Annotated in this window: 80 protein-coding genes, 1 tRNA gene and 12 pseudogenes; 31 read left to right on the plus strand and 62 right to left on the minus strand. The window is 51.8% G+C overall.

What is annotated here, in order from left to right:
• Positions 1–263: 263 nt before the first annotated feature.
• A pseudogene (locus tag DFR77_RS03670) lies at positions 264–650 on the plus strand (transposase); the annotation flags it as partial.
• A 382-nt stretch (positions 651–1,032) separates the two neighbouring features.
• Here DFR77_RS03670 and sucD read toward each other — a convergent pair.
• The 16 genes from sucD to metF form a co-directional block, all read right to left on the minus strand.
• Positions 1,033–1,923 (minus strand): succinate--CoA ligase subunit alpha, encoded by an 891-nt coding sequence (gene sucD / locus DFR77_RS03675; protein ID WP_003693285.1) that lies wholly within the window; start codon positions 1,921–1,923, stop codon positions 1,033–1,035.
• 10 nt (positions 1,924–1,933) lie between these two features.
• On the minus strand, positions 1,934–3,100 hold the full coding sequence (gene sucC, locus DFR77_RS03680) for an ADP-forming succinate--CoA ligase subunit beta (protein ID WP_003693287.1): 1,167 nt from the start codon (positions 3,098–3,100) through the stop codon (positions 1,934–1,936).
• A 71-nt stretch (positions 3,101–3,171) separates the two neighbouring features.
• Positions 3,172–3,459, minus strand: a complete 288-nt coding sequence (locus tag DFR77_RS03685; protein WP_003688407.1) for a hypothetical protein — start codon at positions 3,457–3,459, stop codon at positions 3,172–3,174.
• A 119-nt stretch (positions 3,460–3,578) separates the two neighbouring features.
• On the minus strand, positions 3,579–5,012 hold the full coding sequence (gene lpdA, locus DFR77_RS03690) for a dihydrolipoyl dehydrogenase (RefSeq protein ID WP_002217382.1): 1,434 nt from the start codon (positions 5,010–5,012) through the stop codon (positions 3,579–3,581).
• Positions 5,013–5,272: 260 nt separating this feature from the next.
• Complete coding sequence (odhB, locus tag DFR77_RS03695) at positions 5,273–6,442, minus strand: 2-oxoglutarate dehydrogenase complex dihydrolipoyllysine-residue succinyltransferase (protein WP_003693290.1); 1,170 nt, start codon at positions 6,440–6,442, stop codon at positions 5,273–5,275.
• Between the two features lie 99 nt (positions 6,443–6,541).
• Complete coding sequence (locus tag DFR77_RS03700; protein ID WP_003691080.1) at positions 6,542–9,370, minus strand: 2-oxoglutarate dehydrogenase E1 component; 2,829 nt, start codon at positions 9,368–9,370, stop codon at positions 6,542–6,544.
• A 204-nt stretch (positions 9,371–9,574) separates the two neighbouring features.
• On the minus strand, positions 9,575–10,858 hold the full coding sequence (gltA, locus tag DFR77_RS03705) for a citrate synthase (RefSeq protein WP_003688402.1): 1,284 nt from the start codon (positions 10,856–10,858) through the stop codon (positions 9,575–9,577).
• Positions 10,859–10,969: 111 nt separating this feature from the next.
• On the minus strand, positions 10,970–11,218 hold the full coding sequence (locus tag DFR77_RS03715) for an FAD assembly factor SdhE (RefSeq protein WP_003688400.1): 249 nt from the start codon (positions 11,216–11,218) through the stop codon (positions 10,970–10,972).
• Positions 11,219–11,221: 3 nt separating this feature from the next.
• Positions 11,222–11,929 carry a succinate dehydrogenase iron-sulfur subunit gene (locus DFR77_RS03720; protein WP_003688398.1) on the minus strand — a complete coding sequence of 236 codons (708 nt, stop codon included), beginning with the start codon at positions 11,927–11,929 and terminating at the stop codon, positions 11,222–11,224.
• A gap of 119 nt (positions 11,930–12,048) precedes the next feature.
• A complete protein-coding gene (gene sdhA, locus DFR77_RS03725; RefSeq protein WP_003688397.1) occupies positions 12,049–13,812 on the minus strand; it encodes a succinate dehydrogenase flavoprotein subunit in 1,764 nt (587 codons plus the stop codon).
• Positions 13,813–13,814: 2 nt separating this feature from the next.
• A complete protein-coding gene (gene sdhD / locus DFR77_RS03730) occupies positions 13,815–14,156 on the minus strand; it encodes a succinate dehydrogenase, hydrophobic membrane anchor protein (protein ID WP_003688395.1) in 342 nt (113 codons plus the stop codon).
• Positions 14,150–14,527 (minus strand): succinate dehydrogenase, cytochrome b556 subunit, encoded by a 378-nt coding sequence (sdhC, locus tag DFR77_RS03735; RefSeq protein ID WP_003688393.1) that lies wholly within the window; start codon positions 14,525–14,527, stop codon positions 14,150–14,152. The genes sdhD and sdhC overlap by 7 nt, the downstream gene beginning before the upstream one ends.
• Positions 14,528–14,813: 286 nt before the next feature.
• The gene (locus DFR77_RS03745; RefSeq protein ID WP_003688389.1) at positions 14,814–16,217 is read right to left on the minus strand and encodes a dihydrolipoyl dehydrogenase; all 1,404 of its coding nucleotides are present in this window, start codon (positions 16,215–16,217) and stop codon (positions 14,814–14,816) included.
• 248 nt (positions 16,218–16,465) lie between these two features.
• On the minus strand, positions 16,466–17,203 hold the full coding sequence (locus DFR77_RS03750) for a redoxin family protein (protein ID WP_003688387.1): 738 nt from the start codon (positions 17,201–17,203) through the stop codon (positions 16,466–16,468).
• Between the two features lie 278 nt (positions 17,204–17,481).
• Positions 17,482–19,758, minus strand: coding sequence for a 5-methyltetrahydropteroyltriglutamate--homocysteine S-methyltransferase (metE, locus tag DFR77_RS03760; RefSeq protein ID WP_113852041.1), 2,277 nt, complete (start codon positions 19,756–19,758; stop codon positions 17,482–17,484).
• Positions 19,759–19,893: 135 nt separating this feature from the next.
• A complete protein-coding gene (metF, locus tag DFR77_RS03765; RefSeq protein WP_113852042.1) occupies positions 19,894–20,772 on the minus strand; it encodes a methylenetetrahydrofolate reductase in 879 nt (292 codons plus the stop codon).
• Positions 20,773–20,970: 198 nt separating this feature from the next.
• On the opposite strand from metF, the gene DFR77_RS03770 reads away from it, so the two are divergent.
• Together DFR77_RS03770 and ykgO are read left to right on the plus strand one after the other, a co-directional pair.
• Entirely contained in the window at positions 20,971–21,246 is a 276-nt protein-coding gene (locus DFR77_RS03770) for a type B 50S ribosomal protein L31 (protein WP_003688378.1), read from the plus strand.
• Complete coding sequence (ykgO, locus tag DFR77_RS03775) at positions 21,246–21,371, plus strand: type B 50S ribosomal protein L36 (protein WP_003688377.1); 126 nt, start codon at positions 21,246–21,248, stop codon at positions 21,369–21,371. Before DFR77_RS03770 ends, ykgO begins: the two co-directional genes overlap by 1 nt.
• Positions 21,372–21,456: 85 nt before the next feature.
• Here ykgO and DFR77_RS13290 read toward each other — a convergent pair whose 3' ends face one another.
• Complete coding sequence (locus tag DFR77_RS13290; protein WP_003695121.1) at positions 21,457–21,675, minus strand: protein MIGRI; 219 nt, start codon at positions 21,673–21,675, stop codon at positions 21,457–21,459.
• A 142-nt stretch (positions 21,676–21,817) separates the two neighbouring features.
• On the opposite strand from DFR77_RS13290, the gene metX reads away from it, so the two are divergent.
• From metX to DFR77_RS14500, 3 genes and pseudogenes are all read left to right on the plus strand, one after another.
• On the plus strand, positions 21,818–22,957 hold the full coding sequence (gene metX, locus DFR77_RS03785; RefSeq protein ID WP_003699859.1) for a homoserine O-succinyltransferase MetX: 1,140 nt from the start codon (positions 21,818–21,820) through the stop codon (positions 22,955–22,957).
• Positions 22,954–23,535, plus strand: a complete 582-nt coding sequence (gene metW / locus DFR77_RS03790; RefSeq protein ID WP_003688371.1) for a methionine biosynthesis protein MetW — start codon at positions 22,954–22,956, stop codon at positions 23,533–23,535. Before metX ends, metW begins: the two co-directional genes overlap by 4 nt.
• A gap of 116 nt (positions 23,536–23,651) precedes the next feature.
• Positions 23,652–24,593: pseudogene (locus DFR77_RS14500) on the plus strand (NMB0938 family lipoprotein).
• A 48-nt stretch (positions 24,594–24,641) separates the two neighbouring features.
• On the opposite strand, the gene efp reads toward DFR77_RS14500, so the two are convergent.
• From efp to DFR77_RS03810, 3 genes are read right to left on the minus strand one after another with little or no spacing between them, the layout of a single operon-like run.
• On the minus strand, positions 24,642–25,202 hold the full coding sequence (efp, locus tag DFR77_RS03800) for an elongation factor P (protein ID WP_002219406.1): 561 nt from the start codon (positions 25,200–25,202) through the stop codon (positions 24,642–24,644).
• A 42-nt stretch (positions 25,203–25,244) separates the two neighbouring features.
• Positions 25,245–26,396 carry an elongation factor P maturation arginine rhamnosyltransferase EarP gene (gene earP / locus DFR77_RS03805; RefSeq protein WP_003688367.1) on the minus strand — a complete coding sequence of 384 codons (1,152 nt, stop codon included), beginning with the start codon at positions 26,394–26,396 and terminating at the stop codon, positions 25,245–25,247.
• 18 nt (positions 26,397–26,414) lie between these two features.
• Positions 26,415–26,693, minus strand: a complete 279-nt coding sequence (locus DFR77_RS03810; protein WP_025455789.1) for a hypothetical protein — start codon at positions 26,691–26,693, stop codon at positions 26,415–26,417.
• A gap of 350 nt (positions 26,694–27,043) precedes the next feature.
• On the opposite strand from DFR77_RS03810, the gene miaA reads away from it, so the two are divergent.
• The 4 genes from miaA (at position 27,044) to rlmB (ending at position 30,019) form a co-directional block, all read left to right on the plus strand.
• Positions 27,044–27,985 carry a tRNA (adenosine(37)-N6)-dimethylallyltransferase MiaA gene (miaA, locus tag DFR77_RS03820; RefSeq protein ID WP_003691073.1) on the plus strand — a complete coding sequence of 314 codons (942 nt, stop codon included), beginning with the start codon at positions 27,044–27,046 and terminating at the stop codon, positions 27,983–27,985.
• A 3-nt stretch (positions 27,986–27,988) separates the two neighbouring features.
• Complete coding sequence (tadA, locus tag DFR77_RS03825; RefSeq protein ID WP_003693308.1) at positions 27,989–28,708, plus strand: tRNA adenosine(34) deaminase TadA; 720 nt, start codon at positions 27,989–27,991, stop codon at positions 28,706–28,708.
• 4 nt (positions 28,709–28,712) lie between these two features.
• Positions 28,713–29,201 (plus strand): DUF456 domain-containing protein, encoded by a 489-nt coding sequence (locus DFR77_RS03830; RefSeq protein ID WP_003691071.1) that lies wholly within the window; start codon positions 28,713–28,715, stop codon positions 29,199–29,201.
• 65 nt (positions 29,202–29,266) lie between these two features.
• Positions 29,267–30,019, plus strand: a complete 753-nt coding sequence (gene rlmB, locus DFR77_RS03835) for a 23S rRNA (guanosine(2251)-2'-O)-methyltransferase RlmB (RefSeq protein WP_003688358.1) — start codon at positions 29,267–29,269, stop codon at positions 30,017–30,019.
• 61 nt (positions 30,020–30,080) lie between these two features.
• Here the strand turns inward: rlmB and DFR77_RS03840 are convergent.
• A pseudogene (locus DFR77_RS03840) lies at positions 30,081–31,455 on the minus strand (nucleobase:cation symporter-2 family protein).
• Positions 31,456–31,834: 379 nt separating this feature from the next.
• Here DFR77_RS03840 and dapA point away from each other — a divergent pair.
• Positions 31,835–32,710, plus strand: coding sequence for a 4-hydroxy-tetrahydrodipicolinate synthase (gene dapA, locus DFR77_RS03845; RefSeq protein ID WP_113852043.1), 876 nt, complete (start codon positions 31,835–31,837; stop codon positions 32,708–32,710).
• A gap of 8 nt (positions 32,711–32,718) precedes the next feature.
• A complete protein-coding gene (locus DFR77_RS03850) occupies positions 32,719–33,915 on the plus strand; it encodes an NlpB/DapX family lipoprotein (RefSeq protein WP_113852044.1) in 1,197 nt (398 codons plus the stop codon).
• A 56-nt stretch (positions 33,916–33,971) separates the two neighbouring features.
• On the opposite strand, the gene pip is transcribed toward DFR77_RS03850, so the two are convergent.
• Positions 33,972–34,904, minus strand: coding sequence for a prolyl aminopeptidase (gene pip, locus DFR77_RS03855; protein ID WP_003688351.1), 933 nt, complete (start codon positions 34,902–34,904; stop codon positions 33,972–33,974).
• A 514-nt stretch (positions 34,905–35,418) separates the two neighbouring features.
• Here pip and DFR77_RS03870 point away from each other — a divergent pair.
• The 3 genes from DFR77_RS03870 (at position 35,419) to DFR77_RS03880 (ending at position 39,611) form a co-directional block, all read left to right on the plus strand.
• Positions 35,419–36,084 (plus strand): opacity family porin, encoded by a 666-nt coding sequence (locus DFR77_RS03870; protein WP_404375621.1) that lies wholly within the window; start codon positions 35,419–35,421, stop codon positions 36,082–36,084.
• 512 nt (positions 36,085–36,596) lie between these two features.
• The gene (gene tdfH, locus DFR77_RS03875; RefSeq protein WP_113852049.1) at positions 36,597–39,365 is read left to right on the plus strand and encodes a TonB-dependent zinc piracy receptor TdfH; all 2,769 of its coding nucleotides are present in this window, start codon (positions 36,597–36,599) and stop codon (positions 39,363–39,365) included.
• Positions 39,366–39,395: 30 nt separating this feature from the next.
• Positions 39,396–39,611: a hypothetical protein gene (locus DFR77_RS03880; RefSeq protein WP_003691062.1), complete on the plus strand. Its 216-nt coding sequence runs from the start codon at positions 39,396–39,398 to the stop codon at positions 39,609–39,611.
• Between the two features lie 377 nt (positions 39,612–39,988).
• Here the strand turns inward: DFR77_RS03880 and DFR77_RS03885 are convergent.
• The 4 genes and pseudogenes from DFR77_RS03885 to DFR77_RS03910 form a co-directional block, all read right to left on the minus strand.
• Positions 39,989–40,165, minus strand: a pseudogene (locus DFR77_RS03885) (IS110 family transposase); the annotation flags it as partial.
• A 224-nt stretch (positions 40,166–40,389) separates the two neighbouring features.
• Positions 40,390–41,607 carry an aspartate kinase gene (locus tag DFR77_RS03895; protein WP_003688344.1) on the minus strand — a complete coding sequence of 406 codons (1,218 nt, stop codon included), beginning with the start codon at positions 41,605–41,607 and terminating at the stop codon, positions 40,390–40,392.
• 201 nt (positions 41,608–41,808) lie between these two features.
• Positions 41,809–42,537 carry a ribonuclease PH gene (rph, locus tag DFR77_RS03905; RefSeq protein ID WP_003688342.1) on the minus strand — a complete coding sequence of 243 codons (729 nt, stop codon included), beginning with the start codon at positions 42,535–42,537 and terminating at the stop codon, positions 41,809–41,811.
• 81 nt (positions 42,538–42,618) lie between these two features.
• Entirely contained in the window at positions 42,619–43,083 is a 465-nt protein-coding gene (locus DFR77_RS03910) for a universal stress protein (protein ID WP_003688341.1), read from the minus strand.
• 217 nt (positions 43,084–43,300) lie between these two features.
• On the opposite strand from DFR77_RS03910, the gene DFR77_RS03920 reads away from it, so the two are divergent.
• From DFR77_RS03920 to DFR77_RS03950, 7 genes are all read left to right on the plus strand, one after another.
• Positions 43,301–44,077, plus strand: coding sequence for a tRNA threonylcarbamoyladenosine dehydratase (locus tag DFR77_RS03920; protein ID WP_003688340.1), 777 nt, complete (start codon positions 43,301–43,303; stop codon positions 44,075–44,077).
• 3 nt (positions 44,078–44,080) lie between these two features.
• Positions 44,081–44,212 carry a hypothetical protein gene (locus DFR77_RS14350; RefSeq protein WP_003704139.1) on the plus strand — a complete coding sequence of 44 codons (132 nt, stop codon included), beginning with the start codon at positions 44,081–44,083 and terminating at the stop codon, positions 44,210–44,212.
• Positions 44,213–44,321: 109 nt separating this feature from the next.
• Complete coding sequence (locus DFR77_RS03930; RefSeq protein ID WP_003696990.1) at positions 44,322–45,176, plus strand: segregation and condensation protein A; 855 nt, start codon at positions 44,322–44,324, stop codon at positions 45,174–45,176.
• A gap of 40 nt (positions 45,177–45,216) precedes the next feature.
• Entirely contained in the window at positions 45,217–46,425 is a 1,209-nt protein-coding gene (gene pncB / locus DFR77_RS03935) for a nicotinate phosphoribosyltransferase (RefSeq protein ID WP_010358295.1), read from the plus strand.
• Positions 46,426–46,516: 91 nt separating this feature from the next.
• Positions 46,517–48,235 carry an arginine--tRNA ligase gene (gene argS, locus DFR77_RS03940; protein ID WP_113852046.1) on the plus strand — a complete coding sequence of 573 codons (1,719 nt, stop codon included), beginning with the start codon at positions 46,517–46,519 and terminating at the stop codon, positions 48,233–48,235.
• Between the two features lie 551 nt (positions 48,236–48,786).
• Positions 48,787–50,205: a sulfatase-like hydrolase/transferase gene (locus tag DFR77_RS03945; RefSeq protein WP_170123223.1), complete on the plus strand. Its 1,419-nt coding sequence runs from the start codon at positions 48,787–48,789 to the stop codon at positions 50,203–50,205.
• A 5-nt stretch (positions 50,206–50,210) separates the two neighbouring features.
• Positions 50,211–50,471, plus strand: a complete 261-nt coding sequence (locus tag DFR77_RS03950; protein WP_003688331.1) for a hypothetical protein — start codon at positions 50,211–50,213, stop codon at positions 50,469–50,471.
• 186 nt (positions 50,472–50,657) lie between these two features.
• Here DFR77_RS03950 and DFR77_RS03955 read toward each other — a convergent pair whose 3' ends face one another.
• The 10 genes from DFR77_RS03955 to DFR77_RS04000 form a co-directional block, all read right to left on the minus strand.
• Complete coding sequence (locus tag DFR77_RS03955; RefSeq protein ID WP_003688329.1) at positions 50,658–51,404, minus strand: amino acid ABC transporter permease; 747 nt, start codon at positions 51,402–51,404, stop codon at positions 50,658–50,660.
• Positions 51,388–51,567 (minus strand): hypothetical protein, encoded by a 180-nt coding sequence (locus DFR77_RS13960; protein WP_002212887.1) that lies wholly within the window; start codon positions 51,565–51,567, stop codon positions 51,388–51,390. Before DFR77_RS13960 ends, DFR77_RS03955 begins: the two co-directional genes overlap by 17 nt.
• Before the next feature lie 15 nt (positions 51,568–51,582).
• Complete coding sequence (locus tag DFR77_RS03965; RefSeq protein ID WP_020997344.1) at positions 51,583–52,254, minus strand: thermonuclease family protein; 672 nt, start codon at positions 52,252–52,254, stop codon at positions 51,583–51,585.
• 68 nt (positions 52,255–52,322) lie between these two features.
• Entirely contained in the window at positions 52,323–52,994 is a 672-nt protein-coding gene (rpiA, locus tag DFR77_RS03970) for a ribose-5-phosphate isomerase RpiA (RefSeq protein WP_003688327.1), read from the minus strand.
• Between the two features lie 76 nt (positions 52,995–53,070).
• A complete protein-coding gene (gene ispF, locus DFR77_RS03975) occupies positions 53,071–53,553 on the minus strand; it encodes a 2-C-methyl-D-erythritol 2,4-cyclodiphosphate synthase (RefSeq protein ID WP_002218386.1) in 483 nt (160 codons plus the stop codon).
• A 31-nt stretch (positions 53,554–53,584) separates the two neighbouring features.
• Positions 53,585–54,274 (minus strand): 2-C-methyl-D-erythritol 4-phosphate cytidylyltransferase, encoded by a 690-nt coding sequence (ispD, locus tag DFR77_RS03980; protein ID WP_003693342.1) that lies wholly within the window; start codon positions 54,272–54,274, stop codon positions 53,585–53,587.
• A complete protein-coding gene (dnaQ, locus tag DFR77_RS03985) occupies positions 54,271–55,005 on the minus strand; it encodes a DNA polymerase III subunit epsilon (protein WP_003693344.1) in 735 nt (244 codons plus the stop codon). Before dnaQ ends, ispD begins: the two co-directional genes overlap by 4 nt.
• Before the next feature lie 155 nt (positions 55,006–55,160).
• Complete coding sequence (locus tag DFR77_RS03990; RefSeq protein WP_113852048.1) at positions 55,161–56,471, minus strand: MFS transporter; 1,311 nt, start codon at positions 56,469–56,471, stop codon at positions 55,161–55,163.
• Positions 56,461–56,646, minus strand: coding sequence for a cbb3-type cytochrome oxidase assembly protein CcoS (gene ccoS, locus DFR77_RS03995; RefSeq protein ID WP_003688317.1), 186 nt, complete (start codon positions 56,644–56,646; stop codon positions 56,461–56,463). Before ccoS ends, DFR77_RS03990 begins: the two co-directional genes overlap by 11 nt.
• Positions 56,646–56,945: an HLGFF motif protein gene (locus DFR77_RS04000; RefSeq protein ID WP_003688314.1), complete on the minus strand. Its 300-nt coding sequence runs from the start codon at positions 56,943–56,945 to the stop codon at positions 56,646–56,648. Before DFR77_RS04000 ends, ccoS begins: the two co-directional genes overlap by 1 nt.
• Positions 56,946–57,295: 350 nt before the next feature.
• Between DFR77_RS04000 and DFR77_RS04005 the strand changes: the two genes are divergently transcribed.
• On the plus strand, positions 57,296–58,492 hold the full coding sequence (locus tag DFR77_RS04005; RefSeq protein ID WP_017146846.1) for an acetate kinase: 1,197 nt from the start codon (positions 57,296–57,298) through the stop codon (positions 58,490–58,492).
• 513 nt (positions 58,493–59,005) lie between these two features.
• Here DFR77_RS04005 and DFR77_RS04015 read toward each other — a convergent pair.
• Positions 59,006–60,847: a protein-disulfide reductase DsbD gene (locus DFR77_RS04015; RefSeq protein WP_003691044.1), complete on the minus strand. Its 1,842-nt coding sequence runs from the start codon at positions 60,845–60,847 to the stop codon at positions 59,006–59,008.
• Positions 60,848–60,937: 90 nt separating this feature from the next.
• On the opposite strand from DFR77_RS04015, the gene DFR77_RS04020 reads away from it, so the two are divergent.
• Positions 60,938–61,408, plus strand: a complete 471-nt coding sequence (locus tag DFR77_RS04020) for a DUF1841 family protein (protein ID WP_003688307.1) — start codon at positions 60,938–60,940, stop codon at positions 61,406–61,408.
• 72 nt (positions 61,409–61,480) lie between these two features.
• Here the strand turns inward: DFR77_RS04020 and hpnC are convergent, their stop codons facing one another.
• Both hpnC and DFR77_RS04030 read right to left on the minus strand, forming a co-directional pair.
• Complete coding sequence (gene hpnC / locus DFR77_RS04025; RefSeq protein WP_020996842.1) at positions 61,481–62,293, minus strand: squalene synthase HpnC; 813 nt, start codon at positions 62,291–62,293, stop codon at positions 61,481–61,483.
• Positions 62,294–62,379: 86 nt separating this feature from the next.
• A complete protein-coding gene (locus DFR77_RS04030; RefSeq protein WP_003688300.1) occupies positions 62,380–62,862 on the minus strand; it encodes an FKBP-type peptidyl-prolyl cis-trans isomerase in 483 nt (160 codons plus the stop codon).
• 472 nt (positions 62,863–63,334) lie between these two features.
• Here DFR77_RS04030 and DFR77_RS04040 point away from each other — a divergent pair, with 472 nt between their 5' ends.
• The 3 genes from DFR77_RS04040 to DFR77_RS04050 all read left to right on the plus strand — a co-directional run bounded on the left by DFR77_RS04040 (position 63,335) and on the right by DFR77_RS04050 (position 65,469).
• Complete coding sequence (locus tag DFR77_RS04040) at positions 63,335–63,646, plus strand: hypothetical protein (RefSeq protein ID WP_033910053.1); 312 nt, start codon at positions 63,335–63,337, stop codon at positions 63,644–63,646.
• Between the two features lie 109 nt (positions 63,647–63,755).
• The gene (locus DFR77_RS04045; RefSeq protein ID WP_003688292.1) at positions 63,756–65,123 is read left to right on the plus strand and encodes an FAD-binding oxidoreductase; all 1,368 of its coding nucleotides are present in this window, start codon (positions 63,756–63,758) and stop codon (positions 65,121–65,123) included.
• Between the two features lie 49 nt (positions 65,124–65,172).
• Positions 65,173–65,469, plus strand: a complete 297-nt coding sequence (locus DFR77_RS04050; RefSeq protein ID WP_198763718.1) for a nucleoside/nucleotide kinase family protein — start codon at positions 65,173–65,175, stop codon at positions 65,467–65,469.
• Here DFR77_RS04050 and DFR77_RS14355 read toward each other — a convergent pair.
• The 6 genes from DFR77_RS14355 to DFR77_RS04085 all read right to left on the minus strand — a co-directional run bounded on the left by DFR77_RS14355 (position 65,452) and on the right by DFR77_RS04085 (position 70,510).
• Positions 65,452–66,192 (minus strand): autotransporter outer membrane beta-barrel domain-containing protein, encoded by a 741-nt coding sequence (locus DFR77_RS14355; protein ID WP_269815428.1) that lies wholly within the window; start codon positions 66,190–66,192, stop codon positions 65,452–65,454. The two genes, DFR77_RS04050 and DFR77_RS14355, sit on opposite strands and share 18 nt — an antisense overlap.
• Positions 66,193–66,209: 17 nt before the next feature.
• Positions 66,210–66,794, minus strand: a complete 585-nt coding sequence (locus DFR77_RS14360) for an autotransporter outer membrane beta-barrel domain-containing protein (RefSeq protein WP_269815427.1) — start codon at positions 66,792–66,794, stop codon at positions 66,210–66,212.
• Positions 66,795–67,849: 1,055 nt separating this feature from the next.
• On the minus strand, positions 67,850–68,296 hold the full coding sequence (gene smpB / locus DFR77_RS04070) for an SsrA-binding protein SmpB (protein ID WP_010358325.1): 447 nt from the start codon (positions 68,294–68,296) through the stop codon (positions 67,850–67,852).
• 54 nt (positions 68,297–68,350) lie between these two features.
• Positions 68,351–69,361: a lipopolysaccharide heptosyltransferase II gene (gene waaF / locus DFR77_RS04075; protein ID WP_003693355.1), complete on the minus strand. Its 1,011-nt coding sequence runs from the start codon at positions 69,359–69,361 to the stop codon at positions 68,351–68,353.
• 130 nt (positions 69,362–69,491) lie between these two features.
• Positions 69,492–69,567 (minus strand) — tRNA-Asn (locus DFR77_RS04080).
• A gap of 190 nt (positions 69,568–69,757) precedes the next feature.
• Complete coding sequence (locus tag DFR77_RS04085; protein ID WP_010358329.1) at positions 69,758–70,510, minus strand: methylated-DNA--[protein]-cysteine S-methyltransferase; 753 nt, start codon at positions 70,508–70,510, stop codon at positions 69,758–69,760.
• Positions 70,511–70,859: 349 nt separating this feature from the next.
• Between DFR77_RS04085 and DFR77_RS13295 the strand changes: the two are divergent.
• Positions 70,860–71,417 (plus strand): annotated as a pseudogene (locus tag DFR77_RS13295) (YbhB/YbcL family Raf kinase inhibitor-like protein).
• Here DFR77_RS13295 and DFR77_RS04100 read toward each other — a convergent pair.
• The 6 genes and pseudogenes from DFR77_RS04100 to DFR77_RS04135 form a co-directional block, all read right to left on the minus strand.
• Positions 71,395–72,191, minus strand: a pseudogene (locus DFR77_RS04100) (helix-turn-helix transcriptional regulator). The pseudogenes DFR77_RS13295 and DFR77_RS04100 sit on opposite strands and share 23 nt — an antisense overlap.
• A gap of 419 nt (positions 72,192–72,610) precedes the next feature.
• The gene (gene dapE / locus DFR77_RS04105; RefSeq protein ID WP_003688278.1) at positions 72,611–73,756 is read right to left on the minus strand and encodes a succinyl-diaminopimelate desuccinylase; all 1,146 of its coding nucleotides are present in this window, start codon (positions 73,754–73,756) and stop codon (positions 72,611–72,613) included.
• A gap of 112 nt (positions 73,757–73,868) precedes the next feature.
• Positions 73,869–74,489, minus strand: coding sequence for a glucose-6-phosphate 1-dehydrogenase (locus DFR77_RS04110; protein ID WP_003688277.1), 621 nt, complete (start codon positions 74,487–74,489; stop codon positions 73,869–73,871).
• Positions 74,490–74,522: 33 nt separating this feature from the next.
• Positions 74,523–75,032 (minus strand): hemerythrin domain-containing protein, encoded by a 510-nt coding sequence (locus tag DFR77_RS04115; RefSeq protein WP_003688276.1) that lies wholly within the window; start codon positions 75,030–75,032, stop codon positions 74,523–74,525.
• A gap of 94 nt (positions 75,033–75,126) precedes the next feature.
• On the minus strand, positions 75,127–75,678 hold the full coding sequence (azu, locus tag DFR77_RS04120; RefSeq protein WP_003688275.1) for an azurin: 552 nt from the start codon (positions 75,676–75,678) through the stop codon (positions 75,127–75,129).
• Positions 75,679–75,960: 282 nt separating this feature from the next.
• Positions 75,961–76,383, minus strand: a complete 423-nt coding sequence (locus tag DFR77_RS04135; protein WP_003688269.1) for a DciA family protein — start codon at positions 76,381–76,383, stop codon at positions 75,961–75,963.
• Between the two features lie 131 nt (positions 76,384–76,514).
• Between DFR77_RS04135 and secA the strand changes: the two genes are divergently transcribed.
• The 3 genes from secA (at position 76,515) to rpoD (ending at position 83,297) form a co-directional block, all read left to right on the plus strand.
• A complete protein-coding gene (gene secA / locus DFR77_RS04140; protein ID WP_003688267.1) occupies positions 76,515–79,265 on the plus strand; it encodes a preprotein translocase subunit SecA in 2,751 nt (916 codons plus the stop codon).
• 144 nt (positions 79,266–79,409) lie between these two features.
• The gene (gene dnaG / locus DFR77_RS04145) at positions 79,410–81,182 is read left to right on the plus strand and encodes a DNA primase (RefSeq protein WP_003688265.1); all 1,773 of its coding nucleotides are present in this window, start codon (positions 79,410–79,412) and stop codon (positions 81,180–81,182) included.
• Between the two features lie 186 nt (positions 81,183–81,368).
• Positions 81,369–83,297 (plus strand): RNA polymerase sigma factor RpoD, encoded by a 1,929-nt coding sequence (rpoD, locus tag DFR77_RS04150; RefSeq protein ID WP_003699819.1) that lies wholly within the window; start codon positions 81,369–81,371, stop codon positions 83,295–83,297.
• Positions 83,298–83,336: 39 nt separating this feature from the next.
• Here the strand turns inward: rpoD and DFR77_RS04155 are convergent, their stop codons facing one another.
• The 11 genes and pseudogenes from DFR77_RS04155 to DFR77_RS13970 all read right to left on the minus strand — a co-directional run.
• The gene (locus DFR77_RS04155; RefSeq protein ID WP_010951158.1) at positions 83,337–83,564 is read right to left on the minus strand and encodes a CRISPR-associated protein Cas4; all 228 of its coding nucleotides are present in this window, start codon (positions 83,562–83,564) and stop codon (positions 83,337–83,339) included.
• A 135-nt stretch (positions 83,565–83,699) separates the two neighbouring features.
• A pseudogene (locus tag DFR77_RS13965) lies at positions 83,700–84,020 on the minus strand (CRISPR-associated protein Cas4); the annotation flags it as partial.
• Positions 83,981–84,337, minus strand: a pseudogene (gene cas1, locus DFR77_RS04165) (CRISPR-associated endonuclease Cas1); the annotation flags it as partial. The pseudogenes cas1 and DFR77_RS13965, both read right to left, overlap by 40 nt.
• Positions 84,338–84,396: 59 nt before the next feature.
• A complete protein-coding gene (locus DFR77_RS04170) occupies positions 84,397–85,020 on the minus strand; it encodes a hypothetical protein (protein WP_003688258.1) in 624 nt (207 codons plus the stop codon).
• Positions 85,021–85,161: 141 nt separating this feature from the next.
• Positions 85,162–85,521, minus strand: coding sequence for a hypothetical protein (locus DFR77_RS04175; RefSeq protein WP_003704167.1), 360 nt, complete (start codon positions 85,519–85,521; stop codon positions 85,162–85,164).
• A gap of 115 nt (positions 85,522–85,636) precedes the next feature.
• Positions 85,637–86,287, minus strand: coding sequence for a CRISPR-associated protein Cas4 (gene cas4 / locus DFR77_RS04180; protein WP_003693370.1), 651 nt, complete (start codon positions 86,285–86,287; stop codon positions 85,637–85,639).
• Positions 86,288–86,293: 6 nt separating this feature from the next.
• Positions 86,294–86,662 (minus strand): hypothetical protein, encoded by a 369-nt coding sequence (locus DFR77_RS04185; RefSeq protein WP_003704171.1) that lies wholly within the window; start codon positions 86,660–86,662, stop codon positions 86,294–86,296.
• Positions 86,663–86,688: 26 nt separating this feature from the next.
• A pseudogene (cas7c, locus tag DFR77_RS04190) lies at positions 86,689–87,449 on the minus strand (type I-C CRISPR-associated protein Cas7/Csd2); the annotation flags it as partial.
• A gap of 19 nt (positions 87,450–87,468) precedes the next feature.
• Positions 87,469–88,755 (minus strand): annotated as a pseudogene (gene cas8c / locus DFR77_RS04200) (type I-C CRISPR-associated protein Cas8c/Csd1); the annotation flags it as partial.
• Positions 88,752–88,931: pseudogene (locus tag DFR77_RS04205) on the minus strand (type I-C CRISPR-associated protein Cas5c); the annotation flags it as partial. The pseudogenes DFR77_RS04205 and cas8c, both read right to left, overlap by 4 nt.
• Positions 88,907–89,020, minus strand: a pseudogene (locus DFR77_RS13970) (IS630 family transposase); the annotation flags it as partial. The pseudogenes DFR77_RS13970 and DFR77_RS04205, both read right to left, overlap by 25 nt.

Below are 89,020 nucleotides of genomic sequence, written 5' to 3' on the forward strand. Positions count from 1 at the left end.
CACCGTGTAATCTGTATCTTGCCACCCATTTGCGTACCAATGAATCGGAAATGGAAAAATATAGTGAATTAACAAAAATCAGGACAAGGCGGCGGACCGCAGGCAGTACAAATGGTACGGAACCGGTTCGCCCGGTGCTTCATTACCTTAGGGAATCGTTCCCTTTGGGCCGGGGCGGGGCAACGCCGTACCGGTTTTTGTTAATTCACTATATATAGAAGGTATATATCCTAGTAGGCGTAATGGCAGCTATTACAAAATGTCTGCATCAGGTTCACGAAACGCAAGTCGAAAGCGTCAAACAACTGATTGCCCGTTTTGACCGGCTGATTGACGAATCGGACAAACAAATCGACAACCACACCCGCACGCATTTTGACGGCAAAGCCCAAGTGGCGGAGCAAATCAAAGGCATCGGTTCGATAACGACGGCTACGCTGATGGCGATGCTGCCCGAATTGGGGCGGCTGTCGCACAAACGGATAGCGGGTTTGGTCGGCATTGCCCCGCACCCGAGGGAGAGCGGGGAAACCAAATTCAAAAGCCGCTGCTTCGGCGGAAGGTCTGCGGTGCGTAAGGCGCTGTATATGGCTGCCGCGGCAGCGACACGTTTTGAACCGCTTATTCGGGATTTCCACCAACGCCTGCTGTATAGCGAATTAACAAAAACCGGTACGGCGTTGCCCCGCCCCGGCCCAAAGGGAACGATTCCCTAAGGTGATGGAGCACCGGGCGGATCGGTTCCGTACCATTTGTACCGTCTGCGGCCCGCCGCCTTGTCCTGATTTTTGTTAATCCGCTATGGTTTAAAGCTTTGTTTCTTAAGTCCGCAGAGTATGCCATGGTTAAACCTTCAACGTCGAGTGTTGTACTATTTTGTTTTTAATCCACTATATTCTGACTGCCTCAAAGGGCAAAAATAATGTGAGTATGTTGAGGCTGCCTCTTTTTGAAATGACAAACAAAATGCCGTCTGAAACCCGATTTCCGGTTTCAGACGGCATTTGATGTTCAATCAGTTGTCAAACCTGATTATGCCAAACCTTTTGCTTTCAACACTTCCAGCATCGTCGTGCCCAACTCGGCAGGGCTGCGGGTGTAGGCGATACCGGCTTTTTCAAACGCGGCGAATTTTTCTTCGGCAGTACCTTTACCGCCGGAGATAATCGCACCGGCGTGGCCCATGCGTTTGCCTTTAGGAGCGGTAACACCGGCGATGTAACCGACAACAGGTTTGGTTACGTTGGATTGGATGTATTCGGCTGCTTCTTCTTCCGCAGTACCACCGATTTCACCAATCATGATGATGGCATCGGTATCTGGGTCTTCTTGGAAGAGTTTCAGTGCGTCGATTTGGTTCATACCAGGAATCGGGTCGCCGCCGATACCGATACAGGTTGATTGACCCAAGCCCAGGTTGGTGGTTTGTGCCACGGCTTCGTAAGTCAATGTACCGGAACGGGAAATAATACCGATGCGGCCCGGAGTGTGGATGTGGCCCGGCATAATGCCGATTTTGCACTCGCCCGGAGTAATCACGCCCGGGCAGTTAGGGCCGACCAAGCGGGTACCGTTGCCGTTGGTTTCCAAGTAACGTTTGGCTTTGAGCATGTCCAGAGTTGGAACGCCTTCGGTAATCACAACGACCAAGCCTACGCCTGAATCAACGGCTTCAACGATAGAATCCAACACAAACGGAGCGGGAACGTAAATCACGGATGCGTCAGCGCCGGTTTCTTTAACGGCTTCTTTCATGGTGTTGAATACAGGCAGGTCTAGGTGGGTTTGACCGCCTTTGCCTGGGGTAACGCCGCCGACAACTTTAGTGCCGTAAGCCAGAGCTTGTTCGGAGTGGAAAGTACCGTTTTTACCGGTGAAACCTTGAACCAATACTTTAGTGTCTTTATTAATCAATACGCTCATTCTTTTCTCCTTAGGCGTTTACGGCTGCAACAATTTTTTCGGCTGCGTCATTCAGACCGTCTGCAGAAGTCAGTTTCAGACCTGATTCGTTCAGGATTTTCGCGCCGAGTTCGGCGTTGTTGCCTTCCAAACGAACAACGACAGGAACGTTGACGTTGATTTCTTTAACGGCTGCCACGATGGCTTCCGCAATCATGTCGCAACGTACGATACCGCCGAAGATGTTGATCAATACGCCTTTAACGGATTTGTCTTCCAAAATCAGTTTGAACGCTTCAACCACGCGGTCTTTGGTTGCGCCGCCGCCAACGTCCAAGAAGTTGGCAGGTTGGCCGCCTTTGAGTTTGATGATGTCCATGGTGGCCATCGCCAAACCGGCACCGTTAACCATACAGCCGATTTTGCCTTCCAGGGCAACATAGTTCAGGTCGAATTCAGAAGCTTTCAGTTCACGTTCGTTTTCTTGAGATTTGTCGCGCAATTCAGCGATTTTTGGCAGGCGGTAGAGCGCGTTGCTGTCGATGCCGATTTTGCCGTCCACGCAAGCCAGTGCGCCGTTTTCGCGAACTGCCAGCGGGTTGACTTCAAACAGGGCGAAGTCGTTTTCGACAAACGCTTTGTACGCGCCGGTCATCAGTTTGGCGAACTCGTTGATTTGTTTGTCTTTCAAGCCCAGTTGGAAGGCAACTTCGCGAGCTTGGCAAGGTTGCAGGCCGACCAGCGGATCAACGGTTACTTTGAAGATTTTTTCTGGAGTTTCAGCAGCAACTTTTTCGATTTCCACGCCGCCTTCGGTAGAAGCCATGAATGTAACGCGGCGGGTAGAACGGTCAACCACTGCGCCCAAGTACAGCTCGGTTTGAACAGGGTACATGTCTTCGCAAACCAAAACGCTGTTGACAGGTTGGCCGTTGGCATCGGTTTGGTAAGTTACCAAGTTGGTGCCAATCAGGCTTTCAGCCACTTCTTTGGCTTTTTCGCGGCTGTTAACGACTTTTACGCCGCCCGCTTTACCGCGGCCGCCGGCGTGTACCTGTGCTTTGACAACAGCGAATTTGCCGCCCAATTTGTCGTAAGCTGCAGCGGCTTCTTCGCCGTTGTGCGCCAAAATACCGCCTTGTACGGGCAAACCGTAGCTAGCCAGCAGTTCTTTAGCCTGATACTCGTGTAAATTCATGGATTTCTCCTTAAGGTGAGTGGGTTTTAGGAATCGCCCTGCGGCCAATCCCATATTTTCAGACGGTCCTACTATTTACTGAAGGGCAACCACATCCGCGCCAGCAGATACATGACTGCACCGCCTCCCCCGAGAATAAAAAAGACGATGCCTTTTTTACGCGAATTCGGACAGAGCAGATAAACGGCAAGGCTGAAACTGATAAACAACAATGCCACGCGCCAAACCAATTCTTTATCTTTGAAACGGTTGAGCGTATAAGTTTCGGTCATCATCACATACATCTGCCACAATGCGGCCATACACATGCTGATGATGCCCATCGGTATAAAGAAAATACCGACTATTTCTTTGTTCATAATGAATGTAAATGCTGTTTGTCTGACGGAATTATAAATCAGAAAACGAAGCTCTCGGAACATTCAATTTGCCGGAGGCCTTAAGGCCGTCTGAAAATTTCAGACGGCCTTAATGTCTATCAACCGTGCAAAGCGCGTTTGTCGGCCGCCAATGCAGCTTCGTGAACCACTTCGGACAAGGTTGGGTGGGCATGGATAATACGGGCGATATCTTCGCTGCTGGCGAAGAATTCGAGCGCAGTCACGCCTTCGGTAACCAATTCGCTGACAACCGGGCCGATCATGTGTACGCCCAAGATACGGTCGGTTTTGGCATCTGCCAACACTTTAACCGTACCTTTGGCTTTGCCCATTGCCAATGCACGGCCGTTTGCACCGAAACCTGAAGTACCTTTTTTGTACTCCACGCCTTCGGCTTTGAGCTGCTCTTCGGTTTTACCCACCCAAGCGATTTCAGGGTCGGTGTAAATCACAAACGGTACGTTGTTGAAGTCGATATGCGGTTTTTGACCGGCAATGCGCTCGGCAACGGCAACGCCTTCGTCGCTGGCTTTGTGTGCCAACATCGGGCCGCGAACCACGTCGCCGATTGCCCATACGTTAGGCAGGTTGGTACGGCATTCGCCATCCACTTTGATAAAGCCGCGCTCGTCTTTTTCCAAGCCTACGGCTTCCGCGTTCAGGCCTTTGGTGTTTGGAATACGGCCGATGGCAACGATCAGTTTGTCGAATACTTCGGTTTTGGCTTCGCCGGCAGCAGTTTCGTAAGCAACGGAAACACCTTTGCCTTCAGACTTGATGTCGCCGATTTTCACACCCAATTCGATGCTCAGACCTTGCTCTTTGGTGAAGTATTTGAAGGCTTCTTTGGCGATTTGTTGGTCGGCGGCAGCCAGGAAGGTCGGCGCGGCTTCAAGAATGGTAACTTCCGCACCCACGCGGTTCCATACGGAACCCATTTCCAAACCAATCACACCGGAACCGATTACGCCGAGTTTGGCAGGTACTTCGGTCAGGTTCAATGCGCCTTCGTTGTCCAATACGTTCACGTTGTCGATAGCGACTTGCGGCAACGGACGCGGTACGGAACCGGTTGCTACGATGACGTGTTTGGCTTCGATAACGGTTTTCTCGCCTTTGTTATCGACTTCAATTTGGTAAGCATCGCCATTTTTACCGGCAAAGGAAGCAGTACCGAACAGGCTGGTTACTTTGTTTTTTTGGAACAGGAATTTCACGCCGCCGGTCAGTTTGGTCACGATGGCATCTTTGCGCTCAATCATTTTGGCCGCGTCAAATTTTACGTCGCCGACAGTGATACCGTGTTCGGCAAAATCGTGTTGCGCAGCGTGGAAATGTTCGCTGGATTGCAACAGGGCTTTAGAAGGGATACAGCCTACGTTCAAGCAAGTACCGCCCAATGCAGGGGCATTGCCTGCTTTGTTAACGCCTGCATCGACACAGGCAGTTTTGAAACCCAGTTGTGCGGCACGGATGGCGGCAACGTATCCGCCCGGACCTGCACCAATCACTACTACATCATATTGAGACATCGTGTCATCCTTTGCTTTTAGCAGTATCTCAAAATAAAAACGATACTTTTCGTTTCTTTTTTTATTTTGAATGACTGCGTTTTGATGGTTTTAAGAAAAAGCCGTCTGAAAGTCCATATCTGCCGATTCATTCGAATCAAATGTTTCAGACGGCCTCAATCGTTCGTTGAGCCTATTGTAGCACGATACTACATTACGCTACATCTAAATAAAAATTCAGACGGCCTTTTCATTAACAAATAAAAAGCCGTCTGAAACGATTACAGATCCAACAACAGGCGGACCGGGTCTTCCAACGCGTCTTTAATGGCTACCAAGGTCAATACAGCTTCGCGGCCGTCAATGATACGGTGGTCGTAAGACAGAGCCAGATACATCATTGGACGGACAACAACTTGGCCGTTTTCAACCACAGCGCGCTCTTTAGTGGCGTGCATACCCAAAATCGCAGATTGAGGCGGGTTGATGATCGGGGTGGACATCATAGAACCGAAAGTACCGCCGTTGGTAATACTGAATGTACCGCCGGTCAGGTCTTCGATAGCGATTTTGCCGTCTTTGGCTTTTTTCGCGTAATCAACAATTGCTTGTTCGATGTCGGCAATGCTCATTTGGTCGGCATCGCGCAGGATTGGTACAACCAAACCGCGTGGGCTGCCAATTGCGATACCGATGTCGAAGTAGCCGTGGTACACAATGTCTTTGCCGTCAACAGAAGCATTCACAATCGGGTATTTTTTCAGGGCGGCAACAGCGGCTTTAACGAAGAAGGACATAAAGCCCAGTTTTACGCCGTGTTCTTTCTCGAATTTTTCTTTGTACTTCGCACGCAAGTCCATGATCGGTTTCATGTTGACTTCGTTGAATGTAGTCAGAATGGCGTTTTCTTGTTGAGAAGCCAAGAGGCGTTCTGCAACACGGGCACGCAGGCGGCTCATTGGTACGCGTTCTTCAGGACGTGCGCCGGCAGGAAGTGCAACGGCAGGGGCAGGTTTGGCAGCGGCATTTTGTACGTCTTCTTTCAATACGCGACCGTCACGGCCGGAACCTTGCAATACGTTCACGTCAACACTGGTCTCGGCAGCCAGTTTTGCAGCGGCAGGCATAGCGGCGTTGTTTTGTGCAGCAGCAGGAACGGCAGCCGGGGCAGCTTCGGCAGGAGCGGCTGCAGGTGCTTCAGCAGCGACAGTAGCAGCTGTATCGATACGGGCCAAAACTTGGTCGGCAACAACGGTTTCACCGTCTTGCGCTACGATTTCAACCAATACGCCGGCTTGTGGAGAAGGTACTTCCAAAACCACTTTGTCCGTTTCGATATCGATCAGGATTTCGTCACGGGCAACTGCTTCGCCAACTTTTTTCTTCCATTCCAAGAGTGTGCCTTCAGATACGCTTTCAGACAGCATAGGTACTTTTACATCAATAATCATTTTGTGTCTCCAATGGCCCTTTCAGACGGCCTGTTGTGTGTTTTTAATTCTGCATATGGGCATTCCGCCTGAGCAGACTCAGACGGAATGCTACTTGGTTTATAACGCCAAAGCGTCTTCAACCAATTGTTTCAATTGAGCAATGTGTTTGCTTGAGTAGCCCACTGCAGGCGATGCGCTGCTTGGACGGCCGGCATAAGACAGTTTTTGCTCTTCGCTGATAACGTCTTCGATGCGGTGGCGGATTTGGTAGAACGCGCCTTGGTTTTTCGGCTCTTCTTGCGCCCAAACCACAGATTTTGCGTTCGGATATTTCGCCAGTTCGGCTTTAACCTCGTCGTATGGGAACGGATACAGCTGCTCAACGCGGACGATAGCGACATCATCTTCCAGTTTACGTTCGGCTCGACCGGCTTCCAAGTCATAGTAAACCTGACCGGCACACAATACCACGCGTTTCACGCTGTCGTTGCTTGCGCGTTCGGCGGTATCACCAATAACCGGACGGAAAGTCGAACCTTCGGTGAAGTTTTCCAGCGGGCTCATTGCACCTTTGAAGCGCAACAGGCGTTTGGACATGAAAATCACCAGCGGTTTGCGGTATGAACCCAAGACTTGGCGTTGCAAGAGATGGAACATTTGCGACGCTTCAGACGGCATGATGACTTGCATATTGTTCTCAGAACACAGTTGCAACCAACGTTCTACGCGTGCAGAAGAGTGTTCAGGGCCTTGACCGTCGTAGCCGTGCGGCAGGATGGTGGTCAGACCGCACAAGCGACCCCACTTGGTTTCGCCTGAAGACAGGAATTGATCAATAGTTACTTGCGCGCCGTTGGCGAAGTCACCGAATTGAGCTTCCCAAATGGTCAGCTTGTCAGGAGCGGAGCAGGCAAAGCCGTACTCGAACGCCATCACGGCTTCTTCGTTCAAGATAGAGTCGATAACCAGGAACTCGCCCAAGCCTTCGCCCATGTTGCGAAGAGGAACATAAGTACCGTCGTCCCATTTTTCGCGTTTTTGATCGTGCAGAACGGCATGACGGTGTGAGAATGTACCGCGGCCGGAGTCCTCACCGGAGATACGCACGCCATGACCTTTGGTCAGCAGGCTTGCGTATGCGAGGGTTTCGGCCATACCCCAGTCGATGGCTTGTTTGCCGGATGCCATGGCTTTACGCGCTTCGATCACACGTTTTGCAGTCGGATGCAGGGCAAAGCCTTCCGGTACAGCGGTGAATTTCTCAGTAAGACGCTCAATGTCGGCGGCAGGCAAACCGGTTTCGATTTTTTCGCGCCAATCTTTACCTTGGTATTTGCTCCAGTCGATTTGTGTGCGTTGGAAGTTGCTCAACGTTGTTTGCTCAACATGTTCGCCTTTGTCCAAAGCATCACGGTAGGCTTGGATGTAACCGTCGGCCTCAACTTGAGTTACCACGCCTTCGGCAATCAGTTGCTCGGTGTACAAAGCACGCGCACCCGGATGTTGCGATACTTTTTTGTACATCATCGGTTGGGTCAAAGTCGGATCATCGCCCTCGTTGTGACCCCATTTACGGTAGCAGACAACGTCGATTACGATGTCTTTATGGAATTTTTTGCGGTAATCCAAAGCGGCTTGAATGGCAAAGCAAACGCGTTCGGGATCATCGCCGTTCACATGGATAACCGGAGCGGAAACCATTTTTGCGATATCGGTACAGTGTACGGTTGAACGGGTATCGCGGATATCGGAAGTGGTAAAGCCGATTTGGTTGTTGATGACGATATGGACCGTACCGCCTGTGGTATAACCGCGCGTTTTAGACAGGTTGAATGTTGCTTGGTTGACACCCAAACCGATAAATGCGGAATCGCCGTGAATCAATACCGGCAAGACTTTATCGCGGCCGTTTTCGCCCAAACGTTTTTGTTTGGCGCGTGCAGAACCTTCCACTACCGGATTGACGATTTCCAAGTGTGACGGGTTGAACGCCAAAGAAACGTGCATCGGGCCGTGAGGGGTGGCAATATCGGAGCTGAAGCCCATATGGTATTTCACGTCGCCACTAGGCAGTTTGATTTCGGCACGGCCTTCAAATTCGGCAAACAAATCGCCGGGTTTTTTGCCCAAAATGTTCACCAAAACATTCAGACGGCCACGGTGCGCCATACCGATGATGACTTCTTCCACGCCGTCCTTACCGGCGTTTTGAATCAGGTAGTTCAAACCGGCAATCGCGCTTTCGCCGCCTTCGACACCGAAACGTTTCTGACCGACATATTTGGTATGCAGATAACGTTCCAAAGTCTCGGCAGCGGTCATCTCTTTCAAGATACGGCGTTTTTGATCGGCATTGTAATGCGGTGTGGACAATACGCTTTCAAAATAGTTGCGTACCCAACGGCGCTCTTCGGTATTGGGAATATAGATATATTCCAATGCGATGTGGCCGCAGTAGGTTTGTTTGAGGTTGCTGATGATTTGGGACAAGGGCAGTTTGCCGCGATTGGCAAAATCACCCTCGCCCATATTGAATCGAAGCGCCATATCGGCATCTGACAGACCGTGGAATTTCGGATCGAGGGCTTCAATATCGCGCGGAGGGATACGTTTGAGCGGATCAAGTTGGGCCGCACCCACGCCTTGGATACGATAGGCAGAAATCAGCCGTAAAACGCTGACTTGCTTTTTCAGCATTGCCTCATCCGCACCGCCCGCAACGGCAGATGCAATTTTCTTTTTCGCCAAAGTAACAAATGATTCGCGAATCGGTGTGTGTGCGACATCGACAGCAACCGTCCCCGGCTGTTTGCTCAAATCGGTGAAATACTGCTTCCATTTTTCATCAACCGCATCGGGGTTTTCCAAAAAAGCCTCGTACAATTCCTCAATGTAGGGTGCGTTCGAACCGAACAGATAAGAGAAATTGAGTTTTTCGTCCATCATGGCGTGCGCTCTTTTCTTTAAAATATAAACAAAGGGTAGAAGTCCGCGTCCTGACGGCTGAACTGATGCCGTCTGAAAAGACATTTTATTCTACCCTATTTTAAACCGGATTGCTTGTCTTGATTTCATCCGACTACAATCAGACGGATTCAGGAAACAATCCGGTTCTCTGATATTGCCTGTTTGACAATATATTAATGTATGTTACCTCTCGCCTGCCGGCACATAATCGCGGCGTTCCGAACCGGTATAAAGCTGGCGCGGGCGGCCGATTTTCAGCGAAGGATCGCTAATCATCTCGTGCCAGTGCGAAATCCAGCCCACGCTGCGCGACAGGGCGAAGATGACGGTAAACATTTCGGTCGGGATGCCCAGCGCGGACAGGACGATGCCGGAATAGAAATCGACATTGGGATACAGTTTGCGTTCGATAAAGAACGGGTCTTTCAGCGCAATCTGTTCCAATTCCATCGCCAGTTTGAATTTCGGACTGTCTTCCAAGCCCAATTCCTTCAAAACTTCATAGCAGGTTTCGCGCATAATGCTGGCACGCGGATCCATATTGCGGTATACCCGGTGTCCGAAGCCCATCAGGCGGTATTTGCGCTGTTTCACGCCTTCCATGTATGCGGCAACATTGGACACATCGCCGATTTCATCCAGCATTTTCAACACGGCTTCGTTCGCACCGCCGTGCGAAGCACCCCACAGGCAGGCGATACCGGCAGCAATACAGGCAAACGGGTTCGCACCCGAAGAGCCTGCCAGACGGACGGTTGAAGTTGAGGCGTTTTGCTCGTGGTCGGCATGCAAAATAAAGATGCGGTCGAGTGCGCGTGCCAAAACGGGATTAGGTTTGTAGTCTTCACACGGTGTGGCAAACATCATATGAAGGAAGTTTTCGGAATAAGAAAGATTATTCTTCGGATAATTGAACGGCAGACCGTTTGAATAGCGGTAACACATTGCCGCAATGGTCGGGATTTTGGAAATAAGGCGGTAAATCGCGATTTTGCGGTGTTCGGGATTAGTAATGTCCAAGCTGTCTTGGTAGAACGCAGACAGCGCGCCGACCACGCCGACCATCATCGCCATCGGATGCGCGTCGCGGCGGAAACCCCGGAAGAACCAAGTCAGCTGTTCATGCACCATCGTGTGGCGGCGGACTGTATTGTCAAATTCTGCCTTTTGCTCGGGAGTCGGCAGTTCGCCGTAAATCAACAGGTAGCAGACTTCCAAATAATCGGACTTTTCGGCCAGCTGCTCGATGGGGTATCCGCGATAATAAAGCAAGCCTTGATCGCCGTCGATGTAAGTAATTTTAGACTCACAGCTTGCGGTTGAAACAAATCCGGGGTCGAAGGCAAACAAACCTGTATTTTTTGTCAGCCCCCGAATGTCAACCACATCATGCCCGATGCTGGCTTCCAATACCGGCAGCTCCAAACCTGCCCGACCCGGTACGTTGAGTTTGATTGATTTGGACATATTATCGCTCCTTTGCAAGTTATAACCCACGTTACTGCATCCGCAGCACGTTCTTTGCTTTCAGACGGCCTTTGCATTTTGAAATCTGCCCTCAGACAAATTTCAGATGCCTCATGCCCGTCTGATTTTTTCAAGCATCGGGATAAGGTGCCCTTTGTCCGTTTCCGAATGCCCGTGAATCAAGGCAAGCAATTCTTGATCTTGAAATTCAAGGATTTCGGAAAACTCGGACAGCTCTTTATCGCTCAAATGCTCGAATTCTTTTTCCATAAACCTGCCGAAGATTAAATCTAGTTCCAACAATCCCCGGCGGGTTTGAAAACGGATTTTCCGTTTGGCAATGTCGTCAAAAACCATCATTTCTTAAACAACCCGTTTCAACATAATCTCTTTAATCTTACCGATGGCCCGGGTCGGATTCAAGTGTTTGGGGCATACGTCTACGCAGTTCATAATGGTGTGGCAGCGGAACAAACGGTACGGATCGTTCAAATTATCCAAACGCTCATTAGTGATGGTATCTCGGCTGTCCGCAATGAAGCGGTAGGCGTTCAGCAAGCCGGACGGACCGACGAATTTGTCGGGATTCCACCAGAATGACGGACAGGCGGTCGAACAGCAGGCGCACAAAATACATTCGTACAAACCATCCAACTCTTTGCGCTCTTCCTGAGTTTGCAGACGCTCTTTGTCCGCATCAATCGGATTGTCGTTAACAACATAAGGTTTGACGGAATGGTATTGTTTGAAGAACTGGGTCATATCCACAATCAGGTCGCGGATGACGGGCAGACCGGGCAGCGGGCGGATTTTGACAGGCTGTTTCAAGCTGCGTAAATCGGTCAGACACGCCAAGCCGTTTTTGCCGTTGATGTTCATACCGTCCGATCCGCAAATCCCTTCGCGGCAGGAGCGGCGGAAAGACAAGGTATCGTCTTGTGCTTTCAGGCGTACCAAAGCGTCCAAAAGTTTCACGTCGGTCGGTTCCAATTCCAACTCGTAACGCTGCATATAAGGCTTGGCATCAACGTCCGGGTTGTAACGGTAAATTTCAAAACTCATTTTTTCCATGAGAAGTGTTCCTTTTCTCATCAACTGCCCAATGATTTTGTATTATAAATTCAAGCAGTTCAATGTGGGTATGGTTAGGTTTCAGACGACCTTTGAGGCGAAGACCGTCTGAAAACGCATCAATAAACGCGTTTGGCCGGTTTGATGTATTCCACGCTCAAAGGCTTGGTGTGTACCGGTTTGTAAGACAAGGTATTGGTGTCCGAATGATACAGGGTGTGTTTCATCCAATTTTCGTCATCGCGCTCAGGATGGTCGTCTGAAGCGTGCGCACCGCGTGATTCTTTACGTGCTTCGGCAGACACCAAAGTCGCTTTCGCCACTTCAATCAGGTTATCCAATTCCAAAGCTTCGATACGCGCGGTATTCCACACTTTGCTCTTGTCTTTGATTTCGGTACGTTTCACACGCTCGGCAATCGCCATGATTTCTTGAACGCCTTTGCTCAGAATCTCATCGGTACGGAACACGCCGGCGTGCAGTTGTACGGAGCGTTGCAGTTCGCGACGCAATGCATCAACGTTTTCACCATCGGTTTGACTGTCCAAACGCTCGATACGTTGGCGGGTCAACTCACCGGCATTAGCAGGCAGAGGTTTCCAATCGCTTTGCTCTTTGATGAATTTAATCATGCTGTCACCGGCAGCTTTGCCGAACACCACCAAGTCCAGCAGGGAGTTCGTACCCAAACGGTTCGCACCGTGTACGGAAGCACAGGCGCACTCACCTGCGGCATACAGGCCTTTTACAGGTACTTCGTACTCGTCGCCTTGCGGAACAACAACTTCACCGTGATAATTGGTCGGAATGCCGCCCATCATATAGTGGGTAGTCGGCACAACCGGAATCGGGTCTTTAATCGGATCGATACCGGCAAACTGAATGGAAATCTCGCGGATGCCCGGCAGTTTTTCCATAATTTTTTCTGCACCGATATGGTCGATTTTCAGTAAGACGTGGTCTTTGTTTTTACCACAGCCGCGACCTTCATAGATTTCCATCGCCATCGCGCGTGAAACCACGTCGCGAGAAGCCAAGTCTTTTACGGTCGGCGCATAGCGTTCCATAAAGCGTTCGCCGTCGGCGTTCAACAGAATACCGCCCTCGCCGCGTACGCCTTCGGTAATCAACACGCCCGCACCCGCCACGCCGGTCGGGTGGAATTGCCAGAATTCCATATCTTCCAACGGAATGCCCGCACGGGCGCAAATGCCCAAACCGTCACCGGTATTCATATAAGCATTGGTAGAAGAAGCATAAATACGACCGCCGCCACCGGTAGCAAACATCACGGCCTTGGCGTGGAAAATATAAACTTCGCCCGTTTCCATTTCCATGGCGGTTACGCCGACGACATCGCCGTTTTCATCACGAATCAAATCTTGCGCCGTCCATTCCACAAAGAATTGTGTATTGGCACGGACGTTTTGTTGGTACAAAGTATGCAACATCGCATGACCGGTACGGTCGGCAACCGCACATGCACGTTCTACCGCACGTTTACCATGTTCGGCAGTATGTCCGCCGAAAGGACGCTGATAAATTTTGCCGCTTTCAACGCGGTCAAAAGGCATACCCATGTGTTCCAACTCAATCACCGCTTCAGGCGCAGCGCGACACATAAACTCAATCGCATCTTGGTCGCCCAGCCAGTCGGAACCTTTCACGGTATCGTACATGTGCCAGTCCCAACGGTCCTCCTGCACATTACCCAGAGAGGCGGAAATACCGCCCTGCGCCGCTACGGTATGCGAGCGGGTCGGGAACACTTTAGACAAAACGGCACAATTCAAACCGGATTTGGATAATTGGAGGGCTGCACGTAAACCTGCACCGCCACCGCCGACAATCACGGCATCAAACTTGCGAACAGGAAAACCCATACTTACCCCCAAATCACTTTAACTGAATACACGAGGCAGCCGACCAGCCAGACAATGGTGGCAACCTGCAAAAACAAACGCACGCCGAAGGGTTTGATATAGTCCATCCACAAATCGCGGATACCCACCCAAGCGTGCAAGAATACGGCGATAAAGCTCACTTGGGTAAATACTTTTACCCAAGCTTGACTAAAAAATGCCTGCCATGCCGGATATTCTTTAGGCAGGGCAAATAGAACCACTAAAAGTGCAACGGTATAAATCAACATAATAACCGCAGTCGCACGCTGCATTACCCAATCGCGCAAACCGTAATGGGCACCGGTCAATTTACGTTCTACCATAACAACGCTCCCAAAACGACAGTCAAAACCAATGCAGAAGCAAATACGGCTTTAGCGGTATTGCGCGCAGTATTCAGCTCAAGGCCTTTGTGCGCATCCAAAAATAAAAAGCGGATACCGGCGAGAGAATGGTGCAGATAAGCCCACAATATACCGATTAAAACCAGCTTGACCAAAGGATGGGAAACAATGGCACGGTAAGTTTCAAATGCAGACTCTTGACTCAGGGTACCGGACAGAAAATACAGCAGGAAAGGCAGCATAATAAACAGCCCGACCCCGCTAATGCGGTGAAGGATGGAAACTATCCCGGGTATCGGCAGACGGATGTTCGGCAAATCCAGATAAACAGGACGCAGTTTGACAGACATAGTCAATTCCTCTGTAGTTATATATCGACTCAAAAACCGTAAACCCATTGCTACACTGGGTTACATCAACGTTAATTTACCTGTTTTATCCCATTTTGAACAGTGTATTTTAAAAACAAACTGATAGATTTTGACAAACACGCGTGGAAACAGCAGATTAAAAGAAAGATTTTTAGTTTTGCCGCTCCCTTCCCGACACGGTATCAGCATCCGACCCCCAACCCCATCCCCAAAAATAAAATGCCGTCTGAAAAAAATTTCAGGCGGCATTGTTTTGCCATATCGGTCAGGCTTTCAATTTCGCATCGGCATCGCGCAACGCGGTACGCAGACCTTCCTCGATAACAGGATGGTAGAACGGCATATCCAGCATTTGCGGAACGGTCATCTTCATTTGATGCGCCCATGCCAACAAGTGAGCCAAATGTTCGGCGGCAGGGCCTACGATTTCCGCGCCGATAAAGCGGCCGGTGGCTTTTTCGGCATACAGGCGCATATGGCCTTTGTTTACCAGCATCACGCGGCTGCGACCTTGATTTTTGAACGATACTTCGCCGATGACAAATTCGTCGGCTTGGTATTGCGCGGCAACCTGCGCGTATTTCAAACCGACAAAGCCGATTTGCGGACTGGTAAACACCACGCCAATGGTGCTGCGGCGCAAACCGCTGCCGATATTCGGGTAGCGGCCCGCGTTATCGCCGGCAATCTTACCTTGGTCGGCGGCTTCATGCAGCAGGGGCAGTTGGTTGGACGCGTCGCCCGCAATAAAGATATGCGGAATGCTGGTCTGCATGGTCAGCGGATCGGCAACGGGTACGCCGCGCGCGTCTTTGTCGATATTGATGTTTTCCAAACCGATATTGTCAACGTTCGGACGGCGACCTACGGCTGCCAACATATATTCGGCAACAAATACGCCTTTTTCGCCATCCTGCTCCCAATGGACTTCTACATTGCCGTCTGCGTCGAGTTTGACCTCGGTTTTAGCATCCAGATGCAGTTTCAATTCTTCTCCGAACACGGCTTTCGCCTCGTCTGAAACAACGGGGTCGGAAATGCCGCCGATGATTCCGCCCAAACCGAAAATTTCAACTTTCACACCCAAACGGTGCAATGCCTGACCCAGTTCCAAACCGATAACGCCCGGCCCGAACACGGCAACGCGCTTAGGCAGCGTATCCCACGAGAAAACGTCGTCGTTGATAATCAAACGGTCGCCCAAAGACTGCCACTGCGGCAGGATGACGGGACGCGAACCGGTAGCAATCACGAAACTTTTTGCCGCAATTTGGATATGGTCGTCGATTTGGACGGTATGCTCGTCGATGAATTTAGCCGAGCCCATGATGCGCTTGTCGGCAGGCCATTCTTCCACATCGGTAACGACAAAGCCGACAAAACGGTCGCGCTCGGATTTGACGCGCCGCATAACCTCTTCTCCGTTGACGACGATGCTGTCTTTGTCCAAATGCACGCCGAAGGGGTCGGTATGCAATGCGTGGTGACGCGCTTCTGCGGCGGCAATCAAGAGTTTGGAAGGCATACAGCCCACGCGCGCGCAGGTTGTGCCGAACACATTGTTTTCAATCAGGTAAACATTATCCGAATGTAAACGGGCATTGCGAAACGCACCCATACCGGCAGTACCGCCGCCGATTACGACGATATCCGCTTGAATTTTTTTCATAATCTTTGTCCTTCCGTTTTCGTCTGAAACATTGCCGACACAGAACATATCGGTTTCAGACAGCATTTAAATATCTTCCCAATCAAAAACATTATTCAGATAAATAAAAACAAAATTTCGATTGAGTGCGACAATATCCAAATCTTCTTGTAAATATAGAGTTATTCGGAGCGGCAGTATAGAACCGCCCGAATAACTCTATCCGGTATATCAGACAGTTTAATCAAACTGCCTTAAGCAAACAGCTATCAGTTTTTAGCCAAGTAAGCTTCCAAATCTTCGCTGCCGCCGATGTATTTGCCGCCGATGAAGACTTGAGGGGCAGTCATCTTGCCGGTAATAGCGCGAACGGAAGTAACGGTTGCATCTTTGCCCAATACGATTTCTTCGTAAGACAAACCTTTGTCTTGCAAAGCTTGTTTGACTTTGGCACAGAATTGGCAACCTGGTTTAGTGAAAATTGCCACAGACTCTTGAGCCTTCCAATCGGGAGCAACGAATTTCAGCATAGTATCTGCATCGGATACTTTGAAAGGATCGCCCGGTTCTTCAGGTTCGATGAACATTTTTTCAACCACGCCGTCGTTAACCAGCATGGAGTAACGCCAAGAGCGTTTGCCGAAGCCCAAGTCTTCTTTACCGACCAGCATACCCATACCTTCGGTAAATTCGCCGTTGCCGTCAGGAATCATGTAGATGTTGTCTGATTCTTCTTCGGCAGCCCAAGCGTTCATTACGAAAGTATCGTTTACAGATACGCAGCAGATTGCGTCAACGCCGTTTTCTTTGAACGCGCCGAACAATTCGTTGTAACGCGGCAGGTGTGAAGAAGAACAAGTCGGGGTAAATGCACCGGGCAGGGAGAATACGACTACTTTTTTGCCTTTGAACAAATCATCGGTAGACACATCTTTCCAAGTGTCGCCGACGCGGGTGCGGAATACTACGGAAGGTACTTTTTGACCGGTACGATCTTGTAAAGCCATTTTGAGCTCCTTAATAGATTGGTTTGAGAAATAATTGTGAATCGCCGCGCATTCTACCCCATGCAAAATGATTTGTATAATTTATAGTTTAAATAATATAAATTATTTAAAACTATCAAATACAACTCCGATTTGCCTGTTCCCAACATATAAAGCCGAATTAGAGAAAAACAAGCTGCAATGAAAAGATTTTCCGGCAACTGCTCCCCTGCGCCGCAACTCAGGACAAAATGCCGTCTGAAAGGCTTTCAGACGGCATTTGTTCATACGGTCTCGGCTTATTTCGCCAATTCGGCACGCAGTTTGCGGGTTACGTTCATCATTACTTGAAGCTGTTCCAGAGTTTCTTTCCAGCCGCGTGTTTTCAGGCCGCAGTCCGGGTTAACCCACAGACGCTCAACCGGAACAACCTCAATGGCTTTGCGCAACAGGTGTTCCACTTCGGCTTCTGTCGGTACGCGCAGGCTGTGGATGTCGTAAACGCCCGGGCCGATGTCGTTCGGGTATTTGAATTCGCCGAACGCAGCCAAGAGTTCCATGTCGGAACGTGAAGTCTCAATGGTGATCACGTCCGCATCCATTGCAGCAATCGCAGGCAGGATGTCGTTGAACTCAGAGTAGCACATATGAGTGTGGATTTGAGTGCTGTCTTCGCAACCTGCAGAGGATAGGCGGAAGGATTCGCCCGCCCAGTTCAGGTAGGCATCCCAATCGGCACGTTTCAAAGGAAGACCTTCGCGGATGGCAGGTTCGTCAATTTGGATGACTTTAATGCCGGCTTTTTCCAGATCCAATACTTCGTCGTTCAGAGCCAGTGCGATTTGTTTGCACACGGTAGCGCGCGGAATATCGTTGCGGACGAAAGACCATTGCAGAATGGTTACAGGACCGGTCAACATACCTTTCATCGGGCGTTTGGTCAGGTTTTGTGCGTAAGTAGACCAAGCGACAGTCATAGCTTCAGGACGGCTTACGTCACCGAAGATGATAGGTGGTTTAACGCAGCGTGAGCCGTAGCTTTGCACCCAGCCGTATTGGGTGAATGCAAAACCGCTCAACAGTTCGCCGAAGTATTCGACCATGTCGTTACGCTCGGCTTCGCCGTGCACCAGTACGTCCAAGTCCAGTTTTTCTTGCTCTTCAACCACCAAGGCGATTTCTTTTTTCATTGCGGCTTCGTAATCGGAGGCAGACAGTTCGCCTTTTTTGAAGGCTGCGCGTGCTTGGCGGATTTCGGTAGTTTGCGGGAAAGAACCAATGTTGGTCGTCGGCAGCAGAGGCAGGTTCAACCATGCTTGTTGCGCTTTGATACGGTCGGCAAACGGTGATTTGCGTTGGTCTGCGTTGACAGGCAGGTCGGCCAAGCGTTTGGCAACGTTTGCACGGTGGATTTCACTGCTGTTGGCACGGGAGTCGGCAGCAGCTTGGCTGGCGGCCAGTTCTTCGGCAACAGAATCACGGCCTTCATTCAATGCGGCTTTCAGAACACGCAATTCTTGGGTTTTTTGCAGAGTGAATGCCAACCAAGAGTACAGGTCGGGTTTGTTGGCTTTCAGTTTTTCTTCGACTGACAAGTCAAACGGAGTGTGCAGCAGCGAGCAAGAGCTGGAAATCCACAAACGCTCGCCCAGTTTGGCTTGCAGAGGCCCGACGGTTTCCAAAACTTTGTTCAGGTTGGCGCGCCAAATGTTGCGGCCGTCAATCACGCCGGCAGACAGGACTTTGTCGTAGCCGGCGAACGCGTCCAGTTGCTCGGGTGCGCGTACCAAGTCGATGTGCAGGCCGTCAACAGGCAGGGATTTCAACAATGCGGCGTGTTCGGCAACAGAACCGAAGTAAGTGCCCAACAGGATTTTGGCGCTTACTTTGTTCAAAGTAGCGTAAACGTCTTTGTATGCTTCTACCCATTCTTTAGGCAGATCGACAGCCAAAGCAGGCTCGTCGATTTGAATCCACTCGGCACCGGCTTCAACCAAAGCAGTCAGGATTTCAACGTAAACAGGCAACAGTTTAGGCAACAGGCTCAGACGGTCGAATTCAACGGAGCCTTTTTCTTTACCCACCCACAGGAAAGTCAAAGGACCGACAACGGTCGGTTTGGCTTTCAAGCCCAAAGTTTGGGCTTCTTGCAGTTGTTGAACGTAGTGTTTGGCGTTGGCTTTGAATTCGGTATCGGCATGGAATTCAGGCACCAGGTAGTGGTAGTTGGTGTCGAACCATTTGGTCATTTCGATGGCGAATTGGTCTTTGTTGCCGCGCGCCAGTTGGAAGAATTGTTCCAAAGGCAGGTTTTGGCTATCGAAGCCGAAACGGGCGGGAATCGCGCCGGTGGCAACTTGCAGGTCGAGGATGTGATCGTAGAAAGTGAAATCACCTACAGCAACGTAATCAGCGTTGGCAGCAGCTTGGTGTTTCCAGTTTTTCTCGCGCAGGTCTTTGGCAACGTCGAGCAGCTCTTGTTCACTGATCTCTTTGCGCCAGTATTTTTCTTGGGCGAATTTCAATTCACGGAAGGCGCCGACACGCGGGAAGCCTGAGAAATGTAATGTTGTCATGTTGAACTCTCCAGTTGGATTTTGTAAGGACCGGTTCAATCCGAATCGGCCGGTATTGTAAATCAGAATGGCTCGGATAGGGCGGCGTTTTGCTTTTCAGACGGCCTCGGATGCTGTCTGAAGCCGTTTTCGGCTTTAAGGGCGCGCGCCTAAAATATGGCAGATGGCGTAAGTCAGCTCGCTGCGGTTGAGCGTGTAGAAGTGGAAATCTTTCACGCCTTCGCGGGACAGGACTTTAACCATATCGATGGCGATACTGGCGGCGACGAGGTTGCGCGTGCCTTGGTCGTCGTCCAAGCCTTCATACATTTGCGACAGCCATTTCGGGATTTTGACGTTGGTTACTTGTGCCATTTTGCCGAGTTGCTTGAAGTTGGTAACAGGCAGGATGCCGGGAACGATTTCGACGTCGATGCCCAACATCACGCAGCGGTCGCGGAAGCGCAGGTAGCGTTCCACATCGAAGAAGAATTGGGTGATGACGTGGTTCGCGCCCGCATCGATTTTGCGCTTCAGATTAATCAGGTCGGCTTGTGCGGATTTCGCTTCGGGATGTACTTCGGGGTATGCTGCTACAGAGATGTCGAAGTCGGCGACGGAGCGTAATAGCTTAACCAAGTCTTCGGCGTAAAACGGTTTTTTCTCATAACCGGCCGGCTCGTCGCCACGCAGGGCAACGATGCGGCGGATACCGCTGTCCCAATAGTCTTTGGCGATTTGGCGCAATTCGTCGTGGGATGCATCGATGCCGGTCAGGTGCGGAGCTGCTTCCGAACCGATTTCCTGTTTGATGCGTTTGACGATGCCGTGCGTGCGGTCGCGTTCGCCGGAGTTTGCGCCGTAAGTTACGGATACGAACTTGGGATGCAGGGTTTGCAGACGGTGGATGGAATCCCACAGCATCGTTTCCATTTGTTCGTTTTTCGGCGGGAAAAATTCAAACGAAACGTTGATGTTGCCTTTCAAATCGGAAAGGCTGTTGTTTAACGCATTGATTTCTTTTGCATAATTCATATCTGCATACCTTCGTTATCTTTTACATGATGTTTCAGGCGGTATGATAAGGTTGCACCGAATATGAGTCAATTTCAAAATTTTCAGGTTTATGATGAAAATTTTTAATATTTAGCAAAAACTATACGCTTTTCTTGTACAAGCCTTCTAAATTATGATAAAGTTTGTTATGTTATAACACTTCAAGCAAGGCAATATATGAAACCGAATATTCATCCTGACAATTATCGAACCGTCCTTTTTTTCGACAGCAGTGCCAATGAAGGCTGGCTGATTCGTTCTTGCGCCGGAACGCACGGAAAAACAATGGTTTGGACAGACGGCAAAGAATATCCGCTCTTTTCCTTAGATACTTCCTCTTCCTCACATCCCGTCTATACCGGCAAACAGCGTAACGTCAATACCGAAGGCCGTGCCAGCAAGTTCAACCAACGTTTCCAATCCGTCATGTCATCGTTTAGAAAGGACAAATAATGCAGGTTCTGTCTTCGCTCAAAACCGCCAAACAACGCCACCGCGACTGCCAAATCGTCAGACGCAGGGGCAAAGTGTACGTCATCTGCAAAAGCAATCCGCGTTTTAAATCGCGCCAACGCTGACCCCCTGCCCTTCCTGCTTCGGTTGTAAAGCCCCTCCTACCGCAAGCCCTTTTCAAATATGCCGTCTGAAACAGAAAAATGCGTTTCAGACGGCATTTTTCCGTCGATACGAATCCGGAATGTGTTTGAAATACAGCATAAACAGATACCAAAACAGCGTCGCGGCGGCTGCACCGAGCAGTACCCATGCGCTGATTTCGGCGACTTCGCGCAGGACACGTTTCTGCCTGCGGCTAAAGAGGCGGTTGATAATCAGCGCGGCAAGTGCGAAAAAGAAAAAAATACGGAAAAGTCTGCCTATCATGTCGGGAAGCGAAAAGTATGGTTCGGGCGCGGCGGCATGGGAAAGGATGTTTCAGCGCGTCAGGCTGCTTGTCCGACCGTGTCAAAAAGTCATGCCGTTTGCGATATAATAACGCTTTTCGCCGCATTTGTTGGAACAGGATATGAGTCAAAATACCTCGGTGGGCATTGTAACGCCCCAAAAAATTCCGTTTGAAATGCCGCTGGTTTTGGAAAACGGTAAAACTTTGCCGCGTTTCGATCTGATGATTGAAACCTACGGCGAGCTGAATGCTGAAAAAAACAATGCGGTTTTAATCTGCCACGCGCTGTCGGGCAACCATCACGTTGCGGGCAAGCATTCGGCGGAGGATAAATATACGGGCTGGTGGGACAATATGGTCGGTCCCGGAAAACCGATTGATACGGAACGTTTTTTCGTGGTCGGGTTGAACAATCTGGGCGGCTGCGACGGCAGCAGCGGGCCTTTGTCGATCAATCCTGAAACGGGCAGGGAATACGGCGCGGATTTTCCGATGGTTACGGTGAAGGACTGGGTAAAATCACAAGCCGCGCTTGCCGATTATCTCGGCATCGAACAATGGGCGGCGGTTGTCGGCGGCAGCTTGGGCGGCATGCAGGCTTTGCAGTGGGCGATTTCCTATCCCGAACGTGTGCGCCACGCCTTGGTGATTGCGTCTGCGCCGAAACTGTCCACGCAAAATATCGCGTTTAATGATGTAGCACGTCAGGCGATTTTGACCGACCCCGATTTCAATGAAGGACATTACCGCAGCCACAACACCGTTCCCGCGCGCGGTTTGCGGATTGCCCGTATGATGGGACACATTACGTATCTTGCCGAAGACGGTTTGGGCAAAAAATTCGGACGCGATTTGCGTTCCAACGGCTATCAATACGGCTATAGCGTTGAATTTGAAGTAGAATCCTATCTCCGCTATCAAGGCGACAAATTCGTCGGGCGGTTTGATGCTAATACATATTTGCTGATGACCAAAGCTTTGGACTATTTCGATCCGGCGGCGGATTTCGGCAACAGCCTGACTCGCGCCGTGCAGGATGTGCAGGCAAAATTCTTTGTCGCCAGCTTCAGCACCGACTGGCGTTTCGCGCCCGAACGTTCGCACGAACTGGTCAAGGCACTGATTGCCGCCCAAAAATCCGTGCAGTATATCGAAGTCAAGTCCGCACACGGGCACGATGCCTTTTTAATGGAAGACGAAGCCTATATGCGCGCCGTAACGGCTTATATGAACAATGTTGACAAGGATTGCCGATTATGAACCTGCGCGATGATTTGCAACTGATTTACGACCGGATACCCGAAGGCAGCCGCGTCTTAGACTTGGGCTGCGGCGACGGCGAATTGCTGGCGGCTTTGGCGGAACACAAAAAATGCAGCGGCTACGGCATCGAAATCGACACCGACAACGTGATTGCTGCGATGTCGCGCGGCGTAAATGTTATCCAAGCCGATTTGGAAGAAGGGTTGACCGCATTCAACGATCAAAGTTTTGATGTGATTGTTTTGAGCCAAACCATCCAAGCGATGCAGAATACCGAAAAAATCCTGCGCTGCCTGATGCGCCTCGCCAAACAGGCAATCGTCAGTTTCCCGAATTTCGGCTACTGGCGCAACCGCGTCCAAATCGCACTCGGCGGACATATGCCGGTTTCCGAACGTATGCCCTACCATTGGTACGACACGCCCAATATCCATTGGTGCACGCTCAAAGACTTTGATTTGTTGTGCGCCAAAAACAATATCCGCGTCCTCGAACGCGCCGTGATGACGGGCAACAGACAGGTCAAACATTTCCCCAACCTTTTGGGCAGCCTTGCGTTTTACCGCGTCGGGTAAGACAGGTTGAAAACCTTGTCGGCAATAACGGGTTTCTCGGTTCTATTAACAACAGTCCGTCTGAAAAATGAAACGGCAGGTTTTCAGACGGCCTTTTCAATATTGGAGACAATAGAATGAAAAACAAAACGTCATCACTTCCCTTATGGCTTGCCGCAATCATGCTGGCCGCGCGTTCCCCGAGCAAAGAAGATAAAACGAAAGAAAACGGCGCATCCGCCGCTTCGTCTTCCGCGTCATCGGCTTCTTCCCAAACCGATTTGCAACCGGCCGCATCCGCCCCTGATAACGTCAAGCAGGCAGAAAGCGCGCCACTGTGAAATTGCACCGGCCTGCACCCCGCCGCCGGCATTGGCGATCTCATACAGCAAATCGCCGAACACATCGACTCGGACTGTCTGTTTGCCCTTTCCCATAACGAACTGGAAACCCGTTTCGGCTTACCCGGCGGCGGCTATGACAACATACAGCGGCTGCTGTTTCCCGACATCCGCCCTGAAGATCCCGACTACCATCAGAAAATCATGCTGGCAATCGAAGACTTGCGTTACGGAACGCGCACCATCAGCCGGCAGGCACAAGATGCCATAATGGAACAGGAACGCCGCCTCCGAGAAGCGACGCTGCTGCTGACACAAGGCAGTCAAAAAACCCGCGGACAAGGCGAGGAACCGAAACGCGCACGTTATTTTGAAGTTTCGGCAACATCTGCCTATTTGAACCGGCACAACAACGGACTTGGCGGCAATTTCCAATACATCGGCCAATTGCCCGGCTATCTGAAAATGCACGGAGAAATGCTTGAAAACCAATCACTCTTCCGGCTGTCCAACCGTGAACGCAATCCCGACAAACCGTTTTTAGACATCCATTTTGACGAAAATGGCAAAATCACGCGTATTGTCGTTTACGAAAAAAATATCTATAGTAGATTAAATTTAAATCAGGACAAGGCGACGAAGCCGAAGACAGTACAGATAGTACGGCAAGGCGAGGCAACGCTGTACTGGTTTAAATTTAATCCACTATACTTCAATCCAAACACGGGGCGAATATAAAAAAATGCCGTCTGAAACGTTTTCAGACGGCATTTTTCAAGTAGGATATCAGGCGCGTTTGCGGAATTCGCCGGTACGGGTATCGATTTCGACTTTGTCGCCGTTTTCGATGTAAGACATCACTTGGATTTCGGTGCCGCCGACCAGACGCGCGGTTTTCATCACTTTGCCGGAAGTATCGCCTTTGACGGCAGGCTCGGTGTACTCGACTTCGCGCACGATGATGGTGGGCAGTTCGACAGAAATGGGATTGCCTTCATAGAAGGTAACTTCGCATTGGTCTTCCATACCGTCAACGATGAATTTCAACGCGTCGCCGATGTTGTCGGCTTCGATTTCGTATTGGTTGAATTCTTCGTCCATAAAGACGTACATCGGGTCGGCAAAATAGCTGTACGTACAGTTTTTGCGGGACAGGATGACCACGTCGAATTTGTCGTCGGCTTTGTAAATGGTTTCGGAAGCAGCGCCGGTCAGCAGGTTTTTCAGTTTCATGCTGACTTTGGCGGAAGAGCGGCCGCCTTTGATGTATTCGGTTTTTTGAACGACCATAGGATCGTTGCCGACCATAAATACATTGCCGGCGCGCAGTTCTTGTGCTGTTTTCATTGTGATTTTCCAATCAAATCGGTTGTCGTAAAACGCGCTATTCTAGCGTATTTTTTGATGCTTTGAAACAAAGGCGGCGAGTTTTTCGGATGCGGAAGGCTGCCCGAAAAGATAACGGCTCCAATCCTCCGCGCCTTGCCGCCAGCCGTTTTGATGTTGTTGCAGGGTTTGCCAACATTCGAGGCGTTGTGTTGCGGATAAAGCCTCTCCGCCGTTGAGGTCGTCCGAAAGGAGGCGGTGCACCGATGCGGTTTCGGGCGTGTAGAAGCCGTATGCCTTATCCCAAAAGGCGTGGAGTTTGTCGAGATGGACGTTTTCATCTTGCGGGTAGATGTGCCAAAAGAAAGGTTTTCCGGCAAGCTGGGTACGCACGAAACTGTCTTCGCCGCGTATCACGGCGCAGTCGGCGAGGTGCAGCAATTTGTCGAAGTCCTGTTGCGGCACGAACGGGATTTTGACAAGGCGGACGGATGCCGTCTGAAAGACACCGCCGTCATTTTGCAGGGCGTTTTGCGGAATAACGCCGCTTTGTTTGAGGCTGTCGATAATTTGCGCCCCCGCCAGCAGTAGGGTCATCAGGCTGCCTGCCTGTTGCCACATGTCCAGCCACTTTGCCCAAACATCGCCCCGATAGCCGAAAAGCAGCCATTCGGGGGCGTTTTTTTCGGGCAGCACCAGCCGCCGGCGCAGGGCTTCGGTATCGAAACGGACGGCTTCGCGGTAATCGCGTTCGCGTATCAACCCGCCGCTTTTTTCGCTGAAACCCATAAACCAAAAATATTTTTGAACGCCCTCCTGCGGCGAAGGCATCAGGTGCAGCCTTTCATTGCTTTCCTCCGCGCTCAAATATTCCCAATTCAGCCAAAGCGGTTTGTGTCGGCGGATGATGTTCAGCACATTTTCGGGCAGGTCGCAGGCAAAAGTTTCGATAACGGCATCGGGAACGGGCGCGGTATCAATGTCTGCCGCATCGGAATGCCAAGTGCGGACATGAATATCCTGATGAACGAAGGGAACATCGGGCAAATCGGGACAAAGCGCGCGCAAGGCGGACACGTCGTCCGTCCACAAATGCACCTGCCAACCGAGTTCGCGGTGCAAAACACGGGCGAGCCGCCACGAAACGCCGATGTCGCCGAAATTGTCGATGACCTTGCAAAAAATCCAACAGACAGGAAAAGCGTATGTATTCATAACCATCGGGAAAACAAGCTAAAACGCGCCGAAATAGTGGAACAAATACACAACCAGCAAAACAATCGGAATAAACAGAAACATGGTTTGACGTTTCAAATCAAACCCTTGTTTAAGATGATGCTTGATGGTTTCAAAGAGGACGAATTTAAACAAAAACGTCGCTTCGCAGGCAAGGATGATGCCGTTGATCAGATGCTGGGGTTTGTCTTCGGGCGGATTGGCGGCGAAAACGGCAAGCGTCGCCAAGGGGATGAGGCAGACGGCGAGCCAGCGGACAAGCAGGTTTCGGGACATTGCAAGGCTTTCAAAAAAGCAAAACGCCATTATCGCCTCAAGAACGCACCTTGTCTAACGGACGCGCCGGAGATGCCGTCTGAAGCCTTGCCGCCGGAAAACGCCGCACCACCGAACCTTTAAATATACCCGGGACGGGCGTTCCCCGAGAAATCGGACGCTGCCGCCGATGCCTGCGGACAAGGCGGCATCGGGCGCGGGCATATTGAAAGCCCGACGCATCGGTTTGAACGCATTTTATAAAGGCGTACGGCAAACCCGCCCCTTGCCGTCGGCGTGCTTCCGCAAAGCAAAATATAAGGGCGGCGCGCTTTCCGCTATAATCCGCATTTTTCCAAACCTGAAACATTATGCCGACCCCGAAAGCCTTTACCCTGCTCGGGCCGACCGCCTGCGGCAAAACCGCGCTCGCCCTCAAAATTGCCGAAACCCTTCCGGTCGAAATCATCAGCCTCGATTCTGCACTGCTCTATACCGGTATGGACATCGGCACGGCGAAACCGTCCGCCTCCGAACGCGCCTTTGTCCCGCACCACCTTATCGACATCATTACGCCCGTTCAGACATACAGTGCCGCCCGTTTTGTCGAAGACTGCACGCGTCTGACCGGCGAAATCACGGCGCGTGGGAAATGTCCGCTGATTGTCGGCGGCACAATGATGTATTTCCGCGCCCTGACCCAAGGTTTGAACGATTTGCCCGAAGCCGATGCCTGCCTGCGTGCCGACTTGGACGAACAAAAACAGATGTACGGTTTGGATTTTCTCTACCGCACCCTGCAAAAAGTCGACCCTGAAACAGCATGCCGTCTGAAACCGAACGACAGCCAGCGCATCGGACGCGCCCTTGAAGTCTATTACCTGACCGGCAGGCCGATGAGCGCGCACCTGAACGGACAGCCCGAACACACCCTGCCCTTCGAACTCTACACCGCCGCCCTGATTCCCGAAAACCGCGCCCGACTGCACGAAAACATCGCCCTGCGTTTCCACCTGATGCTTGAACAGGGCTTTATCGGCGAAGTAGAAAACCTGCGCCGCCGCTATCCCGGCCTGACCGCCGACTCCCCCGCCATCCGCTGCGTCGGCTACCGTCAGGCGTGGGAACACCTCGACGGTGCAACCGACAGACAAACCTTCATCGAAAAAGGCATTGCCGCCACGCGCCAACTTGCCAAACGCCAACTGACTTGGTTACGCAAAACACCTTTAGACTGCGTTGCCGACCCGTTTTCAGACGGCACTTCAGGCACGCGCCTGATTGAGGCGGCAAAACGGTTTTTCGGCGAATAAACCATGCTGGCCACGCCGCCGCTCGCCCCCAAAACCGTCGCCGCCCTGCACAGGCTCGGTATCCGTACGCTCGAAGAACTGCGGCAAAACGGTTCGGTCAAAGCCTTTCTGCTGCTCAAAGCATCGGGTTTGACCCTCACGAAAAGCACGCTGTGGCAACTCGAGTCGCTGCTGAACGGCACGCCGCCGCAAGAAATGTCCCAAGCGCATAAAGACTGCCTGCTTGCCGAGTTGAAAAACCATCCGCCCGTCGCCGCCTTTCCGCCGCAGGAAGAAATGGGATACTTCATGCGCGAAGCACTGCGCCAAGCAGAACAATCCGCCGCCGACGGCGAAATACCCGTCGGGGCAGTCATCGTTTCAGACGGCAAAATCATCACATCGGCACACAACACCTGCATTGCCGACTGCAATGTCAGCCGACACGCCGAAATCAACGCCTTGGCACAGGCAGGCAGCGAAATGCAAAACTACCGCCTTGACGGATGCGACATCTACATCACCCTCGAACCCTGCGCCATGTGCGCGTCCGCACTGATACAGGCACGAATCAGGCGCGTGATCTACGGTGCGGCAGAACCCAAAACCGGCGCGGCAGGCAGCATCGTCAACCTGTTTGCCGACAAACGCCTCAATACGCACACCGCCATACGGGGCGGAATCCTGCAAGAAGAATGCCGCGCCGTATTAAGCCGTTTTTTCCAAAACAAAAGAAAAGGTTGAACCCATGACCGCCCTACTCGTCATCCTCGCCCTCGCCCTGATAGCCGTCGGCACGGCAGGCATCGTCTATCCCGCCCTGCCCGGCTTGGCATTGATGTTTGCCGGAACATGGCTGCTTGCCTATGCCGGCGGCTATCAAATCTACGGCGCAGGCATCTTGTGGACGGTCGGACTCATCAGCCTTGGCGGCATACTGGCGGACTATATGGCAGGCATGTTGGGGGTAAAATACACTGGGGCAGGCAAACTCGCCGTCCGAGGTGCATTGGCCGGCAGCATCATCGGCATATTTTTCTCCCTGCCCGGGCTGATACTCGGCCCCTTTATCGGCGCGGCGGCAGGCGAACTGATCGATCGGCGCAATATGCTTCAGGCAGGTAAAGCGGGCTTGGGTACGCTGTTGGGGCTTGTCGTCGGCACGGCGTTCAAAATCGGCTGCGCCGTATCCATCTTGCTTATCCTGTTGGTGAAATACATCGCCTACCTGTTTTAACCCCTTCAGACGGCATACCGGCAAATTGCTATAATGCCGTCTGAAATTTCCGACAAAGCACCATTATGGCAAACCAAAGACCCATCTACGGCTTCCACGCCGTCAACGCCCGATTGTGGCAAAACCCCAAATCGATTACCGAACTCTATATCCAAGAAGGCAAATCCGACGCACGCACGCGCGAAGTGCTGGAAAAGGCGGCAAACGAAAACATCCGCGTATATTTTGCCGATGCCGACCGCCTCAACGCCATCAGCAAAGGCGCGCGCCATCAGGGCGTGGTCGGATTTATCGATGCCTCCAAAAACCACGTCCACCTCGAAGGCATATTGGAAAACTTGAGCGAACCGCCGCTGCTGCTGATACTCGACGGCATCACCGATCCGCACAACCTCGGCGCGTGCCTGCGTACCGCCGACGCAATGGGCGTACACGCCGTCATCGCGCCGAAAGACAAAAGCGCGGGGCTGAACGCCACCGTCAGCAAAGTCGCCTGCGGCGCGGCGGAAACCGTCCCCTACATCACCGTAACCAACCTCGCCCGCACCCTGCGCGAATTGAAAGAATACGGCATTTGGATCATCGGCACCGACATGGGCGGCGACGCCGACCTTTACCATTGCAATCTGCCCGACAGCACGGCGTGGGTGATGGGCAACGAAGGCGACGGTATGCGCCGCCTGACACGCGAACATTGCGACATGCTGGTGTCCATACCCATGTTCGGCACGGTCGAAAGCATGAACGTCTCCGTGTCCGCAGGAATGGTATTAAGCGAAACCCGCCGGCAACGCGTATTGAAAAACAAAAAAGCGTAAGCCTCAAAAACAATGCCGTCTGAAACAGGGATTCCGTTTCAGACGGCATTCGTTTTCAAAATCAGTGTTCCAAATGGTCGGTATCAAACTTGACCGCCGCCTCGGTTTTATCTTCCGGCAAGACCAAATTCAGCAAGACTGCCGTAATGCCGCCGCCGGAAATAGAGTTTTGGAACAAGACGGGCAGGTTTTTAAACACTTCCGGCTCAAACCCCACGCCCAAGCCCAAACCGACCGACGTTGCCGCAATCACCGCCTCGCGCCTGCGGATGCCGTGGCCGACCAAAATCCGCACGCCCGCAATCGCAATCAGGCCGAACATCAAAACCATCGCGCCGCCCAACACCGGACTCGGAATCGTCGTAAACGCGCGTCCGACAACGGGGAACAGACCCAACAGCACCAAAATCACGGCAATATATTTGCCCACGTGGCGCGAAGCCACTCCGGTCATCTGAATCACGCCGTTGTTTTGCGCAAACGTCGTCAGCGGCAGCGAACCCAAAGCCGTCGCAATCACCGATACCAAGCCGTCAGCCAACACGCCGCCGCGCAGGCGTTTGGTGTATTCTTCGCCTTCAATCGGCTGGTCGGACACCATTGCCGTTGCCGTCAAATCGCCGACCGCCTCAAACACGCCCAACAAGAAAATCGCACCCGCCGCAATAAATGCGTGCCAGTCGAACGCAAAACCATATTTAAACGGTACGGGCAGCGTAACCGGCGGCGGGTTTTGCAGCGCGGAAAAATCCACCTTGCCCAAAAACAGCGCGACAATGTAGCCGGCAATCAGACCGACCGCAATGCCGCTCATCCGCAGCAGCGGATTTTTCATGCAGTTGAACACCAGCACAATCAGCAGCACCAGCGAAGCCAGCCCCAAGTTTTCCATCGAGCCGAACGTGCCGTCCGCCTTCGCGCCGAAGCCGCCGCCGAAATCGGCAATACCGACGTGTACCAAACTCAGACCAATCAGCATCACAACCACGCCGCTGACCGTCGGCGTAATCACTTTTTTCAAATACGGCAGAAGCCACGCCGAGAAACACACCAAAAACGCACCGGCAAACGATACGCCCAAGAGCGTCGAAACCATCGCCCCCTCACTCAAACCGCCCTCTTTCATCCCCGCGCCGAGCGCAATCATGACGGTAACGCTGGATGGACAGCATCCCCGAACCGACCGGCCCGAAGCGGTTGACCTGCAAATAAGTGCCGACACCCGACGCAACCATCGCCATCGACACGAGATACGCCGTCATTTCCACCGGTAGTTCCAGCGCGCCGCCCACAATCAGCGCGGGCGTAATCATCGGCACGAAAATCGCCAAAAGATGGGTAACCGCGCTCAAGAGCGCATTACCGAACGGCGGCCTGTCTTCCAAACCGTACACCAAATCAGGCGAATCCGCCTGTTTTTTCATTGTTTCAGCCATTGGAGTCTTTCTATCCGTTGCCAAACGTTAAAAAATTTTAAGAACGAAATTGTAACGAATCAAAGATTCCTTATCAATTCAAATCCTCATGTGCAAAAACACCACCGGTTGTCCGAATTCAAATTTCTTTGAATTTCCGCACCGGACAGTCCTTCATTTCCAGAGAGCCTTCATGCGCTTAACACATTTTAATCCTCAACGGCGCATCCACTGCTTAAACCCAATAATTTCATGATTATAAAAAAAATATTATTTATTAAGATATGATAGGACTTAAGCCTTGGAACCAACCGTGCGGCCGATATGTTTCACACAAACAACAAAGTAAGCTACAATCCGAAGCATAATCGACCTCACTCAATGAATAAAAGGTTTCCGTATGTTACAAGGTAGCTTGGTTGCCCTGATTACCCCGATGAATCAAGACGGCAGCATCCATTACGACCAACTCCGCCAATTAATCGACTGGCACATCGAAAACGGCACGGACGGCATCGTCGCTGCCGGCACGACAGGCGAATCCGCCACCCTCTCCGTCGAAGAACATTTAAGCGTAATCGAAGAAACGGTCAAACACGTTGCCAAACGCGTCCCCGTCATCGCCGGCACAGGGGCGAACAACACCGTCGAAGCCATCGCCCTTTCCCAAGCCGCCGAAAAAGCCGGCGCGGACTACACCCTCTCCGTCGTCCCCTATTACAACAAACCTTCCCAAGAAGGCATGTACCGCCATTTCAAAGCCGTTGCCGAAGCCGCCGCGATTCCGATGATACTCTACAACGTGCCCGGCAGAACCGTCGTCAGCATGAACAACGAAACCATCCTGCGCCTTGCCGAAATCCCCAACATCGTCGGCGTTAAAGAAGCAAGCGGCAACGTCGGCAGCAACATCGAACTCATCAACCGCGCGCCCGAAGGCTTCGTCGTCCTTTCCGGCGACGACCACACCGCCCTGCCGTTCATGCTCTGCGGCGGACACGGCGTTATTACCGTAGCCGCCAACGCCGCCCCGAAACTCTTTGCCGATATGTGCCGTGCCGCGCTGCAAGGCGACATTGCCCTTGCACGCGAACTCAACGACCGGCTGATTCCGATTTACGACACCATGTTCTGCGAACCCAGTCCCTCCGCACCGAAATGGGCGGTATCCGCCTTGGGCAGATGCGAACCGCACGTCCGCCTGCCGCTCGTTCCGCTGACGGAAGGCGGACAGGCAAAAGTCCGCACCGCCCTGAAAGCCTCAGGACAACTTTAAATATAGCCATGCCGTCTGAACCGTTCGGACGGCATAACATGACAAACACTTTAATATCCATCACACAGGATGACACGATGACCCATATCAAACCCGTCATTGCCGCGCTCGCACTCATCGGGCTTGCCGCCTGCTCCGGCAGCAAAACCGAACAGCCCAAGCTCGACTACCAAAGCCGGTCGCACCGCCTGATCAAACTCGAAGTCCCGCCTGATTTGAACAACCCCGACCAAGGCAACCTCTACCGCCTGCCTGCCGGTTCGGGAGCCGTCCGCGCCAGCGATTTGGAAAAACGCCGCACACCCGCCGTCCAACAGCCAGCCGATACCGAAGTACTGAAAAGCGTCAAAGGCGTCCGCCTCGAGCGCGACGGCAGCCAACGCTGGCTTGTCGTTGACGGCAAATCCCCCGCCGAAATCTGGCCGCTTCTGAAAGCCTTTTGGCAGGAAAACGGCTTCGACATCGAATCCGAAGAACCCGCCATCGGACAAATGGAAACCGAGTGGGCGGAAAACCGTGCCAAAATCCCCCAAGACAGCTTGCGCCGCCTATTCGACACAGTCGGTTTGGGCGGCATCTACTCCACCGGCGAGCGCGACAAATTCATCGTCCGTATCGAACAGGGCAAAAACGGCGTTTCCGACATCTTCTTCGCCCACAAAGCGATGAAAGAAGTGTATGGCGACAAAAACAAAGACACGACCATGTGGCAGCCTTCCGCTTCCGACCCCAACCTTGAGGCCGCTTTCCTGACGCGCTTTATGCAATATTTGGGCGTTGACGGACGGCAGGCGGAAAACGCATTGGCAAAAAAACCGACCCTTCCCGCCGCCAACGAAATGGCGCGTATCGAAGGCAAAAGCCTGATTGTCTTTGGCGACTACGGCAGAAACTGGCGGCGCACCGGCCTTGCCCTCGACCGCATCGGACTGACCGTCGTCGGTCAAAACACCGAACGCCACGCCTTCCTGGTTCAAAAAGCCCCGAACGAAAGCAATGCAGTTACCGAACAAAAACCGGGGCTGTTCAAACGCCTACTGGGCAAAGGCAAAGCGGAGAAACCTGCCGAACAGCCGGAACTGATTGTCTATGCCGAGCCTGTCGCCGACGGTTCGCGCATCGTCCTGCTCAACAAAGACGGCAGCGCATATGCCGGCAAAGACGCATCCGCACTGTTAGGCAAACTCCATTCCGAACTGCGTTAAACCGTTCAAAACAAAAGCAGCTTCCAAACAGAAGCTGCTTTTTTGTGCGGAACTTTTTACAACAAACGGGGCAAAATATCCTCAACCGCCTGAACCAACGCATCCGCCAAAGGCGGATCGAACGCACAATGCCCCGCCTGGACCACCCTCAATTCCGCTTCGGGAAAGGCTTTCGACAGCTCCCACGCACTCTGCATAGGCGTACACAAATCATACCGCCCCTGCACGATAACGGTCGGGATATGCCGTATTTTGCCGATATTGTTCAAAATCGCCTTATCACCCTGCAACCAACCGCCGTTGACAAAATAATGGTTTTCCAAACGCGCGATTGCCAGTGAGGCATAAGCATCTTCATCCACTCCCTCCGGCTCGAAACGAATCAGATAGCTTTCCCAATCCGCCCAAGCCTTCGCGGCAGACAGGCACACTTCTTCATCTTGATGAAACAGCAACCCGTGATACGCCTCAATCAGCCGGTTCCGCCGATTTTCAGCAATCGGCGCGACAAATTTTTGCCATTGTTCCGGATAAATCCGGCTCACGCCGCCCGCCTCGTTCAGCCACGCCGTTTCAGACGGCCTGCACAAAAATATCCCGCGCAACACCAATCCCTTTACCCGTTCGGGATGGGTTTGGGCATAAGCCAGCGACAAAGTGCTGCCCCACGAACCGCCGAACACCAGCCATTTCCCGATACCCAGCATTTCACGGACTTTTTCAATATCCGCCACCAAATCCCAAGTCGTATTGTCTTCCGCACAAGCATACGGGTGCGAACGTCCGCAACCGCGCTGGTCGATGATGACGATGCGGAACACATCAGGATTGAAAAAACCCCGACATTCAGGCGAAGCCCCCGCGCCCGGCCCGCCGTGTAAAAAAATGACCGGCACACCGTCGGGATTGCCCGACTCTTCCCAATAAATTTGATGAATTTCAGACACCTGCAAGTATCCGCTATGAAAAGGCTGTTTTATTTCATACATCATCTTCTCCCATATTGCTTCTGACAATCCGAACATCCCGACACGCGACATCCCGCACGAAACACAAGCCGCCCCGAAAGGCAAATGCCGAAAAATCGCGATAAAAACCATCAATCGGAAAATATTGCATAAACAGGCGAAAATATATCATTGAAAAGAAAACCCATACAATGTCTGACAGAAACAAGCCGCTTTGCCATTGTTTCCTAACAGTTAAACCCCGTCCTTCAAGGCGGCGGGGCAGGGCTTGATTCAAAATGGCGCAAGCCCCTGCCCTCAAATCCAACACGCAGGATTAAACCATAATAGCGGCTTTCTTATTATTTCTTATTGAAACACCGCCCCAAACCCGATATAATCCGCCCTTCAACATCAGTGAAAATCTTTTTTTAACCGGTTAAACCGAATAAGGAGCCGAAAATGAATCCAGCCCGCAAAAAACCTTCTCTTCTCTTCTCTTCTCTTCCCTTCCGCAGCGCAGGCGGCAAGTGAAGACGGCGGCCGCGGCCCGTATGTGCAGGCGGATTTAGCCTATGCCGCCGAACGCATTACCCACGATTATCCGGAACCAACCGGTGCAAAAAAAGGCAAAATAAGCACGGTAAGCGATTATTTCAGAAACATCCGTACGCATTCCATCCACCCCAGGGTGTCGGTCGGCTACGACTTCGGCGGCTGGAGGATAGCGGCAGATTATGCCCGTTACAGAAAATGGAACGACAATAAATATTCCGTGAGCATAAAAGAGTTGAGAAACAAGTTGGGAAACAGGAGTAAGAAGAAGACGGAAAATCAGGAAAACGGCAGCTTCCACGCCGTTTCTTCTCTCGGCTTATCAGCCGTTTACGATTTCAAACTCAACGACAAATTCAAACCCTATATCGGCGCGCGCGTCGCCTACGGACACATCAGACACAGCATCGATTCGACTAAAAAAATAACAGCCAGTGCTGGTGGCGCAGGGTCTCCGGTTCGTCCTTCTTACAAAAGTACGCAAGACGCCCATCACCAAAGCAACAGCATCCGCCGCGTGGGTCTCGGCGTCATCGCCGGCGTCGGTTTCGACATCACGCCCAAGCTGACCCTGGACACCGGGTACCGCTACCACAACTGGGGACGCTTGGAAAACACCCGCTTCAAAACCCACGAAGCCTCATTGGGCGTGCGCTACCGCTTCTGATTCGCCGATTCCGATGCCGTCTGAACCTTCAGACGGCATTTTTGATGCACCTGCCGTTTACAGGCGCGGGGCGGGCGCAGTAAAATACCCGAACCGTCATTCCCGACAACACCGCAATCTCGAAACCCGTCATTCCCGCGCAGGCGGGAATCCGGACCCCCGACGCGGCGGGAATCTATCGGAAATGACTGAAACCCCGCGTCCTAAATTCCCACTTCCGTGGGAATGACGGTTCGGTTGCGTTCCGACAACACCGTAGTCTCGAAACCCGTCCGACAACACCGTAATCTCGAAACCCGTCATTCCCGCGCAGGCGGGAATCTAGGATGCGGAATCTAGAGAAACCTTTTAACCGATAAGTTTCCGTGCGGACAGGTCTGGATTCCCGCCTGCGCGGGAATGACGGTTCGGTTGCGTAGGGCCGGGTGGTCGAAAGGGCGGATTCGATGGATTCGATGGATTCGATGAAAACGGTAGACATGTTGGATTGATTGTTTATTGTTGAGGAAAATATAAGATCTTCTTTCCGGTTGAAGCCGATTTGTTTTTATCTTATGGGTGTTATGCTATATCATCATAGTTATGCAGAAGATGCAGGGCGCGCGGGCAGCGAGGCGCAGATACAGGTTTTGGAAGACGTGCACGTCAAGGCGAAGCGCGTACCGAAAGACAAAAAAGTGTTTACCGATGCGCGTGCCGTATCGACCCGTCAGGATGTGTTCAAATCCAGCGAAAACCTCGACAACATCGTACGCAGCATACCCGGTGCGTTTACACAGCAAGATAAAAGCTCGGGCATTGTGTCTTTGAATATTCGCGGCGACAGCGGGTTCGGGCGGGTCAATACGATGGTGGACGGCATCACGCAGACCTTTTATTCGACTTCTACCGATGCGGGCAGGGCAGGCGGTTCATCTCAATTCGGTGCATCTGTCGACAGCAATTTTATTGCCGGACTGGATGTCGTCAAAGGCAGCTTCAGCGGCTCGGCAGGCATCAACAGCCTTGCCGGTTCGGCGAATCTGCGGACTTTAGGCGTGGATGACGTCGTTCAGGGCAATAATACCTACGGCCTGCTGCTAAAAGGTCTGACCGGCACCAATTCAAACAAAGGCAATGCGATGGCGGCGATAGGTGCGCGCAAATGGCTGGAAAGTGGAGCGTCTGTCGGTGTGCTTTACGGGCACAGCAGGCGCGGCGTGGCGCAAAATTACCGCGTGGGCGGCGGCGGGCAGCACATCGGAAATTTTGGCGCGGAATATCTGGAACGGCGCAAACAGCAATATTTTGTACAAGAGGGTGGTTTGAAATTCAATGCCGGCAGCGGAAAATGGGAACGGGATTTGCAAAGGCAATACTGGAAAACAAAGTGGTATAAAAAATACGAAGACCCCCAAGAACTGCAAAAATACATCGAAGAGCATGATAAAAGCTGGCGGGAAAACCTGGCGCCGCAATACGACATCACCCCCATCGATCCGTCCGGCCTGAAGCAGCAGTCGGCAGGCAATCTGTTTAAATTGGAATACGACGGCGTATTCAATAAATACACGGCGCAATTTCGCGATTTAAACACCAGAATCGGCAGCCGCAAAATCATCAACCGCAATTATCAATTCAATTACGGTTTGTCTTTGAACCCGTATACCAACCTCAATCTGACCGCAGCCTACAATTCGGGCAGGCAGAAATATCCGAAAGGGGCGAAGTTTACAGGCTGGGGGCTTTTAAAAGATTTTGAAACCTACAACAACGCGAAAATCCTCGACCTCAACAACACCGCCACCTTCCGGCTGCCCCGCGAAACCGAGTTGCAAACCACTTTGGGCTTCAATTATTTCCACAACGAATACGGCAAAAACCGCTTTCCTGAAGAATTGGGGCTGTTTTTCGACGGTCCTGATCAGGACAACGGGCTTTATTCCTATTTGGGGCGGTTTAAGGGCGATAAAGGGCTGTTGCCTCAAAAATCAACCATTGTCCAACCGGCCGGCAGCCAATATTTCAACACGTTCTACTTCGATGCCGCGCTCAAAAAAGACATTTACCGCTTAAACTACAGCACCAATGCAATCAACTACCGTTTCGGCGGCGAATATACGGGCTATTACGGCTCGGAAAACGAATTTAAGCGGGCATTCGGAGAAAACTCGCCGGCATACAAGGAACATTGCGACCCGAGCTGCGGGCTTTATGAACCCGTATTGAAAAAATACGGCAAAAAGCGCGCCAACAACCATTCGGTCAGCATTAGTGCGGACTTCGGCGATTATTTCATGCCGTTCGCCGGCTATTCGCGCACACACCGTATGCCCAACATCCAAGAAATGTATTTTTCCCAAATCGGCGACTCCGGCGTTCACACCGCCTTAAAACCAGAGCGCGCAAACACTTGGCAATTTGGCTTCAATACCTATAAAAAAGGATTGTTAAAACAAGATGATATATTAGGATTGAAACTGGTCGGCTACCGCAGCCGCATTGACAACTACATCCACAACGTTTACGGGAAATGGTGGGATTTGAACGGGGATATTCCGAGCTGGGTCGGCAGCACCGGGCTTGCCTACACCATCCGACACCGCAATTTCAAAGACAAAGTGCACAAACACGGTTTTGAGCTGGAGCTGAATTACGATTATGGGCGTTTTTTCACCAACCTTTCTTACGCCTATCAAAAAAGCACGCAACCGACCAATTTCAGCGATGCGAGCGAATCGCCCAACAATGCGTCCAAAGAAGACCAACTCAAACAAGGTTATGGGTTGAGCAGGGTTTCCGCCCTGCCGCGAGATTACGGACGTTTGGAAGTCGGTACGCGCTGGTTGGGCAACAAACTGACTTTGGGCGGCGCGATGCGCTATTTCGGCAAGAGCATCCGCGCGACGGCTGAAGAACGCTATATCGACGGCACCAACGGGGGAAATACCAGCGATGTCCGGCAACTGGGCAAGCGTTCCATCAAACAAACCGAAACCCTTGCCCGACAGCCTTTGATTTTTGATTTTTACGCCGCTTACGAGCCGAAGAAAAACCTTATTTTCCGCGCCGAAGTCAAAAACCTGTTCGACAGGCGTTATATCGATCCGCTCGATGCGGGCAATGATGCGGCAACGCAGCGTTATTACAGCTCGTTCGACCCGAAAGACAAGGACGAAGACGTAACGTGTAATGCTGATAAAACGTTGTGCAACGGCAAATACGGCGGCACAAGCAAAAGCGTATTGACCAATTTCGCACGCGGACGCACCTTCTTGATGACGATGAGCTACAAGTTTTAAAGGCAGCCCGCGTTTTGTGGAAAAACTGCAATGCCGTCTGAAAGCCCTTCAGACGGCATTTGTTTCCCCAAACGCATCATCCTGCCGCAAGCCTATGCCAATCCGTTTTATCGCATCGGCAACTCAAAGAAAAATCCATTTCATTCCCACGCAGGGAAGCCGGTTTTTGATTTCGGTTATTTTTGGTTGTTTCGGGTAATTTATGAGTCGTCATTCCCGCAAAAGCGGGAATCAGTTTTTTTATAGTGGATTAACAAAAACAGGTACGGCGTTGCCTCGCCTTGCCGTACTATTTGTACTGTCTGCAGCTTCGTCGCCTTGTCCTGATTTTTGTTAATCCACTATAAATTTCAGCCATTTCCGATAAATTCCTGTGGCTTTAGCTTTCCGGATTCCCACTTTCGTGAGAATGGCGGCGGAGAGGTTTCTGTTTTTCCGATAAATCCCACAACCTAAAATCTCATCATTACCGCGCAGATGATATGTTGCCCGTCAACACCAAATAAAAATAAAACCGTAATAAATTGATTTATGTTGTTATTTTTTATTTACTGTATGCAAATGCACGGTTACAAAGATATATTTGCATAACTGTTTAATTTTGTTGAATTTTATTAATTCAATCAGTGTCTTTCCGCATCGTAAGGCTGCCCGGTTTTAACAATGTAATAGGCGGGCTTCGCCAGTTTGCGCATGATGGCAACGATGATTACCATCTTTGGCTTACCCGCTTTTTTCAGATTATTTATTAATTTCGGAAATGCGTTAAAACGGTAAGCACAAAGGGCGGGCATATACAGCGGGAATCCGTTTTTTGAGTTTCGCTTAAGTTCAATAAATCCTGAAACTTTAATCTCGCCGTGAAAATGAATTTTCTATTTCAATTTGTCATATATAGTTAATTTTTTAGGGTATTTTATTTTTTGTTCCAAAGTCAAAATATGCCGTCCGAACGTTCGGGCGGCAGACAAAACGGCACTGCCCGATAAAGGCAGTGCCGTTGTCCGTTTTAAACCGTGAAACATCAGCCCAAATCAAAGGCTTTATGCAATACCCTGGTTGCCAGTTCCATGTATTTTTCGTCAATCAATACGGAAACTTTGATTTCGGAGGTGGAAATCATTTGGATGTTGATGCCCTCTTCGGCGAGCGTGCGGAAGATTTTGGCGGCTACGCCGACGTGCGAACGCATACCCAAACCGACTGCGGAGACTTTGCACACGGTGTCGTCGCCGTCGATAGAAGCTGCGCCGATACTGTCTTTACGTTCCGACAGGATTTCCAAAGTCTGTTTGTAATCGCCGCGCGGTACGGTGAAAGAAAAATCGGTTGTGCCTTCGCTGCCGACATTTTGGATAATCATATCGACTTCGATGTTGGCATCTGCGACCGCGCCCAAAATCTGATAGGCGACGCCGGGCTTATCGGGCACACCGCGCACGTTGATGCGGGCTTGGTTTTTATCGAATGCGATACCGGTTACGGCAGCTCTTTCCATGTTGTCGTCCTCTTCAAAGGTAATTAAGGTGCCGTTGCCGCCGTCTTGCAGGCTGCTCAGTACGCGCAGGCGCACTTTGTATTTTCCGGCGAATTCTACTGAACGGATTTGCAAAACTTTCGAACCGAGGCTGGCCAGTTCGATCATTTCTTCAAATGTAACCGTATCCATACGGCGCGCTTCGGGTACGACGCGGGGGTCGGTGGTGTAAACGCCGTCTACGTCGGTATAGATTTGGCATTCGTCCGCTTTGAGGGCTGCGGCAAGCGCAACGGCGGAAGTGTCGGAACCGCCGCGTCCTAGCGTGGAAATATTGCCTTCACTGCTGATGCCTTGGAAGCCGGCAACGATGACGACTTTGCCGGCGGCGAGGTCGGCGCGCATTTTTTCGTCATCAATGCTTTCTATGCGGGCTTTGGTGTGGGCGGTATCGGTTTTGAGGGAGACCTGCCAGCCTGTGTAGCTTTTGGCATCCACGCCGATATCCTTCAATGCCATTGCCAAAAGGCCGATGGTTACTTGTTCGCCGGTAGCTAAGACGACGTCCAGCTCGCGCGGATCGGGATGCTCCTGCATTTCGTGCGCCAACGCAACCAGACGGTTGGTTTCGCCGCTCATGGCGGATACGACGACGACGATATCGTGTCCTTCGGCGCGGGCTTTAGCGACACGTTTGGCCACGTTTTTAATGCGCTCGGGCGAGCCTACGGATGTGCCGCCGTATTTATGTACGATTAACGCCATGTTTCATGCTTTCTTGTGTGGGATTGGTCGGGCAGCATGGTTTGCTGGAAAAGCGGCTATTATTACTATTTTTTACATGAAGTTCAAGAACGGACTGCGCTTTCCCGCCTGCCGTTTGACAGCGGTCAGCGAAAAACCTGTTCTTTCAGATTTTTGACAAAATGCCGTCTGAACGGTTTTCAGACGGCATACGGACAGTAATTAAGCAACGGACAACGCATTTTGCTGATAACGCAGCAGTTCGCCTATGCCTTTTTGCGCCAGTGCAACCAGTTTGCCCAACTCGTCCAAACTGAATGGCGCGCCTTCCGCCGTTCCCTGTATTTCGATGATTTTCCCCGATGCGGTCATGACGATGTTCACATCACTGTCGCAGCCGGAGTCTTCGGGATAATCCAAATCCAAAAGCGGCACGCCGTTCACTACGCCCGCTGATACGGCGGCAACAGCTTCGAGGATGGGGTTTTCACTCAAAATGCCGTCTGAAACCAGTTTGCCGACGGCGATTTGCAGCGCGACAAACGCACCGGTAATCGAAGCCGTACGCGTGCCGCCGTCCGCCTGAATCACATCGCAATCAATCAGGATTTGTCGTTCGCCGAGTTTTTCCATATCCACGACCGCGCGCAGCGAACGCCCGATCAAGCGTTGGATTTCTTGTGTGCGTCCCGACTGTTTGCCCGCCGAAGCTTCGCGGCGCATACGCAAAGCGGTTGAGGCAGGCAGCATACCGTATTCCGCCGTTACCCAGCCTTGGTTTTTGCCGTGCAGAAACGGTGGGGCATTTTCGTCCACGGAAGCGGTACAAATCACTTTGGTATTACCGCATTCAATAAGGCACGAACCGTCCGTATGCGGCAGGAAATGAGGGGTGATTTTGATATCGCGCAGGCTGTCGGCGGCGCGTGAGGTGCGGATATAATCAGGCATACTGCCCTCCCGTTAAAAACAGATAAATTAAAAAGCCTTAAATATGAAAAATCACATTTAAGGCCTTCAAACTGAAAATTTCTACGCCTCTTCGGCTTTGCTACGGATAATCAAAAGCGGCAGGTGGCTTTGGCGCATTACCGTTTCGGCGAAACTGCCCATCAAAAGGTGCATCAGCCCGGTGCGCCCGTGCGTGCCCAACACCAGCAGGCCGGCACCGTTTTCATCGGCATAATCGACCAAATCCTGCGCCATTTCGCGCGCACCCTTATTGGCAACCAGCAGGTGTTTGACGGTATTTCCCACACCCAGTTCCCGGGCGGTGCGCTCGGCGGCATCCAAAACCTCGTTGCCTTGCGCGACGGCGGCGGCCTCGTAACTTTCGTGTTGCAAAAATTCGGGGGCGAGCGCCATATATTCGGCAGGATTGGCAACGTGTACCAAAGTCAGACGCGCACCGTTGACCCCGGCAAGCTCGGCGGCGTGTTTCAGGGCATTGATGGACGTTTCACTGCCGTCAACGGCAACGACCAGATGTTTGTACATATCGTATTCTCCTTTTGCACCGTCTCACGGTGCCGTCTCTTCAGGTTTGCGCAAAGGCAGTCTGCGCCGTTTCATTATAGACCCGCCGTCGGGCTTTATACAACAGCCGAACAGCCTGACTGCTTTCCAGTATAATATGCCGCTTTCGTGCAGTCAGGCATTTTTTTGCCGGCTTTCGTTCACTTTTTGATTTGACGCAATCTTGCAGGATTCGACCATGTCCGACAACGCTTTGACCTCTTCGCGACGCTTCGGCGGCATCGCCAGACTCTACGGAGACTCTGCCTTGACGCACTTTTCACAGGCACACGTCTGCGTGGTCGGCGTGGGCGGGGTCGGCTCGTGGGCGGTCGAGGCTTTGGCGCGCACGGGCATCGGGCGTTTGACTTTGATTGATTTGGACAACGTTGCCGAATCGAATGTCAACCGCCAGCTGCACGCCCTGACCGGCGACTTCGGCAAAGCAAAAGTTACCGCCTTGCGCGAACGTATTACACAAATCAATCCGCAATGCGAAGTATTTGAAATTGAAGATTTCGTTACCGAAGACAATTTGCCGGAATACTTCGGAAAAGGTTTTGATTTCGTCATCGACGCGATCGACCAAGTGCGCGTCAAAGCGGCAATGGCGGCTTATTTTGTGGAACGCAAACAACCGTTTGTCCTCAGCGGCGGCGCGGGCGGACAGAAAAATCCCGCCCTGATTCAAACCGCCGATTTAAGCCGCGTAACCCACGACCCGCTGCTTGCCAACCTGCGCTACACCTTGCGGAAACGCTACGGCTTCAGCCGCGATACTAAGGAAAAAATGCGCGTGCCGTGCGTGTATTCGACCGAAAATATCATGCCGCCGCAATCGGGCGCAGCGTGTTCTGCCGATGCCGCGCCGCAGGGCTTGTCATGCGCCGGCTATGGCGCAAGTATGCTCGTTACCGCTTCGTTCGGACTGTATTGCGCACAGGCGGCGGTGGAACACATCGCGGGCAAAAAATAAGCAATGCCGTCTGAAACAGGATTCAGACGGCATTTGAACAAACGCGGCAATCAAGCTGTCGGTTCAGAAAAACCAACATCGGCACGCCTAAAACCGTATTCACAATCTACTCCTTTTCAAAATATTTGCATTTAAAAGCCGTTATAATGCCGTCCGAACATCTGCCCGACCACATTATGCGTGAATGCCGGCAGATTGTTTTCTTTTGTAAACTTATATTAAAATTCACTTACCAATTCACGCCATGCCGCCCATCCCTGCCCTATCCGCACCATCCGAGCACACTGTCGCATGGGTATTCGGCCAACCCGTTACCGATTTGCCGCAGGATTTGTTTATCCCGCCCGACGCGCTGAAAGTCGTATTGGGCAGTTTTCAAGGCCCTTTGGATCTGCTGCTCTACCTTATCCGCAAGCAGAACATCGATGTTCTCGATATTCCGATGGTGGAAATTACCGGGCAGTATCTGCACTATATTGCCCAAATGGAAGCCTATCAGTTTGATTTGGCGGCGGAATATCTTTTGATGGCGGCAATGCTGATTGAAATCAAATCGCGCCTGCTGCTGCCGCGTACCGAAGCCGTCGAAGACGAAGAGGCCGACCCGCGTGCCGAGTTGGTGCGCCGTCTGCTTGCCTACGAGCAAATGAAACTGGCGGCGCAGGGTTTGGACGCGCTGCCGCGTGCGGGACGGGATTTCGCGTGGGCTTACCTGCCGCTGGAAATTGCAGCCGAGACGAAGCTGCCCGAGGTTTACATCGCCGATTTGATGCAGGCATGGTTGGGCATTCTTTCTCGGGCAAAACATACGCGCAGCCACGAAGTAATCCAAGAAACCCTTTCCGTGCGCGCGCAAATGACGGCAATCCTGCGCCGTTTGAACGAACACGGGATATGCAGGTTTCACGCCCTGTTCAATCCCGAACAGGGCGCGGCTTACGTGATCGTCAACTTCATCGCCCTGTTGGAGCTTGCCAAAGAAGGATTGGTCGGAATCGTACAGGAAGACGGTTTCGGAGAAATCCGAATCAGCCTCAATCATGAGGGGGCGCATTCAGACGGCATTTTCGGCACACGGGGCGGGCGCGATGTGTTCTAATACGCCCCAAGCCGCCACCAGAAATCGGGAGACACGCCATATGACCGGCATCATACATTCGCTGCTCGACACTGACCTCTACAAATTCACTATGCTGCAAGTAGTCCTGCACCAGTTTCCGCAGACGCACAGCCTTTACGAATTCCGCTGCCGCAACGTCTCGACCGTCTATCCGCTTGCCGACATCAGGGAAGACTTGGAAGCCGAACTCGACGCGCTCTGCCGGCTGCGCTTCACCCACGACGAACTCGGCTATCTGCGCTCCCTGCGTTTCATCAAAAGCGACTTTGTCGATTATCTCGAACTCTTCCAGCTCCAACGCCGCTTTGTCGAAGTCGGCACAGACGATAAAGGCCGTCTGAACATCCGTATCGAAGGCCCGATGATACAGGCGATGTTTTTTGAAATCTTCATCCTCGCCATTGTCAACGAACTTTACTTCCGCCGGCTGGAAACCCCTGCCGTTATCGAAGAAGGCGAACGCCGGCTTCAAGCCAAAGCCGCGCGCCTGAAAGAAATCGCCGCCGCACAGAATCCGGACGAACCGCCCTTCCTGATTTCCGACTTCGGCACGCGCCGCCGCTACAAGCTCGCGTGGCAGGAACACGTCATCCGCACCCTGCTCGAAGCCGCCCCAAGCATCGTGCGCGGCACAAGCAACGTTTACCTCGCCAAAAAACTCGGCATCACCCCCATCGGCACCATGGCGCACGAATTCCTCCAAGCCTTCCAAGCCCTCGACGTGCGCCTGCGTAATTTCCAAAAGGCCGCGCTCGAAAGCTGGGTGCACGAATACCGGGGCGATTTGGGCGTCGCCCTGACCGACGTGGTCGGTATGGATGCCTTCCTGCGCGATTTCGACCTCTATTTCGCCAAACTCTTTGACGGGCTGCGCCACGACAGCGGCGACCCTTACGTTTGGGGCGACAAAGCCTACGCCCACTATCAAAAGCTCAAAATCGACAGCCGCACCAAAATGCTGACCTTCTCCGACGGGCTGGACATCGAACGCTCTTGGGCATTGCACCAATATTTCAAAGGCCGCTTCAAAACCGGCTTCGGCATCGGCACCAACCTCACCAACGATATGGGGCATACGCCCTTGAATATCGTGTTGAAACTGGTCGAATGCAACGGGCAGTCCGTCGCCAAGCTCTCCGACTCGCCGGGCAAAACCATGACCAACAACAGCACCTTCCTCGCCTACCTGCGCCAAGTGTTCGGCATACCCGAACCTAGAACGCCGTAAACCGGCAGAAAAAGCGTACAATTCCTGTTTCCGCCGCATAAAATCTTTTAAAATACCGCCTGATTTGAATTTAACCGAAAGACCGAACTTCATGAACCTACATCAAACCGTCGAACACGAAGCCGCCGCCGCCTTTGCCGCCGCAGGCATCGCCGGCAGCCCCGTTGTCTTGCAGCCGACCAAAAATGCCGAGCACGGCGATTTCCAAATCAACGGCGTGATGGGTGCGGCGAAAAAAGCCAAACAAAATCCGCGCGAACTGGCGCAAAAGGTCGCCGAAGCATTGGCGGGCAGCGTCGTCATCGAAAGCGCGGAAGTGGCCGGACCCGGCTTTATCAACCTGCGCCTGCGCCACGAATTTCTCGCTCAAAACATTCATGCGGCTTTGAACGATGCGCGTTTCGGCGTAGCGAAAACCGACAAACCGCAAACCGTCGTCATCGACTATTCCTCGCCCAATCTGGCGAAGGAAATGCACGTCGGCCATCTGCGTTCCAGCATCATCGGCGACAGTATTTCGCGCGTGTTGGAATTTACGGGCAACACCGTTATCCGTCAAAACCATGTCGGCGACTGGGGTACGCAATTCGGCATGTTGGTTGCTTATTTGGTCGAGCAGCAGAAAGACAATGCCGCGTTCGAGCTGGCGGATTTGGAGCAGTTTTACCGCGCCGCCAAAGTGCGCTTTGACGAAGACCCTGCCTTTGCCGACACCGCACGCGAATACGTTGTGAAGCTGCAAGGCGGCGATGAAACCGTGTTGGCGTTGTGGAAACAGTTTGTCGATATTTCGCTCTCGCACGCCCAAGCCGTTTACGACACGCTGGGCTTGAAGCTGCGCCCCGAAGATGTGGCGGGCGAATCGAAATACAACGACGATTTGCAGCCTGTAGCCGATGATTTGGTTCAAAAAGGCCTGGCGGTTGAAGACGACGGCGCAAAAGTCGTGTTCTTGGACGAGTTCAAAAACAAAGAGGGCGAACCCGCCGCATTTATCGTGCAAAAACAAGGCGGCGGCTTCCTTTATGCTTCCACCGATTTGGCGTGCCTGCGCTACCGCATAGGCCGTCTGAAAGCCGGCCGCCTGCTGTACGTCGTCGACCACCGCCAAGCCCTGCACTTCGAGCAACTCTTTACCACTTCCCGCAAAGCAGGCTATCTGCCTGAAAATGCAAAAGCCGAGTTTATCGGCTTCGGCACCATGATGGGCAAAGACGGCAAACCGTTCAAAACGCGCAGCGGCGACACCGTAAAACTGGTTGACCTGCTGACCGAAGCCGTCGAGCGCGCCACCGCTTTGGTGAAAGAAAAAAATCCCGAATTGGGCGCGGATGAAGCCGCCAAAATCGGCAAGACCGTCGGCATCGGCGCAGTCAAATACGCCGATTTAAGCAAAAACCGCACCAGCGATTATGTGTTCGACTGGGACGCCATGCTCTCATTTGAAGGCAACACCGCCCCCTACCTGCAATACGCCTACACCCGCGTGCAAAGCGTGTTCCGCAAAGCCGGAGAATGGGACGCAACCGCACCGACCGTTTTGACCGAACCACTGGAAAAACAGCTTGCCGCCGAGCTTCTGAAATTTGAAAACGTGCTGCAAAGCGTGGCGGACACCGCGTATCCGCACTACCTCGCCGCCTACCTTTACCAAGCCGCCACCCTGTTCAGCCGCTTCTACGAAGCTTGCCCGATTTTGAAAGCCGAAGGCGCAAGCCGCAACAGCCGCCTGCAACTGGCAAAACTCACCGGCAACACGCTGAAACAAGGCTTGGATTTGCTGGGCATCGATGTGTTGGACGTAATGTAAAACCGCACCGCCCGATTGCGGACAACAGCCCTGCAATCAACCGGCGGACCATCCTCATCCGAATCTGAAAAAGCGGCGCGATACACCGTATCCGCCGCCCCTCCCAAAATGCGAAACAGACAAACGCCAAGCAAGCAAGCAAGCAAGCAAGCAAGCAAAAAATTATACCCCCCCTTCCTGCCGACGCACGCACTTTCCGCGCGGCGTATTCCCCTTTTCCCGCCCCTCAAACCCGCCTTTTCTTCAGGCAGGGTTTCAGCCCGCCTCCTTTCCCTGTTTTCCTTCCTTCAACACGCGTGCTCGCCCCCTGCCGCACCGTGCCGCACTTTCGCGCCCGGACGGCATCGTTCCGCCATCCGGTTCTCTGTTTTAAATACCCCTGTTTCAGAAAAAAATGCAGATGTTTCAACACACAGGACGACATATAAAGCACCGCCCTATGTGTCGTCCTGATTTGGAAGGGGTTGCGCCCCTTCCTAAATATAGTCTGATCCTGCCGCCCCGAAGGACAGATGTCCGAGTGGCGGGGTTTCAACCGAAAAGGAAATACGATGAATATTCACGCCCTGCTCTCCAAACAATGGACGCTGCCGCCATTCCTGCCGAAACGGCTGCTGCTGTCCCTGCTGATACTGCTGGCCCCCAATGCGGTGTTTTGGGTTTTGGCACTGCTGACCGCCACCGCCCGCCCGATTGTCAATTTGGACTACCTTCCCGCCGCGTTGCTGATCGCCCTGCCTTGGCGTTTCGTCAAAATTGCCGGCGTATTGGCATTTTGGCCGGCGGTTTTGTTTGACGGGCTGATGATGGTGATCCAACTCTTCCCTTTTATGGACCTCATCGGCGCCATCAACCTCGTCCCCTTCATCCTGACCGCCCCCGCCCCTTATCAGATAATGACCGGGCTGTTGCTGCTGTATATGCTGGCGATGCCGTTTGTGTTGCAGAAAGCCGCCGCCAAAACCGACTTCCGACACATTGCCGTCTGTGCCGCCGTTGTGGCGGCAGCCGGCTATTTCACCGGCCATTTGAGTTACTACGACCGGGGGCGGATGGCCAATATCTTCGGCGCAAACAACTTCTATTACGCCAAAAGTCAGGCGATGCTCTACACCGTCAGCCAGAATGCCGACTTTATTACCGCCGGCCTGGTCGACCCCGTCTTCCTCCCCTTGGGCAATCAGCAGCGTGCCGCCACGCGGCTGAGTGAGCCGAAATCTCAAAAAATCCTCTTTATCGTCGCCGAATCTTGGGGGCTGCCGGGCAATCCCGAGCTTCAAAACGCCACTTTTGCCAAACTGCTGGCGCAAAAAGACCGTTTTTCGGTTTGGGAAAGCGGCAGTTTTCCCTTCATCGGCGCGACGGTCGAAGGCGAAATGCGCGAATTGTGCGCCTACGGCGGTTTGCGCGGGTTCGCACTGCGCCGCGCACCCGACGAAAAATTTGCCCGCTGCCTCCCCAACCGTTTGAAACAAGAAGGTTACGCCACCTTTGCGATGCACGGCGCGGGTAGTTCGCTTTACGACCGCTTCAGCTGGTATCCGAGGGCGGGCTTTCAAAAAATCAAAACCGCCGAAAACCTGATCGGTAAAAAAACCTGCGCCATTTTCGGCGGCGTGTGCGACAGCGAGCTGTTCGGCGAAGTGTCGGCATTTTTCAAAAAACACGACAAGGGACTGTTTTACTGGATGACGCTGACCAGCCACGCCGACTATCCCGAATCCGACATTTTCAACCACAGGCTCAAATGCACCGAATACGGCCTGCCCGCCGAAACCGACCTCTGCCGCAATTTCAGCCTGCACACCCAATTCTTCGACCAACTGGCGGATTTGATCCGACGCCCCGAAATGAAAGGCACGGAAGTCATCATCGTCGGCGACCATCCGCCGCCCGTCGGCAACCTCAATGAAACCTTCCGCTACCTCAAACAGGGACACGTCGCCTGGCTGCACTTCAAAATCAAATAACAACAATGCCGTCTGAACGCACCAACAGCCTTCAGACGGCATTTTGCAGACAGACCGACCTCCTCAAGCCCACTTTTTTCATCATCTCCGATAAATTGCTTTGTAAGAATCCAAAAATCCAAAATCACAGGAAGTTATCAAAAAAACAGAAACCATCCGCCGTCGTTCCCGCGAAAGCGGGAATCCAGACCCGGAAACCGCAGAAATTTATCGGAAAAACCGAAACTCGAAAACAACGGACAGAATTCCCGCCTGCGCAGGAATGACGGCTCATACATCACCCAAAAAAAATTGAAACCAAACAGCTGGGATTCCCTCTTGCGTGAGGCTGACAGATGCCGTCTGAAAGACTTTCAGACGGCATAGGGCGTTTTCTCTTTGAATTTAAATTTTGCCACAAAAAAGCCGCCCCAAATGAATACCCGGGCAGCTTTTTGTTGATATGACTCCAATCAGCGGTGTTGCGGATTGTAACGTTTTTCCAAACGCAGGAATATCCAGCCTAAGAAAGTCGTCATCAACAGATAAATCAGGGCGGCGGTGTAAAGCGGTTCTTCATAAACCGAATACCGGCCCGTAATCGTATTCTGAACATACGCCAACTCCGCCACAGCAATGACCGACAGCAGCGAGCTGTCTTTCAAGAGCGTGATGAACTCGCTCGCCAAAGGCGGCAGCATACGGCGCAATGCCTGCGGCAGAATCACATAGCGCATCGCCTGCGGATAGGTCAGTCCCAAAGAACACGCCGCCTCCATCTGTCCTTTGTCTATAGACTGGATGCCCGCGCGGAAAATCTCACAGATATACGCCCCCGAGTTGGCGATCAGTGCCAAAGAACCGGCAATCAGCGGCCCGTATCCGCGACGCAGCGCGATTGCCGCCTCGCCGCTGACCAAAATGCCGTCTGAAGGATGGACGAAAAACGGAAACCACACATACGCCCAAATCACAATCTGCACAAACAGCGGCGTACCCCGGAACAGGGTAACGTACAGCAGCGAAACCTTACGCAACGCCCACGCCAGCACGCGCATCGGCGCACCGGCTTTTTCCAAGTGAATCAGGCGCGCCAACGCCAACAACAGACCCAATACCGAACCGCCCGCCGTCGCCACGACCGTCAGCCCCAAGGTCGTCAGTGCGCCGTAAAGAAACATCCAGCGGTATTCGTAAATAATGTCAAAACGAAAATCCATAAACCGTCCGTATCAAAAACCGGCGGAACTGCCGCCGTTGCAAAATAATCCGCCATTTTACCGTAAAAACCGCCGCCTGAACTTTTTTATCGCGGCAGACGGCGGTTGCGCGTCTCCGCAAAAATGCAGGGCGCGCGGTTTTCAGACGGCATTTGCCGTTCAAGGCCGTGCGGTGTCTTTACCAAATGCCCAACCATTCGCCCACGGAATCCATCCAATCCTTATTGCCCCCGCCGCTCCTGCCTGCCCGGCGGTACGCCCACGGCGCTTGCGGATTTTTAGCTTTCCACAATCCTTTGCGTTCCCTTTCCGCCTGAATTTGAGCGTCGGCATAGTCGGCAAAATCCGCCTTATCCTGCTGTTCTTTAGCATAACTTTTATAATGCCACGCCGCCCCGTCCTGCACCTGCATCAGGTTCAAATCGGTTTTGCCGGCGGATACCTGCGCCACTTCGCGCTGATAGCGGTCGGTTTCAAACACACGTACACTGACTTTCCTACCCTCCGCCGCCGCGCGCAGGTTGTCGCGCGAACGTGTACCGTAAGCCTGTTTCATCTCCGGTGCGTCGATATACGCCATCCGAATTTTATGTTTCGCGCCGTCGCCGTCGATGACGTGAAGGGTATCGCCGTCATAGACTTTGGACACCGTGCCTGTGTAGCTGTGGCCGGATTTCGCCGATGCCCGTCGGCGAACGGGCGCGTCGGAACCCACGTCCCCTGCAGTGCCGAGTACGTCGAGTACGGCAACCGCCGTCCGCACCGCCTCACTGTCATATCCCGTATAACCCAACGCGCCCAAAAGCGACAGGGCGACGGGAAGCCATTTCATGATTTTTTTAATCTGCATATTTTTCAAATGCCGATGCCGTCTGAACATCTCTGAACCGGATTTCAGACGGCATCTTAACGTCAGGATTACCCTTGGCAGGGATAGATGACTTTCGCACCCTCTTCCGTCCCCAAAATCAACACATCGGCGGCATCGCGGGCGAATATGCCGTTTTCGAGTACGCCGGTGATTTTGTTGATTTCATCTTCCATCGTCAGCGGCTGATCGATATTCAAGCCGTGGACATCGACGATTTGGTTGCCGTAAAACGTGGTGTAGCCGATACGCAGTTCGGGCTGTCCGCCCATGGCAAGCAGTTTGCGCGAAACAAGGGAGCGCGCGCTTTCGACGGCTTCCACGGGCAGTGGGAATTTGCCCAGCCGGGAAACATATTTGCTTTCGTCCGCAATGCAGACGAATTTTTCTGATGCGCTGGCGACGATTTTTTCGTTGAGGTGCGCGCCGCCGCCGCCCTTAATCATTTGCAGGGCGTGGTTCACTTCGTCCGCACCGTCGATATAGACCGCCAAACCGGACACTTCGTTCAGGGACACGACGGGAATGTCGTACCGGGCAAGCAGTTCGCCGGATTTTTTGGAGGTTGAAACCGCGCCTTTGATTTTTTTACCGCTTTTGCCCAAGGCTTCGATGAAGAAATTGATGGTCGAACCGGTACCGATGCCGATGTATTCGTTTTCGGGTACGAATTCGACTGCTTTTTCGGCGGCGATGCGCTTGAGTTCGTCTTGTGTCGTCATATTTTTATCCTTTGGGAAACCGTATCAACAAACAGCCGCCATCTTAACATTTTTTTGCACGTCCTGCCCGCCGCGTTCAAATCCGTACCAGCAATACCGCCGCCTGCGCCTCTATGCCTTCCATCCGCCCGAGATAGCCGAGTTTTTCGTTGGTTTTGCCTTTGATATTGACGCACGAAATATCGATACCCAAATCGGCGGCGATGTTGGCACGCATTTGCGGAATGTGCGGTGCGAGTTTGGGTTTCTGTGCAATCACGGTCGTATCGACATTGACCGCCTGCCAACCCTGCGCCTGAACGCTTTGATACGCCGCACGCAAAAGGACGCGGCTGTCCGCATCTTTGAACTCTGCGGCGGTGTCGGGAAAATGGCTGCCGATGTCGCCCAAACCTGCCGCACCGAGCAGCGCGTCGGTAACGGCGTGCAGCAGCGCGTCGGCATCCGAATGCCCGAGCAGCCCTTTTTCAAATGGGATTTCAACTCCGCCAAGTATCAGCTTTCTGCCTTCGGTCAATTGGTGGACATCGTAGCCCTGTCCGATACGGATATTCGTCATCGTTTGTGTTCCTGATGTTTTGAATTGAATTTCAGACGGCATTGAGCAGCAGCCTGACGATGTATGCGTCCTGCGGCTGCGTCAGTTTCAAATTGCGCGCGTCGCCCTGTATCAGTAGCGGACGCACACCCAGTTTTTCCACGGCGGACGCTTCATCGGTAATGCCGCCCAAGTTTTCCGCAGCCAATGCGCGGTGCAGCAAACCCGCTTGAAAAAGCTGCGGCGTTTGCGCCTGCCAAAGCCCCGAACGGTCGACAGTTGCACTGATTTGTCCGCTTTCTGCGCGCTTGAGCGTATCGGCAACGGGAACTGCCAAAATCCCGCCTTCGGCGGCGTTGCCCGCCTGTTCTATCAACCGCGCCAGAGCTTCAGACGGCAGGCAGCAGCGGGCGGCATCGTGTACCAGAATATTGTCGGTTTCCGCCGCCAAACCGGTTTCCAACAGTTTTGCCACACCGTTGCGGACAGTTTCGGCGCGGGTCTGTCCACCGTTTTTCCACACCCGAACCTGTGGAAATGCCGTCTGAACCTTATCGGCAAACGTGTCTTCGGGCGAGACGACAACGACGGTCAAATCGACGGCCTCATGCCGTTCAAAAATCCCAAGTACATGTTCTAAAACGGTTTTGCTTCCGATTTCGACATATTGCTTGGGTTTGTCCGCACCGAAACGCACCCCGATGCCGGCGGCGGGAATCAGCGCGATATTTTTGCGTTTCATGCGTTTTCCCCGCCGTTTTCAGACGGCACGGCTTCCTTACGCCAAATACAGGCTTCGCCCAAGCCGTCAAGATATTCTTCGTGCGCCGCCAGTTCGGCTTCATCCGCCTTAATCACTTTCAGTTTGGCACCGAGTTTCATTTCGGCAGATGCAACAGGTTTGGCTGTCGGTTCTTCCTCCTCGGTCTCCCCCATCAAGTCGAATTGCCGCCGCGTCATCGCCAGATAGACTTCGCCCAAAAGTTCGCAGTCGATCAATGCGCCGTGCAGGACGCGCTTGCTGCGGTCGACGGAAAAACGGTTGCACAGGGCATCCAGGCTCGCTTTCTGCCCGGGGAACATTTCGCGCGCCATCGCCAGGGTATCGGTAACGGTGCAGCCGAGTTCCTCGACGGTCGGCAGCCCCACCCGGCGGAACTCCATATTGAGGAAGCCCACATCGAATTTGGCATTGTGGATAATCAGTTCCGCACCGCGCAGAAAATCGGCAATCTGCCTGCCGACCTCTGCAAACGGCGGCGCGTTTTTCTCTTCCAAAACCTGTATCGTCAAGCCGTGGACGCGTGCCGCCTCTTCGGGCATATCGCGCTCGGGGTGGACATAGAGGTGCAGGTTTTTGTCGGTCATTTGGCGGTTGACCATTTCCAGACCGGCAAACTCGACCAGACGGTCGCCGCCGTCGGCATACAGGCCGGTGGTTTCGGTATCGAGGATGATTTGGCGTGTCATCATATCGGTGTCTTTCTTCTGTCTTCGTAAATTGATTATTTTTTAAGCAATGTATTTTTCTGTTTTCATTTCAATGCACAAACCCACTTATTCACAGTGTGTTCACAACATTGGGCAGGCGGATTGTGTATTTTGGGGACAATTTTTCCAGACGGCATTCAAGGTTTTTTCCTGATTGCCGCCGCGCCTAAAAACCGCCTTTCGCGCTTAATCAAAAATACCGCCAACGGAATATTGCCCAAGGAGACAATCAGATACAGCAGGGAAATGCTGTCAAACAAAAACAGCAATACCGCGCTCAAAACGGCGGCGGAAACCATAAAGATGCCGTTAACGATATTGTTGGCGGCAACGGCGCGGGCGCGGAAAGTCTCGCTGCTGGCGGTTTGCAGCCAGGTATAGAGCGGAACGGAGAAAAATCCGCCGAAAAAGCCGATCAGCGTCATCACCGCCATCACGGGGTATGCCCATCCTTGCGATAAAAACCAAAAAATGCCGTTCAGCCCTTCAAAACGGTGTCCGTGCGTCAGCCACACCAAAACCAGGCCGCAAACCGTCAAACCCAACGCACCAACCGTTACCCAAGCCAACATCAGCCGTTCCCTGCCGAACTTGGCACACAGTACCGAACCGGCGGCAATACCGATGGAAAACAAAGCAAGCATCAGGTTAAAAACATTATCGTTGCCGCCCAAATGGATTTGGGTAAAGGTCGGCAGTTGCGTGGTATAAACCGCGCCGACAAACCAAAACCACGAGATGCCGATAATGGCGGTAAAAACGGGATTGTGCCGCACCGTTTCACGCAGCAGGGATTTTGTACCACGGACAATATTCCACTCGATTTGGGTATCGGCAGCCTTGGCGGGTACGGACGGCATAAACAGGCTGCCGGCCGTTCCTCCGACGGCGACCAGCAAAACCAGTATCCCGACAATATAAGGCGGCGCGCCGGCAACCGCCGTTCCCAAAATCTGACCAAACAGGATGGCGACAAACGTACCGGATTCAATCAGGCTGTTGCCCATCATCAGCTCGTTGTCGTCGAGATAATCGGGCAGAATGGCATATTTAAGCGGGCCGAACAGCGTCGATTGCGCGCCCATGCAAAACAGACAGAGCAAGAGCAGCGGGGCTGACCGGATATAAAACCCGTATGCCGCCACCGCCATAATGATGATTTCCAGCACCTTGACCCAACGCGCCAAAACGGCCTTGTCGAATTTGTTACCCAACTGCCCCGACAGCGCGGAAAACAGGAAATACGGCAAAATAAACAGCAGTGCGCCCAAGTTCAACATCTGTCCGGCAGGCAGAACGCCGTTTTGCCCCAAACCGTAAAACCCGATCATGACAAACAGCGCGGTTTTGAACACATTGTCATTGAACGCGCCGAGAAACTGCGTAGCGAAAAGAGGCCCGAAACGGCGGCTTTTAACCAGTCCCAAACCGCCTTTTTTAGCGTCCATCGTTTTCCTTCTCTTTTTCAATCAGTTTACTTGTCGAATCATCATCCATCAAAATGCGGTGCGCCGGTCCTTCCAAATCGTCAAACTGTCCGTTTTTGCCCGACCACCAGAAAAACCAGCCGATGACAAATGCCAAAATAATGCTGATGGGCACCAGAATAAACATACTTTCCATCACATATTCCCTATCAAATCGTTCAAAACAAAAGTCTGCCCTGACACGGTCAGATATTCGTTACGCAAAGTTCCGACGGGGGCTTCGTCAAAAAACAGCTCGATACGGTCTTTGACCACGCGCCAATATTGGGGAATTTCCGTCTGACCGAACGGCGACAGGACATGGTTGCCCGTCCCATCTTCCAATTTAACGGCAAAACGCCCGCTCTGCAGCCGTGCTTCCGATTCGTCGTCGGCAAGAAGGATGAAAAAGCCTATATGCCGTCCCGATTGGTCATGAATACTGAAATAATGCATAAATTCCCCACCCGCCTTTTTTCAGACGGCATCAACTAAAAACAGGGCGAATGTACCAGTTTGGACGGGAAAAATGCAAAGAAATTCTCCCTCCCCCAGCCGAAAACACCGGCAAACCGCATATCCCCCTTTTTTCCGTCAAAATACCCGACTTCCGCCATTTTCACGCAAACGCCCGATTAAGCCAAGCAATTGCAAAGATTTTTTGCTAGAATAGCCTGCTTCTTTTATCAACCGTTTCAGACGGCTCCACTACTTTCCCGTCAAGGAAAGCAAAGCGGATTCGGCACGAATCCGATTAGTATCCGTGTCCGATTCCAATGCCGTCTGAAACTTTCCGGAGTAAGAAAATGTCCCAAAAATTGATCTTGGTTTTGAACTGCGGCAGCTCGTCCCTCAAAGGCGCGGTCCTGGATAACGGCAGCGGCGAAGTCCTGCTGAGCTGCCTTGCCGAAAAACTCAACCTGCCCGATGCCTACATTACATTCAAAGTAAACGGCGAAAAACACAAAGTCGATCTGTCCGCACACCCCGACCACACCGGCGCGGTCGAAGCCCTGATGGAAGAACTCGAAGCCCACGGCCTCGACAGCCGCATCGGCGCCATCGGCCACCGCGTCGTCAGCGGCGGCGAACTGTACAACGAATCCATCCTCGTTGACGACGAAGTCATCGCCGGCATCGAAAAATGCATCCCGCTCGCTCCTCTGCACAATCCCGCCCACCTCTTGGGCCTGCGTGCCGCGCAAAGCATTTTCAAAGGCCTGCCCAACGTCGTCGTATTCGATACCTCCTTCCACCAAACCATGCCCGAAGTCGCCTACAAATACGCCGTTCCGCAGGAGTTGTATGAAAAATACGGCCTGCGCCGCTACGGCGCGCACGGTACCAGCTACCGCTTCGTTGCCGACGAAACCGCGCACTTCCTCGGCAAAGACAAAAAAGACCTGCGTATGGTCATTGCCCACTTGGGCAACGGCGCATCCATCACCGCCGTCGCCAACGGAGAATCGCGCGACACCAGTATGGGCCTGACCCCGCTGGAAGGGCTGGTAATGGGTACGCGCAGCGGCGACATCGATCCTTCCGTATTCGGCTTCCTCGCCGAAAACGCCAATATGACCATTGCCCAAATCACCGACATGCTGAACAAAAAATCCGGCCTGCTCGGCATTTCCGGCCTGTCCAACGACTGCCGCACCATTGAAGAAGAAGCCGCCAAGGGGCATAAAGGCGCGAAATTGGCCTTGGATATGTTTATCTACCGCCTTGCCAAATACATCGGCAGTATGGCGGTTGCCGCAGGCGGCTTGGACGCACTGGTCTTTACCGGCGGTATCGGCGAAAACTCCGACATCATCCGCGAACGCGTAATCGGCTACTTGGGCTTCCTCGGTCTGAACATCGACCAAGAAGCCAACCTGAAAGCCCGCTTCGGCAACGCCGGCGTGATTACCACTGCCGACAGCAAAGCCGTTGCCGTGGTCATTCCGACCAACGAAGAGCTGATGATTGCCCACGATACCGCCCGTTTGAGCGGTCTGTAAGGTTTTATCCTCACGCGAACTGCCTCCGGAAACGGAGGCAGTTTTTTTATAGTGGATTAAATTTAAACCGGTACAGCGTTGCCTCGCCTTGCCGTACTATTTGTACTCTCTGCGGCTTCGTCGCCTTGTCCTGATTTTTGTTAATCCACTATATCCGGCTTTCCATGCTTAAACAGCACTACCTCTTTTCAGACATTGACGGTTGCAGCCGCCTACCTGAACATTAATGATTGACTATTTTTTAATCATGTTATTATTTTCCATAAAATACATGGCATTAAGATGTTTTTCCACAAAAGATACACACACCGGCAAACACCGGCTGTGTTTATCTTTTCTTATGCCTACTTTTTAATCATCGTATTTTTATCTTTTAATTTCAATACGCAAACCGACTTATACACACGGTTTTCACATCTTTGGACTGCTTCCGTGTGTATAGCGGATATTGCCGTTTTCCTGTCTGACAAAAATGCCGTCTGAGAACTTCAGACGGCATTTGAAACATCGGAATCAGCGGTTTTGTTCATACCACTCGATAAACTTGTCTGCTTTGACAAAACCCAGCAGCGGCTCGCTGCGGCTGCCGTCGGCGCGGACGACAAACACGCCCGGCGGCCCGAACAGACCGTATTCTTTCAACAACGCCTGATGTTCGGGCGTGTTGGCGGTTACGTCGATCTGGAAAAAGCGTTCCATATCGACTGCCTGATGCACTTCCGGCTGATTGAGCGTGTAAACCGCCATTTCTTTGCAGGAAATGCACCAGTCGGCATAAAAATCCAAAACGACAGGTTTGTCGGGATGTTCTTTCAACGCCGTATCCATCGCTGCCTTCAGCGCGGCAGTATCGGCAAACATTTTGCCGTGTTCCGAAAATTTGCCTGCTTCGGCCGGCGGATTGAGGGTCAAGAAATGGTGCAGCGCGGTCGTTTTGCCGTTTGCGCCCTGCCAGCCGAACCACGCGCCGCCTATCAGCAATATGCTGCCCAATGCGAATGCCACAGCTTTCGGACGGCGTTTCTGCCTGCGTCCGTTGACCAGCAGCATAAAGGCAGGAACCAGCATCAGCAGCGTGTACAGCGCGACGACGAGATAATAGGGCAAATGCGGCGTGGCGAGGTAAACGGCGACGGCAAGCAGGATAAAGCCGAAAGCGTATTTGACGGCATTCATCCAATCGCCCGCCTTAGGCAGGATATGTCCTCCGAACGTGCCGATGGCAATCAGCGGCACGCCGGTGCCCAACGCCAAAGTGTAAAGTGCCAAACCGCCCAAAACCGCATCGCCCGTCTGACCGATATAGCCCAAGGCAAACGCCAGCGGCGGGGCGACGCACGGTCCGACAATCAGTGCGGACAGAATGCCCATAATAAAGACGGAAACGATTTTACCGCCGGAGAGCCTGCTGCTCTGGTTTTGGAAATATGACTGTACGGCGTTGGGAAGCTGGATGTTGAACAGCCCGAACATAGACAGCGCCAAGACGACCATCAAAGCCGATGCCGCCAACACGACCCAAGCCTGCTGCAACCATACGGTCAGCAGCGCGCCCGTCAGTCCGGCAACAATGCCGACCAGCGTATAAGTCAGAGCCAAACCCTGAACATAAACGACGGACAGCACAAACGCCCGCGCCTTGCCCGCCTTTTTGTCACCGACCACGATACTGGACACAATCGGCAACAGGGGATACATACAAGCGGTAAAACTCAGGCCCAAACCGGCGAGAAAAAACGCCAAAAGATTGGCGTTGAGCGTATCCCAAGACAGCTTGAAACGGCCGTCGCCACCCTCGTCCCCCTTCGGGGGCGGCAACGCCCCGCTGCCGTTTTGAGAGGAAGGCTGCAAAAAACGGTCTTTGGCGGATGCCGGTTCGTCGGTTTGCGGATGGTAAGTGCCGTTGCCGGAAATATCAAACTCGGTATCCACGGGCGGATAGCACACGCCGGCTTCGGCACAGCCCTGATAGGTCAAAACCAATTTATACGGTTCGCCGACAGCCTTTGCATAAGGAAAGGCAACCTGCGCCTCGTGATGGTGAACCGTCTGCCTGCCGAAAAACTCGTCTTCCTTCTCTTCGCCCTTACTGAAAGAAGGCTGTCCCAACAAATCCGCCGGATCGGTCTTGCCGACGATTTTCGCCTGATACATATAGTATCCGTCGGCAATCCTGAAACGGACGTTCACGCCGTCGTCGGCAACAGTAAGCTCCGGCGCGAATGCCTTTTCCGGCGGCAGCAGATCGTTCGCATCCAGCGCGAAAGCCCGTCCGCACAACATCAAAAATACGGCGAACAGGCAAATCAGTTTTTTCATAATCGAATCCGTTTCAGACAAATAATTTGTCCGCATTATAAATGGTAAGGTTGACGGTAGGATTTAATTTATGTAAAACCCGCCATTATCCGAACCTATTTCCATAAACATCTTATCGGACCCGCCATGTACGATGTCAATACCCACGATGTCCGCCGCTTTTTCGCCCGCGTGTGGCAGCAGCGGCTCAATCCGCTGCAATTGGGCGCGTTGGAACAGAAAGCCCTCCGCATTGTCGAAGCCCATCCCGAATACCACCGTTATCTCGAACGCATCGAAGACCATCTGGACACCGACTGGCTGCCCGAAAACGGCGAAAGCAACCCCTTCCTGCATATGTCGCTGCATTTGTCCGTCCAAGAACAGGCGGGCATAGACCAGCCGCACGGCATACGCGCCATCCACGACACCCTGTGCGCCAAACGCGGCTGGCCGGAAGCCGAACACGAAATGATGGAGGCACTGGCGGAAACACTGTGGACGGCGCAACGCTACGGTACCGGTTTGGATGTCAATTTCTACATGACCCGACTGCGCAAACTCATCGGCTTGGGTGCAGAGGATCAAGCCAGGTTAAACCCGCATGAAATCGCCTGACCATACCGACCGCCTGCAAAATGCCGTCTGAAGCGGAACAACCCCTTTCAGACGGCATTCATTTTCCCCCAATCATTTCCACAACGCGCGTTTCAACATAATCAACCAATCCTTCTTATCCAAAACGGGGCGTTGTGCAAACACATCGTATCGGCACGCGTCCAGTTTCTGCAAAATCAACTGCGCCCCCAACACAATCATACGGAGTTCCAAACCGATACGCCCTTTCAATTCGCGCGCCAAAGGCGAACCCGCCTTCAGCATACGGAATGCACGCCGGCACTCATACGCCATCAGCCGCTGAAACGCCGCATCCGCCCGTCCTGCTGCGATCTGTTCCTCAGAAACACCGAATTTCAACAAATCGTCCTGCGGGATATAAACCCTGCCCTTTTGCCAATCCACAGCTACATCCTGCCAAAAATTCACCAGTTGCAAAGCCGTACAAATACCGTCGCTTTGCGCTACGCACACCGCATCCGTTTTCCCGTATAAAGCCAGCATAATGCGTCCGACAGGGTTGGCGGAACGCCGGCAATAATCGGTCAGATCGCCGAAATGCGCGTACCGCGTTTTAACCACATCCTGCGAAAACGCCGAGAGCAGATCATAAAACGGCTGCAAATCCAAACCGAACGGCACAACCGCCTCGGCATCCAATCGTGCAATCAAAGGATGCGCCGACCGGCCGCCCGATGCCAACACGTCCAACTCGCGCCGCAAACCCTCCAACCCCGACAACCTGGCTTCAGACGGCATACTGCCCTCGTCCGCCATATCGTCCGCCGTCCGTGCAAACGCATACACCGCATGAACCGGCTTCCTCAACCTGCGCGGCAAAATCAGCGAACCGACGGGAAAATTCTCATAATGCCCAACCGACATACCTTCTCCATCCATCAAACAAAATGCCGTCTGAAACGGAACAAACCCTTTTCAGACGGCATCAGATACCTCCAAGCTGCCGGCAATCAGTGGTGGTAATGACCGTGCGAACCGTGGACATGACCGTGTGCGATTTCCTCATCGGATGCATCGCGCACGCTTTCAACCGTAGCTTTAAAGCGGATTTTCATGCCTGCCAAAGGATGGTTGCCGTCCACCACCGCCTTGCCGTCGGCAACATCGGTTACACGATAGACGACAACATCGCCGGTTTCAGGATCGTCGGCTTCAAACATCATGCCGACTTCGACTTCAACAGGGAACGCGCCCGCATCTTCAATACGGACCAACTCCGAATCCTGCTCGCCGAACGCATCGTCGGACGAAAGCGCCACATCGACCGTATCGCCGGCATCCTTACCGTGCAACGCCTCTTCCACCAAAGGGAAAATGCCGTCGTAACCGCCGTGCAGATACGCAATCGGTTCTTCGGTTTTATCCAAAAGCTGATTGTTGGCATCATACATCTCATAATGCAGCGAAACCACGGAATTTTTTGCAATAGCCATATTTGTCCTTTCAGGAACAGCAGATTGATTACAGGCGCATTCTAACACAACCGCCGCGCCGGCCGATTACCGTTAACCTGTTCATAAACTGTACGGCACATATTTCAATGTAAATTTTTGTTATTTTATTGCAGTGTAAATTTTTTACAACACTCTCAAAAACCATTCCGACCCATCTGCCGACTTCCCCAATCTGCCTTAATAAATCATACAAGATACTGAATTATATTAATCTCTATAATATTTATCCCTATCGGATTTTTAACAGCAAAACCGTTTTACAGGATTTATCAATCCGCCCGCCAGAAAACTTTTCATTCAAACCTTTTTCCCATCTGTACGACATTGCAATCCCTTATTCCATGGTGCATAATTACGCAAATTCAGCGATGAATTTCCAACCCGGTTTGTAGCATGGTCGAAAAAGACCTATTTGTTTCAATAATTTAAATTGATTTTAAAGGTTACTAAAATGAAAAAATCCCTGTTTGCCGCTGCTTTGTTGTCTTTGGCTTTGGCTGCCTGCGGCGGAGAAAAAGCCGCTGAAGCTCCTGCTGCTGAGGCTTCCTCTACCGAGGCACCTGCTGCCGAAGCTCCCGCTGCCGAAGCACCTGCCGCCGAAGCACCTGCCGCCGAAGCACCTGCCGCCGAAGCTGCTGCTACCGAAGCACCTGCCGCCGAAGCTGCTGCTACCGAAGCACCTGCCGCCGAAGCTGCTGCTACCGAAGCACCTGCCGCTGAAGCTCCTGCTGCCGAAGCTCCTGCTGCCGAAGCTGCAAAATAAGCATTTTCCGCTTGCAAAAAAGCAGGATACGTTCAGTATCCTGCTTTTTTGATTTTTCAGACGGCATCAGATTCCCTTCCTCAATCTTCTCCCTACCCTTCCGACAAACATGCCTGACCTTCATACCGAATTTTCCCGACTCCTGCCGGCAGATGAAATTGCCGAACCTTCTCCGACGCTTTTAAAAGATCAGCGCAACCGCTTTACGTCTGCACCAGACATCATTTTGCAGCCGCGCAGCGTTGAAAGCGTGCAAACCATTATGCGTTTTTGTTACGAACACCGCATTCCGGTTACGCCGCAAGGCGGCAATACCGGTTTGTGCGGCGCGGCAGTATCGGAAAACGGCGTATTGCTGAACCTTTCCAAACTCAACCGCATCCGCAGCATCAATTTGTCAGACAACTGCATAACCGTCGAAGCAGGTTCCGTACTCCAAACCGTCCAACAGGCAGCCGAAGCCTCAAACAGGCTGTTCCCACTCAGTCTCGCCAGCGAAGGCTCGTGCCAAATCGGCGGCAACATCGCCTGCAATGCCGGAGGTTTGAACGTATTGCGTTACGGCACGATGCGCGACCTGGTTATCGGTTTGGAAGTCGTCCTCCCCAACGGCGAACTGGTTTCCCATCTCCATCCCCTGCATAAAAACACCACCGGCTACGACCTGCGCCATCTGTTTATCGGCAGCGAAGGCACACTGGGCATCATCACTGCCGCCACGCTCAAGCTTTTTGCCCGTCCCTCGGACAAGGCAACGGCATGGGTCGGCATTCCCGACATCGAATCCGCCGTCCGCCTGCTGACCGAAACCCAAGCGCACTTTGCCGAACGCTTATGCAGTTTTGAACTGATCGGCCGTTTTGCCGCCGAGTTGTCTTCCGAATTCAGCAAACTCCCCCTGCCGACACATTCAGAATGGCATATTTTACTTGAGTTGACCGACTCATTACCCGACAGCAATCTTGATGATCGGCTTGTCGAATTTCTTTATAAAAAAGGATTTACCGACAGCGTATTGGCGCAAAGCGAACAAGAACGTATCCATATGTGGGCGTTGCGCGAAAACATCTCCGCCTCCCAACGCAAACTGGGCACCAGCATCAAACACGATATTGCCGTTCCTATCGGGCGCGTTGCCGACTTTGTCCGCCGGTGCGCCAAAGATTTGGAACAGAATTTCAAAGGCATACAAATCGTCTGCTTCGGACATCTGGGCGACGGCAGCCTGCACTACAATACTTTCCCGCCCGAAATCCTCAGCAATGAAGTTTACCGTTACGAAAACGACATCAACAGCACAGTCTATCGCAACGTCCTTGCCCGCAACGGCACGATTGCCGCCGAACACGGCATAGGTATCATCAAAAAACAATGGCTGCCCGCTGTCCGCACGCCCTCTGAAATTGCCCTGATGAAAAGCATCAAACAACACCTTGATCCATATAACATTATGAATCCTGGCAAACTGCTTCCGTAACCGGCATTTCTGATTTGCATACACAACAAAGAAAAGGACAATAGATCCGATTGTCGGTTTAGCGCGAGCTCGTGGACGTGGCGAGTTAGACCGTATTGAGCAAATGGATTTAGATTTTTTCCATCGCACTCGAGCACGCTATTTAGAATTAGTAAAAGATAATCCAAAAGCAGTCGTAATTAATGCAGAGCAGACTATTGAACTTGTTCAAGCTGAAATTGAAAGTGCGGTAAAAATTGGTGGAAATTACACGAAAAATGACCGCACTTTTAAAATAATAAAATCGGCAGTGAATTTCCCTGCCGATTTTATTTTGTTACAATTTAACTTAAAACGTCCACTGTAAATTCAACGCACCTTGTTTAGCGTGATGATGTTTGCTTGTTTGGCGGTTGAATGAGGCTTGCAAGGTTAAGTGAGATTTGATTTTCGCTGCTACACCTAATTGAGTTTCAATTACCGTCTTATTGTTTATCACTCGACGATCCCCGTCTATTTCCACACCGAAAGGTTTTTGTTGGTAGATTGAATTGACAGCAACAAATGGTTGGAAAGTGACGCCATTAGTGAAAGCAAATTGCGCTTTAGCTTGAACGCCCACTCGGCTTTGTAATTGGCGGGAGCCAAGCAAATTCACTTGGGCATTTTCGCTATCGCTGAATTTTCCGTTTACCCCCAAATAAGTCAATTGCGCCTGTGGTTGTAGGTAAACACGAAGGCTGTTGCCCTTTTTAGTGAAGTGTTCCGCCAATAACGCATTGTGACCCGCTTCAATTGAGGCAGTAATACCTTTTGAAGTAAAACGTTCTGTAGCATATTCAGTGTTAATGCGGTGGCGGAAACGTTGATATTGCATCCAGCTATCAACATACGCACCTGTCTGTTTGTCCTGAAGCTGATGCCAAGTGGCGTAAACGCCCGCACCAAAGCCTTTCACATTTCCCGTTGTAAGATTGTCTGTATCCGGATTGCGGAAAGTGCTGCGTTGTTCTGCTTGTCCGCCCATTAAGCCAATAGAAAGTTGATTACTTTCGTTTTGCCATGTGAACACCTCGCCGCCGAGTTGCACACCTTTTCGATAGCCTTCTACAGGTGCTGTTTACCTTGCACCCATTGGTTGGAATGTCCGTCAATCACACGCAACCACAAGCCTTTGCGTGGTAAAGTGCGGTCGAAAATATCACTGTTTTTGTCGTTCAAACGCAAGGCGAATAAGGTATTGGCGGCTTGAGCCTGTTGTGCATAAATCGCAATATCATCGCGTTCTTGCACTTTGGTAAAAAAGCCCTCTGGGCGTTGTTGTAAAGAGAGCGTATAAATTCCCTTTCGGTATTTACTGGAAAGTCTAAAGGCATCTTTATCTGCGGTGTCATTTACTTTGACAATTTGATGCCCGTCTAGGTGTTTCAAATTATCCAACGCTTTTCCCTCAAAAATAATATCTGATGTGCCAGTTATATTTTTTTCAAAAGTTAAAACTGGTATTTCAGGGACTTTATCTTTTAGATCGTAAGCAAAACGAAAGCGAGCTCCGCCAGCATAATCTTCTTTTACGAGTAAACTTTCATTTTTAGTGTTGAAACGAATTTCAGCATTTTTTGTTATTAAATAATCAATATTAGAGTTCCAACGGGGTTCCCATAGAGAATTTGTTAATTCTAATGCTCCCAAATCAATCGTTTGTCCGATAACGTGCGAGTTGTCTGTAACCTCAATATAGTGGAATGGATCTAAACCAGCATATAGATGCTCTTGCCAACCAGTAAGCTTATTAAGTGTTGGGCGAAGCCATTCGATATAATTACCTACAGATAAAATTTCGCTGTTGATATGGCTATTTTTTATTTGTGATGCTAAGGCGAAAATATCGCTCTTTATTAATATTGGGCCATAGTTTCCGAAGGATGAAATTTTACAATTATCATTATTGGAATTCTCAGTATTTACACAGTCCTTAAAATATTGCCGGAGTGGTTTTTCTTCTTCCCCATTTCTTTTTTCAACCCCGAAACCTCGGGCGAAGCCAACAAGGTAATCTTCAGTGTATTCCTTGTCATAAAAAGAAATCTTTTTTGAGTTGTTGATGTTTTCGAATTGGTGTGTTTTAGAGGATAGTGCGGGAACTTTGAGAGAGTTCTGAGAGCTACCATTCGTCGGTTTTAAAAGATAAGTTTCTTGTTTCCAGTATTCGCTGCTTTTATCTCTAAGTTTTTTTTAAGCGATCAATTTGCTCATTTGTTAATTTAGAATTGTCGTAAACGTAATCAACAGCCAAAAGCGGAGAGGTATAAAGAATAGAAAAAAATAGACTTATAATAAATGATTTTTTAAACTTCTGCTTGCTTCGAGTTTCATAATAAATTTTCCTTTATCAAGTAAAAATAAATAGGGCGTGGATTTTAGCATAAAACTGAACAAAAAATGTCATTTAGTTCAAATTTTCTCTATTTATTTCTTATTTATTAAAAGTAAACGTTTGCTTTTTGCTATTTTGTCAAGCCGGTTTGAAAATGTGTATAATTGCCCTCGTTATTTACAAAAATTTCAGGAAAAATGACCGCACTTTACCCTTGGCTAATGCCAATTTATCATCAAATTGCTCAAACCTTTGACGAAGGTTTGGGGCATCATGCTGTGCTGATTAAAGCGGATGCTGGTTTAAGTGTAGAACGTTTACGCATCAGGCGGCAGCCTTGCCCGTACCGTCTGAAGCATTGTTTCCACAATCAGCGCGTATGCTTAATCAACCGCTGTTTCTCGCGTTTCCAGTCGGCTTCCTTCATACTTTGTCGTTTATCGTGCTGTTTCTTACCTTTTGCCAAACCGATTTCCATCTTGATTTTTCCGCGTGAAAAATGCAAATCCAGCGGCACGATGGTGTAACCTGCACGTTCGGTTTTTCCGATTAACTTATTGATTTCCGACTGTTTTAATAACAGTTTGCGCGGACGTACGGCATCCGGTTTGATGTGTGTCGAAGCCGTAGGCAAAGCCGTAATATGGCAGCCGACCAGATAAAACGCATCTTTTTTCCAATAGATATAACTCTCTTTAAGCTGTACGCGCGCGGCGCGGATTGCTTTGACTTCCCAGCCTTCCAAGACCAAACCGGCTTCAATCCGGTCTTCAATGAAAAAATCGTGAAATGCTTTTTTATTGTTCGCAATAGCCATAAACATCCTATCAATATCCGCCGTCAGACGGTATAAATCCGAAAACAGAAGCCATCATACCGCCTCTTCAACCGCCTGCACAATCTTCTCGGGATACAGCCTGTTGAGGCAGTCGGTATGCCCCAACGGGCATTCACGTTTGAAACAGGGCGAACATTCCAAGTGCAGGCTGACGATTTTCGCCCTGTCGCTCAAAGGCGGCGTATGCGTCGGGCTGGAAGAACCGTAAACCGCCACTACCTTCCTGCCCAAAGCAGCCGCCAAATGCATCAGCCCGCTGTCGTTGCACACGACCGTGTCCGCCAACGACAGCAAATCCATTGCCTGCGACAAATCGGTTTTGCCGCACAAATTGACACACATGCCGTCTGAAAGGCAGTTGATTTCTTCGGCGATTTCATTATCTTTTTGCGAACCGAACAACCAAACCTGCCAACCCGCCTCCGAATAGTGTTTGCCCAACTCGGCAAAATGCCTTGCCGGCCAACGCTTTGCCGGCCCGAATTCCGCACCCGGGCAAAAAGCCAGAACAGGCTTTCCAAGATTCAAACCGAAAGTTTCGACAGAAATTTCCCGCCGCCGTTCATCAATGGAAAACTCGGGGAATCTCGAATGCCCGTCAAAATCTTCCTGACTCTGATGCGCGAGAGCCGTATATCGGTCCACCATCAAAGGCAGACGTTCCTTATCCAGCCTGCGTATATCGTTCAACAGAAAATAACGGCTTTCGCCGACATAACCCGTTCTTTTTCCGATGCCCGTTGCCAGCGCGATGACTGCCGACTTCAAAGAACCCGGCAACACGATAACCCTGTCGTATCCGCGCCGTCCCAACTCCCTGCCGACCCGCCAACGGCGTTTCAGCTCCAACGCACCGTGTCCGAACGGATTTTCAAGAATCTCATTCACTTCCGGCATACGCTCGAACACCGCCATCGACCACTTCGGTGCGAACACATCAATCGTGCAACCGGGATGAAGTTTCTTCAAACGGCGGAACAAGGGCTGGGTCATCACGCAGTCGCCTATCCAACTGGGAGAAATAATCAGGATTTTGATAGACATAAAACGAAACCGAAATCAGACAGGCAGAATTTTACCGCGAAACCGTTGGAAAACCTATCTCGCCGCATTCCGAGCGCCGGACGTGCAAATGTGAAAAAGCCCGAACATTCAAGTTCGGGCTTCAAAATTCTGGCTCCCCGACCTGGGCTCGAACCAGGGACCTGCGGATTAACAGTCCGTCGCTCTACCGACTGAGCTATCGGGGAATGGGGCGTATTATAGCGTCCGGAAAAAATGTGTCAATCCTTAATTTTGGAAAAATGGGCGACAAAACGACAAGCATATGAATCAGAAAGACATTAAGACCGATGCCTTAAAAGGATTGCCGTTGTATGAATTTTCACAGCCGTCATCACACCATATTTAAGCCCGATGAGCCGTTCTGCATTTCCCCGCTTAAAACAATGCCGTCTGAACTTCGCCGCGTTCCAAAGCCAGTAAAAACTGTTTGCGGTTCAACCCGCCCGCGTAGCCGGTCAGTTTGCCGTCGCTGCCGATGACGCGGTGGCAGGGAATCATGACAGACACCTTGTTCTGCCCGTTGGCGGCGGCAACGGCGCGGACGGCTTTGGGGTTGCCCAAACGCTGCGCCTGCTCCTTATAACTGCGCGTTTCGCCGTAAGGAATCGCCAAAAGCGCGTCCCACGCCTGTTTTTGAAACGCCGTACCAATCATTTCCAAGGGCGTGGCAAAGGTTTTCAGACGGCATTGGAAATACAAATCCAATTCCTGACGCAAAAATTGCATCCGCCCGTCTTCCCGAAACACAAACCGTCCGCGCAAGGCTTTTTGGACGGCGGCAATTTCCTGCTCCATATGTTTCTGTCCGACAAACTCCAGCAGGCACAATCCCTTAACGCCGAACACCGCCAACATCTCGCCCAAAGGCGTGGCAATGGCGGCACACACCAGCTCGTTCAAGCTGTCGGGATAACGTAATTCCAACAGACGGATGGCGCGGCGGATACGGACATATTCTTCAGGCGCGCAGCCGATATTGTCCCAAAAATCCCGCTCGAACTGCCCGGCTTCGCATTCCGTCAGATTGGGATACGGCATAACGCCGCACTCAAAAACCCGGGTTTCGAGGCAATGGCGGATTTCATCCCATTTTGACGGCAGATTGTTTAAGGAAGGCAGGGTAATCATTCGTTTGCTCCGTATCCCTATCATAAATTTGACGGCGAAATCCCCGATTTCCGCCATTCCCGCACGCCGGTACAGGAACAGGCTGCGGCGGAAACCTTGAGGGTCTGGTTGCGGCAATGCCTAAATATACAATATTTCCAAAGCATCAGGGAAAGGAATGTTTCAACACACAGGACGACACATAAAGCGTCGCCCTATGAAAAATTTCAGACGGCCTTCAAAGGGTCGTCTGAAACCACGATTTTTGCATTTGCGCATTCCGGCACATCATCCAACCGTTTCGGCACATTCCTGCCGCCGTTGACAGCCTATAATGAATCCGCTTATTCATCAAGCAAAGGAATCATCTATGCAAACCCGCATCCTCTCCGCCGTACTGCTGGCTTTTTCAACCGCTGCCTTTGCCGGGGGCGCATTCACGCTGCAATTCGACAACCCGTCCGAAGACGGCGGCTTCACGCAAAACCAGCTTTTGAGCGCGCCTTACGGCTTCGGCTGTTCGGGCGGCAATGCTTCGCCCGCGCTGTCGTGGAAAAACCCGCCCGCAGGGACAAAAAGTTTCGTCCTGACCGTTTACGATAAAGACGCGCCGATCGGTCTGGACCGGATGCACTGGGTGGTCGCCGACATTCCCGCCGATGTCCGCCGCCTGCCCGCAGGCATTACCGCACAATGAGGCAGGCCGCCCAAAGGCGCGCTGCAAACCCGCACGGACTTCGGCGCGCCGGGCTACGGCGGCGCGTGTCCTCCCGAAGGCAGGAAACACCGCTACGAATTCACGCTTACCGCGCTGAAAGTCGCCAAGCTGCCGAACATCACCGCCGAATCCACACCCGTGCTGGTCGGTTTCTCCACTAAGGCAAACAGCTTGGGCGAAGCGAAACTCACGGTCGAACACCGACGCTGACCTGCCCCGTGCGCCGATATGCCGCCGGCTCCGCTTCCGAGCGGACCACCGACGGTACGCAACCGAACAGCTCTTTGAAGCGCGCGCTGAAACGGGACGGGCAGTCATAGCCAACCGCGCCGGCAATCTGCGCTACCGACCATTGCGTAACCTGCAACAGCGTCAGCGCGCGCATCATGCGTACATCCGTCAGCAGCGTACGGAAATTCGTGTCCTGCCGCGCCAACCGCCGCCGCAACGCCGCCTCGCTGCAATTAAGCCGCTGCGCCAGCATTGCCGACGACCAGTCCGCAGCCACATCGGCAGTAATCAGTTTGCGGATTTGCCGCATCAGGTTGACGCCTCCGTACACGGCAAAACCGATGCCGTCATGCTGCAACCACGCCAACACGCCGCATTGTGCGGCACTTCTTCATCCGCCAGTACCGCAGCCGCATAATCAAACGCCGCGCCCATACGCCCGGGGTGCGGCAGCTTCACCGCATCGCACACTGCCTGCGCCGTCCCGTATTGTGCGGCGAACCTTTCTACGGTTTCCTGTTCGAAAGCAATCCATTGCGCCTGATAGAGGCCGTCTGAATCGGGAATATTGATGACGTCAAACGTCTGCCCGCCTGCCAAGCCGACAGCCTCACCCGCCGCAATCCTCAATTCGCGCCCCGCCCACCGCAGCTTCTTGCATCCGCGCCGCACGATAACCACGGTCGGTTCATATACCGCCACGCTGCGGTACAAGGCGGTATGATGTTGCACGATGCCGCCTAAAGCACCCAATCGTTCACGCGTATGAAAGTAATTTGACGGCACGGTTATATTCCTCAATGTTTCAACACACAGGGCCGCACATAAGGCGCAGCCCTGTTTACCCTGATTTGGAAGGGGTTACTTCCCAAAAAATAAACCAAAATTCTACTGCCCTGAAGGGCAGGGTTTCAACCATATTCCGTCGGTGTGCCTGCAACTTAGCTCCCTCCCCTGTGGGGAGGGTCGGAGGGAGGGTAAAACGTGGCAGATACAGACAATATTTCCGTTGCCGTCCCAATGCCCTCTCCCTAACCCTCTCCCACGGGAGAGGGAATGGATTACCGTTCAAATAAATCGCTCTACATAAAAATCAATGCGTTATCTCAAACTCATGTTGGGTCTAATCAGATTGTCGGACATCCATATCCGACAACCAGCCCATCTTTTTTTCAGACGGCCTTTTCAGCCAACAACCGCGCCAATATCCTCTCATACACCGCCGACAGCTTCGGAATATCGTCCAGCCGCACATTTTCGTTGATTTGGTGGATGGTGGCATTGGACGGGCCTAATTCGATGAGTTCTTTCGCAATGGCTTTAATGAAGCGTCCGTCCGAAGTGCCGCCGGTGGTGGACAATTCGGCCTCAACGCCGCAGGTTTCGGCAATGGCGGTGCGTGCCACGTCGGTCAGTTTGCCCGCGTGGGTCAGGAAGGGCTGTCCCGAACACGACCACTGCAAATCGTATTGCACGCCGTGTTTGTCCAAAATGGCGTGGACGCGTTGTTTCAGCCCTGTTTCGGTGGACTCTGTGGAGAAGCGGAAATTGAATTTGACGTTCAACTCGCCCGGAATGACGTTGGTCGCGCCTGTGCCGCCGTTGATATTGGAAATTTGAAAGCTGGTCGGCGGGAAATATTCGTTGCCTTCGTCCCAAATTTCCTGCGTCAGCTCTAACAAGGCCGGGGCAAAAGTATGTATGGGATTCACCGCCAAATGCGGATAGGCGATATGCCCTTGCTTGCCTTTGACGGTCAGGCTGCCCGACAGCGAGCCGCGCCGGCCGTTTTTAATCATATCGCCCAATTTGTCCACGGCGGTCGGTTCGCCGACGATGCAGTAGTCAATCAACTCTCCGCGTGCTTTCAACACATCGACGACTTTGGTCGTGCCGTCCAGTGCATCGCCCTCTTCGTCGGAAGTAATCAAGAGTGCAATGCTGCCTTGATGGTCGGGATGTTCGGCAACAAAGCGTTCGCAGGCGGTAACGAAACAGGCGATGCTGGTTTTCATGTCCGCCGCGCCGCGCCCGTATAATCTTCCGTCGCGCTCGGTCGGTTCGAACGGGGGCGAATCCCATTTTTCAACAGGACCTGTCGGCACAACGTCGGTATGCCCTGCAAAACAGACGACGGGAGCTTTCGTGCCGCGTCGCAACCAGATGTTTTTGGTGTCGCCGAAATGGAGTTCTTCAGCCGCAAAACCGATTTTGTGCAGGCGTTCGGCAAGCAGTTTTTGGCAATCTCGGTCGTCGGGGGTAACGGACGGGCGGGAAATCAACGCTTTGGCGAGTTCTAGGGATTGGGTTTCGGTCATTTTGTTCACTTTGGAAATCAGGTCGTCTGAAATGTCCTGAAGCTGATTTTCAGACGACCTCCGGGTTGGATTGGTGTATAAGACGGGCATTCGTACCCGTCAGTTTTCTGAATCATTTGCCGTGACAGGCTTCGTAAAGCGGCAGTAAATCTTCCACCGTTTCGGCTATCCATTTTGCTACATCCTGCTTGCCCAAATCGTCGCGCTCAATGTGTTTGCCGATGCAGAAAAAGTCTTCGTCGTTTTGCAACCTTCGGTCGGATTCGCTTTGTTGTGCGACGGTGCGGTAGTCGTCATATTCGCTTTCCGCGCCGTGCCACATATCGAATGCGGCGTATTTTTCGGTATCGAAATCATCCAGCCAGCGGTTGTACTCGGGCAGCGCAATCGGCGACACGTCGGCTTTGTAGCAATGCCAGTCCAAGCTGACGCTCAGGCGGCGGCGGTTGAGCAGTATCGACAGGATGGCGGCGGAATTTTTGTATTGGGCGTATTTGAAGTAGGCGAAGAAATGGGCGCGAACCTGCCAGCCGTTACACCAGCGTTCGATATGCGGCGGGGCGAAAGGTTCGCTCAAATCTGCGGCGACCTGCTGTATCAACTGCTGCCATATCTGCCAGTTTTCCTTGTAGTCGGCTTTGATTTGCGGAATGCTCTCGGGCTGGTATTTTTTGAGCTGGGCAAACTGGAAAAACGGGATATTGAACAAATCGCAGCTTTTGGGCGTCAGCATAATATATCCTTGAGACGATTGTTTCAGACGGCATTATTTGCACCGGCGCGCCGCCATGATTTCGCCGATTTCGGTCAGCTTCTCTTCGGGGATAAACGTTTTGCCCATGTCGAACAAAGGCTCTTCAATCGCCAGATGCACATCATATCCCTCCACAAAGCGTTTGAACGCTTCCGCATCGGGGATATAAGCGTTGTCTGCTTCGAGTTTGGCAAATTCGGCGGAAACAGCCGCCCAGTTGTCGTACAGCCCGATATGTTGGCGCAACAGCTCGTCCACGCCTTCACGGGCTTGCGGCGCGTATTGCAGCAGCAGCGGGAAAAAGTTTTCTTCTTCGTCCTCATGGTGCAGCGGCGCGGCAACGTTGAAATACCGGGAGATTTGGCGGATGGTTTGCAAAACAAGCTGATTGCAGCCGTTTTCGGCGATATAGCCCGACAACATAGCAATCTGGCCGCAAAAACGGCGCACTTTGCCGTGGCAGGCATACAGCATTTCAATCGGTTCGGCAAAGGTAACGCTTTGGGTTTCAAACGGATTCATGTTTTCGTTCTCAACGGGGACTTTTCAAGCAGTCATTTTATAATAAAACAGCCTGCACAAAGCAGGCTGTCTGTCTTTTGAAACTTTAAGCGGATTAATCGACCAAAGTCACTTTGCCGTTCATCAAAGCACCGTGACCCGGGAAGGTGCAGGCAAATTTGTAGTCGCCGTCAGCCAATTTGGCAGGATCCAAAGTCAGGGAAGACTCTTCGCCGCCGCCGATCAGTTTGGTGTGGGCAACAACGCGCGCATCGTCAGGTTTGACATAGTCGGTATCGGCAGCACCTACGCCGTCTTTAAATACGCCGTCCATGTCTTCAGCTTTGGCAATCACAAGGTTGTGACCCATGCTGGCTTTGGGTTGCGTACCGGTATGTTTCAGAGTGATGGTGAACTCTTTACATGCTTTGCTGACTTGGATGTCTTTGGTGTTGAACTGCATATTGTCGTTGGATTCGACAGTTGCCGCACAGTTGCCGGCAGCAGGGGCTTCGGCAGCATCTGCAGGAGCAGCTTCGGCGGCAGGCGCTTCGGAAGCGGGTGCTTCACCGGCAGGAGTTGCCTCGGCAGCAGGCGCGGCAGGTTCTTGAGAGCAGGCAGCCAAACCGATAACGGCGGCAGAAATCAGAGCCAGATAAGCTTTCATGGTAAATCTCCAATCGATAAAATAATATTCGGTTTTACGGAAATCAAAGTGCAACCGCCATTAACAAAACCTTGAAAAAGATTCCGCCGTGTTGCACAAACAGATGTTTCGGGGCGGCATTTTGCTACAAACTTCATTTGAAATCAAAGCCTGTTTGCAAGTTTACAATCGTTTACCCAAAAAAAGGGCAATCTTACCCCGAACCTATTTCTTTAATATTAGGGCAGCCGTCCCCCGCCGCGCAAATATTAACGGATATTTACAACATCCCTGCCGGCCGCCTTATGCCCCGTACTTCCTGACCAGCTCCTCCAGTGCCTCCGCCAATTCGGGATGCCGTTCTTCCAACTTTGCCGCCGCCGAATCGAAACTCTCCAACGCAGCCTTACTCAAATGCAGGGTATTGGTTTTCGGCGGTTTTTCCGGTTTTGGAACCAGCCTGACCGAAACAGACCGTATCGAAGCATCAAGCCCTGCCAGCTGCGGCAATACCGACGGGGCAATCATCTTCAAACGCGATGCCGCCATATTGTTTGCCGCCAAAAGGACAAGCCTGCCGTCTTCGATACATGCCGTCTGAAAGTGGGGGTGCAGGTTGGCAGGCAGCAGTTTTTTCACGGCAGCATCCAACCGCCGCCACTGTCCCGCCTGTTTCAAAAGTCCGGAAAGCAGCGCGTCCCGCCTGCCCAACTGTTCCAAATTCATAAAACATACACCCCAAAAGATTGAAATACCGCAAACGCGCCTTTATTTCAGACGGCATTAGCACTTTGCACAAACGCTTGTGTTAAAATCGCGTTTTCGCCCCACTATTATATCAGGCGCAGGAATTATTCATGCTGACAAACATTGCCAAGAAAATCTTCGGCAGCCGCAACGACCGCTTGCTGAAACAATACCGTAAATCCGTTGCCAGAATCAACGCGCTCGAAGAACAGATGCAAGCCCTAAGCGATGCTGATCTGCAAGCCAAAACTGCCGAATTCAAACAACGCCTCGCCGACGGTCAGACTTTGGACGGCATTTTGCCCGAAGCCTTCGCCGTCTGCCGCGAAGCGTCCCGCCGCGTACTCGGTATGCGCCACTTCGACGTGCAGCTTATCGGCGGTATGGTGCTGCACGACGGCAAAATCGCCGAAATGCGTACCGGCGAAGGCAAAACCCTGGTCGCCACCCTCGCCGTCTATCTCAACGCGCTGGCCGGCAAAGGCGTGCACGTCGTTACCGTCAACGACTACCTCGCCTCGCGCGACGCAGGCATTATGGAGCCGCTCTACAATTTCCTCGGTCTGACCGTCGGCGTGATTATTTCAGATATGCAGCCGTTCGACCGTCAAAACGCCTACGCTGCCGACATTACCTACGGCACGAACAACGAATTCGGCTTCGACTACCTGCGCGACAATATGGTAACCGACCAATACGACAAAGTGCAGCGCGAATTGAATTTTGCCGTTGTCGATGAAGTGGACTCCATCTTGATTGACGAAGCGCGCACCCCGCTGATTATCTCCGGTCAGGCAGACGACAACATCCAGCTCTACCAAATCATGAACACCGTTCCGCCCCACCTCGTCCGTCAAGAGACAGAAGAAGGCGAAGGCGACTATTGGGTCGACGAAAAGGCACATCAGGTCATCCTGAGCGAAACAGGTCACGAACACGCCGAACAAATCCTGACCCAAATGGGGCTGCTGGCAGAAAACGACTCGCTGTACTCGGCGGCAAATATCTCCCTGATGCACCACCTTATGGCAGCATTACGCGCGCACTCGCTGTTCCACAAAGACCAACATTACGTTATCCAAGACGGCGAAATCGTCATCGTTGACGAATTTACAGGCCGTCTGATGTCCGGCCGCCGCTGGTCCGAAGGCCTGCATCAAGCCGTAGAAGCCAAAGAAGGCGTGGAAATCAAACGCGAAAACCAAACCCTCGCCTCCATCACCTTCCAAAACTATTTCCGCCTGTACACCAAGCTCTCCGGTATGACCGGTACGGCAGATACCGAGGCTTTCGAGTTCCAAAGCATCTACAACCTCGAAACCGTCATCATCCCGACCAACCGCCCCGTACAGCGCAAAGACTTCAACGACCAGATTTTCCGTTCCGCCGAAGAAAAATTCGAAGCCGTCGTCAAAGACATCGAGGAATGCCACAAACGCGGGCAGCCCGTCCTCGTCGGTACGACCAGCATCGAAAACTCCGAACTGGTCTCCCGCCTTCTGCAAAAAGCCGGACTGCCGCACAACGTCCTCAACGCCAAAGAACACGAACGCGAAGCCCTGATTGTCGCCCAAGCCGGCAAAGTCGGCGCAATTACCGTCGCCACCAATATGGCGGGACGCGGTACGGACATCGTTTTAGGCGGCAACCTGAAGCACCAAACCGATGCCATCCGCGCCGACGAAACCTTGAGCGACGAAGAGAAACAGGCACAAATCGCCGCACTCGAAAACGGCTGGCAGGCAGAACACGATAAAGTGATGGAAGCAGGCGGTTTGCACATCATCGGTACGGAACGCCACGAAAGCCGCCGTATCGACAACCAGTTGCGCGGACGTTCCGGCCGTCAGGGCGACCCCGGATCCAGCCGTTTCTACCTCTCGTTTGAAGACCCGCTGTTGCGCCTCTTCGCACTCGACCGCGCCGCCGCCATCCTCAACCGCCTCGCCCCCGAACGCGGCGTTGCCATCGAGCACAACCTGCTGACGCGCCAAATCGAAGGGGCGCAACGCAAAGTCGAAGGCAGAAACTTCGATATGCGCAAACAGGTTTTGGAATACGACGACGTTGCCAACGAACAGCGCAAAGTCATTTACAGCCAGCGCAACGAAATTCTGACCAGCAAAGACATCGGCGACCTGATGCAGGAAATCCGTTCTGATGCCGTCAGCGACCTCGTGGATACCTATATGCCGCCCGACAGCATGGAAGAACAATGGGACATCCCGACACTGGAAAACCGCCTGGCTGCCGAATTCAGGCTTCAGGAAGACATCCAATCCTGGCTGAAGGCGGACAATGCGATTGACGGTCAAGACATCAAAGAGCGCCTGATCGAACGTATCGAAAACGAATATGCCGCCAAAACCGAACTGGTCGGCAAGCAGGCAATGGCTGATTTCGAGCGCAACGTGATGTTGCAGGCCATCGACAACCAATGGCGCGAACATCTTGCCGCCATGGACTACCTGCGACAAGGCATACACCTGCGCAGCTATGCCCAGAAAAATCCGAAGCAGGAATATAAACGCGAAGCCTTTACCATGTTCCAAGACCTGTGGAACGGCATCAAATTCCATATCGCCTCCCTGCTTACTTCGGTTCAAATCGAACAAAACCCTGTCGCGGCGGTTGAAGAGCAACCCGTCGGCAACATCCAGTCCATCCATTCCGAATCGCCCGATATAGAAGAACTTTTGGGTCAGTCGCAAACCGATCTGGTTACCGAAGCCTTTAATCCCGATGGGACGGATTTCAGCCCCGAAGCCTTGGAAGCGCGGGGACAAATCGTCCACCGCAACGACCCCTGCCCCTGCGGCAGCGGTTTGAAATACAAACAATGCCACGGCAAATTGGCTTAAGCGTTTGAACGCAAATGCCGTCTGAACATCCGGTTTCCGGCTTCAGACGGCATTTTGCCTGAACCGCCACATCCGACCGCCATTCCGAAAAATCCCGATTTCGTACCGTCCGTACCGAAAACAGACATCCCGTCCCCCCACATCATGATTCCATCCGACTTCATTGACGAGCTTCTGGCCAAAACCGATATTGTCGGCATCATCGACGAGCAGGTTCCGCTGAAAAAAGGCGGGGCGAACTATATGGCGTGTTGCCCGTTCCACAAGGAAAAAACACCGTCGTTTTCGGTCAGTCCGACCAAGCAGTTTTATCATTGTTTCAGTTGCGGGGCGCATGGTTCGGCGATTGGTTTTGTGATGGAACATCAGGGACTGTCGTTTCCGGAGGCGGTTCAGTTCCTTGCCGACCGCGTAGGTATGATTGTGCCTAAAGTGCGCGGGCAGAACGATAATCCCGAAGTCCGTGCCGAGCGCAAGAAAAAACAGCAGACGCTGGAAGAAACGACGGCGGCGGCAGCTGATTTTTACGCGCAGCAGCTGAAATTCAATCCGGCTGCGAAAGCTTATTTGGACAAACGCGGCTTGAGCGCGGAAGTCATCGCGCATTATGGTTTGGGCTACGCGCCCGACGGCTGGCAGCCTTTGGCGCAAGTGTTCCAACCGTATCCGAATACCGCGTTGGTGGATACGGGGATGGTGATTGACAATGAGGGGCGGCATTACGACCGCTTCCGCCATCGGATTATGTTCCCCATCCGCAATCCGCGCGGGCAGGTCATCGGTTTCGGCGGCAGGGTGCTGGACGACTCGAAACCGAAATATTTGAATTCGCCCGATACGCCTTTGTTCGATAAGGGGAAAAACCTTTACGGCTTGTATGAGGGGCGTGCTGCTGTAAAAGAGGCAGAACGGATTTTGGTGGTCGAAGGCTATATGGACGTGGTCGCGCTGGCACAGTTCGGCGTGGGCTACGGTGTGGCGGCCTTGGGCACGGCGACGACGGCGGAACACGTCAAAATCCTGATGCGGCAGGCGGACAGTATTTATTTCTGTTTCGACGGCGACAGCGCGGGGCGAAAAGCGGCTTGGCGCGCGCTGGAAAACGCGCTGCCGCAGTTGAAAGACGACAAATCGCTGCATTTTTTATTCCTGCCGGAAGAACACGACCCCGACAGCTACATCCGCGCCTACGGCAAAGCGCAATTTGAAGACGCGCTTCTGAATCAAAGCAAGCCTTTGTCGGAATATTTCTGGGAACACCTTTCAGACGGCATTCATCTCAATACGCAGGAAGGCAAGGCGGAATTGGTGAAAACCAGTTCGCCGCTTTTGGTGCAGATTACCGCACCGGCATTGGCTTATTTGTTAAAACAACGGCTTAGCGAGCTGGTCGGCATCGACCCCGACAACCTCGCGCAACTGCTCGGACAGGAAGCGCCAAAGCGGCACGTCAAACAAAAAAACTACAAACTGCCTCCGATTTCCGTCAAACAGCCCGTTATGCCGACATTGGTGCAACGGCAAATCCGCAGCCTCTTGATAAATCCGGATTGGGCTGCATATATAGACCTGCCCGATTATCTGGCGTTGGACGGCGATTTCGCCTGCCTTGCCAACCTCGCCGAAACCATTAAAAACCATCCTTCCGTGCCGGCAACCGCACAGGTTTTGGAACATATGCGCGGTTCGCCCTACGAAGAAACAATCGACCGCATCTTCCGGTCGGCCCTTCAATCGGAAGAAATGGAAGGCGGCGGCGAAGAAGATTGCGAAAACTTCCAAATCGGCATCAAAAAACTGCTCAATGAGTTAAAATACAGCCAAATTGAAACATTAAAACAAAAAAGCCTGCAATCCGGCTTAAATGAAAGCGAGAAAAAACTTTTGCTGTCGCTGCTGACCGCAAAACAAAATTGACCGGCGGATTCCGCCATCTGTAAACCGTTATGCCGTCTGAAAAGCATTCACCCCGGCTGCAACAACGACACCTGCAGAACACCCATCCCAAAAAGCCTTCAGACGGCATCAGAGTACCCTACTTTGCCACGCCTTCAGGTGCGTCCAAACGCAAACCGTCGGCATCTTGCCAACAGAAAGCAGACAATGTCCAAAAACCAAAATCACGAAGAATACCAAGACGATGCCCGCCCCCTGACGATTGAGGAACAACGTGCGCGCCTGCGCCAACTCATCATTATGGGCAAAGAACGCGGCTACATCACCTACTCCGAAATCAACGACGCACTGCCCGACGATATGTCCGATGCCGATCAAATCGACAACATCGTCAGTATGATTTCCGGTTTGGGTATCCAAGTTACCGAACACGCCCCTGATGCGGAAGACATATTGTTAAGCGACAATGCCGCCGTTACCGACGATGATGCCGTCGAAGAAGCCGAGGCCGCCCTTTCCAGCGCAGATTCCGAGTTCGGCAGGACGACCGACCCCGTCCGTATGTATATGCGCGAAATGGGACAGGTCGACCTGCTGACCCGCGAAGACGAAATCATCATCGCCAAAAAAATCGAAAACGCCCTGAAAAATATGGTTCAGGCCATCTCCGCCTGCCCGGGTTCCATTGCGGAAATCTTAGAACTCATCGAAAAAATCTGCAAAGACGAAATCCGCGTCGACGAAGTCGTAGAAGCCATTATCGACCCGAATGAAGTATTGCTCAACGAATTGGGCTTGGGGCACTTGGAAACCACAGCACCCGAGAAACCTTCCAACGACAATTCGGACGAAAACGAAGACGACGAAGAATCGGAAGAAGATGCGGATGAAATCTCGGCAGCCAATCTCGCCGAATTGAAACAAAAAGTCATCGGCCACTTTGCCCAAATCGAAAAAGACTACAAAAAAATGATCGGCTGTTTGGAAAAACACCACAGCCGGCACAAAGACTATCTCGCCTACCGCGACGCGATTGCCAACAAACTGCTGGAAGTCCGTTTCGCCACCCGGCAAATCGACAGCCTCAGCAGCAGCCTGCGCGGAAAAGTAGAAAACATCCGCAAACTCGAACGCGAAATCCGCGACATCTGCCTCGACCGCGTCCATATGGAACGCGACTACTTCATCCAAAACTTCCTGCCCGAAATCACCAATCTGCAATGGATTGAAGAAGAAATCGCCAAAGGCAGGGTTTGGAGCAACGCACTCGACCGCTTCCGCCACGCCATCCTCGAAAAACAAACCGAGTTGGCGGATATGGAAAAAGAAACCCGCATTTCCATCGAAGAGTTGAAAGAAATCAACAAAAATATGGTGTCGAGCGAAAAAGAAACCGCAGCCGCCAAACAGGAAATGATTCAGGCAAACTTGCGCCTCGTCATTTCCATTGCCAAAAAATACACCAACCGTGGCTTGCAGTTCCTTGATTTGATTCAGGAAGGCAACATCGGCCTGATGAAGGCGGTCGACAAGTTCGAATACCGCCGGGGCTACAAATTCTCCACCTACGCAACCTGGTGGATCCGCCAGGCAATTACCCGCTCGATTGCCGATCAGGCGCGTACCATCCGTATTCCGGTACATATGATTGAAACCATCAACAAGATGAACCGCATCTCGCGCCAACACCTTCAAGAAACCGGCGAAGAACCCGATTCCGCCAAACTTGCCGAACTGATGCAGATGCCCGAAGACAAAATCCGCAAAATCATGAAAATCGCCAAAGAGCCGATTTCGATGGAAACCCCCATCGGCGACGACGACGATTCGCACTTGGGCGACTTCATCGAAGATGCCAACAATGTTGCGCCGGCCGATGCGGCAATGTACACCAGCCTGCACGAAGTAACCAAAGAAATCCTCGAAAGCCTGACACCGCGTGAGGCAAAAGTCCTGCGTATGCGTTTCGGCATCGATATGAACACCGACCACACGCTGGAAGAAGTCGGCAGACAGTTTGACGTAACGCGCGAACGCATCCGTCAAATCGAGGCAAAAGCACTCCGCAAGCTGCGGCATCCGACAAGAAGCGACCGTTTGAGAAGTTTCTTGGACAGCGAAGACAGCAAGCTGTAAACCAAAAAACCGCAGGTTTCAAATACCTGCGGTTTTTTCTTACACAATAAACAACGCTTCCACATATCCCACACTCCCATCCCGTTTCGCCAACAACTCCGGCTGACAGATTTCCACCAGAGAGCAGGCTTTGCAGCGTTTGCCGTAGTCGGGCGGCGGGGTTTGTCCGCTGTTTAAGAGTTCGCGGACGGCGGCTATAGTTGCGAGGGTTTGGGCGCGTAGGCCGAGACCTTTGCAAAAATAGTCTGTTAACGAAATTTGACGCATAAAAATGCGCCAAAAAATTTTCAATTGCCTAAAACCTTCCTAATATTGAGCAAAAAGTAGGAAAAATCAGAAAAGTTTTGCATTTTGAAAATGAGATTGAGCATAAAATTTTAGTAACCTATGTTATTGCAAAGGTCTCAGGCCGTCTGAAAACACGACGGGGACACGGTGGCGGGTTTGCATATACCACAGCGCGCCCTCAGAGACGGTTTGCCCCGTCATTTCTTCCAAGCACAAGCCTTGGGCGCAAAGCTGGATTTCATCCCCCGGGTCAGGTTTGGGCTTGCCTCGTTTGTATTCCACAGGTTTCAGACGGCCTGTTTTTGTATCCACTTCCACCAAATCCAATATGCCGCTGATGCCCAGCTTATCCGCCAAAACATGCACTGTCCACTCAAAGCGCACGCCCTTGCACGTTTCCGGATCGCCCGAATCTTTGCCGCAATGATATTGCACGCAATCGGCATGGGACTTTGCTCCGACACCCGATACTGCGCCCGACGCAACAGCACATTGCCGTTCTGCCGCCCCTGAAGCCGTCCCAAATAACACCCGTTTTCGGTAAAAAACGCCAAATTCACATTATTTTCGCCGCAAAACCCCAACAGAAACGGCGACACAAGCACATTCCCAAAACAGAAAATATGCCCGATGGAATGCACCGGTAACTGCGCCACCTTCTTACGCTCCTGCTCCACCACCAGTGTCTCCCGCTCCTTATGCAGATAGCTGCCTTGGGTGGTGATGTAGAGTGTGTTTTGCAGTTTGCGCATGGGAAAACTCCTTAGGTTTTGACCGTGCTTTTGGGGTTAAACGAGGGGCTAGCTAAAAATTAGATTTTATCTTCTGCCGGATCAACTTTATACCAATGCTCACGATTTCTTTTACACTCTAATGCTGGTGTAGTTCTTGTTACCCTTCTTTTCTTGCTACCATCAGAATAACGTATATTCTCCCACTCGATTGGCTTATTATAATATTTCATTTCTCCACCGCACTGTGGACATTGAGAAATACTAATTTTCTCTAGACTTAAACGATGCCCCATACCGCTAATAGCATAATTAAAAACTAATGGGTATCTAGTTTGATACTTAGTAATTCTGCGTAATGTAATAGTGATAAGAAATAATACAGCAATAGCTATTAAAATAAATATATAAGTATTATTTATTTCACTTTGTATCATAGTTTTACCATTTACTAAATATAATATGGGTTTAACTATACAATTATAAATAGGTAATAGCCCTGCTAAAGAAATCAGAAAACTAGCCCATGTCAGCCAAGCCATCGTAATGGGGCTTCTCCAAATTGGTTCCGGGGTGTATGTGGCTATTTCGTTTTCATTTATTGAATTTGGTGTATTTTGAGTATGTACATTATGAACATCACCATTAACTATTTGAGTATTCCCATAAAAATTAGCATTTTTAAAATCATTTTTTTGTGTCATGTTTTCCTTAGATATCTTGAAACTTCAATAGAATATTATTCAGAATTAAATAATATTAAATATGCCCTGAGGTTAGCTGGTTGGGTAAAACAGCATAACCCAACCTGTATGTATTGAATCTATTCTATGACAACAAGTATACTAATCGTCTTCTAAACCCAGTCTTTCTCTTTCTTCTCGTATTTCCTCTAAATCATTTTCACTAAGCTCTCGTTCAAGGTGATAGAATATTATATTTGCATTATCCAGTATTTTATCAATTTCATCTGAATATCTATCTGCAAAATCACCTTCTTCAAGCTCGTCGATATGTTTCGACAATAAGTCTTGTGGCAAACCGCTTTTTAACCCGAGAAAGTCATCATGAAAAGTATAAACTCGGTCATCATGTCCAATATCCACTAAAATATCTACGACATTCTCTACAGTAGGATTTTCTAACTCTAGTTTTTCACCAACATCAGATAGATTGCTAAATTGATGTTCTATATTTCTTGTCATTTACGACTCCTTAAAATGTGTAATTACAATTGAGCATGATTGCTCGTTTTCAGAAATTGCGATTAATTTGGAAGATTCAAGTTAATTAACGTAATAGTTTTTTTCAAATAAAATATTACTCCCCAAACAACCCCTTCACATATCCCACACTCCTATCCCGTTTTCCCAGCAACTCCGGCTGGCAAATCTCCGCCAGCGAGCAGGCTTTGCAGCGTTTGCCGTAGTCGGGCGGCGGGGTTTGGCCGCTGTTTAAGAGTTCGCGCACGGCGGCGATGGTGGCGAGGGTTTGGGCGCGCAGACCGTCTGAAAACACAACGGGGACGCGGTGGCGGGTTTGCATATACCACAGCGCGCCCTCTGAAACGGTTTGCCCCGTCATTTCTTCCAAACACAAACCTTGGGCGCAAAGCTGGATTTCATCCCCCGGGTCAGGTTTGGGCTTGCCTCGTTTGTATTCCACAGGTTTCAGACGGCCTGTTTTTGTATCCGCTTCCACCAAATCCAATATGCCGCTGATGCCCGGTTTTTCCGCCGAAACGTGTACCGTCCGCTCAAAACGCACGCCCTTGTGCGTTTCGGGCTCGCCCGAATCCACCCGCTCATGCAGTGCCTTGCCCTGCGCGGTCAAACAGTTCTCCGCCCACGCCTGCGCGTTGTGAATCAAAGCACATTGACGCGGGCAGAAGGCGTAGTGTTGCAGGGCGGAAAGGGGAATCAGGCGCGTATCCTGATTTTCCCTTTGGGTTTCGGTTAAAAGTGCGGTCATCTTTTGCTACAAACAAAAAATTTTTTCTATCCATTCATCTTTATCATATGGACCATGAATACTTTTAAAGCATCCTCTACTTTCAACATTTCTATCTAAATTTTTAACTATCCAATCAACGACACAGATAATTTTGTTCGTTTCAGAAATAACCCCCTTAACGATTCCAATATGTAAAATCTTAATTTCAGACGATCCTTGACCTTTCATGCGTTTGATTGCAATTCGATCACCTACTTGGATTTTTTCTCCTTTTGCAAATTGATCTGGTTGTTGAGAGGATTCCCACTCCAAAACCCAGTAACCATTTTCAACAAAAAATTGATCTTGATGCCCCTGCCCTCCCCAAGAGGCTCCAACTAGCCAATATTTCATATCGTTACTCCTGATTTATTGAAAACTTACAAATACTCTTCCACACTCACGCCATTTAGCCCGTCTGAAACCACGCTGATTTTGTAATCGCCAAAACCGCTTGCGGGCGTACCTGATTCGCCGTTTACGCGTTCGACTTTTACGGTGTCAAACAGTTTATGTGCAGGCTGGCTGCCGAGTGCGCTGTCGTGTTTGAAAACAACCAGTTTGCGTGCCGCCATTTCGCCACGGGCGGCTGAGCGGTCGTGTTCAAACATCAACGTCAGGGCTTGCCAGAGTTTGGCTAAGTCGTCGTCTGAAAAACCGGTTTTGGCGGCAAGGTTGGCGGAGATAAAGCCATGCACGCGGTAGACCACGTAAGGGACGATGTATTTGCGCCCCATGGTGCGTTCTTTTTCCAAGTCTTTTTCGTTGGTTACCGCCATGCGTGTGATGGAAACTTCCGGCGGCACAATCGGGTCGATGGATTGGGCAAACGCCAGTTGTACCGGGCCGCGCACTTGTCCGCTGTTGACTTCGGTGGTCATCACAGCGCCGAAGGTTCGGATATCGAAGAAGTTTTTACACATCCACGCGGTAATGTCACGGGCTTTGGCTTCGTCCTTCGGCAGTTTTTGGCTTCAGACTCAATGCCGAGTGCTTCATAAGCGCGTTTGTTTTGCAGGTTCAGCACGCTTTTTTCTTTGACGTAGATTTCGTAACCGGCTTCGTTTTCGCTGCTGATTTCGACAAAATTACGGATTTTGCGTTTCAGGCAGACATCGGTTACCAAGCCTTTGGATGTTTTCGCTTTTGCCCAGCACGGCAGTTTGCAACAAGAGCCGCCAAATAGACGGCGGCGTTTTCCACGCACAAGGCTCAAGGGCTAAATCTTGCCAATGATGCGCCAAGTTTTCCGCCAGCTGCCCAAATGTGGTGTCCAGCCAAAACCGAACAGAAATCCGCGCAGCATTGGGGGCAAGCCCCAAGATGTAAAAACGGGTATTGGGAGAGAGTTCAGGCGCAATTTCTTGCAGCGGACGACCTTTGCCGATTTGTTCCAATACGTTGAAAATTTTGGCGCTTTCTTGTTCGTCATCCGACGGCGTAAACACTTGCGCGAAGAAGCCTTCGGCAGCCTGCGCCGTGGCGTTATAGTGGATTAAATTTAAACCGGTACGGCGTTGCCTCGCCTTGCCGTACTATTTGTACTGTCTGCGGTTTCGTCGCCTTGTCCTGATTTAAATTTAATCCACTATATCATCCGCTTCCGCCCAAAAGACCGTGCTGGCATCGCCTATGGTCAGGCAGTGATTATTTTCGCGGCGCAAGAGATAGTTCAGCGCGGTGGTGTAGGCAAAGGCGGATTGTTCGGAAACAGGCGCATTTGCGCCTTGCTCTTTTCCGAAAGAGGAAAAGGCTTCTTTATTAAACGAAATAATCGAACCGCCGGAGCTTTGCCCGCCAAACACGCCTTTAATCGCCGGATGCAGCCGTGCAATCGGCGCGGTGTCGCCGCTAATCAGGCATAAGCTTTCGAGTGCTTCATCACTTTTCAGGCAGCCTGCCCACAAGGTTTGCGCGGCTTCGCGTTTATGGATAAGAGCGGTCGGTTTTTCAAGAGAAAATGCGGTGTTGGAATCAAGCATTTCGGCAGGCAGGTTTTCGGCAGCGAAATGTGCAGGCTGCCAGTTTTGCAGAAAACGGCATAAGGCTTGTAAACCTTCGTCTTCGCTGTTTTGCAGTAAATCGAGATGGTATTGCTTGAAGGCTTCAAAGGTTTTTTCAGACGGCGTAAACGGTTTTTCTTTGGCTTCGGCTTTGTTTTTATTGGCTTCCACGCCAAGCGCGTAGGCGGTTTTATCCCACAAAAAATTCGGTTTGATACCCGACGTGCGTTTTTCAGGGCGCGGCACACTCATCAGCTTCGGCTGCGGCTTTTTATCGGCAGTCAGATTCGGCACAACGGTTTTCAGACGACCTTCTTTATCCAACACCAAAATCCAGCCGATTTTCTCCTCGCTAAAACCATAAGACGGCACTTTCGGGTTGCCCGTTTCATCGGTTTCCGTTGCCAAACGGCGGTAATAGCGGACAAGGGACGCAAGAATCATGCTTTCACCTCCTCGGCGTAAAACGGCGGCACATCAATCAAGCCGTCTTTCATTTGCGTGCGGAAAAAATGCGGCGTGTTGCCGTGATCAAAATCAATATCGTGCAGCATCCAGCCCAAATCGCGGTTTGCCTCGCTTTCCGATAACGCCGACGGCGGCAGCGGTTCACCCTTATCCGCGCTTTCGCCATTTGCCCTTTCAGGCTGCGGGCATAGGGGCGGAACAGGCGGCGGTCGAATCCTGTTTCATCCGGACAAACGCGTTG

The sequence above is a fragment of the Neisseria gonorrhoeae genome (genome assembly GCF_003315235.1).
Lineage (GTDB): Bacteria > Pseudomonadota > Gammaproteobacteria > Burkholderiales > Neisseriaceae > Neisseria > Neisseria gonorrhoeae.

Coding starts and splice junctions, on each gene's coding strand:
- sucD (WP_003693285.1), bottom strand. CDS start 1,923: ATGAGCGTATTGATTAATAAAGACACTAAAGTATTGGTTCAAGGTTTC.
- sucC (WP_003693287.1), bottom strand. CDS start 3,100: ATGAATTTACACGAGTATCAGGCTAAAGAACTGCTGGCTAGCTACGGT.
- DFR77_RS03685 (WP_003688407.1), bottom strand. CDS start 3,459: ATGAACAAAGAAATAGTCGGTATTTTCTTTATACCGATGGGCATCATC.
- lpdA (WP_002217382.1), bottom strand. CDS start 5,012: ATGTCTCAATATGATGTAGTAGTGATTGGTGCAGGTCCGGGCGGATAC.
- odhB (WP_003693290.1), bottom strand. CDS start 6,442: ATGATTATTGATGTAAAAGTACCTATGCTGTCTGAAAGCGTATCTGAA.
- DFR77_RS03700 (WP_003691080.1), bottom strand. CDS start 9,370: ATGATGGACGAAAAACTCAATTTCTCTTATCTGTTCGGTTCGAACGCA.
- gltA (WP_003688402.1), bottom strand. CDS start 10,858: ATGTCCAAATCAATCAAACTCAACGTACCGGGTCGGGCAGGTTTGGAG.
- DFR77_RS03715 (WP_003688400.1), bottom strand. CDS start 11,218: ATGATGGTTTTTGACGACATTGCCAAACGGAAAATCCGTTTTCAAACC.
- DFR77_RS03720 (WP_003688398.1), bottom strand. CDS start 11,929: ATGGAAAAAATGAGTTTTGAAATTTACCGTTACAACCCGGACGTTGAT.
- sdhA (WP_003688397.1), bottom strand. CDS start 13,812: ATGGGTTTTCCTGTTCGCAAGTTTGATGCCGTGATTGTCGGCGGTGGC.
- sdhD (WP_003688395.1), bottom strand. CDS start 14,156: ATGGTAGAACGTAAATTGACCGGTGCCCATTACGGTTTGCGCGATTGG.
- sdhC (WP_003688393.1), bottom strand. CDS start 14,527: ATGTCTGTCAAACTGCGTCCTGTTTATCTGGATTTGCCGAACATCCGT.
- DFR77_RS03745 (WP_003688389.1), bottom strand. CDS start 16,217: ATGAAAAAAATTCAAGCGGATATCGTCGTAATCGGCGGCGGTACTGCC.
- DFR77_RS03750 (WP_003688387.1), bottom strand. CDS start 17,203: ATGGCTTTACAAGATCGTACCGGTCAAAAAGTACCTTCCGTAGTATTC.
- metE (WP_113852041.1), bottom strand. CDS start 19,758: ATGACAACATTACATTTCTCAGGCTTCCCGCGTGTCGGCGCCTTCCGT.
- metF (WP_113852042.1), bottom strand. CDS start 20,772: ATGAATTATGCAAAAGAAATCAATGCGTTAAACAACAGCCTTTCCGAT.
- DFR77_RS03770 (WP_003688378.1), top strand. CDS start 20,971: ATGAAACCGAATATTCATCCTGACAATTATCGAACCGTCCTTTTTTTC.
- ykgO (WP_003688377.1), top strand. CDS start 21,246: ATGCAGGTTCTGTCTTCGCTCAAAACCGCCAAACAACGCCACCGCGAC.
- DFR77_RS13290 (WP_003695121.1), bottom strand. CDS start 21,675: ATGATAGGCAGACTTTTCCGTATTTTTTTCTTTTTCGCACTTGCCGCG.
- metX (WP_003699859.1), top strand. CDS start 21,818: ATGAGTCAAAATACCTCGGTGGGCATTGTAACGCCCCAAAAAATTCCG.
- metW (WP_003688371.1), top strand. CDS start 22,954: ATGAACCTGCGCGATGATTTGCAACTGATTTACGACCGGATACCCGAA.
- efp (WP_002219406.1), bottom strand. CDS start 25,202: ATGAAAACAGCACAAGAACTGCGCGCCGGCAATGTATTTATGGTCGGC.
- earP (WP_003688367.1), bottom strand. CDS start 26,396: ATGAATACATACGCTTTTCCTGTCTGTTGGATTTTTTGCAAGGTCATC.
- DFR77_RS03810 (WP_025455789.1), bottom strand. CDS start 26,693: ATGTCCCGAAACCTGCTTGTCCGCTGGCTCGCCGTCTGCCTCATCCCC.
- miaA (WP_003691073.1), top strand. CDS start 27,044: ATGCCGACCCCGAAAGCCTTTACCCTGCTCGGGCCGACCGCCTGCGGC.
- tadA (WP_003693308.1), top strand. CDS start 27,989: ATGCTGGCCACGCCGCCGCTCGCCCCCAAAACCGTCGCCGCCCTGCAC.
- DFR77_RS03830 (WP_003691071.1), top strand. CDS start 28,713: ATGACCGCCCTACTCGTCATCCTCGCCCTCGCCCTGATAGCCGTCGGC.
- rlmB (WP_003688358.1), top strand. CDS start 29,267: ATGGCAAACCAAAGACCCATCTACGGCTTCCACGCCGTCAACGCCCGA.
- dapA (WP_113852043.1), top strand. CDS start 31,835: ATGTTACAAGGTAGCTTGGTTGCCCTGATTACCCCGATGAATCAAGAC.
- DFR77_RS03850 (WP_113852044.1), top strand. CDS start 32,719: ATGCCGTCTGAACCGTTCGGACGGCATAACATGACAAACACTTTAATA.
- pip (WP_003688351.1), bottom strand. CDS start 34,904: ATGTATGAAATAAAACAGCCTTTTCATAGCGGATACTTGCAGGTGTCT.
- DFR77_RS03880 (WP_003691062.1), top strand. CDS start 39,396: ATGCCGTCTGAAAGCCCTTCAGACGGCATTTGTTTCCCCAAACGCATC.
- DFR77_RS03895 (WP_003688344.1), bottom strand. CDS start 41,607: ATGGCGTTAATCGTACATAAATACGGCGGCACATCCGTAGGCTCGCCC.
- rph (WP_003688342.1), bottom strand. CDS start 42,537: ATGCCTGATTATATCCGCACCTCACGCGCCGCCGACAGCCTGCGCGAT.
- DFR77_RS03910 (WP_003688341.1), bottom strand. CDS start 43,083: ATGTACAAACATCTGGTCGTTGCCGTTGACGGCAGTGAAACGTCCATC.
- DFR77_RS03920 (WP_003688340.1), top strand. CDS start 43,301: ATGTCCGACAACGCTTTGACCTCTTCGCGACGCTTCGGCGGCATCGCC.
- DFR77_RS14350 (WP_003704139.1), top strand. CDS start 44,081: ATGCCGTCTGAAACAGGATTCAGACGGCATTTGAACAAACGCGGCAAT.
- DFR77_RS03930 (WP_003696990.1), top strand. CDS start 44,322: ATGCCGCCCATCCCTGCCCTATCCGCACCATCCGAGCACACTGTCGCA.
- pncB (WP_010358295.1), top strand. CDS start 45,217: ATGACCGGCATCATACATTCGCTGCTCGACACTGACCTCTACAAATTC.
- argS (WP_113852046.1), top strand. CDS start 46,517: ATGAACCTACATCAAACCGTCGAACACGAAGCCGCCGCCGCCTTTGCC.
- DFR77_RS03945 (WP_170123223.1), top strand. CDS start 48,787: ATGAATATTCACGCCCTGCTCTCCAAACAATGGACGCTGCCGCCATTC.
- DFR77_RS03950 (WP_003688331.1), top strand. CDS start 50,211: ATGCCGTCTGAACGCACCAACAGCCTTCAGACGGCATTTTGCAGACAG.
- DFR77_RS03955 (WP_003688329.1), bottom strand. CDS start 51,404: ATGGATTTTCGTTTTGACATTATTTACGAATACCGCTGGATGTTTCTT.
- DFR77_RS03965 (WP_020997344.1), bottom strand. CDS start 52,254: ATGCAGATTAAAAAAATCATGAAATGGCTTCCCGTCGCCCTGTCGCTT.
- rpiA (WP_003688327.1), bottom strand. CDS start 52,994: ATGACGACACAAGACGAACTCAAGCGCATCGCCGCCGAAAAAGCAGTC.
- ispF (WP_002218386.1), bottom strand. CDS start 53,553: ATGACGAATATCCGTATCGGACAGGGCTACGATGTCCACCAATTGACC.
- ispD (WP_003693342.1), bottom strand. CDS start 54,274: ATGAAACGCAAAAATATCGCGCTGATTCCCGCCGCCGGCATCGGGGTG.
- dnaQ (WP_003693344.1), bottom strand. CDS start 55,005: ATGATGACACGCCAAATCATCCTCGATACCGAAACCACCGGCCTGTAT.
- DFR77_RS03990 (WP_113852048.1), bottom strand. CDS start 56,471: ATGGACGCTAAAAAAGGCGGTTTGGGACTGGTTAAAAGCCGCCGTTTC.
- ccoS (WP_003688317.1), bottom strand. CDS start 56,646: ATGGAAAGTATGTTTATTCTGGTGCCCATCAGCATTATTTTGGCATTT.
- DFR77_RS04000 (WP_003688314.1), bottom strand. CDS start 56,945: ATGCATTATTTCAGTATTCATGACCAATCGGGACGGCATATAGGCTTT.
- DFR77_RS04005 (WP_017146846.1), top strand. CDS start 57,296: ATGTCCCAAAAATTGATCTTGGTTTTGAACTGCGGCAGCTCGTCCCTC.
- DFR77_RS04015 (WP_003691044.1), bottom strand. CDS start 60,847: ATGCGGACAAATTATTTGTCTGAAACGGATTCGATTATGAAAAAACTG.
- DFR77_RS04020 (WP_003688307.1), top strand. CDS start 60,938: ATGTACGATGTCAATACCCACGATGTCCGCCGCTTTTTCGCCCGCGTG.
- hpnC (WP_020996842.1), bottom strand. CDS start 62,293: ATGTCGGTTGGGCATTATGAGAATTTTCCCGTCGGTTCGCTGATTTTG.
- DFR77_RS04030 (WP_003688300.1), bottom strand. CDS start 62,862: ATGGCTATTGCAAAAAATTCCGTGGTTTCGCTGCATTATGAGATGTAT.
- DFR77_RS04040 (WP_033910053.1), top strand. CDS start 63,335: ATGAAAAAATCCCTGTTTGCCGCTGCTTTGTTGTCTTTGGCTTTGGCT.
- DFR77_RS04045 (WP_003688292.1), top strand. CDS start 63,756: ATGCCTGACCTTCATACCGAATTTTCCCGACTCCTGCCGGCAGATGAA.
- smpB (WP_010358325.1), bottom strand. CDS start 68,296: ATGGCTATTGCGAACAATAAAAAAGCATTTCACGATTTTTTCATTGAA.
- waaF (WP_003693355.1), bottom strand. CDS start 69,361: ATGTCTATCAAAATCCTGATTATTTCTCCCAGTTGGATAGGCGACTGC.
- DFR77_RS04085 (WP_010358329.1), bottom strand. CDS start 70,510: ATGATTACCCTGCCTTCCTTAAACAATCTGCCGTCAAAATGGGATGAA.
- dapE (WP_003688278.1), bottom strand. CDS start 73,756: ATGACCGAAACCCAATCCCTAGAACTCGCCAAAGCGTTGATTTCCCGC.
- DFR77_RS04110 (WP_003688277.1), bottom strand. CDS start 74,489: ATGCTGACGCCCAAAAGCTGCGATTTGTTCAATATCCCGTTTTTCCAG.
- DFR77_RS04115 (WP_003688276.1), bottom strand. CDS start 75,032: ATGAATCCGTTTGAAACCCAAAGCGTTACCTTTGCCGAACCGATTGAA.
- azu (WP_003688275.1), bottom strand. CDS start 75,678: ATGAAAGCTTATCTGGCTCTGATTTCTGCCGCCGTTATCGGTTTGGCT.
- DFR77_RS04135 (WP_003688269.1), bottom strand. CDS start 76,383: ATGAATTTGGAACAGTTGGGCAGGCGGGACGCGCTGCTTTCCGGACTT.
- secA (WP_003688267.1), top strand. CDS start 76,515: ATGCTGACAAACATTGCCAAGAAAATCTTCGGCAGCCGCAACGACCGC.
- dnaG (WP_003688265.1), top strand. CDS start 79,410: ATGATTCCATCCGACTTCATTGACGAGCTTCTGGCCAAAACCGATATT.
- rpoD (WP_003699819.1), top strand. CDS start 81,369: ATGTCCAAAAACCAAAATCACGAAGAATACCAAGACGATGCCCGCCCC.
- DFR77_RS04155 (WP_010951158.1), bottom strand. CDS start 83,564: ATGCGTCAAATTTCGTTAACAGACTATTTTTGCAAAGGTCTCGGCCTA.
- DFR77_RS04170 (WP_003688258.1), bottom strand. CDS start 85,020: ATGACACAAAAAAATGATTTTAAAAATGCTAATTTTTATGGGAATACT.
- DFR77_RS04175 (WP_003704167.1), bottom strand. CDS start 85,521: ATGACAAGAAATATAGAACATCAATTTAGCAATCTATCTGATGTTGGT.
- cas4 (WP_003693370.1), bottom strand. CDS start 86,287: ATGACCGCACTTTTAACCGAAACCCAAAGGGAAAATCAGGATACGCGC.
- DFR77_RS04185 (WP_003704171.1), bottom strand. CDS start 86,662: ATGAAATATTGGCTAGTTGGAGCCTCTTGGGGAGGGCAGGGGCATCAA.